This is a genomic window from Aestuariivirga litoralis, assembly GCF_015714715.1.
Lineage (GTDB): Bacteria > Pseudomonadota > Alphaproteobacteria > Rhizobiales > Aestuariivirgaceae > Aestuariivirga > Aestuariivirga litoralis_A.
The window spans coordinates 1,403,264-1,516,303 of record NZ_WAHS01000001.1 but is presented as its reverse complement, the minus strand read 5'-3'; the positions used below and the strand labels follow the sequence as shown (position 1 = coordinate 1,516,303).

The following is a 113,040-nucleotide window of genomic DNA, read 5'->3' as shown; positions in this document are numbered from 1 at the left end:
CACGTCAGTGCTACGCAGTGTGAAGCTTTCAGCGCCTGAATATTTTTACGCCTCTGCTGATGCCATAGCCGATTTCGGCAGCTTGCCAGCCAGCCTCAAACTGCGCGTGGCGCAGATCAGCGCGAGCGTTGGGGCAGGCGCCATCCTGGAAGGAACATTGAATGTCTAATTCACCCAATTTGAACCTGCCGCTGATCGAGGCCAACCAGGCGCAGAAGCATTTGCCGCATAATGATGCGGTGGCGCTGATCGATGGGTTGCTGCAATTGCGGCTGGTCTCGCGCGGGCTCAATGCGCCACCGGGCAGTTTTGCCGAGGGCGACAGGTTTCTGATCGGCACCACGCCGACCGGGGACTGGGCCGGCAAGGCTGGATTGATTGCCTTGCGTGATGCAGGGCTGTGGGTGTTTCTCACGCCGCGCGCCGGGTTCCTCGCCTGGATCGTTGCAGAAAGCACATTCATCGTTTTCGACGGCACGGCGTGGCTGCCGTTGCCGTTTCCGCAGTCTGTAGCGCTGCTTGGCGTCAATGCCACGCCTGACGCGACCAACAAGCTGTCAGTCAATTCATCCGCCGTGCTGCTCAACAATGTGGGCAATGGCATGCAGCTGAAGCTCAACAAGAATGCCGTGGGCGATACGGCGAGCCTGCTTTTCCAAACCAGTTTTTCCGGCCGCGCCGAAATGGGAACCACCGGGGATGATGGCTTCCACATCAAGGTGAGTGCCGATGGCAGCACCTGGCGCGAGGCATTGAACGTCAGCCCCTCAACTGGCTTGGCCACACTTTACGCCAACCCCACTTCACCCACCGGCATTGCCACCAAGCAATATGCCGATGCCCTCAATGCCGGTGCCACAGCTCTGCTCTGCGCGCGCTCGTTTTTCATGAACTAGGAGTTTCACATGGCCGCCAATACACAACCGATCTTTTCCAGTCTGGGTTCAGTCCAATGGGCTGCACCGGCACTTACCTCCGCCAACACCGCCAAGGATGGCACCGGCACGGTGAGCACCATCGCAACAGGCAATAATGCAGGCAATGCGGCGGGCAATTTCATCCAAAAGATCATCGCCCGGGCGCTGGGCACCAATGTGCAGACGGTGCTACGCATCTTCATCAACAATGGCAGCGCCAATACGACCGCAGCCAACAACGCGTTGATTGCGGAAATGACCTTGCCGGCCACCACGCTTTCGGAAACCTCGGCCCAACCGGCCTATGAGTTGCCGCTCAATCTGGCGCTGCCACCGGGCTTCAAACTGATTTGCACCTTGAGCACCGCCGTGGCCGCCGGTTACCAGGTAAGTGCGATCGGAGGGCAGTACTGATGAAGCCCTCCTATGTGAAAGTGCAATTGCATTATCTGTCGCCGCAAATCGAGGCGCTGCAGGAAAGCGTTGCCGGGATCGTGACGCGCTATCTGGATGCGGCGGGCAATCCGGTTGATCCAGGCTTTGCCGAATGCGTTCCCGTGGCGGAAGTGCCCGCACCCCTTTGGGCGCCCGACGTGCCGGAGCCGGTGGAGGAGGTTGAGAATGCTTGATCTCTCTCATCTGCCCAACACGCAGAATGGTGCCGATGTCCAGATGTTTCAGGCCAGTGGTGACTGGCAGGCCTGGACCAAGCCGCGCGGCAAAAGCATGTTCTCGTTTTACCTGTTCGGCCCCGGGTCCGGCGGTGGTGGTGGCTGTTCTGGCGCTTCTGGCACGGCGCGCGGCGGCGGAGCAGGCGGAGGTGCCGGGGGTCTTGGCCGGTTGACTGGCGTGCCTGCGCTTCTTGTTCCAGACCGGCTGCTGGTCAAAGTGCCCATGGGTGGGCTTGGCGGTGCGGCCGATGCAGCGGGTGCTGCACCCACTGATGTTTGCCGCATCGCCTATTTCCCTTCCACCCAGAGCAATGATCAGCTTGCGCTGACGGGCACAGTTCCGGGTGGAGGCAATCCTGGAACCTCGGGCGCGGGCGGTGCGGCAGGATCTGCATCAGGTGCACCCGGAGCGGGCTTTTTGGGGGCCGTTGGGATCGGAACATTTACGGGTGGCGGCACCGGCGGTGCGGGTGGCGCACAGACGGGTGCTGTTGGTACCGGTGTCGGGCTTGGTTCTGGTGGTTCCAATTATAATCTTTCGCCCGGCGCCGGTGGGGCTGGCGTCGGCACCAGCGATACGGGATTTGCAGGTGGCAGCGTCGGTGCAGTCAGTGCTGCCTTGTTGGCCGCGCTGGCCGGTGGTGTTGCCAATGGCGGTGATGGCCAGCATGGCCCCTTCATGTGGGCACCATTGGCTTCGCATGGCGGCTCTGGCGGCGGTTCATTTGGCACGGGCACCGGCGGGCGCGGCGGCAATGGAAATATCGGCTCTGGCGGCGGCGGCGGCGGCGGCGGGGTGACCGGTGGGCGCGGCGGCGATGGCGGGCCGGGCCTCGTCATTGTGGTGGCGTGGTGATGAGCATGACAACTTCGATTGAACGCGAACTCGGCAACCTGCAGGCCCGCATGGAAGCGGTGGAAAGCGAGCTTCACGCCATCCGCGAGGACATGCGTGAAATCCGCGATGTGCTGGTGAGCGCCAAAGGCGGCTGGCGGTTGTTCATGCTGGCCTTTGGCTTTGCCGCCTCAGTAGGCGCGGCGCTGGATCATTTCGTTCCGCTGCTGCGGCGAGGATGAGAGCCATGGATCGTCAGATGCAAACCTGGCCACATCAATCCGGGGCGCAGGGATTCTATGGCAATCCGCGCGGGCGGGGCGGGCAGGCCTCTTCTGCCTGGGAGGCGAAAAATCTGGTCCCGCTCAAACCACCCTTCCGCATGACCTATGCCGGAAAACCCATCGCCACTTTCAAGATCCACCGCCTCTGTGCAGAGAGCCTGATGCGGGTGCTGCAGACCATTTGGGACCAGGCCGGCCGTGAACAAGCGCGCGTGGATGAATGGGGCGTTTCGATTTTTGGTGGTACTTACAATTTCCGCCTGAAGCGCGGCAGCTCAACGCTTTCGATGCATGCTTTTGGCTGTGCCATTGATCTGGCGCCTGAGCGTTTCCCGATGGGGCGAGCCAAGGCCACCTTCTGCGCTGAAGTCACCGCAGCCTTCGCGGCTGAGGGCTGGGTGAACCTGCCGCGCGACCGCATGCATTTTCAGGCAGCGCGCATCTGATCCCGCGCCGGACGGTTCTCCGGCTTTTCAACATCTGAGGTATCATATGAATTCCGACATGCTGGGCGGCATCATCCGCGCGTTTTTTCCTCCCGTTCTCGCCTATACCGTGGGGGCCGGACTGCTTCCCGCCGGTGACTATGGCGCGGTGGTTGCGGGCGTTGTGTCCCTCGCCACCGCCATCTGGTCAGTCCACACCAACAAGACCGGCAAGACCATCAAGTGAGCTTTTGAGGCTTGCCAGGTGGACACCGGCACTTGACCGCGCCGCCTGGCATCCCCATTTGACTGGAACAGGGTCAGAGAATAATATCATTATATTTCAATATATTGTTCTGTTCATGTTGCATTCAGCTTCGGACCGCTATCCCTGATCCCAACAAAGGGGAAGACCGTGTTCAAATCTGTGGTGCTTGCAATCATTCTGACCGTTCAGGGCCTCGTGGCGCTACAGGCTTCGGCGGCACCGCTGGGGCAGTTGCGTTTTGATGCACCTGCCAAGATTGAAGTGCTACGCCTGGTGCAGAGCCAGTTCCCCATCCAGCCCTCGCAGGCTGCGACCATTGCTCAACAGGCCAATCCAGGTGCAACCGTGCTGGGCGTCAAGCTCTTGCCGAGCGGTGAATATGCTGTAACCTTGAAAGTCGGTGGCAGCGTGCAGCGCGTCATGGTCAATGCCACGAGTGGCCAGCTCAGCTAAGCACGCGCTCAAAACTCTGGGGAATGCATGCGAATTCTTGTCGTTGAGGATGATCAGAACCTGAACCGGCAGCTGGTCGAAGCCCTGCAGGAAAACGGTTATGTGGTGGACAAGGCCTTTGACGGCGAAGAAGGCCACTTCCTCGGCGAAACCGAACCCTATGATGCCATCGTTCTCGATCTCGGCCTCCCCGTTCTGGACGGCGTTTCAGTGCTGTCCAAATGGCGCCGCGCCGGCAAGAAAACTCCGGTTCTGATCCTCACCGCGCGCGACCGCTGGAGCGACAAGGTGGCGGGCTTTGATGCCGGTGCCGATGATTATGTGACCAAGCCCTTCCACATGGAAGAGATCCTGGCCCGTCTGCGCGCCCTCGTGCGCCGTGCTGCGGGCCATGCTTCAAGCGAGCTGGTGTGCGGCCCCGTGACGCTGGATAGCGCCAATGCCAAGGTGACGGTGGATGGCAAATCCATCAAGCTCACCTCGCTGGAATTCCGCCTGCTCAATTATCTCATGCTGCATTCCGGCAAGGTGGTCTCGCGTACCGAACTGGTCGAGCATCTTTACGATCAGGATTTTGACCGCGACTCGAACACTATCGAGGTTTTCGTCGGTCGCCTGCGCAAGAAGCTGGGCGTGGACGTGCTGCAGACCATCCGCGGCATGGGCTACACCATGAGCGAAACCGGGCAAGCCGGGTAAGATATGCAGGCCAATTCACTCTGGTTCCGGCTCATCGCCTCATCCAGCCTGATTGCCCTCACTCTGTTGGCCAGTGCGGCCATTCTGCTCAATGCGATTTTTGTCACGGCCCTGCAGCACAATTTTGACCAGCGCCTGCGCGCTGCCCTCGACGGGATCCTCGCCAATGTCGAGGTTGCGTCTGACAAGACGCTGCGACTGCAAAGCCAAGTTGCCGATGCGCGTTTCGTCTTGCCGCTTTCTGGCTGGTACTGGCAGATCACGGAGCCTGGCGGTGGCACCAGGCTGCTGACATCGGCCTCGCTGCTGGAGCAGCAACTCACCCCGCCTGCTGGCTCCGCGCTCAAGCCCGATGTCGAGGGCATTTCCGCCTATTCTCTCACTGATGCGCAAGGCACCAATCTGCGCGCCATCACCCAGGATGTAAAACTGTTCGGCGGCGACAAGACCTATAATTTCACCGTGGCCGGCAATTTCGATGAATTGAAGGACGAAGTGAGCTCCTTCCAGCGCACGCTTCTGGCGGTGCTCGTCGCACTCGGCCTGGCTTTGCTGGCCGGGCTTGCCGTCCAGGTGCGCTTCACCTTGAAGCCGCTGTCCGACATGCGGCACCAGCTGAATGACATCCGCTCCGGCCGCGCCGAGTTCCTCGGCGACAATTTTCCGCGCGAGTTGCAGCCGGTGGCTGATGAGCTGAACCTGCTGGTGGAAGCCAATCTTGAAATCGTCGATCGCGCCCGCATGCAGGTGGGCAACCTCGCCCATGCGTTGAAGACTCCAATTTCGGTCCTGAACAATGAGGCGCGCGACACCAAGGTGCCGCTGGCCGCCAAGGTGAAGGAACAGATCGAAGTGATGCGCGACCAGGTGAATCTTTACCTCGACCGGGCCCGCCGCGCCGCTCGCGCCCAGACCATCGGTGCCGCCACTGATGTGGAACCTGTGCTGCAAGGCCTGGCGCGCACATTGGAGCGAATCAACCGTGACCGGGGCCTGAAAATCGACATCGACATGCCGCTGGCCCTGAAATTCCGGGGGGAGCGTCAGGATCTGGAAGAGATGGTGGGCAACCTGATGGACAATGCCTGCAAATGGGCTTCGCACCAGATCGTGGTACACGCGCAAGGTGTAACGGGTGGTTCCGATGAAAGCCGCAGCTGGTTGACCATCATGGTGGACGATGACGGCCCCGGCATCCCCGCCGAAAACCGCTCCACCGCACTTGAACGTGGCAAAAGACTGGATGAAAGCAAGCCCGGTTCCGGCCTGGGCATGTCGATTATCTCGGAGACGGCAGCGATGTATTCCGGCACGATTGCGCTGGATAAAGCAGATCTGGGCGGATTGCGTGCAATCTTGCGCCTTCCGCGGGTGATCTGAGTTTTAGTCAAAAACCATCAGTTCGGTTTTGGATCACAATTTTCAAATTTTATTTTTTGATTATTTTGGTCGATTGTGCGGCAAGAACGGTCGCTGGTGTGATGAGAGGGCTTGACGGGGCCTTCGTAAGCTGATTTTTTGTGATCGAGAAATCTCGTAGGGGTTGTAAGACCCTCCGCTTATCGGCCGCCTATCCGTTTACTGCCCCCAGTCGCGGAAAAAGCGTGTCGGGGGAGCGAACCACAAGTTCGCTCCCCGCTTTTATTCCGCCATTTCTGCAACAGGGACGCCGCGTTCACGGTAGGGCGTGCGGCCGTAATAGGCCCGGTAACATTTCGAAAAATGCGAAGGCGATGAGAAGCCGCAAGCCAGCGCCACATTGATCACCGACATATCGGTCTGCAGCAACAGCGAGCGCGATTTCTTGAGCCGCAATTCCAGATAATAGCGCTTGGGCGAGCGGTCGAGATAGCGGCGGAACAGCCGTTCCAGCTGGCGCGTGGAAAGCGAGGCCTGCTTGGCGAGGATCGAAGGCGACAACGGATCTTCCAGATTGTCTTCCATCTTCTCGATGATTGAAACGAGTTTCGGGTGCCGCACGCCGATGCGCGCGGGCAGCGACATGCGCTGGTTTTCGCTGTGATGGCGGATGGGCGAGTGGAGAATGGCTTCAGCCACAGCCGCCGCCAGATCAGGCCCATGCTGGCCGGCAATCAGCGTGAGCATCATGTCGATGGCGGTGGTGCCGCCCGCTGACGTGAAGCGGTCGCCATCAATTTCAAACAGACCGCCCGTGGCCTTGAGTTCTGGAAAGGCTTCGGTGAAGCCCGGCAGGTTTTCCCAGTGGATGGTGCAGCGGAAACCATCAAGCAGCCCGGCTTCAGCCAGAACATGCGCACCGGTGCATACGGCACCAACCTGCACGCCGCGCCGCGCCACTTTGCGCAGCCAGCTGACCAGCCGCTTATCCGTATGGCGCTGGATATCGAGGCCGCCACCGATGATCACGGCGGCATCCGAGGGAATGGCCTCGAGATCACCATTCACCATCGTCAGAATTGAATTGGAAGCCGCGACCGGCTGCCCATCCACCGAATGCAGCGACCACTTATAGAGGTTCTGCTCTGACAGGCGATTGGCGATGCGTAAGGGTTCAATCGCCGAGGTCACTGGCATCATGGTGAACTGCGGAACCAGCACCAGGGCGACCGTCTGCGGCAGGGATTTGGGCTTGTCACCGAACATACAAACTTCTCCGTTTGCGACACCCTGCGCTATTTCCGACATTGTGTCTAGGTGCGCCATGACGCAGGCGGAAAACGACAAGAAATGAAGCCATTGGTCGTTTTGACAATGCCTCAGTCGGAAACGGATAACCGGTGCCCGACAGGCATGGCTACATAGCGACATGAGCGCTCCCCATCATTCCGCCGGCGAATTCCTCAAAAAGGCCTCCGTCGAAATCACTCCGAAGCAGATCGAAAAGATTGCCATCCTGCAGGCCAACCTGCCGCCCGGCACGCGCGTGTTCATCGCGCTGCTCGACCCATCGGAAGTGGAAAAGCAGATTGAGGCTTGCGTGGCGTTGCGTGCTGCAGGCTTTGAGCCGATCCCGCACGTGCCTGCACGCTTCGTCATGGATGCTGATGATTTGAAAAACCGCGTGGCGGCCTTCACCTCGAAGGCCAAGGTGAACACCATCCTCGCATTGGGCGGCGGTGCGCCGAACCCGATCGGCAAATTCGATGCGGCCATCCAGCTGATGAATACCGGCGTGTTCGAAGCCCACGGCATCAAGCGCATGGGCATTGCCGGCCACCCGGAAGGCAACAATGACATTACCAAGCCGCATGGCGAAGGCGCTTTGTTGAAGGCGCTGAAGGAAAAGCAGGCCTGGATCAAATCCAAGGGCATCGAAGGCTTCATCGCCACGCAGTTCCTGTTTGAAGCAGGCCCCTTGGCGCTGTGGGTCGAAGGCCTGCGCCGCGAGGGGATCGAGTTCCCGGTTTTCGTCGGCGTGCCTGGTCCGGCTTCGATCAAGACGCTCGTCAAATATGCCGCCCTGTGCGGCGTCGGCAATTCCGCCCGCCTGATCCGCAAGCAGGCGCTGAACATCACCAAGCTGCTCACCGTTTCAGAGCCGACGGAATTTGTAGAACAGCTTTCAACGCTGCATTTCGAGAAGCCGGAGATCGGCATCGCCGGCCCGCATGTCTACCCCTTCGGCGGCTTCGACAAGCTGTTCGAATGGTGGAAGAGCCAGCCGACGCTGACGGCGCATACGGCGTGACGACGAAGCTCGTGGTTGCGGGCTCCTCACCTTACCGGTAGCGCAGACTTGCCTTTGACAAGGGCTCCAAGCCACTCAATGGGGGAAACCCGCCAAAGCCAAGCTTTCCTTCAAATCCGCCAGTTGGACATCATCCCTGTACGGTTCTTTCAACACAAATTTCGAAATGGAAAAACCTGGGCAAACCTTCATACATTTGCTCACGCAACTGGCAGCAAGCGCCGGTCGCTTGGCCCTTGCATAACCCGCAGCCATGAAAGCTAAGACGCGAAAAGTCTGAACCGGACAAAGTTCAAACTTGGCCAGCGCTTCTTCATAGCGATGCGCTGCCATGTAGGTTTGGCCAAGCCGCAGAAAGTACCACGGGGGATCAAAAAAGGGATCGATCTCACGGGCGCGTTTGAAGGCCTCAAGCGCTTGTCCGGTCTGGCCCAGATAGTGCAGAACGATGCCCATATCGGCGACATTCCATTGATTGTTTGGATTGAGGTCGATAGCCCTCTGCATGAACTGTATCGCGGGATCAAACGACCGGTTCGCCAGATGAAGTAGGGCGAGAATGGAAAAGCACGTGCTTTCATTGCTGTCCAACTCAACCGCACGCTTCGCCAAATCCAGCGCCCGCTGTGGCACCGGGCCCATATTGTCCAGGTCCTGATGCCATTCTTCAAATAGCATCATTCCCAGAAGCGCGTGCGCCAGGCCGTAATTGGGATCGATTTCGACGGCCTGTGAAAAGAGAAGCTTGGCTTCACCTGCGGCCTGGCTCCAGGACAGCGCGTTGCCCTTCAAAACACATTCATAAGCGGCAAGGCTCTTGGGCGGCTTCCGATTGGTTTGTTCCAGGGTGGCAACGATCACCCGGCCGACCAGCGTGCTTACAATAGTTCTGACAACTTGGTCCTGAACAGAAAATATTTCGTTAGCCGCGCAATCAAATTTCTCTGACCAAACCTGATTACCGGATTCAACGTCGACAAGCTCTACGTTGATGCGGATACGGTCCGCCGTGCGGCGTACGCTGCCATCAACCACGTAGCGAACCTTGAGTTGGCGCGCGATCAGGCTCAAATCAGTTTGGGTGGCGCGAAATGGAAATGAGGCTGAACGGGAGCGAACAGACAACCGCCGCCATCTTGAAAGCTCAATGATGATGTCGCTGGTGATGCCATCGCTGAAAAAATCCTGCTCCGGATCGCTGCCGAGATTGGTAAATGGCAACACGGCCAATGAAGGCCGGTCCCCAGGGAATTCCATCGTGTCGGTGGCGAGAGGCGCCAGTGGGTCGAGCCTGTCGGGATCAACAAACTGATAGCCATGGCGCTGCACGGTGGTCACCCATTCGCCTCCGAGACGTGTCTGCCCAAGGCACTTGCGCAACGCCGAAATCTGGACAGCCAGATTGCTCTCCTCGATATTGTCGGTTTTCCACGCTGCAAGCATCAGATCAGATTTTGAAACGGCCCGTCCCCGTGCCTCCAACAAGGCCTGAAGCAAAAGCAGGCATTTCTGACCGAGGTGAACCGGTGCCCCGTTTTTGAGCAAGAGCTTATGCTGCGTGTCGAAAACAAATGTACCGAATACATGATTTCCCGATGCCATCGTCCATCTCTACATCGGTTTTTGGAAGATTTCATAATTTTTCAGGGAGAAATTCAAGACCGTGGGGCGCATTCGCGCAAGTCTGCAATTGCATCAATCGTGATGAACTCAAACAAGGAATAGCAAAATGCCCCGTTACATGGTCGAACGCCAATTTCCCGATGGCCTCAACATTCCCGTCAACAAGGATGGTGACAAGGTGTGCAGCGGCGTCGTTTCGCGCAACGCTGAAGATGGTGTCACGTGGATTCAGTCATTCGTCTCGTCAGACCGCAAACAAACATTCTGCATTTACGATGCGCCCACGCCCGAGGCCGTCAAAACGGTGGCGGAAAAAAATGCACTTCCTGTCTCAAGAATTACCGAAGTGCGGGTTCTTGACCCCTATTTCTACCATTAAGCCCGGCGTTTGTTGCAGTGCATTGTTCTAACGACAGCCAAAGGCCCGCTAACGCGGGCCTACCTACTATATCGTTGGCTGCGTCACTTCCGCAGCGCTGCCACTTCGCTTCCCTTGCGGGCGGCCTTGGTGAGGAAATCCATCGTGTAATGCGCGTAGGAACGGAAGACGTAGAGATCGATCACATTGTCTTCGACGATGTTGAACAGCGCAGCGATCTCGGCGAAGCGGATGCGGCGGACATAGCCAGGCTTAAAGTCGTCATCGGTGAAATCCAGCGATGATCCCTTCATCATCACTTCGCGGGCACCTTCACCTTCGACGCGGATGATGGCGCGCATGTCGGACACATCGACAGCCAGCGAATGGATTCCGGCCAGCGCCTCAGTGAGCTGGGCGGTGAGGGCAGGGGCCTTGTCGCGGGCGCAGAGAATCATCCATTGATCGGGCGAGAGCCACAGGGCTTTCACGTCACCGAAGGTTTCCGATGTGCGCGGTGCTTTCGGCAGGTCGATGCCCAGCACCTGCTTGGCGGCAGCCATGAACTTCTTGTCGGTGTTGAGCCCGCGCAGATCAATCATCCCGCGCATGCTGATTTCATGCAGCGACACATAGGTGTTGGTCGGCTCGGCGCGGTGAGCAAGTGCGGATTCAAAAACAGCCTCAAGCACTGATGCGCCCTCCGTCAACGTCATAGAATACTGTGCTGGTGATCTTGGCCTTCACCACCTTGCCGCCTTCCAGCGGGAAGGAGATTGTCTCGCCCATGCGGGCCCGGCCATTCTCGATCAGCGCCATGGCAATCGAGCGGCCCAACGTCGGCGACATATAGGTCGAGGTGACCTGGCCGATCATCTGCATCGGCGGCTTATCCTTCACCTCGGCCACCGCATAGGCACCGTCAGGCAGAACCTCCTGCGGGTCTTCGGTGAGCAGGCCCACCAATTGCTTGCGGTTCGCAGCCTTGAGATAGGACTGTTCCAGCGAGCGCTTGCCCAGGAAGTCCGGCTTCTTTTTCGAGACCATGCCACCAAAGCCAACGTCATCCGGCGTGGTGGTGCCATCGGTTTCATCGCCGATGACGATATAGCCCTTTTCGGCACGCAACACGTGCAGCGCTTCGGTGCCATAGGTTTCAAGGCCGAATTCAACGCCGGCATCCTGGATCGCCTTCCACAGTGACATTCCGTAGCCCGTGGGAGTGGCCAGCTCATAGGATTGCTCGCCCGAGAAGGAGATGCGGAAGACGCGCACCGGGAACGTGCCCAGCTTGCCGATCTTGAAGCTCATATGCGGGAAGGCTTCATTCGAAATATCGAAATCAGGATCAAGCTTGGCCAGCACTTCGCGCGCATGCGGGCCGGTCATGGCAAATTGCGACCATTGCTCGGTGACCGGGGTGACGAACACTTTGTATTGCGTCCATTCGGTCTGCAGCCATTCTTCCAGCCAGGCGGCAATGCGATCCGCACCGCCCGATGTTGTGTGCATGAGGAAATGATCTTCACCCAGACGCACGGTGACACCGTCGTCAGTGAGGAAGCCCAACTCATTCATCATCAGGCCGTAACGGCACTTGCCGACTTTCAGCGTGGAATAGGTGTTGGTGTAAACCCGGTCGAGGAATTCGGCCGCATCAGGCCCCTTGATCTCGATCTTGCCGAGCGTCGAGGCATCGAGCAGGCCGACTTTGTTGCGCACGCCCAAAATTTCGCGTGCGATGGACTGGTGTTTGTCTTCGCCGGGGCGGGTGTAAGTATAGGCGCGGCGCCATTGGCCCACCGGTTCCCAGGTTGCGCCCTTTTCCATGTGCCAGTTGAAAATGGCGGTGCGGCGGACAGGCAGGAACAGTTCATTGGTGAGCGAACCTGCAATCGCGCCGAAGGAATAAGGCGTGTAGGGCGGGCGGAATGTGGTTGTGCCGATCTGCGGAATGGACTTTCCCGTTGCTTCCGACAGCACGCCGAGGCCATTGAGGTTCGACGTCTTGCCCTGGTCGGTGGCCATGCCGAAGGTGGTGTAGCGCTTGGTGTGCTCCACGCTTTCATAGCCTTCGCGCTGCGCCAGTTCGAGGTCAGCGGCGGTTACATCATTCTGGAAATCGATGAAGTGCTTGTTGCCTTCATTATAGTGGCCAGTAGCAGGCGCGAACCAGAGCGACTCCGATGCGCCGCGCTGCGGCTCGGTCACTTCGATCTTGCTCGGCTTCACGGCCTTGGCTTTCTTGAGCGTGGCCTTGGCGGCGGCTTCACCCGCTGCTTGCGCTTCGGTAATCGTGTCAGCGACACTCATCGTGCCATTGGCCGCGCCAATGGCCACCATCGCGGCGTGATGCGTATCCGGGCGGAAGCTTTGCAGACCGTCGTCAAACTTGATTTTGCCGCCATTATGCGCCCAGAGATGCAAAGCCGGGTTCCAGCCGCCGGACATGGCGATGAAATCACAATCCACTTTCTTCTCGGTGATCACGCGGCCCTGGCCCTTGCGGTAGGCAGCGATCTTGACGGATTTCACGCCCATCGTACCTTCGACAGCGGAGATGACGGACGAGACAGAAACTTGAATGCCTTCGGCTTCAGCGCGCTTGACCAATGCACCTTCGGGGCGCGCGCGGCTGTCCACCACCTGCACATTCACGCCGGCTTTCTTCAACACAAAGGCGGTGAGATAGGCATCATCATTGTTGGTGAAGACAACGCCATTGGTGCCCGGCGAAACGCCGTAGCGATCCACCAGGCCGCGCGCGGTGGAGGCCAGCATGATATTCGGGCGGTCATTGTTGGCAAAGGCGATCGGGCGTTCGAGCGCACCCGTGGCGAGGATCACTTGCGAAGCACGGATTTTCCACAGGCGTTGGCGCGGTGCGCCGGCAGCCAGCAAAGATGGATCATGATCGGCCACGCGTTCAGCGGCCATCAGGAAGTTGTGGTGATAGTGGCCCACCACCGTAGTGCGCGTCAGCACATGCACATTGGGCATGGCCTTCAATGCGTCGATGACGGGGACCAACCAATCGGACAGCCGCGTGCCATTGATCGCACCAGCAGTGAGATCGGCAATGCCGCCCAGAACCGGGTTCTCATCGATCAGCACAACCTTGGCACCGGCCTTGGCTGCGGCCTCCGCGGCAAGAATGCCGGCAATGCCGCCGCCTGCGACCAGCACATCAGCATGGATATGCATGTGCTCATACGTATCCGGATCGCGGCCCTTGGCAGCGCGGCCGAGGCCTGCGGCGCGGCGGATGATCGGCTCATAGACATGCTTCCAGAAGGCACGCGGCCACATGAAAGTCTTGTAGTAGAAGCCCCCCGGGAAGAAGCGCGACAGCTTGGAATTCAAGGCACCGATGTCGAAATTCAGCGACGGCCAGCGGTTCTGGCTTTCAGCGACGAGACCGGGGAACACTTCAATCTGCGAGGCGCGCAGGTTCGGCTCATGGCGGTTATCCGCACCCACGCCGATCAGCGCATTCATCTCTTCTGAGCCCAAACCCACAAGGCCGCGCGGACGGTGATATTTGAACGAACGGCCAAACACTTTCTGGCCCGAAGCCAGCACGGCGGAGGCTACGGTGTCTCCAGCAAAGCCCGGCACATCACGGCCATCAAAGCTGATGGTCAAGCGGTTGGTGCGGTCAATGCGGCTGCCGCCTTCAGAGAGGCGATAAGGTTTTCCGGTCATTTCGTTTTCTTTGCGTGAGCGGTGCGTTCCGCGAACAGTTCAGCCCAGCCACCCTTGGCCTGGGCAATGATATCGGGCGGCGGCAATTCCGTGACGCCGTAATAGGCTTTGATTTCCATCGTCATCGTGTCGCGCGCAATGTGGAACCACTTGCCGCAGCCACGGTCACAGCGGGCACGCTCGAAGTGAAGACCCTTCGGATTGATGCGCGTGAACAGATATTCGCGCTGCTGTGCGTCGGTAATGCCTTCGGGATTGGTCGTGGCAGGGCGTGCGATATGCGCCTGGCCACCGAAGTGAAAATCGGTTTCATCGCCTTCGGCGCCGCAGATGGGGCAGGTGACAAGAAGCATCTGTCTCTCTCTCCTTAATGCGCCACGGCGGCAGCGACGGACTCGTCGATGAACCGGCCTTCGGTGAAACGGTCCATGGTGAAAGCCTCGGCAATCTTGTGCGGGCGGTCATTGGCGATCGTATCGGCGAACACCCAGCCCGAACCCGGAATGGCCTTGAAGCCACCTGTGCCCCAGCCGCAATTGACGAACAGGCCGTCCACCGGCGTCTTGCCGATGATCGGCGAACGGTCACCGGTCATATCGACGATGCCGCCCCACTGGCGTAGCATGCGCAGGCGCGAAATGATCGGGAAGGTTTCAATGAGCGCATTGATCGTGTGTTCCAGCGCCGGGAACGAGCCGCGCTGCGAGTAATTGTTGTAGGGATCAGTGCCGCCGCCAATGACCAGCTCGCCCTTGTCGGACTGGCTCATATAGCCATGCACCGTATTGGCCATCACCACGCAGTCGATGACCGGCTTGATCGGCTCCGATACCAGCGCCTGCAGGCACAGGCTTTCAATCGGCATGCGGATGCCGGCCATGTCCATCACTGTGGAAACATTGCCGGCGGTGACCACGCCGACTTTCTTGGTCTTGATCACGCCGCGCGTGGTTTCAAGGCCGACAACCTTGCCGCCTTCGCGCTGGATGCCGGTGACTTCACAATTCTGGATAATATCCACGCCCATGTCGTCGGCACCGCGGGCATAGCCCCAGGCCACGGCATCGTGGCGCCCCGTGCCGCCACGCGGCTGGTAATAGGCGCCGAGGATCGGATAACGGCAGTTCGGATCATCATTGATGATCGGCACGATCTGCTTCACTTCGGCCGGCGTGACCATGCGACAATCCAAACCGGCAAGGCGGTTGGCATGCGCGGTGCGCTGGAAGGCGCGCAGTTCATGCTGCGTCTGGCACAGCATGAGCACGCCGCGCGGGCTGAACATCATGTTGTAGTTCAGCTCCTGGCTCAGCCCCTCATAGAGCGAACGCGCCAGTTCATAGATCGCAATCGACGGATCCTGCAGATAATTGGAGCGGATGATGGTGGTGTTGCGCCCTGTATTGCCGCCGCCCAGCCAGCCTTTTTCGACCACTGCGATATTGCGCATGCCGTGGTTCTTGGCGAGATAGTAAGCGGTGGCCAGGCCATGCCCGCCCGCGCCGACGATCACGGCATCATATTCAGCTTTGGGATTGGGCGAGCGCCAGGCGCGTTCCCAGTCCTTGTGGTAGTTCATCGCATTGCGGGCGAGCGAGAATATGGAATAGCGGGGCTTCAGCATGTCGCTTTCTTAACAGAGGGCGAATTCGGGCTCCAACTTTTTCCGACACGCAGCCCTGTCCCTGCGACAATGGAACAGACACCGCAATTCCTGCATATTTGCTAGGCAGACACCATGACCCGAAAGCAAACCCGCTTGACCTTGATCCTTTCCGGCCTCGCCCTTCTGGGCCTGGCGGTGGGTCTGGTGCTGTTTGCACTCAGGGACTCGATTGTGTTTTTCTACACGCCGAGCGAGATGATCGCCAAGAACATCGCCCCCGGCACCCGCGTACGGCTGGGCGGCTTGGTGGAAAAAGGCAGCCTGGTGAAGGGCGATGATGGCCTCGTCACCTTCCGGGTGACCGACATGACCAAGACGATGAACGTCACTTACAAGGGCTTGCTGCCCGACCTGTTCCGCGAAGGCCAGGGCGTGGTGGCCGAGGGATCGGCTGCAGGTGATGGTTCCTTCAAGGCTGACAGCGTGCTGGCCAAGCACGACGAGAAATACATGCCGAAAGAAATTGTAGACAAGCTCAAGGCCCAAGGCGAGTGGAAGCCTGAGGCCGGCGGCTAGAAACGGCGTCAACCAAGCCCTTACCCGCCTGTCGGCACCCTCTCCCATCTGCGACGGGAGAGGGCAGATGATTTTCTTCTCCCGTCCGAAGGATGGGAGAAGGTGCCCGAAGGGCGGATGAGGGCGTGGTCAGGTCCTGTTCAGAGCAATCAGTATTGAATCGCAAACGCCAGGCAGGTTCTCATACACATCCTGATTCCAGCAGCGGATGATCCGCCAGCCACGCTCTCTCAAGAAGGCTTCGCGCTTAATGTCGTGATGAATCTCATGAACCTCGCCATGCGTTGCTCCATCAATTTCCACCACCAACTTTTCCGCTCTGCAAGCAAAGTCGGTGAAATAAGGCCCAATTGGCAGTTGGCGTACAAACTTGAGATTTGAAAGCCGTCTGTCTCTCAGCGCTTCCCAAAGCCTTTGCTCCGCCATGGTATCGCGCTTACGCATCTCTCGGGCGCGTTCATTGGCAATTTCGCTTTGGTAAGCCATCGCCCAAATCAAGGCGACTCAGGAACTGGTGTCAACCATGCCCTCATCCGCCTGTCGGCACCTTCTCCCATCGCCGTCGCGGCGGGAGAAGGCCGCTTGTTTCAAACTTCCTCAGCAATACCTCGCCAAAGCCGCTTCGTTGCCACAAATTCTGCGGCTTGCCCTTGAAATGCCACATCCATAACCAATCTTTCACCCACACGTAATCTGGCCGTAAGCGCTGCGGCCTAGATTGACTGCATTGTCCATGAAGGAGTTAGTTCATGAAATCCCAACCCAAGTTTTCCCGTAAAACCATCTATGGTCTGGTGACCGCCGGCCTGCTTTCGGCCAGCATGTTCACCACCGCTCTGGTGGCGCTGCCGCCCGTTCCGATGGCGCATGCCGATGTGGCTGGACTTGATGCCACCCGCTCCCTCAACCCGCTGGTCGAGAAGGTGATGCCGGCCGTGGTCAGCGTCGAAGTGAAGCTGAACGACAAAGCCGCCGTAGCCGACAACAGCGATGATGGCGACAACAATGACAATGGCGGCAGCGGTGGCATGCCCCCAGAAATGAAGCACTTCTTCGACCAGTTCCCTGGCTTCAAGTTCCAGAGCCCGCAGCCACAGCAACGTGGCGGCGGACGCGCTTTGGGCTCAGGCTTCGTGATGAGTGCGGATGGTTATGTGGTCACCAACAACCACGTGGTGGAAGATGCCACCACCGTGAAGGTGACCTTTGAAAATGGCGACAGCTATGATGCCAAGGTGATCGGCACTGATGCCAAGACCGATCTGGCCCTGCTGAAGATCAAGGCCGAAGGCAAGACCTTCCCTGCCGTGAGCTTTGCCGGCACCGAAGCCAAGGTGGGTGATACTGTCATGGCCGTGGGTAATCCCTTCGGCCTCGGCGGCACCGTGACCAAGGGCATCGTTTCCGCCCATCACCGCGATATCGGCAATGGCCCCTATGATGACTTCCTGCAGATCGACGCTGCCATCAACAAGGGCAATTCCGGTGGCCCCACCTTCAATCTTGATGGCGAAGTGATCGGCATCAACATCGCGATCTACTCCCCTTCAGGCGGCTCGGTCGGCATTGGCTTTGCCATTCCGGCGGCCACGGCTTCCAACGTGATTGAGCAGCTCAAGTCGGGCGGCAAGATCACCCGCGGCTGGCTTGGTGTGCAGATCCAGCCGGTTTCGGCTGATATTGCGGAAAGCATGGGCTTGTCGGACTCAAAGGGTGCGTTGGTCAATGACCTCACCGCTGATTCACCTGCCAAGAAAGCCGGTGTGAAGCCTGGTGATGCCATCCTCAAGGTGGACGGCCAGGACGTGGCTTCCGACCGCGATCTTGCCAAGCTGATCGGTAACATCCCGCCCGGCAAGGACGTGAAACTGTCGATCATCCGTGACGGCAAGCCGGAAACCGTGACCGTGACTTTGGGCATCCAGCCCGGCAAGGCATCGCTGGCCAGCAATGACCAGAACAACGATAGCAATGCCGAAACCGATACCGGTTCGAACTCGCTTTCAGCCTTTGGCTTGGAAGTGGCTCCGGCACCCGGCGGCAAGGGTGTGAAGATCATCAAGGTCGATCCGAAGTCGGATGCCGCTGACAGCGGCGTGCGCGAGGGCGATGTGATCCTCAAGATCGCTGGCGAAGATGTATCTGATGCATCAAGCGTCAAGGATGCCTTGAAGAAGACCTCCGCCAAGAAGGTGCTGATGCTGGTGAAGTCGGCCCAGGGCCAGAACTTCATCGCACTGGGCCGCGACGCGGGCTAATCCAAACCAGGCCGCTGCCTTCGGGCAGCGGCCTTTTTTCTCTATCAACCGGGGAGACAGGCCATGAGCCAGGCAGAAGCAGCAGATTTGACAAACCATGCATTGGAAGGCACAGCTAAGGCTATGCGCATTCTGGTGGTTGAAGATGATCGCGATGCAGCCTCGTGGCTGGTCAAGGGCCTCAAGGAAAGCGGTCACATCGTTGACCTCGCCACCGATGGTGAGCACGGTTTGAACATGGCGGCCGATGGCAATTACGATGTGCTGGTGGTGGACCGGATGTTGCCCAAGCTTGATGGCCTCGACCTGATCCGCCATCTGCGCGACCAGAACAGCAAAGTGCCGATCCTCATTCTCTCTGCGTTGAGCGATGTGGATGAGCGCGTGAAGGGCCTGCGCTCTGGCGGTGATGACTATCTCGCCAAGCCTTATGCGTTCTCCGAACTTCTCGCCCGTGTCGAAGGTTTGGGCGCGCGCAAGCTGCTCGACCCCAAGGACGCCAAGCTGAAGGCCATGGATCTTGAAATGGATCTGATGACCCGCACAGTCACACGCGGGGGCAAGCCCATCGTGTTGCAGCCGCGCGAATTCAAGCTGCTGGAATATCTGGTGCGCAATGCCGGGCATATCGTGACCCGCACCATGCTGCTGGAAAACGTGTGGGATTATCATTTCGACCCGCAAACCAATGTGATTGACGTGCACGTCTCGCGCCTGCGCGGTAAGCTCGACAAGGGCTTCGCCATGCCACTGCTGCAAACAGTTCGCGGAGCCGGATATATGATCCGTGCGCGTTAACGGAAGTCTCTTCCGGACCATCACATTCAGGCTGGTTGCCCTTTATCTCTTCCTCTTCACGGCGTCGTCTTTGGCGATGCTCAGCTATCTCTATTACAATACCGTGGGTCTGCTCGAACGGCAGACCGAAGAAACCATCCAGGCCGAGGTTTCCGGCCTGGCCGACCAGTTCCGCTCCAACGGTGAGGTGGGACTGATCAGCGCCATCGAACGGCGTATGGCCAACCGCGACAGCGATATAATGTTCATGCTCGCAGACCCGCAGGGCAAGCACATCACCGGCAATTTGCGCTCGCCCACCATCAACAGCATGCCGGACAATTCCTGGATTGATTTCACCGTGACATCGTCCGATGACAATGCCACGGTCGGCCATGTGATCCATGCCTTCAATGTGCAGCTGCCGGATAATTTCCAGCTTCTGGTCGGCGAAGACGTTCAGGACCTCAACCAGTTCCGCAATCTGGTGCGTGACGCGCTGTACTGGAGCATCGGGCTATCACTGGCCATGGGGCTCGTCGGAGGCGTGCTGCTCAGCCGCAATTTCCTGCAGCGCGTGGACGCTATCACGGCCTCCAGCCGGGTGATCATGAATGGTGATCTTTCGGGCCGCATGCCGGTCTCGGGCAGTGGCGATGAGCTTGACCGTCTATCGCAATCGCTGAATGAAATGCTGGGCCAGATTGAAAAGCTGATGTCCGGCATGCGCGAAGTCTCCAGCAATGTGGCGCATGATTTGAGAACGCCGCTGACCCGCCTGCGCGCCCGCATCGAGGCGGCCTTGCGCGCCGATGATGCAGGCAATCACCGCGGCGCTCTGCAACAGACGCTGGCGGATTCCGATGCGCTGCTGCAGACATTCAACGCCGTGCTGTCGATCACCCAGATTGAATCCGGCCAGCAACGTGCAAACCTACAAGTGCTGGATGCGCATGAAATTCTGGAAGACGTGGTGGATCTCTACACACCCGTGGCCGAAGAAAGCGGCGGCACGCTGAAACTCGAATCCGAGCCCGGCCTTTTGGTGCGCGGCAAGCGCGAATTGATGGCGCAGGCGCTGACCAATTTGATCGACAACGCGATGAAATATGGTGAGGGCGAAAACGGCGTGGCCGACATCATCGTTACCGGCCGGCGCAGCGGCAATGATGTGGTGATCGCCGTGGCAGACCATGGCGGCGGCATCGCTGAAGCAGACCGTGCCCGCGCGCTGCAACGCTTTGTGAGGTTGGATGAAAGCCGCTCTAAGCCGGGCAACGGCCTTGGCTTGAGCTTGGTGTCAGGTGTTGCTAATCTATTGAATGGAAATATTATTTTAGGCAGCAATACGCCGGGATTGAAGGCTGAGTTGCATTTGCCCTATGTCAATTCAGCCAAATAACGACGGAAAACACCCCATGCCACGTCAATTTCGGAGATGGGATCGGTTTTGGCCATACGCCCAGTGACACAAGGCGCATCTTCAGGCCCCGGTGACCACTGGCTCTCCGCTTCGGACGGTGACTTGCTGGCAGCTTCAGGCGGCCGCAACGAACAGGCCTTTGCGGTGCTGCTGCAGCGTTATTACAAGGATGTGTACCGCGTGGTCTGGCGGTTGACATCGGGCCATGCGGATACAGAAGACGTGACGCAGGAGGCCTTCTTGCGCCTGTGGTCCAATCCGGGCCAGGTGCGCGAGGCCAAGGCGTTGAAGGGTTGGCTGCTGCGGGTGGCGTCCAATCTGGTGATGGACCGCTTCCGGCGCAAACCCACCGAGGAGCTGGAGGCCGCCGATGAGGTGCCCGACGGCAGGGAAAGTGCCGAGACGACGCATGACGTGAGTTATGTATCGCGCTGCATGGATGCCGCGATCACCGATTTGCCGGACCGGCAGAAAATCGCTCTGACGCTCGTGCATTTTGAGCAGATGAGCAATATCGAGGCGGCAGCCACGATGGAAATTAGTGTCGATGCACTGGAAAGCCTTCTGGCCCGTGCACGGCGAGGACTGAAAGATAAATTGGGCGCCAAGGGCAGGATGCTTCTGGGTGTTTTGGAGAACAGATGATGATGGGGACGGACAAGTTTTTGAACGATGACGAGCTGGACAAGCTGTTGGCCACCGCCAGTACGCCGGTGATCCCGCATGGCTTTGAAGCGCGCTTTGCCAGCCGTTTGCGGCAGACGCCGGGCCCCAGCAATGTGGTGGCTTTCCCGCAGAAAAAGGTGCTGGTGCAGCGCAAGGCCGCACCGTGGCCGCTGGCTGCTGCACTTGCAGCCTCGCTGGTGATCGGCTTCTGGCTGAGCGGCGATACGCGGGTGAACAACCTGCTGGACGACAATGCCGATGTGGCGATGAATGCCAGCACCGCTGTGCATGATTTCGGCCCGGCCGGTTTTGATGACCTGACGAGCATTGAATTGGGCAGCCAGTCATGAGTGATTTGCCGACTTCGCGCGCGCCGCGCAGAAACTGGATGCCTGATACGAGTTCGGGCTTCTGGCGCTTCTGCCTGATCGCATCGCTGGTTCTGAACCTGGTGATCCTCGGCCTGCTGGCCGGGCGCATTTACCGCGGCAACCCGATGGGAAAGCCGCCGGTCAATTACGGGCAGTTCGTGCCGCGCGAATTCTTCTTCGATGTGGGCCGTGAGCGCCGCCGTGAGCTGGACAAGCCATTCCGTGACAGCCGCGAGAAATTCGATGCGCTGCGTGACCAGGCCGATGACAGCGCCAACAAGCTGGCCGATCTATTGACTGCACCGGAATTCAAAATCGATGAAGTGAATGCCTTGATTGATGGCTTTACCACCGGCCGCCAGAGCGTGGCAGCGGAGGGCGCACAGGTGCTGAAGGATTTCTTCACCAAGCTCACCCCCGAAGAGCGCGGCCTGCTGGCCACCGCCATCAAAGAGCGCCCACGCCACCAGCACTAAAGTTTAGGCCGCTTGCGTGGCGCGTTCCTGGATGAAGGGCAGCTCCACCGTCACCGTGGTGCCTTGGCCCTCATACGAGGTGATCACCAGGGTGCCACCATGCATTTCCACCAGCGATTTCGAAATGGCCAGACCCAGCCCGGAACCGCTGCGGGTTTTGGTAAACTGGTTTTCCACCTGCTCGAAGGGCCGGCCCAGCTTTTCAATGTCCTCGGGCGGAATGCCGATGCCGGTATCGATAATCTGGAATTGCACAATGCGCCCGTCATGCGCCGCCCGGATGGTGATGGTGCCGCCTTCCGGCGTGAACTTCACAGCGTTCGACATGAGATTGATGAACACTTGCTTGAGCGCGCGCTTGTCGGCCCGGAAGGACGGGATGCGCTTCAATTCACGGTCGATATTGATCTTGCTTTCCGCCGCGCGTGACGCGACCAGCCGCATCACTTCATCCACCAGCCCGCTCAACTGAACGTCAGCAAACTCCAGATCGACCTTGCCCGCTTCGATCTTCGACATATCGAGAATGTCGTTGATCACATCGAGCAGGAACTGCCCGCTCTTCCTGATGTCATTGGCATATTCATCATATTTGGGCGCACCCAGTGGCCCGAACATGGCCTGCGCCATGATTTCGGAAAACCCGATAATGGCATTGAGCGGCGTGCGAAGTTCATGGCTCATATTGGCGAGGAATTCGGATTTCGAACGGTTCGCCGCTTCAGCACGGGTTTTTTCCGAAGCATATTTGTCGGCCAGATCAGCCAGGCGCTGCGATTGTTCTTCAGCCAGCTGGCGTTCCTTCTGAAGGTCGCGCACCGTCATCATCAGATTGCGCTCACTGTCGAGCAGATGCTCTTCCTGGCGCTTGAGCGCGGTAATATCGGTGCCCACCGAAACGAAGCCGCCATCCTTGGTGCGCCGCTCATTGATCTGCAGCCAGCGCCCATCTGCAAACTGCACTTCCATCGAGCGCGCGCCTGATGTCTCGTTGAGTTCGGCCGATACGAATTGCTGCACCACCGGCTCTTTCGAAGCTGCCGTGACCACCCCATAAGGTGTGCCAGGTTCGCACACATCCGCAGGCAGGGAATGGAACTGCTGGTACTTGGAATTGCACAACACCAGCTTGCTTTCAGTATCCCACAGCACGAAGGCTTCCGAGATATTTTCAACGGCGTCCTTGAGGCGCAACTCGGCTTCCCGGTTCATCGCGTCGAGTTTCTTCTGCCGCGAAATATCAAACACGATACCGACCAGATGCGGATCATTGCTGGCATGGCCCTTGGCCAAGGCGGCACGTGCGCGCAGCCAAACGTAAGAGCCGTTCTCATGGCGCATGCGGAATTCCTGATCGAAAATCTTGCGCTTGCCGCGCAGCAATTCATCAATCAGGTAATCCAGCCGCTCATCATCGGGATGCAATCGGTTGGCAAATTCACGGAACGACAGATATTCACCATTGGGGGCGAGGCCCAGAATATCATACATGGACTTGGACCAGAAAATCTTGTCCGCCATCAGGTTCCAGTCCCATAACCCGCAGGCGCCACCTTCCAGTGCCGTATCAAGACGACCTGTCGCGTGGTTCAGCATCTCATCGGCATCAAGTGCCTTGCCCGCTTGCCAGTGGAAAGCGCCGGCCAGCAGCACCAGAACAAAGAACGTCACCACAAACAGCGATGTGAGCTTGGCCACGCTGTTGCGCCAAATCGCCATCACCACGTCTTTTTTCTGCAGGGCGATGAGGCTGCCCGGCGTGGTGCCTAGGTTTTTAGATACCAGCAAGGCATCCTCGCCTGTGGCCAGCGTGGTGGGGGCCATTTCATCGGCATTGACCACCGTTTCGGTGACGAATTTTGGCCCCATGATCGAGGTGATCGGCTGGCCTACCCAATCCTGATGCAGCGGCATCGAGGCGGTGATATTGCCGGCACCATCCAGTAGCAGGAAAAAGCGCTCATGCTCGGTGGCATCCATCGGCACGGATTTTTCCAGCAGGGCCTGATCCAGTACCAGCGGCTTGCCATCCTTGTTGTCGAAGGCAGTGAGCCGGATATTCTGCGAAGCGCGCTCGGCATGTAGCAGCGTGAGGCGGCTTTCCTCAATCAGGTTCTGGCTGCGGTTCGACCAGAGCTGCGAGAGCAGGGCCGTGGCCAGCACACCCAGAAACAGGGCAGTCAGTACAGTGATCAGCACGCGCATGGCGCGCTCCGTGACATTCAATCCCCTTCCGCCAAACCATTTCAGGTGCAGCGTATTGTCACGGAAAAACAATTCTTTGATTTGGGCTTTGGCCAAGTCCTGCAAACCTTGTTGGGATGACGCAAAGAGCAAACAAGCTGATGCGTTACGGATAACAAGGCCGCGACTGATTTGCCAAGCTCAATCGCTGCTAAACTAAGCCTTCAACGTTCTCGAAATGATCTCAAAGACATCGGGTGAGAGCGGCTTGGCGGCCAGGATGCGTTGCAATTCACCTTGCGCCTTCTGCCGGTTGTTCACATCAAACATCCGCCAGGTGCGGAAACCCGTAGCAAGGCGCGAAGCAACTTGCGGGTTGATGGCATCAATGGCGATGATCACATCTGCCGCCAGCCGGTAGCCTTCACCGCTGGGCGCATGAAAGCCGTTGAAATTCGCACCGATGAAATTGCGCAGCAAAGCATAAACCCTGTTTGGCGTTTTGACGGTGAAATCCTTGTGGCTCATCAAAGCGCGCACCCGCGCGGCTGAATTTTCGCCCGGCGTGGTGGCTTGGGCGGCAAACCATTTGTCGATCAACAGAGGATCAGCGGAATGGCTTTGATAGAACCGTGCCAGCAAGTCTTCGGCAAGGGGGTTTTCAAAACGCGTCGCAATGCGAAGCGCGCCATATTCCGCCGTCATGTTGGTGGCGGAAATGGATTCCTTGATGAGCGATGCGTCAACCCACGGCGCCTTCGCCTGAGACGCCAGCCCTAGCGCCTGATAGCGCAAGGCGCGCTGCCCACTTTGCGCATCATCCGGCAGATAGGCTGCGGTGCTTTCGGTGGATTGGTAAATCTCGCGCAAGCTGCTCTCCAGGCTCTGCGCAAGTGTGCTGATGAAGTCAGTATGCGCTGCATTGAGCCGTGCTGGATCAACATCCTTCACCAGTGCTGGCAGTAATTGTTCGAACCCCGGAAATTCCAGCAGCTTGGCCTTATAGGCGTCATCCAGATGGGGATCAGCCAGCGGCTGGCGCAGGGCTTCGGCCAGAGCCTCCACTTTCTGCGGCCATTTGTTGGCTTCCTTGCCGTGATAGCGTTCCAACATCAGCTTTTGCGCCAGTTCCTGGCCCGCTTCCCAGCGGTTGAAGCTGTCACTGTCATGCGCTAGCTGCAGTAGCAAATCCTTTTCGGAAGCCCTGCGCTTCAGCACAACCGGTGCGGAGAAATTGCGGTTGAGTGAGAGCACGGGCTTCGCCGCGATATTCTTGAAAGTGAAAACTTGGACCGCCTTCGTCAGCTCAACCATGCCGTTGTAAAGCGCCTTGCCATCGGGCCCAATCAGCCCAAGCGCCAGCGGCATGTGAAGCGGTTGCTTGGGCTTCTGGCCCTTCAGCCGTTTCACACTTTGGGTGAGTGTGAGTGTGTAGGTCTTGGCTTTCGCATTATAGACGCCGCTTGCTGCCACTTGTGGCGTGCCGGCCTGCTCATACCAGCGGAAGAACTGCTTCAGCTTGCGGCCTGATGCGGCCTCGAAACAGGCCACAAATTGCTCGACCGTAGCGGCCTCGCCATCATGGCGCTTGAAATAAAGTTGCATCCCTTTGTCGAAGGCCTTGGCGCCGATCAATGTGAGGATCATGCGGCAGACTTCGGCGCCTTTTTCATAGACAGTCGACGTATAGAAATTATTGATCTCGATATAGCTCGAAGGCCGCGGCGGATGCTGCAGCGGGCCAAAATCTTCCGGAAATTGCCGCGCCCGCACGTCCTGCACATCATCAATGCGCTTCACATCGCGCGACCGCATGTCGGCGGTGAATTCCTGGTCCCGGAAAACCGTGAGGCCTTCCTTCAGGCACAGCTGGAACCAGTCACGGCAGGTGATGCGGTTGCCCGTCCAGTTGTGGAAATATTCATGCGCGATGATCGCTTCGATCAGTTGGAAATCTGTGTCGGTGGCGGTCTCGGGTAGGGCCAGGACATATTTGTCATTGAAAATATTCAGGCCCTTGTTCTCCATCGCCCCCATGTTGAAATCCGACACAGCAACGATGTTGAACACGTCAAGGTCATAGGCGCGCTTGAACACTTTCTCGTCCCAGCGCATTGAGGCCTTGAGTGACTGCATGGCCCAAGCGCAGCGGCTCTCCTTGCCTTTCTCAACATAGATGCCGAGCCCGACTTCGCGGCCCTCGCTGGTAGTGAAGCGGTCATGCACCGAGGCGAGATCACCGGCGACCAGTGCGAAGAGATAAGACGGCTTGGGATGCGGATCATCCCATTCGGCGAAATGCCGGTCCGTTCCCGCGATCTCGCCTGATGCTGCCGGATTGCCATTCGACAGCAGAACGGGCAGGCGCTTCGGCGCCTCGATGCGCACATGATATTTCGCCAGCACATCCGGCCGGTCATAGAAGTACGTGATGCGGCGGAAGCCTTCCGCCTCGCACTGTGTGCAGAACATGCCATTGCTCATATAGAGCCCGGAGAGCGCGGTGTTCCCGGCAGGATCACACTGCGTTTCAATCGCCAGCGTGAAAGCCTTTGCCGGTGGTTTTCTGATGACGAGCTTGCGTTCATTGAGATCATAGTCACCGGTAGAAAGCAGCTCGCCATTGATCGCGACGGACAGCAGCTTGATCATCTCGCCGTCAAGCTCCAGCGCGGCACTTTTGGTTTTGGAAGCCTTGTTCGGCTTCATCCGCATCTCAGCACGCACCAGCGTTTCCGTGTCATGCAGCCGGAAAGTGAGCTTCACAGAATCCACCAGATAGGGCGTGGGCTTGTAGTCTTTCAGGAAGATGGTTTTGGGCGTTTCAGTCCGCATAGCTGGCTCCGGCAAATCACATGTCAGTATGGCATTTCTTGCAAATTGACAGAATACCAATTGCCCGCAATAGCTGGCCCATGACTGGCACCACCCCGAATCTTCCCGTGCAATTTGTCGAAGCCATGGCAGCGGCCGCCAGTGGCGTTTCCGTGGTGACCACGGATGGCATAGCCGGGCGTTTCGGCCTCACCGTGTCTGCTGTGACCTCTGTTTCGGCGGAGCCGCCGCTGCTGCTGTGCTGCATCAACCGCAAAAACCCGATTTCAGCAGCGATCACTGAAAATGGTGGCTTTGCCGCCAACTTGCTTGCCGAAACGCAGGTGCCGTTGGCCAAGATTTTTGCCGGGCGGCCCGAACATCCGCACCAGGCTTACGATTTCAACCACGCACAATGGTATGCGGGCGTGGCGCAGAATCCGATGCTGGAATTTGCCGCCGCAACATTCGAATGCCGGCTGGATTCCTGGCATGATGGCGGCACGCACCGGATTTTCATTGGCAATGTCGTAGCGGCGTCCATCTCTGGCCTGCCGGTATTGGCCTATCACCACCGCAAGTTTGGCCGCTTCGTGCCGTTCTGAGGAAGAAATGAAGCTTCGCTACAGCGCAAATCTCGGATGGTTGTTTAAGGAACATCCATTCGAGGCGCGCTGTGCCGCCGCGGCACGCGCTGGATTCAAGGGCGTGGAATTCGGGCAGGTCTATGAGCAGCCGGTTGCCAGCTGGAAATCCTGGCTGCGCGATAATGATCTGGAAATGGCACTCTTCAACATGCCCGCCGGCGATTGGGCCAAGGGCGAGCGCGGTATCGCCTGTGACCCTTCACGCAAGACGGAATTCCGCGATGGCATCGCCCGTGCGATGGAATATGCGATAGCGCTGGGCTGCAAACGGGTGAATTGCCTATCTGGCATAGCCGCCGACACTGAAGTCCATTGGGCCGCGCTGGCCGAAAATTTGAATGAAGCCGCTACAGCTTTCGCGCGCGAAAATGTGCTGCTGCTGATCGAAGCGATCAACCGCAACGAGATGCCGGGTTTTTTCATCAACACATCGGCACGTGCGATGCGGGCTATCGAACTGGCTGCGCATCCCAACATCAAATTCCAGTACGATATTTATCACATGCAGCGCAGCGAGGGCGAACTCGTGGCCACCATCCAGCGCCTGCAGCCTATGATCGGCCACATGCAGCTGGCCGACAATCCCGGCCGCCACCAGCCGGGCACCGGTGAAATCAATTTCGATTTTCTGCTGAAACAGGTCGCAAGCCTCGGCTACGATGGCTGGATGGGCTGCGAATATGCGCCCACGGGAAAAACCGAGGACAGCTTGGGCTGGATGATATGAAGCCGGAAAAGCTTTTGCGCAAAATGTTCGACGCGGCGGTGGAAGCAGCACAGCCCAAGCACACGATTGCCGCGCATCTGCCGAAGCCACCCAAGGGCCGCACCATCGTGATCGGTGCGGGCAAGGGCAGCGCCGCCATGGCCGCCGCTTTTGAGAAGGCGTGGAAAGGCCCGCTCCAGGGCCTGGTCGTCACCCGCTACGGTTACGGCATGGCGACGAAAAAGATCGAGGTCGTCGAGGCCGCGCACCCGGTGCCCGATGCAGCCGGCCGCGATGGGGCTGCGCGCATGCTGGCCATGGTGCAGGGCCTGACCAAGGATGACCTTGTCGTAGCATTAGTCTCCGGCGGCGCGTCGGCCTTGCTCTCGCTCCCTGCTGAAGGTCTGACGCTGGAAGACAAGCGCGCGGTGAACACGGCGCTGCTGAAATCCGGCGCGCCGATTGCCGAAATGAATATCGTGCGCAAGCACCTGTCGTCGATCAAGGGCGGCAGGCTGGCAGCAACCGCCTATCCCGCGCGGGTGGAGACGCTGATCATCTCGGACGTGCCGGGAGATGATGTGAGTGCCGTGGGCTCCGGCCCGACCGCGCCTGATCCTTCGACCTTTGAGCAGGCCCGCGCCATTATCGCAAAGTATGGCATTGAAGTGCCCGTTTCCGTCGCGCGCCATCTGGCTGAGGCGAAGGACGAAACGCCCAAAGCGCTGCCGCATGCCCGCGCCACCTTGATTGCCTCGCCGCAAAAATCCCTGCTGGCCGCCGCCACCATCGCGCGTGAAGCTGGCTACAAGCCGCTGGTCCTTGGCGACTCCATTGAGGGCGAAGCGCGTGACGTGGGCTTCGTGCATGCCGGCATCGCCCTGCAGGCCCGCCGTTTCGGCCAGCCGGTGAAACCGCCCTGCGCCATCATTTCCGGTGGTGAAACCACCGTCACGGTGCGGGGGCAGGGCGTGGGCGGCCGAAATGTGGAATTCCTGCTCGCCCTGGCGCTCAAGCTGAATGGCGCTGAGGGCATTCACGCGCTCGCAGCCGATACCGATGGTGTGGATGGGGGTGCTGAAGTGGCAGGTGCGCTGATCTCGCCCTCCACACTGGAACGCGCCCGCAAGCTTGGGATTGATCCGTGGACGGAGCTTTCCAACAATAATGGCCACGGCTTTTTCGAAAAGTTGGGCGACCAGCTGATCAGCGGGCCAACGCTCACCAATGTGAATGATCTGCGGATTATCTTGATCGATTAAAGAAAAAGGCCCGGCAATGCCGGGCCTTGATGTTTGACTTTCTTTGGAGACTAGCTCCGCATCTTCTCGCCCTTGGGGTCGAACAGTGGTTCGTGATTGATGCGGGCTTTGCGCATTTCGCCGATGATTTCGATTTCGAATTCATCGTCACCCACCAGTTCCTTGGGGATGTAGCCTTGCGCCAGTGACTTTTCGACATAATGCGCATAGCCGCCTGATGTGACCCAGCCGACAACCTTGCCCTTGTGGAACACGGGCTCGTCGCCCAGCACGTCAGCATCACCAGCATCCACCACGAAGGAGACGCGGCGCAGCTTGCCGCCGCTCTTCTTTTCTTCCTGCGCGGCCTTGAGTCCGATGAAGTCATTCTTGGTCAGGTCGATGAAGCGGTCGAGGCCCACTTCAGCCGAGCCATAGATCGGGCGCAGCTCACGGAACCAGGTCGGGAAGTTCTTTTCCAGACGCATGGCGAGGAGCGCGCGCATGCCGAAATTCACGATGCCATGTTCCTTGCCGGCCTTCATGATTGCATCATAGAGGCGGCGCTGGAAATCCGGTTTTACCCAGATTTCGTAGCCGAGATCGCCCGTATAAGTGACGCGGTTGATCAAAGCAGGCGTGTTGGCGATGTCCATCGAGCGATGGTCCATGAACTTGAAGGCGGCGTTCGACACGTCTTCATCGGTCAAAGCCTGCAGCACGGCGCGAGACTTGGGACCAGCGATGGAAAGGCCCACCAGGCCCATGTCAAAGCGGGTGATCACTACGCTGCCATCTGACGGCAGATGCTCTTCAAACCAGCGCATGTGATATTTCTGCGCCTGGGATGAACCCCACATATAGAACAACTCGTCCTTCGCTTTGGCGATGGTGAAGTCACCAATCAGCTTGCCATTGTGGTTCAGCATCGGCGTCAACATCAGTCGGCCCACACGTGGCATCTTGTTGGTCATCATGCGCGACAGGAAGGCTTCCGCGCCGGGGCCTGAGAAGGCGTATTTCGCGAAGTTGGCGATTTCGGTGACACCCACACCATTGCGCGTGCCCATCACTTCGGCCTTCACATGTGGGAAGTCATTGGAGCGGTGGAACGAGATGATGTCCTTGGGCTCGGTGCCTTTCGGCGCGAACCACAGCGGCGTTTCAAGGCCCCAGCTGTCGCCCATCACGGCGCCCTGTGCGATCATCGTGTCGTACAAAGCCGTGGTCTGGTGCGGGCGCGCAGCAGGCAGTTCTTCATTCGGGAACTTGATCGAGAAGCGGCGCGAATAATTCTCGCGCACTTTCTCGTTGGTGTAAGCGCGCGTGGCCCATTCGCCGAAGCGGGCAATGTCCATCGCCCACACGTCGAAGCCCGGATCGCCATTGATCATCCACTCTGAGAGCGCGAGGCCCACGCCGCCGCCTTGAGAGAAGCCGGCCATGACGCCGCAAGCACACCAGAAATTCTTCAGGCCTTGCACCGGGCCCATCAACGGGTTGCCATCAGGTGTAAACGTGAACGGGCCGTTGATGACCCGCTTGATGCCGGCCTTCGCCAGTGCGGGGAAGTGCTGGTAAACCATTTCAAGGTTCGGCGCGATCCGGTCCAGATCAGGTTGCAGCAATTCGCGGCCGAATTCCCACGGCGTGTTCTTCGGCTGCCACGGCACGCAGGCCTGTTCATATGTGCCGAGCACCAGGCCCGAACGTTCCTGGCGCATATAGACTTCCGATTTGAAGTCGATGATATGCGGCAGCTCGTGGCCCTTAGCCGCGTTGAAATCGACCACTTCCTTCATCTCGTCAGTGACGAGATACATGTGTTCCATGGCGAGAACCGGGAGCTCAATACCCACCATGCGGCCGATTTCGCGGGCCCACAGGCCACCGCAATTGATCACATATTCAGTATGGATGTCGCCCTTGTCGGTCTTCACATCCCAGGAGCCATCCTTGCGCGGGGTGATCGCCGTGACCCTGGTGCCCTGATAGATTTCAGCGCCGCCAATGCGGGCTGACTTGGCGTAAGCGTGGGTCGTGCCTTCCGGATCGAGGTTGCCGTCGGCCGCGTCCAGCATGGCGCCGACGAAATACTTTTCTTCCAGAAGCGGGTTCAACTTTTTAGCTTCCGCCATGGAAAGGATTTCGGTTTCGAGGCCCAGATAGCGCGCACGGGCATGGGCCATTTTCAGCCATTCCATGCGGGCCGGGGTATCTGCGAGGATCAAACCGCCGGAACGGTGCAGGCCGCAGGCCTGGCCGGAGATTTTTTCCAGCTCGTCATAGAGTCCGATCGTATAGCCCTGCAACTTGGCCACATTCGGATCGCCATTCAGCGTATGAAAACCGCCAGCCGCGTGCCAGGTGGAACCGGAGGTGAGGATATCGCGCTCGATGAGCACCACATCTTTCCAGCCTGCCTTGGTGAGGTGATAGAGCACTGAACAGCCCACCACGCCACCACCGATAACCACCACACGCGTTGAAGTTTTCATTGAAAAACACCCTCTTTTGTCCAGCCATAGCCGCTGGCGGCACGGGCGGCAATTGCCAGTTCCGGTGAGAAGCTTTCACCACCATTTGTTAACCATGGAAGCGCCGCCAAGCCGCTCGCGCCGCACGGAAAATTAACTGCCGGGCGCTTAGAACGGGCCTGTTTGCATGCGTAAATCAGTTCCCATAGTGCCGCGCCGCCGCGCCACCGATCGACCAGCGCCCTTGTTGTCGCTCATTGTGCCCATGTTCAATGAGGAAGAGGGCGTTGAAGGCTTTTTCGCCCGGCTGATCCCCATTCTGCGCAAAGTCACCGAAGACTATGAAGTTGTCTGCATCGATGATGGTTCGTCAGACCGCACTCTGCCTGCGCTTGAGCAGCAGCACGCCAAAGATGCGCGCATCAAGGTTTTGAGTCTTTCGCGCAATTTCGGCAAGGATATCTCACTGTCCGCCGGTCTCGATTATGCCCGTGGCCGCGCCGTCATTCCCATCGATGCCGATCTGCAGGACCCGCCGGAACTGATCCCCGAAATGGTCGCCAAATGGCGCGAGGGTTTTGACGTGGTCTATGCCCGCCGCATCTCGCGCGATGTGGATGATACGCAAAAGCGCCTGTCGGCAAACTGGTTTTACCGCATCCACAACTGGATCGCCGATGTGCGCATCCCTGACAATGTGGGCGATTACCGCCTGATGGACCGCAGGGTTGTCTCCGCCTTGCAGGCCTTGCCCGAGAAGACCCGCTTCATGAAAGGGCTGTTTGCCTGGGTGGGCTTCAAGCAGACCGGCATTGATTACAGCCGCGAAGCGCGCGCCGCCGGCACCACCAAGTGGCGCTATTGGAAATTGTGGAATTTTGCACTCGATGGCCTCACTGCGTCATCGACAATGCCATTGCGCATCTGGACCTATTTTGGCGTAGCGCTCGGCCTGTTTTCGATTTTTTATGCCCTGTGGCTGGTGCTGCGCACCGCGCTCTATGGCAACCCCGTGCCGGGTTACGCCAGCTTGATGGTGACTGTGCTCATCCTGGGTTCGATCAACATCATCGCCACCGGAATCCTCGGTGAATATGTCGGCCGCATTTACAATGAAGTGCGCAACCGCCCCCTCTATCTCGTGCGCGAGAGCTTAGGGCTAGAGCCCGCCACCCCCAAAATGGAGCAACGATAATGGATCGCAGTGTCTATCAGCGCCTTGATCAGCTTGAAGGCCAGCATTGGTGGTTTGTGGCCAGGCGCAAGATCATCGCTTCAGCCATCAACCGGTTTGCGCCACGCAAGAAAAACCTTCGCGTGCTGGAGGCAGGCTGTGGCACGGGTGGCAACCTCGCCATGCTATCGCGCTTTGGCCAGCTGGAGGCTTTTGAGCTGGATGCCGAGGCCCGCAGCATCGCGCAGGCCAAAATGCCCATCAATGTGAAGTCTGGCATGCTGCCCGATCAGATTCCCTACCGTGCCGGATCGTTTGACGTGGTTACCGCATTCGATGTGATCGAGCATGTCGAGCAGGATGTCGAAAGCCTGCATTCTCTGGGTGAAAGACTGGCGCCGGGCGGTCGCCTGATCATGACGGTGCCGGCGCTTCCATGGCTGTGGAGCAAGCATGATGAAACCCATCATCACTTCCGTCGCTACACCAAGACCTCGCTCAATGAGGCCCTGCGCAAGGCGGGGTTGGAGCCAGTCAACGTATCCTATTTCAATTCCCTGCTGTTCCCTCTGATTGCCGGCCTCAGGCTGGCGCGCAAGCAATTGGGCCTGGCTGAATCAGCTGATGATGCCATGCCGGGCCGCTTCACCAATTTCATGCTGAAGCTTGTCTTCGGCGCAGAAGCAGGCTTTGCCACGCGCATTCCCTTGCCTGTTGGTGTGTCGCTGATGGCGGTGGCGCAGCGCCGCCGCCGCTAGGCGGGCGGTGCCGCGGGCTCAGAACCGCTGAACACCCGCCAGTGCCAAACGCCACCGATCTGCTGAAACAAGGCAAAAAGCCGGTATGGCGTCTCAACCTTGCGGTCCGGATAGGTGACCTCCAGCACCGCCTGCGCATTGGCCCAGGCCATGTCACCATGCTGGTCGGCGCTGATCTTCCCGAAGCGAAAACTCACGATATAGGGCTTGGCGAACATTGCAGCCACGTGCCGGTGCAGTTCTTCCCGGGTCTCATCGGCTTCATCGGCCTCCGAACCATAAAGGCAGAAGCTCCCGCCAGCCCAAAACAAGTCCACCAGCTTCATGTCCCGCGTGACAAAATGCCTGTTCGCCTCTTCGAACTTCTCTCGCAATACATCTTCAATGGTCATGCCGGCGCCCTCACCCTTTTTGAAAGAGCACTACACGCAAAATAAAAGCCCCGCGCAAGGGCGGGGCTTTCGTCAAACCAATCCCGAAAAGATTAGATCGATTCCTTGACTTCCTTGGCGGCGCGGAAGGCCAGCTTCTTGGAAGCCTTGATCTTGATCTGCTCACCCGTGAGCGGGTTGCGGCCGAGGCGGGCCGGACGCTTCTTAACCTGGAAAATGCCGAGGCCAGTGACGCGAACCTTGGCGCCCTTCTTCAGGTTCTTGACAGTCAGGTCGATGAAATCAGCGAGGAATGCCGCGCTGGCCTTCTTCGACATTTCATGCTTCTCGGCAAGATCGGCAGCGATCTTCGACAACGCAACGGTCACAATCTTTTCATCAGCCATGGTTTTCTCCTTCGGTTGGCGAATCAAGTCGAGGGTCAAAATAGCTCGCGAAGTACATGCTGAAAACCCTTATTTTACGCTGTTTTATCGTCTTGCAGTGCAAAAAACCCTTGAAAACTGCGCCGAACTCTGATTCGGAGGCCAAAAAGCCCCTCAAACCGGGCCTTTACACAAAGTCCACATGGCTCTTGAGGGGGATGGGGGCGAGGTGATGTTTGGCTTCCAGCGCCGATAAATTGGCGCGGCGTGGTATCTCGTTCTGCGATGACATGTTGCCTTCATGCACGCGGATGGCCACTGCGGGATCGCGCTGGTGAAAGAAGCGGTAGCCGCCGCGCGCCACCCGGAGATACCAATCCCAATCCCAATAGAAGGGAATGGATTCATCAAAGCGGCCCAACGTGCCGTGCATGCTTTTCACATAGCAGACGGCAGAAATCAGGATCGTATTGTCCTTTTCCAGCGACGCAGCATTGGCGCTGCGGTTGAAGGGCTTTTGCGTTCCATCCGGAAACATCATCGTGCCATCGGCAAAATAAAATTCGCGGTGCGCGGTGAAAGCGTTGAACGCCTTGGCGAGATGCTGCCGGTCAATCCACCAGTCATCATCATCCAGAAACGCAATGTATTTGCCGCGCGCGTTTTCGACGCCAAGATTGCGGGCCGGTACAGCGGTGCGCTTGTGATTATCGAGCACGCCGACGCGCGGATCGCTGAAGCTGGTGGTCAGCGGATCACCGTCATTCACCACCAGCAGCTCAAGGCTTGCCTTCTCCTGCGCCAACACGCTGGCCACGGCTTCCTGCAAAAAATGCTCGCGGTTGCGCGTGGGGATGATAACGCTGAAGTCAGGCGTCACTTGGGCTTCAGCCAGCTCAAATTGGGATGCGCCACTTCTTCCTTGGCCGTGAAAAGATAGGCCCGGAAAATCGCGCCATAGCCCATCTTCAGATAATGGCCATTGCGCTGAAGGATGCGCTGCTTTTCCGCCGCATAGAATTCCGGCAGCTTGTACCATGCGGTGCTGGGCCGCTCGTGATGCGCGATATGCAGATTATTGTTGAGGAACAGCAGCGCCCAGAAGGGCGAAGCTTCCACAATGATTGTGCGGTGGCCCACATCCTCCGCCGCCTGATGCTCGCAATAGGAGCGCACCAGCGCCAGCGAAATCGAAGGATAGGCGATGAGCAGGATATATTGCCAGATGGGCATGCCGCACCAATGGACGAAGGCCAGCACGAGCGCGGTTGAAATCGCAAATTTGAACCAGCAGCCGCTGCCATCGACACGGCCCTTGCCCATCTCCATGAATTCCTGCGACCAGAACTGGATGATGCTGACCAGCGGACCGATCAGCATGCGGCCAAATAAAGTATTGTTGAATCGGTAGAGCGATTTCTTCCATCCCGCCACATGATCCCAATTGTCGGGCAGCACATAATAGGATTCCGGATCGCGCACCGGGCAAGTCAGGTTCATGTCATTGTGATGCGCCAGATGCAGGTCGCGGTAGCGGCCATAGGGCAACCAGAGCTGCGGCGAGATGAAGATGAGGGCTTCATTGATGTAGCGCGAGCGGGTGGGGTGGCCGTGCAGCACTTCATGCTGCAGCGAGGAATGCAAGCAGGCGGCATAGGCCCCCAGCGGCAAGATCACCCACCAGGGTAGCGAGGCGTGAAACCAGACCAGCGACCCTATGACCACATAGGTCAGCGCGATCAGGCCAATCGTGGGCCATTCAAGGCGGGCAAAAAATGTGGAGTCGAATTTTGGCATTTGGTGTCTTGTGCGATATCTATATGGTGCGGGCCTGTTTCCACAAGAGACCCACTGTTAAATGATTGTCGCATCTCCGCTCAACTCCCTCCCGATGTATGACTGGCCGGAAGTTCGTGATGCAACAAACGAATTTTGGACCGGCCTTGCTCGCCATCTGGGCACCTCAAGTGAATTGCAACGTGGCGGTGCATTCAGCGACAGCTGGTGCGATCCACATTTGTTCTTCAGCCAAACTTGCGGCTATCCCTTCACTCACGAATTCAACGGCGTTCTGAACTACGTCGCCACGCCCACTTATGGCGCGCCGGGTTGCGGGCCGGGCTCCTATTCAAGCTTCATCTTCGCGCGCGAAAAGGTGGAATTGATGGCGTTGCGCGGGGCAAGGCCAGCGATCAACAGCATGGATTCGATGTCGGGCATGCTGGCGTTACGGCTCGCCTTTGCGCCGGGCGGTGACTGGAAAACCTTCTTCGCTCCGCCGCTGATGTCAGGCGCGCATGTCGCTTCACTTGCTGCGGTTCAAAAGGGTGAAGCCGATGTCTGCGCCACCGATGCCGTTTGCGTGGCGATGGCAAGGCGCTACCGGCCTGACCTGCTGGAAGGGCTGGTGGAGATTGCCCGCTCGCCGCAAGTACCGGCCTTGCCCTATGTCACCCGTGCGGGAGATGTGGGTAAATTGAGAGCAGGATTACAGGCAGCTTTCGCCGATCCTTCGCTGCAGGCCGTGCGCGAAAAGCTTTTCCTGAAAGATGTGAGCGTGCTGCCGGACGGCGCCTATGACGTGATCCCGGCGCTGGAGGCGACTTTATAGTTTCTTCGGCACTGTCTCGTTGCTGCCGATGCGCGCCGCATCAAACTCCTCGCGCATTTCGCAATGGCGCGAAAGGGCGTGCAGCTTGGGATACTTGTCGGCGGGGAAGAATTCCGGCAGGCGCAATTTCACATGGCTGATCATGCAGCCGATGGTCACATCAGCCTGTGTCATGCTGTTATCAAAAAACCAAGGCGTGCCGCATTGATGTTCAAGCGCATCCAAAGCCGTCTTGATCTGCGATGACAGGCGCTTGTCCAGATTGGCGCTGACTTGGGCTTCCTCATGGAAATGCCGCTCGAAATACAACGCCACCGTCTTGTCGGAAATGCCGGTGGAAATGGCACAAGCCTGCAGCACGCGCCGCCGGTCTGACCCATGTGCCGGCGTCATCGACCGGGCAGGGCCAGCGCGCTCATTCAGATAATCAATAATGCAGCCGGAATCGACCAGCACTTCGCCATCTTCCAGAATGAGGATGGGCACGCGCAGCAGCGGGTTGATCGCCTGCACTTCCTTCTTGTCGCCAAAGACTGACAGCGGCTTGCGCTCAAAGGGCATGTGATAATGATGCAGCGTCACCGCCACGCGGCGCACGAAGGGAGAGTCATATTGGCCAATCAAGATCATGCCCCGATGTTGCGCCTGTCAGGTGAGCCGGGCAAGCGCCTTTTCGCGGCCGATCAACGGCAACAAGGCTGCCAGTTCTGGCCCATGGTCGAGTCCGGTGAGCGCCAGGCGCAGCGGCATGAAAAGTGCTTTTCCCTTGCGGCCCGTGTCGCTTTTTACAATCTCTGTCCAGGCCTTCCAGGTGCCCGCATCCCAAGGTTCGGGCGGCAGTGATCCGCGCGCAGTCGCAATGAAATCCTTCTCCTCATCGGCGACCAAAACCTTGATGTCCTGCGTGATCACGTCATGCCAGGCTTTGGCATCGGAAAGCTTTTCAATATTGCCGCGCACCGCCAGCCAGAAGGGTTCGGAACCGAAGGGCAGGCGGTCTTTCACCGCATCCCAGGGCAACATGTGCAGCAGCTTGGCGTTCAGGACCTTGAGTTCGGCCTCGTCAAAACGCGCCGGGGCACGCGAGAGTTTCGACAGGTCAAAGTTATCCACAAGCTCCTTATAATCTGCGCACGGATGAATATTATCAGACGTGCCCAGCAGCGCGGCATGGCTGACCACGGCCATCGCCTCCAGACCCTCATCACGGAACGACTGGATCGAAAGTGAGCCTAGCCGCTTGGAAAGCCCCTTGCCATCAGCGCCATTCAGCAAGCTGTAATGAGCATATTCCGGTATCGTACCATTGATGGCGCGGGAGATTTCAATTTGCGCGGCGGTATTCACCACATGGTCTTCGCCACGAATGACATGCGTGACGGCAAAATCAATATCGTCGATCACGGACGGCAATGTGTAGAGATAGGTGCCGTCCTCGCGGATCAGCACGGGATCAGACAGCGTGGCCGTGTCGATATGCACCGGCCCCCGGATCAGGTCATTCCATTCGACGGGCTTCTGCGCCAGCTTGAAACGCCAATGCGGCTTGCGGCCCTCTTTTTCGAAAGAGACAATTTCATCAGGCGTGAGCTTCAGGCTTGCGCGGTCATAGACGGGCGGCAGGCCGCGCGCCTGCTGGCGCTTGCGGCGGCGGTCCAGCTCGTCGGCGGTTTCATAGCAGGCATAAAGAAAGCCACGCGCCTTCAGATCAGCAGCCACTTCGTCGTAGCGGCCGAAGCGCTTGCTCTGCCATTCAACCCGTGACGGCTTGATCCCCAGCCAGGCCACATCGGTAGCGATGCCATCAGCGAATTCCTGGGTGGAACGCGCCACATCGGTGTCGTCATAGCGCAGGATGAATTGCCCGCCATGTTTCAGCGCAAAAAGCCAGTTGAGCAAGGCCGCGCGGGCATTGCCGATATGGATGCGGCCGGTGGGGGAGGGCGCGAAGCGGACGATGGGAGCCATGGCCATGCGCTAGCGGCGGAATGTCCATGCGTCAAGAATGCCATCAAAAATTGGCATGGGCGCACCCTGGCTGCTAAGAGGATTTCCAAAGGAAAATCATCACATGAAACAGAGAATGTTGGGCAAGGGCGGGCCGATGGTCGGCGAAGTAGGCTTTGGCGCCATGAGCTTCGGCGGCATTTTCGGTCCCACCAATGTCGAGGAAAGCCACAAGGCATTGGACAAGGCGCTGGAACTGGGCGTCACCCATATCGACACCGCGCTGATCTATGGCCCGCACACATCTGAAGAAGTGCTCGGGGCCTATCTCAAGAAGAATCCGGCGGCGCGCAAGCAATTTTCCATCGCCACCAAGGGCGGCATCCAGACCAATCCGCGCGCCATCATCAACAATGACAAATTCCTGCGCGATTGCATCGAAGGCTCACTGAAACGCCTCGGCGTAGATCATGTCGATCTCTATTACATCCACCGCCGCGAGCAGGCCGTGCCGATTGAAGATGTGGCGGGCACGCTGCAGACCTTCATCAAGGAAGGCAAGATCGGCGGCATGGGCTTTTCCGAAATCTCGCCGGCCTCCCTGGAACGCGCATCAAAACTGCATCATGTGCGCGCCGTGCAGAATGAATATTCGCTCTGGGCCAGGCAGCCGGAACTCGGCATGATCGAGGCTTGCGCGCGTCACGGCACCGCCTTGGTGGCTTTCTCACCCTTGGCGCGCGGCACGCTGGCAGATGCGGTGTTCGATCCCAAGGCACTGCCCGCCAGTGATTGGCGCCTGCAAATGCCGCGCCTGTCGGATGACAACTGGCCGCGCAACGCAACGCGCATTGAAGCCTTCCGCCGCTTCGCCAACAGCCGGGGCTGGACCACCGAGGCGCTGGCCCTGGCTTGGGTTCTGGCCCGTGCGCCACATATCATCCCGATCCCCGGCACCCGCACCTCCGCCCATCTGGCCCGCAATGCTGCGGCCTCGTCAATCAAATTGACCGCTGAAGACATGGGCGAAATCAACCGCCTGCTGCCCGCCGGCTGGTCGCATGGCCATCGCTACAATGAGAGCCAGCAGGCGGGCGTAGAGCAATATTGCTGAGGGGCCAATTCAGTGTAGAGTGACCTCACAGGAAAAGTGAGGGATGAAACATGTCTGAATTGCTCTGTCTGGAAATCGCCGTGGTCCTGTGGCTGGCGCATGTGCTGACCCAGGCCTTCACTGCACGTGCCGAATTTGGTGATGATTTTCTGTTCACCCCGCGCGACAAGGCGCCAACGCCAAAAGGTCTCGCCTTCGGCCGCGCTGATCGTGCTTTGGCCAATTACATCGAAAACCTCGTGCCCTTCGTGGCGCTGGATCTGGCGCTGATCGCCACCCAGCATACCGGTGGCCTGGGCGCCACCATCTGGATCATCGCGCGCATCATCTATCTGCCGATGTACATAATGGGCATCAAATATGTGCGCACCCTCTGCTGGGGTGTGGGCGTGGTCGGCTTGTTGATGATCCTGGCAAGGCTGGCGGGCTACTAAGCACTATCGTCATGGATCCGAAAGTCGATGCCCGTATTGCGGGTGACAAGAAGTGGAGCGCTGAACTCGCGCGTTTGCAGAAGCTGTGCCTCGCCAGCGGACTCAATGAAGTGCTGAAATGGGGCCAGCCCTGTTACACGCTGGAGGGCCGCAACGTGGTCCTCATCCATGGCTTCAAGGAATATTTCGCGTTGCTGTTCTTCAAAGGAGCGCTGATGAAGGACCCAAACGGCATCCTCATCCAGCAGACGGAAAACGTGCAATCCGCCCGCCAAATCCGCTTCACCAATATGGGTGAAGTGGCGCAGCTGGAACGCGCGCTGAACGCCTACATTCAGGACGCCATAGAAATCGAAAAATCCGGCGCCAAGGTCGAGATGAAGCGCACCGTCGAATTCAACATGCCGGCGGAATTCAAGGCGGCGATGAATAAAAAGCCCGCGCTGAGAAAGGCCTTCGAAGCGCTCACGCCTGGAAGGCAGCGCGCTTATCTGATCCATTTCTCAAGCGCAAAGCAATCCAAGACGCGCGAAGACCGCGTCGCCAAGGCAGCAACCATGATCATGAAGGGCAGGGGTTTGTTGGACTAAACGTCCCTGAATCCATTGGTAATCGGGTACCGGCGATCGCGCCCGAAATTCTTGCGGGTGATCTTCACACCTGGCGCTGATTGCCGCCGCTTATATTCGGCCACATAGAGCAGATGCTGGATGCGCTTCACCAGAGCCAGATCATGCCCGCGCGATACGATTTCGGCGATGGGCTGCTCCTTCTCCACAAGGCCCTGTAGAATATCATCCAGCACCTCGTAAGGCGGCAGCGAATCCTGATCTTTCTGGTTCTCTCGCAATTCCGCCGTGGGGGCCTTGGTGATGATGCGTTCCGGAATCACGAAGCCTTGCGTGTTGCGCCACGCGGCCAGGCGATACACCTCGATCTTGTAGATATCCTTGATCGGGTTAAAGCCGCCATTCATGTCACCATAAAGCGTGGCGTAGCCGACACTCATTTCGCTCTTGTTGCCGGTGGTCAGTACCATCGCACCGAACTTGTTGGAAATCGCCATCAGGATCACACCGCGCGCGCGCGACTGGATATTCTCTTCGGCAACATCGGCCTTCTTGCCGGCGAAGACCGGTTGCAGCGTGGAGAGAAAACCTTCCACCGGCTCCTTGATCGGCACCACGTCATAGCGCACGCCCAGCAGCTTGGCGCATTGCTCTGCATCGACCAAGCTGTCCTTGCTCGTGTAAGCATAAGGCAGCATCACGCAATGCACGCGGTCCTTGCCCAGCGCATCGACCGCCATCGCGGCAACCACCGCAGAGTCGATGCCGCCAGAAAGGCCCAGCACCACGCCGGGAAAGCGGTTCTTATTGACGTAATCGCGCAAGCCCAACACGCAGGCTTTCCATGTCTCTTCTTCGAGTTCAGGCAGGCGGGTGATCTCACCCTTCTTCATCGACCAACCGTGGGTCGAGCGGTGCCAATGGGTGATCGCCACCGCTTCTTCAAACATCGGCATCTGCAGTGCGAGCGAGCGATCGCCATTCAGCACGAAAGACGCGCCGTCAAATACCAACTCATCCTGCCCGCCGACTTGGTTGAGATAGACCAGGGGCAGGCCGGTTTCCGTCACGCGCGCCACACTGAGGTTCAGGCGCACATCATCCTTGTTGCGCTCAAACGGCGAGCCATTGGGTGAGAGCAGAATTTCAGCGCCCGTTTCGGCCAGTGTTTCGCAAGTCTCGCTCGTCCATATGTCTTCGCAGATCGGCACGCCGATACGCACGCCCCTGATGTTGATGGGCCCCGGCGCAGGGCCCGGCTGGAACACGCGCTTCTCATCGAACACGCCATAATTCGGCAGATCGAATTTGAAACGCAGCGTCTCGATCTTGCCGCCGTTCAGATAGGCCACGGCATTGTGCAGCTTGTCGCCCTCGCGCCATGGCAAGGTCATCAACATTGCGGGGCCGTTTGGAAATGCCGCGGCCAATTCCTCGACAGCCTCTTTGCAAGCCGCAATGAACGAGGGCCGCAACACCAGGTCTTCCGGCGGATAGCCCGAAATATAGAGCTCCGGAAACAACACCAAATCGACAGTGCCTAGCGCCTCAACCGTGGCTTTCGCTTTGGCAAGATTGGCGGAAACTGAACCCACGGTCGGGTTGAGTTGGGCCAGGGCGATGGTGAGCGTGTCGGTCATGATTTTTCTGTCATAGCTGCTGTACAATTGATTGCACAACTGCCTTGCAATTCGGCTGCTTCAACGCCAAATTCAAGCGCAACAAAGGAATAGGCTCATGCGTCTCGATAACCAGCGCGAAAGTTCAAATGTGGAAGATGCCCGCGGCGAAGGCGGCGGCTTTGGCTTTCCGGGCGGCGGCTCATCGGGCATGGGCGGTGGTGGCGGCGGAATGGGCGGCGGTGTCATCGGCATGTTGCTGCCCTTGCTGTTCCGGACCATCGGTTTCCGCGGCATTATCATTCTGGCCGTGCTCTATTTCGGCATCAAGATTTTCACCGGCGTTGACTTGATCAACTTCGTGAATGGCGGCGGCGGCGGCATCTCGCTGCCGGACCAGACGACCACCCTTCAAACCCAGCCAGATGATGCCGGCATCGCCAAGGGCGGCACGGCTTCGGGCCAGGCTGCGGGCGGCGATCCGGGCAAGGTTTTCGTATCCAAGGTTCTGGCGTCCACCGAAGACGTGTGGTCCAAGATTTTCTCGCAGATGGGCCAGCAATACAAAGCCCCCACGCTAAAGATTTTCAGCAACTTTACCCAGTCGGGCTGCGGCACGGCGCAATCATCCATGGGGCCGTTCTATTGCCCGGCCGATCAAAAAGTTTACATCGATCTCGCCTTTTATCAGGAGATGAAGGACAAGCTGGGCGCACCGGGCGATTTTGCCCAGGCATATGTGGTGGCGCATGAAGTGGGCCACCATGTGCAGAACCTGCTCGGCATTTCCGACAAGGTGGAACAGGCCCAACAGCGCTCCTCACAGACTGACGCGAACCATTTGTCTGTGAAGCTTGAGCTGCAGGCGGATTGCTATGCGGGCATTTGGGCTTCAGAGGCCGATGCTGAGTCGCATATTCTGGAAAGCGGTGACGTCGAGGAAGCCTTGAACGCCGCCAGCCAGATTGGTGATGACCATTTGCAGAAAGCCAATCAGGGCTATGCAGTGCCCGACAGCTTTACTCACGGCACTTCTGCGCAGCGCGTAAAATGGTTCAAGCAAGGCATGGCGGCCAAGTCGCTGGATGATTGCAACACGTTCAATACGAGCAGCTTGTAACTCCTCGCGATCTTCAGCCTTCATTAAGCAAGCCTGCCGGATTCGCCCGCGCCGGCGGGCCGTTCACGCTGCAATTAAGACTCCAGACTCCATCTTCGCCCCATAAATCGGAAAATTTGATTCAAATCCGTGGGGTATGGAATGAGGAAGCGTTACCTGGACCGTGAAGTGGCGATGCGCCTCTTGAAGGGTCTCGACCTCTTGGTGCTCATTCCGTTCAACTTCATTCTCAGCACGCTGCTGGTTCAATCCAATAATCCGCAAGCCCCCGTCATTGTCGGCTTCCAGTCGCTCGCTGCGATTTTCATCGCTACGCTGTGCGTGCGCAGCTTCAAGCTCTATGAGCCCACCAGCCTGACCAAACCGACAATGTCGATCATCAAGACCTTCCTGGTCATTGCGGTCTCAACATTGATCGTCGCCTGCGCCGTGCGCTTTGCCGATGTGGCCTTCATCCGGCCCTGGCTGCCGCTGTGGTGCGCGGGCTGCTTTGCCTATGTGCTGGCTTCGCGTCTGTTCTTCCTGGGCCTGTTCAAGGGTGCCAGCGGTGGCGGCAAGCTGGCACGCCGCATCGCCATTGTGGGCGGCGGCAAGGCGGCTGAAGATGCCATCAACACACTCGAACGTTCAAAGAGCCTGGAATTCGATATTGTCGGCCTGTTCGATGACCGCACGGATAAGCGCAGCCCAGCCTCAGTGCGCAAATACAAGAAGCTCGGCAAGATTGCCGATCTCGCCGCCTTTCACCGCGACAATCCGGTGGATCTCATCATCGTGGCCATCCCGATTTCGGCTGAATTGCGCCTGATGCAGATCCTCAAAAGCATCTGGGAATTGCCGGTGGATATCCGAGTCTCCGGCCAGTCGGCGCAATTGAAGCTCAGCCCGCGCGCCTATGATTATCTGGGTGAATTGCCATTGCTGGCTGTGTTCGACCGCCCGCTCAGCCATTGGAACGAGTTCCTGAAAAACCAGATTGACCGCCTCATTGCACTGTGCGCGATCATCTGTCTTTCACCTGTCATGGGCTGCGTGGCACTGGCGGTGCGGATCGAAAGCAAGGGCCCAGCGATCTTCAAGCAGAAGCGCTATGGCTTCAACAATGAGCTGATCGAAGTTTACAAGTTCCGCTCAATGTATGTCGATCAGGGCGATGCCAATGCGGCCAAGCTGGTCACCAAGGGTGATCCGCGCGTCACCTCAGTGGGTCGCATCATCCGCAAGACATCATTGGATGAGCTGCCACAACTGTTCAACGTGTTGAAGGGCCAACTGGCACTGGTGGGCCCGCGCCCGCATGCTACTCAGGCCAAGGCGGCAGGTGGCCTCTATGACCAGGTGGTGGATGGCTATTTCGCTCGCCACAAAGTGCGCCCCGGCATTACCGGCTGGGCCCAGATCAATGGTTGGCGCGGTGAGACCGATACGGTTGAGAAGATCGCCCAGCGCGTAAAGCACGATCTTGAGTATATTGACCGCTGGTCGCTGGGCCTGGATTTCTACATCCTGTTCAAGACGCCGTTTGCTTTGCTCAGGAGCGAAAACGCCTACTGATCTCCACACCCGGCGTGCACCCACTTGGTGATTGCACGCTGAAGTGCTACAAGCCAACCGCCGGGCGCATGTTGCGCCATTTGAGGGAGGCAACTAAAATGGATTTCACTTCACTGATCACCCAGGTGATCGCAGGTGCTGTTGGTGGTAACGCTGCGGGTGCTGCTGCCAAGAACACGAGCCTTGGTCCGATTGGCAACACCGTTGCCGGCGGCGTGGGTGGCTTGGGTGGCGGTGCGCTGCTCCCCTTGGTTCTGCCAATGATTGAATCGCAGCTCGGCCCGCTGCTCAGCAACGCTCTTGGTAGCGCTGTTGGCGGCATCGTCCTGACGCTCATCGTCGGTTTCATCAAGAGCAAGATGGGCGCCCAGAGCTAAGTTTCTGCTCAATTGATTTCGAGAAGGGCGCGCCGCAAGGGGCGCCCTTTTTGTTTGGGCTCTTCCTAGGCGCTCAACTTCCCGCCCAGCTCCGCATTGATATGCGCCTGGATGATTTCGTCGAAATTCTTCTCAGCCACGAAGCCAAGATCGCGCGAGCGTTTGGCTTCGAACCGCGTCGGCCAGCCGGAAACGATGGTGCCGATGGTTTGATCGGGCACTTCCTTGATCAGCGCCACCACCTTGTCGCCGGCGATGCGCCTCAGAGAATCGATCTGCTCCTGCACGCTCACGCCAACGCCGGGCATGGTCAGGTTGCGCCGCGGGCCAACCAGCTTGCCGTCAATCTCTGCTGCGTGAATGAGGAAGCCGATAGCGGAGCTGGGGCTGGCATGGGTATGCACCACATCGCGCGGCACCGGCAGCACCGCTTCGACGCCCACCAGCGGCTCGCGGATGATGTTGGAGAAAAATCCAGATGCCGCCTTGTTGGGCTTGCCGGGGCGCACGCAGATGGTGGGCAGGCGGATGCCAATCCCGTCGAAGAAACCTTTGCGGGTATAATCCGCCAGCAGCAATTCTTCCATCGCCTTCTGCGCGCCGTAGGAAGTGAGCGGCGTAAGATGGAAATCATCCGGGATCACCGCCGGGAAGGGCGCACCGAACACCGCAATCGACGAGGTGAACACCACCCGCGGGGTTTGCTTGGCTTTGCGCAGGCCTTCAAACAACAGGCGCCCGCCATCCATGTTGACGCGGTAGCCCAGTTCGAAATTGGCCTCTGCCTCGCCCGACACGATGCCAGCCAGATGGAAGATCGCGTCAGGCTTGGTGGCCACCAGCTTTTCGACGAAATCAGGCTCGGCCAGATCGCCCACATGTGCATTGAGCGTGATGGTGGAATGCGGCCATTCCGCCGCCACCACGTCCACGAGTTCAATGGCTTTGATCGCCTGTCCGCGCAGCTTGCCGTCTTTCAGCAGCCGAGTGACCAGCTTGCGGCCGATCATGCCGGCCGCACCGGTAATCAGAATGCGCATGGATTACTTGCCCCAGCGCAACGCCAGCGGATTTGCCTCGCGCGCCAGTTCCAGCAAACCCTTCCTCGTTTCAGGATGCAAGGGGCGAAGCGGATGGCGCACATGATCAGACTTGATCACGCCACCTTCCTTCATCACGGCCTTGGCGGAGCGCAACCCGCATTGCCGGTTCTCGTAATTGATCAGCGGCAGGATGGCCCTGTACAGCTCTCCGGCCTTCTTGCGGTCGCCACCATGATGCGCAGTGATGACCGGCTTGATCAGATCAGGAATCATGGCGCTGCTCATCGAGCCGGTGGCGCCGGCATCCAGATCAGCCATCAACGTAATGCCTTCTTCGCCGTCGAAAGGCCCGATGATCGATTTGCCGCCAGCAGCAATCAGGTCGCGCAGCTTCTGTGCGGCGAAAGCCACCTCGATCTTGAAATACGAAACCAGCGGCACTTCCTGCGCCAGGCGCACCAGGAAAGGTACGGAAAGCTTCACACCCGACAGCGGGGCATCCTGCACCATGATCGGCAGGCCTGATGCCTTGGCGATGGCGGCGAAATGCTCGATCATTGCGCCTTCATCAGCTTGCAAGGCGGCACCATGATAGGGCGGCATCAGCATCAGCATGGAGGCGCCATGATCGGCCGCATGCTTGGCGCGCGCGCTGGCGATGTGGGTGGAGAAATGCGAGCAGGTGACGATGACCGGCACGCGGCCATTCACCTGCTTTAGCGAAAGCTCGGTAGTGACGCGGCGTTCTTCGTCGGTCATCACAAACTGTTCAGAGAAATTGGCCAGGATGCAGATCGCATCTGAACCCTGATCGACCATAAGGTCCATCACGCGGCGGTTGCCGGCCTCATCAAGCGAACCATCTTCGTTGAAAACGGTAGGGGCCACGGGCAGGATGCCAGTCAGGGGTTTCTTCACGTGTTTCCTCGCAGTGTTTTTGGTTGGTCGAGCATTTGTAATACAATTGGCTCGGTTCCTGCAATACGCGCCATCACCATGCGGCCAAGCGCACCCCCCGCCATCCGGAAATCCTCGTCAATGCCGATGACCTTGGGCTGGGTGAGGGCAATGAGGGCGCTCAGCGGCTTGGCCACCAGGTCAAAATCTCGGCCGATCTCCTTATTGCCGTCGCGCATGCCGATGATCAGCGGCATCACCATGCTGGATGACGTGCAGATGATCCCATCTGGCGCATCGCGGCGGTGCGCTAGTTCAAACCCTGCCGCGCGCAATCCTTCCAGGCCAGAATCGCTGCTGACCGACCCGATCGAATAGCCCGTTGCACCTGTCTCTGCGAGGCCGCGCTCAAATCCCTGCACCGTGTGAAGATAGTAAGTGAGCATCGGCGGCGGGCAAAATAGTGCCAGGCGCTTGCGGCCACTCGCGCTGAGAAGTTTCACTGCCTCATAGGCATAGGCCGCGTTATCGAAATCAAAATAGGCGTGTTCGATGCCCATCTGCGTGCGCCCATGCGTGGCAAAGGGCATGTTGTTTTCCACCATGTAGCGCACCCGCGGATCATTGGGCTCGGTGCGCGAGATGATGACGCCGTCAGCTGAGTTGGTCTCAACGATATAGCGGATCGGTGCCATCGGGTCGGAAAGCGAGTAGGGCGTCACCACCAAATGATAGCTCGTCCCCGCCAGAGCTTCGGAAATGCCGTAAACAATGTTGGCGAAGAACCCTGAATTGTTGTCCTGGTTGGTGAACTCGCTGGAACTCCCATCCTGCGGGTTGAGCACCAGCGTGATGACGTTGCTCTTTCCGGTGCGCAGGCGCACCCCGGCGCGATTGGGGCGGTAACCCGCCTGCTGCGCGGCAAGCTGCACGCGCTTCCTTGTCTCTGCCGATATTTCGGGGCTGTTGCGCAGCGCCTGGCTGACCGTTGAAATGCCCAGGCCGGTAATTTCGGCAAGTGACTTGAGTGTTGGGCGTTTATCGGGCTTCTCGGACATGCGGCGACACGTTACTGATTTCCTGAATCGTTTCAAGTCCAGAAAAAGTGCACAAAACCATTGTGCAGCGCAATAATTTGGAGTTCAAAATAATTATTCTTGAAACGTTGCAAAATCAAAAATCCTGCGTTACCGTCCGTTCACCCAATATAAGACAAGGGAGGAAACTGTCATGGGATTGAAGAAATTTGCTGCCGCTTTGGCGCTCTCGGCTTCGCTGTTTGCCATGGGCTCAGCCAAGGCGACTGACATTGAAGTGACCCACTGGTGGACGTCTGGTGGTGAAGCTGCCGCCGTTGCCGAATTCGCCAAGGCCGTTGATGCCTCGGGTGATCATTGGGTGGACGGTGCCATCTCCGGTTCGGGCGACGTGGCCCGCCCCATCATGATGTCGCGTATTCTGGGTGGCAACCCGATGGGTGCCACGCAGTTCAACCCCGGCCATGACGCCGATGAAATGGCCCGTGCTGGCCTGTTCCTTGACCTGACTGATTTGGCCGCCAAGGAAAAGTGGGCTGAGATCCTGCGTCCGAAGAGCCAGCTGGCTTCGTGCACCATCGATGGCAAAGTCTATTGCGTGCCGGTGAACCTGCACTCCGCCCAGTGGATGTGGACCAACCGCAAGGTCTTCACTGACCTGGGACTCGAACCGCCGAAGAACATCAATGACCTTCTGGCCGCAGCACCCAAGCTCAAGGAAAAGGGCATTCAGCCGCTAGCGCTTGCTCAGGGCTGGGCTGTCACGCTGCTGGTCAACGACCTGATTATCGCTTTTGCCGGCACTGACAACTACGTCAAGGTTATGAAGGACCGTGATGTGGCTTTGGCTTCTGGCCCGGTTTACACCGACGTGTTCAAGAAGATCGGTGAAGTCCGCGCCATCGTCGACTCCAAGGCGATCACCAAGCAGTGGAACGAAGCCGCAGCCCTCGTGATCCAGGGCAAGGCTGCCGCCAATATCATGGGCGACTGGGCCGGCGGTGAATTCCAAGTGGCCAAGATGACACCCGGCAAGGATTACGATTGCCTGCCCGGCCTCGGCCTGGCTCCGGCTCTCGATACCGGTGGTGACGTGTTCTACTTCCCGAAGTCGAAGAACGCTGATCTGGAAAAGGCACAGCTCAAGATGGCCTCGACGCTGGTCAACCCAACGACCCAGGTTGCGTTCAACCTGAAGAAGGGCTCGTTGCCGATCCGTCCTGACGTGGATCTCGCGGCTGCCAATGATTGCATGAAGAAGGGTCTCGAAATCCTCGATCACAATCCGAACCCCGTGCCGTCCAACCGCCAGATGCTCGATGGTGAATCGATCACTGCGATCGGCGACTTGCTGACCGACTTCTTCTCGAAGCCGGAAATGAAGCCGGAAGATGTTCAGGCCAAGTTCGCCGAGATCATCAAGAACGCACCGAAGATGTAATATGCGTGAAGCCCCGGCCGTCAAATGCCGGGGCTTTTATCATTCACGCTGCCTTCATGATGAGGCGGCGTGAATTTCCATCTGATGCGAGACCTTGAATGACAAGCCTTGATCTTTCCGCACCCGGCCAGGCGATGCGCCCGCCACACGTGCCGGCCTTCAGCGTTCCTGTACGCGCTGGCATAGCCGCGATCATTGCCCTATTGGGCGCGCTCGCTTTGCTCTTCGACTGGCCGTTCGCCGCAATCGGTACGTTGCAGCCTGTGCTGCTCTCGCTGGGGATGGTGCTTGTCAGTTACGTGACTGATATTCCTTTTGGTGGCCAACGGCAGCGTCTCGGCCTCATCGGGCTTTTCCTCATCGGCGTGATTGCTGGCTTTGTATCTTGGTACACAGGCGGTGCCTGGATGAGTGCCGATGCAGTTGACCTTATCTGGAAGTGGGGTAGCGTTTTTCTGATCTGCTTTATTCTAGCGGCTGGCGTGTGGAACGCTCCGTATCGCAATTTCAGTTCCAAGCTGGCTTCCGTGCCGATGATGTTCATCGCAATGTTCGCCTTCATTGGCTGCTCGCTCTGGACCATCGCTTTCTCATTCTCTGACGCGCAGTCTTTCCCGATTTTCCGCAATTTCGTCGGTCTCTACAATTACCGTGTAAAACTCTTCGCGGACTCCGTCTGGTGGACAGCCTGCATCAACGCCGTGATCTATCTTGTGCTGGTCACCACAATTGAATTCATCCTCGGCTTCCTGATCGCCGTCTTCATGGATCAAAAAGTGCGCGCCGAAGGTGTGTTCCGCACCATCTATTTATATCCTTTCGCACTGTCTTTCATCGTCACCGGCCACGTTTGGGCCTGGATCATGAGCCCGGAATACGGCCTGGAAAAATCCGTGCGAAATATGGGCTGGACCTCATTCACCTTCGATTGGATCACCGATCCGAACCGCTCGATTTACGCTGTGGTCATCGCTGGTATCTGGCAGGGCACGGGTCTTGTCATGGCCCTGATGCTCGCCGGCCTACGTGGCGTGGACGAAGAAGTGTGGAAGGCCGCGCGTGTGGATGGCATCCCGAAATGGCGCACCTATTTGCAGATCGTCCTGCCGATGATGCGCCCGGTAATGATCACAACATTCGTGATCGTCGCGTCGGGCTGCGTGCGCGTTTATGACATTGTTGTGGCCCTGACCGACGGCGGCCCCGGCACCTCTTCCAAGGTGCCTGCCCAATATGTCTATCAATATCTGTTCCAGGGCGGCCTTGCCCGCGGCCTTGCCGCGTCAACCATGATGCTGCTGGCCTCGGCCGTCATTCTCATTCCCTGGATCTATGTGGAATTTGTGAAAGGCAAGCAGACACGATGAGCACGGCACAGCACATTGAGCCACAAGGCCCACGCCCGCATGGCTGGTTCGAGTGGGAGCGTTTCGTCGTCTACGCTTTCCTGATCCTTACATCGCTCTACTTCCTTTTGCCGCTCTACATTGTTCTGATCACCTCGACGAAGAACCTTGAGGAAATTGCCCAGGGCAATCTCTTCGTGCCCTCGCTGCATCCGACGTTCGCGCCGTGGTACCGCGCCTGGTTTGAAATCTGCACCGGCCTTGAATGCAAGGGCATCCATCCGAATTTCATGAACTCGGTGATCATCACAGTGCCGTCGGTCATCGTTTCGATCGCGGTGGCCATCACCACCGGCTATGCGCTGAACAATTGGCCATTCCGTTTCTCGGAAGGCTTCTTCACCATCCTGATCATCGGCTCATTCGTGCCCTATCAGGTAATGCTGTTCCCCATGGTGCTGCTCACCAAAAACATGGGGATCTACTCAACGCTCTACGCTGTCATCTTCGTGCATACGGTCTTCGGCCTGCCGATCTTGACACTGCTGTTCCGCAATTATTTCGCATCACTGCCGGTTGAACTGTTCAAGGCGGCGCGCGTGGATGGGGCAGGGTTCTGGCGCATTCTGTTCCAGGTCTTCCTGCCCATGTCGGTGCCGATGCTCACGGTCGCCGTCATCTTGCAGGTCACTGGCATTTGGAATGACTTTCTGTTTGGCGTGGTCTTCGCTGGCCTGCAGAATTATCCGATGACGGTGAAGCTCAACAACATCTTCACCTCGACCATGGGCGTGAAGGAATACAATGTGGAAATGGCAGCAACCATGCTGACGGGCGCAGTGCCGCTGCTGATCTATTTCCTCTCAGGGCGGTATTTTGTGCGCGGCATCGCCGCTGGCGCAGTGAAGGGATAAATGATGGCGGCCACGCAACAGACCACCAAGACCAACAGCGTCTCGATCCAGAGCCTGGCGCAGAGCTACGGCTCGCTGCAAGTGTTGAAGGAGTTGAGCCTCGATATTCCGGAAGGCGAATTCCTGGTGCTGCTCGGTCCTTCGGGCTGCGGCAAATCCACCTTGCTCAATTGCATTGCCGGGTTGCTGGAGCCGACACAGGGCCGCATCTTCATCAAAGGCAAGAACGTCACCTGGGAAGAGCCGTCGCAACGCGGCATCGGCATGGTGTTCCAGTCTTATGCGCTTTATCCGCAAATGACGGTGGAGCGGAATCTCTCCTTCGGTCTGCGCGTGGCCGGCATGGCCAAGGATGAAATCGAAAAGCGTGTGAAGCGCGCCTCTGAAATTCTGCAGATCGAGCCACTGTTGGCCAGGAAGCCCATGCAGCTCTCCGGCGGCCAGCGCCAGCGCGTCGCCATTGGCCGCGCCTTGGTGCGTGACGTGGACGTGTTCCTGTTCGACGAGCCTCTCTCCAACTTGGACGCCAAGCTGCGTGCCGAACTGCGCGTTGAAATCAAACGCCTGCATCAGCGCCTGGGCAACACCATGATCTATGTGACCCATGACCAGATCGAAGCGATGACGCTGGCCGATCGCATTGCGGTAATGAAATCCGGCAGCATTCAGCAGCTGGATACGCCACTGCGGATCTATAGCCGCCCAGTGAACCGCTATGTGGCAGGCTTCATCGGCTCGCCATCGATGAATTTCCTGAAAGCCAAAGTAGCCGGCACCGCCAAGGCACCGGTGCTGGAGCTCGAAGGCAACAAGCTGGGCTTGGGTGACTACGAATTCGCCGCAGCAGCACCGGCCGGGTCAGATGTGGAATTCGGCGCACGGCCTGAACATATCGACATCATCCGCGGCGCCCCCAAGGGTAAGGACGCTTTCCCCGCCACGGTTGAACTGGTGGAGCCGATGGGTTCCGACAGCTTGGTCTGGCTCGAACTCGGCGCGCAGAAACTTTCCGCCCGCGTTGAATCCAGCCAACATTACAAGCCCGGCGAAAAAGTCGGCCTGAAATTCCGGGTGGAGCAATCTTCGCTGTTTGACGTCAAGAGCGGCGACCGTCTGTAAAGGCATATAATATGACGGCAGAGATCAACCTTCACGGCGCGTGGGCCATTCGCTCGGCCGATGGCAAGCACAAGGCTGCTTATGCTGTGCCCGGCGATGTGCATTCATCTTTGATCGCCGCAGGCGTGATCCCTGATCCCTATCAAGGCCGCAATGAATATGACGTGCGCTGGGTGGCCGAGCAGGACTGGATCGCCAGCCGCGAATTTGAATGGGCGGGCGAGGGCAAGTGGGTGCTGGATGTCGATTATATCGACACGGTGGCTGAGATCAAAATCAACAACAAGTCGGTGCTCAAAGCCGACAATTGCTTCCAACGCTATCAGGTCGATGCCACCAAGGCGCTGAAGCGCGGGCGCAACACCATCGAAATCTGCTTCCAATCCAACATCACCGAAGGCAACAAGCGCCAGGACGCGCAGCCTTACTTCGTGCCCTTCATTCACTGGAACTCACCGATCCCGAACGGCAACATGCTGCGCAAACCGTCCTGCCATTATGGCTGGGATTGGAACCTCGCCATCATGCCCTTTGGTGCCTATGGCCGCATGCGGCTGGTGCCGGGCTTCTCGACAGCAACGCGCGTGACGCAGACCTTCAGCAAGAGCGGCAGTGTGTCGGTTGAAGTGGAAGTCGGCGGCGATGCCGTCATCACCTTCGCCGGGCAAACGCTGGCCACAACAGATGGCCACGCTGTTTTCAAAATCACAAAGCCCAAGCTTTGGTGGCCCGCCGGTTCCGGCGAACAGAATCTTTATGACATGCAGATCGACCATGGCGGCGAAATCGAAACGCTGCGCATCGGCCTGCGCCAGATTGATCTGATCAACCAGAAAGACAAGGTCGGTGCGCGCTTTGGCTTCCGCGTGAACGGCAAGGAAATCTTCTGCAAAGGCGCCAACTGGATTCCTGCCGATGCGCTACCCAGCCGCGCTACGCCGGAACTCACGCGCAAGCTGCTGCAGGCGGCTGTCGATTCCAACATGAACATGATCCGCGTCTGGGGCGGCGGCTATTATGAGCAAGACTGGTTCTACGATCTCTGCGATGAACTGGGCCTGATGGTCTGGCAGGACTTTCAGTTCTCCTGCAATCTCTATCCCGCAACCAATGAGTTCCTCGCCGAAGTCGAACAGGAAGTCATCTATCAGGTAGACCGCCTGCAGCATCACGCCTGCATCGCCGTGTGGTGCGGCGACAATGAATTGCTCGGCGCGTTAGGCTGGTTTCCGGAAGCAAAAGCCAACCGCGACCGCTATCTGGCCGCCTATGACCGCCTCAATCACACGATTGAAAAGGCCGCCAAAGCGGCCGACCCATCGATCAACTGGTGGCCATCGTCGCCATCGCCCGGCCTCTTGTCATTCGGCGATGCCTGGCATGATGACCGTTCTGGCGATATGCATTTCTGGTCAGTCTGGCACGAAAGCAAGGACTTTGAGCACTACCGCGATGTGACCCCGCGCTTCTGTTCCGAATTCGGTTTCCAGTCTTATCCGTCGCTACATATCATCAAGCAATTCGCCACCAGCCAAGAAGACTTCAACATCGCCAGCCAGGTGATGGAAAGCCACCAGAAAAACAAGGGCGGCAATGAGCGCATCGCGGGCACCATGTTCCGCTATTTCCGTTTTCCCAAGGATTTCGGAAATTTCGTTTATGTCAGCCAGATCCAGCAGGGCCTGGCCATCAAGACGGCGATTGAATATTGGCGCTCGCTCAAGCCGCATTGCCTTGGAACGTTGTACTGGCAGCTTAACGACACCTGGCCCGTGGCCTCCTGGTCGTCTCTCGATCATGGCGGCGGCTGGAAGGCCATGCACTACATGGCCCGCCGCTTCTATGCGCCGGTCAGCGTCATGGCTGTGCCAGACAAGAAATCCGGCGGCATCATCGTGCGCGCCGTGAATGACCGTCTCGACAAGCAGTCGCTTACCCTCACGCTCACCACGCTCGATCCGGCGGGTGCTGCGAAGAAGTTGAAGGGCGTGAAAGTCTCGGTTCCCGCCGACAAGGCCGTCGATGCCATCACGCTCAAAAAAAGTGAACTGCCTGCAGGCCACATTCTCATTCTCGATTACGAAGCCGCAGATGGCTCAAAGGGCAGAGTGCATTTCGCCCATGAGCCTTACAAGGCCCTGAACATCATCAACCCGGAACTCGCCCACAGCGCCACCGTCAAGAACGGCAAGCTGGTGATCGCGCTCGCTGCCAAAAAGGCTGCGCTCTTCGTCATGGCCGAAACGGGTGTCGATGGACAGTACACGGACAATGTGATCGATCTTCTGCCCGGCGAAAAGGCCGAGATCATTTTCACCCCCGACAATCCGGCGGAACTTGCTGCCGCCCGCAAAAATCTTGTCATCCGCAATCTCCACGCATCATCGCACTAACAGAGGTTCATCATGCCAAAGCGTATTTCATTCCAGCTCTACTCCGCCCGCAATTTCGCGGCTGATGGCTGGGAGCCGATCGTCGCCCATCTCGCCGCTAGCGGCTACACCGAGGTTGAAGGCTTTGGCGGTCTCTACGCCGAGCCGGAAAAATTCCGCGCCCTTCTCGACAAATACAATCTGGCCATGCCCACCGGCCATTTCTTCCCCATCGACCAGTTCGACAAGGACAAGAAGAAGGTGCTGCATATCGCCAAAACTCTGGGCCTGCGTTACATCTATTGCCCATACATCCTGCCAGAGAACCGTCCCAAGTCTGGTGCGGGTTGGAAGGCCTGGGGCAAGCTCCTCGGCGAAGTGGGCAAAGCGATGAATGATGCGGGCTATGGCTTCGGCTGGCACAATCATGATTTCGAATTCAAGAAACTGCCCGATGGCTCTATGCCGCATGAACGCATATTCGAAGGCGGCCCAATGCTGGATTGGGAATGCGATATCGCCTGGGTGGCGTTCGCTGGCCAGAACCCGGTGAAATGGATCAAGGCTTACGGCAACCGCATCAGCGCCATCCACATCAAGGACAATGCACCCAAGGGCCAGAACCTCGATCAGCATGGCCAGTCTGATGTGGGCAAGGGCACGATCAAATGGAACGATGTGTTTAAAGCGGTGCGCGATAATACCCGCTGCGTGAACTACATCGTCGAACATGATGACCCGAAGGACTACAAGTCCTTCGCCGCCAATTCCTATAAATTCCTGTCGAAGATCTGAGGTATTCCCATGGCAAAATCACCAGCTAAGAAAGTCCTCGGCGTCGGCATCATCGGCGCGGGCAACATTTCCTGGGCCTATCTCACGCTCGCCCAGAAATTCAACAATATCGAAGTGAAGGCCGTGGCCGATATGAACATGGCTGCCGCTGAATCCCGTGCCAAGGAATTCGGCGTGAAGGCCCAGTCGGTGAAGGACCTGCTGAAAAATCCGGATATCGACATCGTCGTGAACCTCACGGTTCCGGCGGTTCACTATCAAGTTTCAAAGCAGATCCTTGATGCCGGCAAGCATGTCTATTCCGAAAAGCCGCTCACGCTTTCCTACAAGGACGCGCTGGCTTTGCAGAAGCTTGCGGCCAAGAAGAAGCTGCGCGTGGGCTCGGCTCCCGACACCTTCCTCGGTTCCTCGCATCAGCTGGCCCGCAAGGCCATTGATGATGGCAAGATCGGCAAAGTCGTTTCCGGCACCTGCCACTTCATGGGCCCCGGCATGGAAATGTGGCACCCCAACCCGGATTTCTTCTTCAATCCTGGCGGTGGCCCGGTGCTCGACATGGGCCCTTATTACGTCTCCAACCTGATCAACCTGGTGGGCCCAGTGAAGCGCGTCATGGCGCTGGCCAATACCGGCCGCAAGGAACGCGTGATCAACAGCCAGCCGGATAATCCGCGCAATGGCGAGAAGCTGAAGGTCAAGGTGCCGACCACTTATCACGCCATCCTCGAATTCGAGAATGGTGCGGCGATCACCGTGTCGCTGTCCTGGGACGTGTGGGGCCACAAGCACCAGAACATGGAGCTCTATGGCCAAACCGGTGCCATGTATGTGCCGGACCCGAACTTCTTTGCCGGCGATGTGATCGTGACAGGCGAAGACCAGAAACCGGAAACACTGAAGCCTTGGGATCATCCCTTCGGCAAGCTGAACTGGGGCCACAAGAACAGCCAGACCGACGTGATCTGGGCCAACTATCGTTGCGCCGGCGTGGCCGACATGGCCGATGCTATCATCAACAAGAAGAAGCTGGCGCGCTGTGATATTTCCATGGTCGCTCACGTGATCGAAGTCCTCACCGCGATGATGGAAGCTGGCGAGAAGAAAAAGATCATCAAGCTCAAGAGCACCTGCAAGCGGCCCGAACCGCTGGGCCCGGCCCAGGCTGCGGCACTGATGAAGTAACCAACATTCTCCCTCCCCGCTTGCGGGGAGGGGCAGGGATGGGTGTCCCCACCGCTGGCTAAAGGTTATTTCTACGCGCCGGAAACCAAATCCCAGCTGCGTGCCGTCTCGTCATAGGCATGCAGCTCGCCCAGCGAAATATCGAACCAAGCGCCATGCAGGCCGATTTCCTGCCGGTTCTCGCGCATGCGCAGCCACGGGAAGGTGCGCAGATTGGCCAGTGAATGCTCCACGGCCGCGTGTTCCACTGCGGTCTGCACATCATGCGTGTGATCGTGCCCCAAATCCCTAGCGAGATCCTGCTTCACCGCTTCTGCCACATCGCGCAGATCGCCCATCCACTTGCCGATAAAATCGGAGGATGACAGCGGATCGCCAGCTTGCACCACCGCGCGGATGCCGCCGCAGCGGCCATGGCCCATGACCACAACGTCTTTGACGCCCAGTGACAACACCGCGAATTCCAGCGCCGCCGAAGTGGCATGGTGCTTGCCGTCCGGTGCGTAGGGCGGCACCAGATTGGCCACATTGCGCATCACGAAAATCTCGCCCGGCCCGGCATCGAAAATGGTCTCAGGTGCTGCGCGGCTGTCGCAGCAGGCAATAATCATCAGCTTCGGCTGTTGTGTGCCGCCGCCCAGCGTGCGGTACGTATCTTCATCCTGGGCATAGCGCCCCGTGCGGAAGCGGCCATAGCCAGCCAGGAGATGATCGGGTAGCGCCATTCGAACCTCGACTTATTGTCACAAACTGCCAGAAGGGATATGGCGGGGGATGAGCAAAATCCATTCTTTTTTTCCAACCCTGATCTATCGCGCCGATGAGGCCGCACCCGCCCGCTTGATCACCGATCTCGAAGAAGCCTCGCTGATGCTGGCTCATGAGGATGAAGCGGGCATCAAATGGTGTGAGAAGCATGGCTATTCGGGCTATACCTCCTATGCATCTTTGAGTGATCTGCCGGGCAGCATCGCAGCCTTCAAGGCGCTGGAAAAGCGGCTGGACCTGCATGTGTCGAAATTCATCAAGGCACTGCATTGGGATATCAGGGGTGGAAAGCCGATCTGTGACTCACTCTGGGTGAATGTGCTGCAGGAGGGCGGCGCGCATTCCTCCCACATCCACACCAATTCAGTGATCAGCGGCACATTCTATGTGGCCGTACCGCCGGGCGCTGGCCCGATTGTCTACGAAGACCCGCGCCACGCGTTGATGATGGCAGCACCGCCGCGCAAGCAGAATGCGCCGCGCGAGCTCAAGTCGCATATCAGCGAAACGCCCAAGCCCGGCGCGCTGCTGCTGTGGGAAAGCTGGCTGCGCCACGAAGTGCCGGTGAACCGCGCCGAGGGCCTGCGCATTTCGATCAGCTTCAACTACGTGATCGGGCCAAAGGACTGACCTTACTTTTTCTTGGCGGCGTCGATCGCGGCTTCGCGGTCTTCGTCTTCGAGATGGAAGCTGCGCAGCACATGATGCAGCGCGGGTGACAGCGCATAGCCGGCGATGGCAAAGAACAGAAAGCCGCAGACCAGAGCATAAATGCCTTCGAAGATTTGGCCTGCTGGAGTCTTCATCTGGTCCAATGGTCCCTGACCGGAAAGGATCATCGCGGCATCGGCGAAGGATCCAGCGACCGTCACGTCGTCGCCATAATAAATATAGCCCACCATGCCGACGATCATGGCGATTACAATCATCACCATGGCCCAGCCGAAATTGCGGCCCAGGCGCTGGACGAGAACTGTCTTCGCCGCGTGTTTGCGGCTCAATGGAACATGCTTTCGCCGAGTTGATCAACGATGAGCTGGCCTTTGTCCAGCGCGAGGTCCACGGCTTCCGTCTGGCTGGTGAATTGGTCGGCACGCACGAATTTGTGCACCTTGCCATCCTTGCTCACACTGCCCGCAAGCTGCCATTGGCCGCCGTTTTTATAGGGTGCGGCCTCGATCACAAAACCCTTATATTCCATGGTTTTGGCTGCAGCTGCTTCAGTTTTGGTTGAAGCCGACGATGATCCGAAAAGTTTTCCAAAAATGCCCATATTGTCCTTCCTTTAAGCAGCCGCGTCACAATGCGAAGCACAGGCTTCCGGCCCGGTTTCAATCTGCAAAGTGGCATGGCCGATATTGTAGTGATGCGCCAGCTCATCGCAGATCATCGCTAGAAATTTGTCGCCAGGATGGCCGGCCGGCATCATCAAATGCGCGGTAAGCGCAACGTCGGTGGTGCTGGTCGCCCAGATGTGCAGGTCATGCACATTGGAAACGCCTTTCTGCTGCGTCAGGAATTTCCGCACCGAAGCCGCATCAACGGAGGAGGGCACCGCACTCATCGAAAGCGCCAACGCCTCGCGCAGCAGGTTCCATGAACTCCAGATGATCACGGCGACGATGAACAGGCTGGTCACCGGATCAAGCCAGCGCCAGCCGAACTGGATCATGAGAAGGCCGGAGATCACCACGCCGGCAGACACGCCAGCATCAGCGGCCATGTGCAGATAGGCACCACGGATATTGATATCATTCTTGCTGCCGCGCATGAACAGCAGCGCGGTGCCGCCATTGATCAGAATGCCGATGCCCGCCGTGATCATCACCCAGGCACCCGGCACCTCCACCGGGTTCATCAGGCGGATGACCGCCTCCCACGCAATCGCACCTACAGCGACCAGCAGGAACACGCCGTTGAAAAGTGCTGCCAGGATGGTCGAGCCCTTCATGCCGAATGTGTAGCGTGCAGTCGGCGCACGCTTGGCCAGGAGCGTGGCGAACCAGGCGGCGAACAGGCCAAGTACGTCAAACATGTTGTGCCCGGCATCGGCCAGCAAGGCGGTGGAATTGACCAGCACGCCGACCAATCCTTCGCCGAGTACAAAGGCAGTGTTCAGCCCGATGCCGATCGCAAACACCCAGCCAAACGTATCCGGCGCATGGCTATGGCCCAGCGCGCCATGGTCATGATCATGCCCGTGATCATGCAGTTGCTCATGATCGTGAAAGCCATGCTCATGCTTTTGTGGCTTGGGATTCACCAATTCAAATTTCGGCTTGTCATTCATATGAGCAACTATCGCATGCCATTGACGGCGGCTGCAACATGTCATCAAATGCTGCCATGATCGCGCTCATCCTCTGCCTCCTCATCGCCGCCCTGCATCTTTACTTCCTGGTGCTGGAAATGTTCCGCTGGGAGCATCCGCGCACCCGCGCGGCTTTTGGCACAACGGCAGACTTTGCCAAGGCGTCGAAAGTTCTGGCCGCCAACCAGGGCCTCTACAATGGTTTCCTGGCTGCAGCTGTGGCCTTGAGTCTCTATTGGGGCGAGGCAGGCCGGCCCGCGCTGATCTTCTCGCTGGCCTGCGTGATCGTGGCCGGCCTCTACGGCGCCGTCACGGCGAGCCGCAAAATCCTGTTCTTTCAGGCGCTTCCGGGGGCTCTTGCGCTGGCTGCAGTGCTGGCCCGCGTCTGAACATTCCGCACTTGCTGCGCCGCCACACAGGTGTTAGGGACAGCCGTCAACCTGAACTCGTCGTTTCAAGAGGCTTCCATGGCTGGCATCATCCTTCCCGAATATTTGACTTTTGATGACGTGCTGATGAAGCCCGGCGCCTCGTCGGTTTTGCCCAACGAAGTCTCCACCGCCACCCGCCTCACCCGCGCACTTAACCTGTCCATCCCCGTCATGTCGGCGGCCATGGACACGGTGACCGAAGCCCCGATGGCCATTGCCATGGCGCAGGCCGGCGGCATCGGCGTCATCCACAAGAACCTCACCCCCGCCGAACAGGCCGAGCATGTGGCCCGCGTGAAGCGCTTTGAAAGCGGCATGGTGGTGAACCCGATCACCATTTCGCCTGAGGCCACGCTGGGCGACCTGATGCAGCTGAAGCAGCGCCACAAAGTGTCGGGCATTCCAGTAGTCGATCAATTCGGCAAACTGTGCGGCATCATCACCAACCGCGATGTGCGCTTTGCCACTGATCCGAACGCCAAAGTCGCTGAGCTGATGACGCGAAACCTCGTCACTGTGCGCGAAGGCGTGGACCGCACCGAGGCGCAAAGCCTGCTGCACAAACACCGCATCGAAAAGCTGATCGTGGTGGATGATGATTTCAAGTGCTTGGGCCTCATCACCGTCAACGACATGGAAAAGGCCGCCGACCATCCGTTGGCTGCCAAGGATGACAAGGGCCGCTTGCTCGTCGCCGCCGCAACCGGCGTGGGCGATGCCGGCTTTGCGCGCGCCGAAGCGCTGCTGGATGCCGGGGTGGACGTGTTGGTGGTCGATACCGCCCATGGCCATTCCATCCATGTGGCCAACCAGGTCACCCGCATCAAGAAACTTTCCAACCGCGTGCAATTGATCGCCGGCAATGTGGCCACTGATGAAGCGGTGAAAGCCTTGATCGATGCAGGCGCTGACGCCGTGAAGATTGGCATCGGCCCGGGCTCGATTTGCACCACACGCGTGGTGGCCGGTGTGGGCGTGCCGCAATTCTCCGCCATTCAAGAATGCGCGGAGGAAGGCAACAAGCAGGGCGTTCCGGTGATTGCCGATGGCGGCATCAAGCTGTCGGGCGACATGGCGAAGGCCTTGGCCGGTGGCGCATCGGTGGTGATGATGGGCTCGATGTTCGCCGGCACCGACGAAGCGCCGGGCGAAGTCTATCTGTACAATGGCCGTTCATATAAGTCCTATCGCGGCATGGGCTCGGTGGGCGCCATGGCGCGCGGCTCGGCCGACCGCTATTTCCAGCAGGATGTCGGCAACAGCTTGAAGCTGGTGCCGGAAGGCATTGAAGGCCAGGTGCCGCATAAGGGCGCTGTTGGTTCTGTGCTGCACCAGATGGTGGGCGGCCTGCGTGCAGCGATGGGTTACGTTGGTGCGGGCAGCATCGCAGAGCTGCAAAGCAAGGCGCAATTCGTGCGCATCACCGGCGCGGGCCTGCGTGAAAGCCACGCCCACGACGTGATGATTACGCGTGAAGCACCGAATTACCAGCGGAGCAGTTCATGACGCAGCTGCAGGCGTTCCTGCTGCCAATCTTTCTGCATGTGCTGCTGGTCGTCTATGTCGGCTTCCGCACCATTACCGCGCGGGTAAATTCCGTGCAGTCGCGCGAAACGCGGCTAAAGAACATCGCGCTGGATCCCAGCGGCTGGCCGCCGCAGATCCGCAAACTCGGTAACAATTTCGATAACCAGTTCGATATGCCGATGATGTGGTACGCGTTGTCCGGCCTCGTCGTTGCCACGGCCAGGCTTGATACGGCACTGGTTGTTCTGGCTTGGGCCTTTCTCGTGGCCCGCGTCATCCATGCGTTGATCCACACCGGTTCCAACAACATCCCGCGCCGCATGTTTGCCTATCTGGGTGGCTTTGCCGCCCTGCTGGCCATGTGGGTGTGGTTTGCCGTGCGCCTGTTCTGGCTGGGCTGATCGCATGAAAATGGCCGGCCGCATTGCTGCGGCAATTGAAATTCTGACCGAGATCACTACCCGCATCCGCCCGGCTTCGGAAAGCCTGCGCGATTGGGGCAAGGCGCATCGCTTTGCGGGCTCGGGCGACCGCCATGTGATCGGCACGCTGGTGTTCGACACCCTGCGCCATCGCAATTCTTCCGCCGCGCGCATGGGTGCAGATACGCCGCGCGCCCTTCTGCTTGGCACGCTGGCCAATGTGCTGAAATTGCCCGCCGATGAAATCGCCGCGCTCTGCAGCGAGCAATTCGGCCCCGGTGCGATGACGCCAACAGAGCTCAGCGCATTGCAAGCGCCTTTGCCTTCCGACCTTCCGCCGCATATCGCAGGCGATTTTCCGGAATGGCTCACGCCCGAACTCTCCAAACTCTTCGGCGAACACCTCGTACCGCAAATGCAGGCGCTCGCCGAACGTGCGCCGATTGACCTGCGCACCAACACACTCAAAGCCACGCCTGATGATGTGCTCGCAGCCCTCGCCAAATTCGGCGCAACAGCCACCGCCCACAGCCCGTTCGGCATCCGCGTACAGCCTCCCGGCATCGACGCGCGCAACATCAATGTCGAGGCAGAGCCCGTCCACGGCATGGGCCAGTTCGAAGTGCAGGACGAAGCCTCGCAACTCGCCGCCATCCTCACCGGTGTACAGCCGGGTGAGACGGTGCTCGATCTCTGCGCCGGGGCAGGGGGCAAGTCACTCGCTCTCGCCGCGCTGATGAAGAATGAAGGCAAGCTCGTCGCCTATGACCGCGACAAGCATCGCCTGCGTCCGATCTTCGAACGCATCATGCGCAGCGGTGCCACTTGCATTGAAGTCGTGGCCTATGACGAACCTGCCAAACTTGAACGCAAGGATGGCTATGATCTGGTTGTGGTGGACGCACCTTGTACCGGCTCCGGCACGTGGCGCAGGAAGCCCGATGCCAAATGGCGCCTGAGTGAAAAGCAGTTAAACATACGCTTGAAAGAGCAGATGGATGTGATTGAAAAGGCTGTTTCTTTTGTGAAGTCTGGCGGACGCCTCGCTTACTTCACCTGCTCACTTCTGCCATCGGAAAATGATGCGCAAGTGCAAGCCTTTCTAAAGCGCCACAAGCAGTTCGAAATTATTCCGTACACTGAGCAATGGCAAAAGGCGCTGGGCACCAAGCCGCCCGTGTCCACCAATGGCAGCAAAGAAACTTTGCAGCTCACGCCCCTTGATCATGGCACCGACGGTTTCTACATGGCAGTCATGCGGCGCAAGGTTTGAACCGCAAACGCAATCGCTGCTAGGCTCCCTTCATGATCCCGCTTTCCATTCTTGATCTCGCCCCCGTGTCCGAGGGCAGCACAATCGCCATCGCACTTCAAAACGCCAAGCACCTCGCGCAGCAAGCCGAGCGTTTCGGTTACAACCGCTATTGGGTCGCGGAACACCACAACATGGCAGGCATTGCAAGTGCCGCCACCTCTGTCGTCATCGGTTTCGTGGCGGAAAACACCAAGACCATCCGTGTCGGCGCCGGCGGTGTGATGCTACCCAACCATTCGCCCATGGTGATCGCCGAACAATTCGGCACACTGGCTTCGCTTTATCCGAACCGGATTGATCTTGGCCTTGGCCGCGCCCCCGGCACCGACCACCGCACCATGCTGGCCCTGCGCGTTGATCCGCGCGCCTCGGAACATTTCCCTCAGGACGTGCAGGAATTGCAAATCCTGCTCGGCCCGTTGCAGGAAGGCCAGACCATTCAGGCCGTGCCGGGCACCGATACCAATGTGCCGCTGTGGATTCTGGGTTCCAGCACCTTCGGCGCGCAGCTCGCAGCAGCCTTGGGGCTGCCCTATGCGTTCGCATCGCATTTCGCGCCGGATCAATTGATGCCGGCCATGGATATCTATCGCGAGACCTTCCAAGCCTCAGCGCAACAGCAGACGCCCTATGCCATGGCCGGGGTGAATGTGATCTGCGCCGAAACCGATGCCGAGGCCAAGCGGCTGTTCACTTCACTGCAAATGCGCTTCTCCGACATGTTGCGTGGCCAGCGTGGCCTGACGAAACCGCCGATCGATGACATTGAAACCTATTGGAGCGGGCCTGAAAAGGCCCAGGCCCAGCGCATGCTGGCCGCCACTTTTGTGGGCTCACCCCGAACGGTGAAGGAGCAACTGGAAGCCTTCGTCACCAAAACCGGGGTGAATGAATTGATGGTCGCGGCCATGATGTATGACCACGACGCACGCGTGAAATCCTACGAGTTGCTTGCGGAAGTGTGGAAATAACTCGCAGGGCTTACGGCGCCGTGAGTTCCCAAACCATGTTCACATCGGCTGAAATCACCAGCTGACCCTGAGCCACCGGCACCGGCGCTGCCTTGGCCATGTCCATCATCGCACCGGCGCGCATCGGCATAGGGCCGGGCGAGCCCATGTCGCTGATCGAAACCACCGGGCCTACCTTGCTGCCAGCCGCACCGGCCAGAAGCTCAGCCTTGCGCAGCGCATCCTTCACCGCCGCCTTGCGTGCTTCGTCCTGCAGATTGGCCGCATCTTCCATGGTGAAGGTCAGATTGTTCACCTGGTTGGAGCCGGAGCTCACCGCCTTGTCGAGCAACGCGCCCAATTCCGGCAGCTTGCGCACGATGACCGAGACGGTGTTGTTTACGTCATAGCCGATCACCTTGGGCTGGGTGCCGTTCTGCGGATTATCGTAACGCGGGCCAACCGAGAAATTGCTGGTTTGCACGTCCTTGTCGTCAATGCCTTCGGCCTTCAGCATGGCCAGAAGGGCGGCCATGTTCTTGGTATTGGCATCCAGCGCCGCGCGGGCCGTATCGCCCTGCGCAAACACGCCAAGGTCAATCACAGCCATATCTGGCGCGGCCCTCACTTCGCCATGGCCATTCAATGTGATCGTGCGGTTCAATGCGGGCGCATCAGCCATGGCGCTCACCACTGGTGTAGCGAGTAGAGCGAAGAGGGAAACGGCAAGAATTTTGAACATGGAATTCCTTTCTCATAAAACCAATAATAGGAATAAATTGTGGCATGAGTTTGACGGCGCTTTATCTAAATGGCGGTTCGTCAAAACTGCGCAATTTACGCGAATGCAAACTGCTCTTGGTGGTGCGCAGGTTTTCCAGCGCAGCCAGGCCGATCATCAGATGCTCGCCCACCGCGCGGTCATAAAACGCATTGGCCGCACCCGGTAGTTTGATTTCGCCATGCAGCGGCTTGTCGGAAACGCAAAGCAGCGTGCCATAGGGTACGCGGAAGCGATAGCCTTGTGCAGCCAATGTGCCGCTTTCCATGTCGATGGCGATGGCGCGCGAAAGATTGATGCGCTTGCGCTCCAGCGTCCAGCGCAATTCCCAGTTCCTGTCATCATGCGTCATCACCGTGCCGGTACGCAGCCGCGCCTTCAAAGCTTCGCCCTTTTCGCCGGTAACTTGCGCCGCCGCCTGCTGCATGGCCACTTGCACTTCGGCCAAAGCAGGGATTGGAATTTCCGGCGGCACCAGCCGGTCGAGAATATGGTCCTGCCGCAGATAGGCATGTGCCAGAACATAATCACCAATGCGTTGAGACAGGCGAAGCCCGCCGCAATGGCCGATCATCAGCCAGCAATTCGGCCGCAGCACCGCAAGGTGATCAGTGAGATTCTTCGCATTGGAAGGTCCCACGCCGATATTGGCCAGCGTAATGCCGCCCGCGCCGTCCGAACGCGAAAGGTGATAGGCCGGCATCTGGAATTTGTGCCACGGGCTGGCGTCAAGTACCTCTTGGGCTTCAGCGTCGCTCATCCCGCGCGTGACCACGCCGCCGCCCGGAATATGCAGCGCATCATAAGGCCCATCGGCTTTCAACTGCGCAATCGCCCAAGATTGGAATTGATCAACATAGCGGTGATAATTGGTGAGCAGGATCCATGGCTGAAACTTGTCAAAGCGCGTGCCGGAATAGTGCTGCAAGCGCTTCAGCGAATAATCCACCCGCACCGCATCAAACAAAGCCAGCGGATGATGCGGGCCGGTCTGGAACTCGAAATGCCCATCAGCGATTTCATCGCCCACCAGCGACAGTTCCGGAATCGGGAAATGCAGCGCCAATTCTGCAGCTGAAACACCGCCCGCACCCAGATCATCGCCAGACTGCAACACATAAGGGTAGGGGATCTCCTGCGTGGACGGCAGCACCTCAACGGTGGCACCATAATCGCGCACCAGATAACCCAGTTGCTCTTCGAGATAGTCGCGGAAAAATTCCGGCTGAGTGATGGTAGTGGAATAAACCCCCGGATGCTGGAACTTGGCATAGGCGCGCGAAATGCGCGGCTGCAGCTCCACCCGGTCATAAGTCACCCGCAATTCGGGATAGCAGAAGGCTTGGCGCTCGGCGGCGGTCGGAACAATTTTGTCGGTGAAATAGCGCTCAAGGGCGGCATGCAGCGCGGTAGTCGCGGCGTCATACTGCTTGATCAGTTCGGCCACGGCGGCCTGCGGGGAGAGATTCTTGGTCTTCATGGCAAGGTGCTAGCATGATTTTCTGAAATCGTGTAGCGGTCGCCAGCACAGGGAAGGGGGCCTATAGCTCAATGGTTAGAGCTGACGGCTCATAACCGTCTGGTTCCAGGTTCGAGTCCTGGTGGGCCCACCATCTCTGTCATTCAAACGTTGCGCAGCTTGCCTTCCAGCAGATCCATCAGGCTGCGCGCGGCATCGAGCACATTGGTGCCGGGGCCGAAAATCTCTGCCACGCCTTTTTCCTTCAGGAACTCATAATCCGGCCGCGGGATCACCCCGCCACAAATCACGATGATGTCACCACGGCCTTTGGCGCGTAGCGCATCAATCAATTCCGGCACCAAAGTCCTGTGCCCTGCAGCGAGCGAGGATACGCCGATCACATGCACATTTTCGGTGATGCCGAATGTGGCAGCCTCCTCCGGCGTTTGAAACAGCGCGCCGGCCAGAACCTCAAAACCAAGATCACCAAAGGCAGCAGCGATCACATGCGCCCCCCGGTCATGCCCATCCTGGCCCAGTTTGGAAATCAGGATTTTCGGCACCTTGCCCTTGCTGTTGGCGAGTGCGGCAAACCGCTCTTTCAAAATTTTATATTCGGGATCGTCCCGATATTTCGCCGCATGAACGCCGCTCACCACTTCGGGCGTGGCTTCATGGCTGCCGAAGGCCCCGCGCAGGCAATCGGAAATTTCACCCACCGTGGCGCGCGCCCGTGCCGCTTCAATGGCTGGGCCCAGAAGATTGGCGCTCGCATCACTTGCGGCCCGCGCCAATGCGGCAAGCGTTTCTTTCACGCGTTCAGGGTCGCGGCTGCGCTTGATCTGCACCAGGCGTTTCACCTGTGCCTCGCGCACCGCGGCATTATCGACCACCCGTGTTTCCAAACGGGCTTCTTCCTCAAGCCGGTATTTGTTCACGCCCACAATGACCGTATCGCCCTTGTCGATATCGGCCTGCTTGATCGTAGCCGCTACCTCGATCATCCGCTTGGGCGTGCCTGCAGCCACCGCCGCCGTCATGCCGCCTTGCGCCTCAATCTCTTCCATCAAAGCCCAGGCCTTGTCGGCCAATTGCTGCGTGAGGCTTTCGACATAGTAGGAACCCGCAAGAGGATCGGCCACATCGGTGATGCCCGTTTCATGCTGCAGGATCAGCTGCGTGTTGCGGGCAATACGCGCGGAGAATTCTGTGGGCAGCGCGATGGCTTCATCGAAGGAATTGGTGTGCAGGCTCTGCGTGCCGCCCAAAGCCGCCGCCAGCGCTTCATAGGCCGTGCGGATGATATTATTGTAGGGGTCCTGCTCCTGCAGCGACACGCCGGATGTCTGGCAATGGGTGCGCAGCATCAGGCTTTCTTTTTTCTTCGGCTTGAACTCCGCCATGATGCGGTGCCACAGCAGGCGCGCGGCGCGTAGCTTGGCGGCCTCGGCAAAGAAATTCATCCCGATGGCAAAGAAGAACGATAGCCGCCCGGCAAACTCATCCACATCCAGCCCGCGCGCCAAAGCCTGCCGCACATATTCGCGGCCATCGGCCAGCGTGAAGGCCAGCTCCTGCACCAGTGTGGCACCCGCCTCCTGCATGTGGTAGCCGGAGATCGAGATCGAATTGAATTTCGGCATTTCGGCTGCAGTGAAAGCAATGATATCCGCCACGATGCGCATCGATTGCGCGGGTGGATAAATATAAGTGTTGCGCACCATGAACTCTTTCAGAATGTCATTCTGAATGGTGCCTGAAAGCTCCTTGCGCGCCGTGCCCTGTTCCTCACCCGCCACAATGAACATCGCGAGGATGGGCAGCACCGCGCCATTCATCGTCATCGAAACCGACATGTCTTTCAGCGGAATGCCGCTGAACAGGATTTTCATGTCCTCCACACTGTCGATAGCGACACCGGCCTTGCCCACATCACCGGCCACGCGCGGGTGATCAGAATCATAGCCGCGATGCGTAGCCAGATCGAAAGCCACCGAAAGGCCCTTCTGCCCCGCCGCTAGGCCCTTGCGATAAAACGCGTTGGAATCTTCTGCCGTCGAAAACCCCGCATATTGCCGGATCGTCCAGGGCCGCCCGGCATACATGCTGGCATAGGGCCCGCGCACAAAGGGCGCTTCGCCAGGCTTTGATCCGAGATGCGAAACCGCCTTCAGATCATCAGCCGTATAAAGCGGCTTGATCTCCAGCCCGTCTTCATCACCACGCGCACCCATCACTCAAATTCCATGATGAGCTGATCGACCGCGAGACTGTCGCCCACTTGTGCGGCGATCTTTTTCACTTTTGCCCCGCGCTCCGCCCGCAGAACATTTTCCATCTTCATGGCTTCCACCACGGCCAGCATTTGCCCGGCTTCCACCTTGTCGCCCACTGCAACAGCGATCTGCCGGATCAATCCGGGCATTGGGCAGAGCAGCAGCTTCGACGTATCCCGTGGTTTTTTCACTGGCATCAGCGAGGCAAGCGCCGCCACGCGCGGGCTGCGCACTTGCGCGGTGACATCAATGCCGCGCATGCGCAGGCGGATGCCCTGCGGCGAGGTTGAAATCTTCACGCTGAATTCGTGCCCGTTCATGCGGAAGTGGCCATGAACTTGGCCGGGCACCCAGGCTGAAGAAACGAGCTTGGGCCGCTCTTCGCCAATGCTGACTTGCTTGCCCACGGTTTCGGGTATGACACGCGCCGCGAAATCCTGCGCGCCGATCCGCACATTCCAATCCACTGAAAGGGCGCGCGTGTGATTGGGCATGGTGCCGCTGATTTCAGAGGCGCGCAGCTCCGTCTTCACATGGATGAAGGCGGCGATGCGGGCAAGATTCAAGAGCTCATCGGGCGATGGCGTCACACCTTTGAAGCCGTCGGGAAACTCCTCCGCGATGAAAGCGGTGGTGAATGTGCCCTTGCGAAAACGATCATGCCCCATCACCGCCGAGAGGAACGGCAAATTATTACCGATGCCTTCCACTTCGAAATCATCCAGCGCCTGCTGCATGGCGTTGATCGCCAAGATGCGGTCCGGCGCCCAGGTGCAAAGCTTGGCAATCATCGGATCATAGAACATCGAAATCTCGCCACCTTCATAAACGCCGGTGTCGTTGCGAATGATGGTCTTGTCGCGCTGCTCACCTTCGCGCGGCGGGCGGTAGCGCGTCAGGCGGCCAATCGACGGAAGGAAGTTGCGGAACGGATCTTCGGCATAAAGGCGGCTTTCCATCGCCCAGCCATTGATGGTGATGTCGCTCTGCTGCATGGCGAGCTTCTCGCCAGCCGCCACGCGTATCATCTGCTCGACCAGATCAAGCCCGGTGATCAGTTCAGTGACAGGATGCTCCACCTGCAAACGTGTGTTCATTTCCAGGAAATAGAAATTGCGCTCGTTGTCGACAATGAATTCCACCGTGCCGGCAGAGAAGTAACCCACCGCCTTGGCCAGCGCCACCGCTTGCTCACCCATCGCCTTGCGCGTGGCCGCATCGAGAAAAGGCGAGGGCGCTTCTTCCACGACTTTCTGGTTACGCCGCTGGATCGAGCATTCGCGCTCATTGAGATAAAGTACGGTGCCATGCTTGTCGCCCAGCACCTGGATTTCGATATGGCGGGGCTCGGTGACAAATTTTTCGATGAACACGCGGTCATCGCCGAAAGATGATTTCGCTTCCGAGCGCGACAGCGCGAAACCTTCGCGCGCTTCCGCTTCGTTGAAAGCGATGCGCATGCCCTTGCCGCCGCCACCCGCCGTGGCCTTGATCATCACGGGGTAGCCGATTTGCTTGGCGATTTTCACCGCCTGGGCTTCATCGTCAATCAGCCCCATGAAACCCGGCACTGTGGAAACACCGGCTTCTGCGGCAAGCTTCTTGGAGGTGATCTTGTCACCCATCGCCGCTATGGCCGCAGGGGGAGGGCCGATAAAGGCGATGCCCGCGGCTTCACAAGCGGCAGAGAATTCCGATTTCTCGGAGAGAAAGCCATAGCCCGGATGAATGGCCTCAGCACCCGTGGCTTTCGCGGCAGCGATGATCTTGTCCATCACCAGATAGGACTGCGCCGACGGAGCAGGGCCTATGTGCACGGCCTCGTCCGCCATCTCCACATGCAGCGCGTCCTTATCGGCGTCAGAATAAACCGCAACGGTCGCAATGCCCATTCGGCGCGCCGTCTTGATCACGCGACAAGCAATCTCGCCACGATTGGCGATGAGAATTTTCTTGAACATGCTCACAGCGGAATCGTGTCGTGTTTTTTCCACGCCACTTCCACTTTCTTTTTGCGCAAGGCTGCAAATGCCCGCGCAATGCGTTTGCGCGAGGCATGCGGCATGATCACTTCATCGATGAAGCCACGCTCCGCCGCCACGAAGGGATTGGCAAATCGCGCCTCATACTCCTGGGTGCGTGCGGCGATCTTGTCCTTGTCGGCCAATTCGCTGCGATAGAGAATTTCGGTAGCTCCCTTGGCTCCCATCACGGCGATCTCGGCAGAAGGCCACGCGTAGTTCACATCGGCACCAATATGTTTCGAGGCCATCACGTCATAGGCGCCACCATAGGCCTTGCGGGTGATCAGCGTCACCATGGGTACCGTGGCCTGACTGTAGGCGAACAGCAACTTCGCGCCATGCTTGATCACGCCGCCCAGTTCCTGCGCCACGCCCGGCAGGAAGCCCGGCACATCCACCAGCGTCAGGATCGGAATGCTGAAGGCATCGCAGAAGCGTACGAAGCGTGCTGACTTGCGCGACGAGTCAATATCAAGCACGCCCGCCAGATGCAGAGGCTGGTTTGCGACAACACCAACCGTCTGGCCTTCGATGCGAATGAAACCAGTGATGATGTTGCGCGCGAAGGCCTGCTGGATTTCGAAGAAGTCGCCTTCGTCAGCCAGCGCCAGAACCAGTTCCTTCATGTCATAAGGCTTAGCAGCGGAATCAGGGATCAGCGTGTCGAGCCGCATCTCCATCCGGTCCGGCTCGTCATGGAACGGCCGTGTCGGCGCAGGCTCGCGGTTGGACAGCGGCAGGAAATCGAAAAGCCGGCGCACTTGCTCAAGCGTTTCGACATCATTCTCAAACGCGCCATCAGCCACGGACGATTTCGTCGTGTGCGTCGTCGCCCCGCCCAGTTCTTCAGCTGTGACGATTTCATTGGTCACCGTCTTCACCACGTCAGGCCCGGTGACGAACATGTAGGACGTATCCTTCACCATGAAGATGAAGTCGGTCATCGCAGGCGAGTAAACAGCACCCCCGGCACAGGGGCCCATGATTACCGAAATCTGCGGTACCACGCCGGAGGCTGAGGCATTGCGCCGGAACACTTCTGCATAACCGGCCAGTGAAGCCACACCTTCCTGAATGCGAGCACCACCGGAATCATTCAGCCCGATCATGGGGGCGCCCATCTTCACGGCCATATCCATGATCTTGCAGATTTTCTGCGCATGGGTTTCCGACAGCGATCCGCCCAGCACGGTGAAATCCTGTGAGAACACGCAAACCATGCGGCCATTGATGGTGCCCCAGCCGGTCACCACGCCATCGCCCGCCACCTTCTGCTTGTCCATGCCGAATTCGGTTGAGCGGTGGGTGACGAACATGTCGTATTCTTCGAACGAGCCTTCATCGAGCAGCACTTCGATGCGCTCGCGCGCCGTCAGCTTACCCTTGGCATGTTGCGCGGCAATGCGTGCTTCACCGCCGCCGTTTCGGGCTTCGGTGCGGCGCTTTTCCAGCTCGGCGATGACGTCTTTCATTCTTCCCCAGACTCTTGTTCCCGAGGGTAGCCCATGCAAACCACAACAGCAAATCCAGCAGGCTTGCCATGGTTAAGCGGGGTTTCTATAGGGGCTTCACCCAACACAGGATTTGCAATGCCCCTTCACCCCCATGCCCCCGCCCGCAGCCTGGCTGCCGACCTTCTGGCGCGGCGCGAGCGTGAAGGCCGCGACATCAGGATCGGCCTCGTTGGTTGTGGCGAAATGGGCACCGATATCTTTACGCAAGTGCACCAGATGGAAGGCCTGCATGTGGCGGCCGTCGCCGAGCGCCGCCCCGGCCAGGCGGCCAGCGCGCTGGAAATTGCTGGATATGATGCCAGCATGGAAATGCGCGTCACCGGTCAGCAGAAACTTGACGCCGCCATCGAAAGCGGCAAGACGGCGGTGACCGATGATCACAACCTGATTGTCAAAAGCCCATTGATCGATGTGATCATCGATGCCACCGGCAAACCCGCCATGGGCGCGGAAGTGGGCCTCACTGCCATCGAGCACGGCAAGCATCTGGTAATGATGAATGTCGAAGCCGATGTCACGGTGGGCGCCTTCCTCAAGCGCGAAGCCAAACGCGCCGGCGTGGTCTATTCTTTGGGCGCGGGCGATGAGCCCAGCTCCTGCATTGAACTGATCAATTTCGTCACCGGCCTCGGCTGCCCCATCATCGCCGCGGGCAAGGGCAAGAACAATCCGCTGAAATACGACGCCACACCGGATGAGTTCCGCGACGAAGCGCAGCGCCGCAACATGAATGTGCGCATGCTGGTGGAATTCGTCGATGGCTCGAAGACCATGGTGGAAATGGCGGCCATCTCCAATGCCACCGGCCTCGTTCCCGATGTGCCCGGCATGCACGGGCCCAACGCAAATCTCGATAACCTTGAAAAGGTCATGTGCCCGGTTGAAGATGGCGGCGTGCTGTCGAAAAAGGGCTGCGTTGATTTCAGCATTGGCGATGTGGCGCCGGGCGTGTTTGTGATCGCTGAAATGAGCCATCCACGCCTGCGTGAACGCATGAATGATTTGAAGCTGGGCGAGGGGCCTTATTTCAAATTCATCCGCCCCTATCATTTGACTTCGCTGGAAGTGCCGCTCACCTGTGCGCGCGTGATGCTGTACGGCGTACCGGATATGGAGCCGCGCGATGTGCCGGTCTCGGAAGTTTGTGCTGTGGCCAAGAAAGACTTGGCAGTAGGTGACAAGCTGGATGCCATCGGCCAATACACTTATCGCGCTTTCATCATGACCGCAGGTGATGCCCGGGCCGCCAGGGCTGTGCCTTGCGGCCTCGTTGAAGGCGGCAAGGTGACGGCTGCGATCAAGAAGGGCGAGCTGTTGACCCATGCCAATATCGCGGTCGATGGTACTTCAAAACTTGTCGCTCTGCGCCAACGCCAGGATGCCATGCTGGGCTATTAAAGCCCCATGACGCCCAAGACCAAAGGAACCGCCCTCGTTGTGTCCTCCGCCTTGCTGTGGAGCATCGGCGGCACCATTGCGCGCTTTTTGAGTGTGACTGACTCCTGGACCATCGTGTTCTGGCGCTCGCTGTTCGCGGCCTTGTTCCTTTTGATCTTTATGTTGGTCAATGATGGGCCGAAGGAAACCGCCGCCATGTTCCGACGCATGGGTTGGGCCGGTTGGGCCGTGGCTGTGTGCTTCGCTATTGCTTCGACCAGTTTTGTGGTGGCGATGGGTTATACGACCATCGCCAACATCCTGCTCATTCAAGCGGGCGTACCATTGATTGCCGCATTGCTGGCGTGGATTTTCTTCCGCGAAAAAGTGACAACGCCCACCATGCTGGCCATCGCCGCGGTGATCGCGGGTGTGGGCGTCATGGTGTCTGAATCTTTCAACGGCAAAGTCTCGCCCATCGGTGACGGATTGGCCGTTGTCATCGCCGTGGTATTCGCCATCGCCACCGTTATCTCGCGCCATCACAGCGAAGTGCGGATGATGCCCGCCGTGTGCCTGGCAACAACCATCGCCGCACTTTTCGCAAGCACCCAATTGGCCAGCTTCGCCGTGTCCAAAACCGATTTCGGGTTGCTAATCCTGTTCGGCGCGGTCAATCTCGGCGCAGGCCTCGCCGTTTTCACCATGGGTGTGCGTCTGATCCCTGCCGCCTTCGCCGCGTTGCTCGGCACGTTGGAACCCGCACTCGGCCCCATCTGGGTCTGGCTGGTGCATGGCGAAGTGCCCAGCTCACGCACCATCATCGGCGGTGCCGTGGTTTTCGTCGCACTCTTCATCCATCTGTTCCTGGAATGGCGCCGCCAGCCCGAGGATCATTCGGAGCAAGTATTTACGGTTTAACGCAAATCATTGCAAAAACTGGCAAACATCCGGACTCGCCCCGGCCTTAATTCCCGTATAGAAAAGGGGCAGGAGTTTCATTTTGCCCTCACCGTTACTAGACCAGATCCATAATCCGGAAGATTTGCGCAAACTGCCCGATGCAGATTTGCCGGAACTGGCCAAGGAACTGCGCGAGGACATGATCGCCTCCGTCTCCAAGACGGGTGGCCATCTGGGCGCGGGGCTCGGTGTCGTCGAACTCACCATCGCACTCCATCATGTGTTCAACACGCCGGATGACCGGCTGATCTGGGATGTGGGCCACCAGGCCTATCCTCACAAGATTCTCACCGGCCGCCGCGAACGTTTCGGCACGCTGCGTCAGGAAGGCGGCATTTCCGGTTTCACTCGCCGCGCTGAAAGCGAATATGATCCCTTCGGTGCCGCGCATTCTTCCACTTCGATTTCCGCCGGCCTCGGCATGGCAGTGGCGCGCGACTTGAAGGGCGAGAAGCGCAATGTGATCGCGGTGATCGGTGATGGCGCCATGTCTGCCGGCATGGCCTTTGAAGCGCTGAACAATGCAGGCGCCATGGATGCGCGCATGATCGTCATCCTCAACGACAATGACATGTCGATTGCGCCTCCGTCCGGCGCGATGAGCGCCTATCTCGCACGCCTCGCCACCGGCAAAACCTATCTGGGCGCGCGCGACATCGGCAAGAAAATTTCCGGTGCGCTGGGCAAGAGCATGGACCGCACGATACATCGCGTGGTCGGCCATGCGCGTGGCTTCGTCACTGGCGGCACCATGTTTGAAGAACTTGGCTTCACCCATATAGGCCCGATTGACGGGCATGACTTCGCGCATCTGGTGCCCGTTCTGCGCAATGTGCGGGACAATATCACAGGCCCGGTACTGATCCATGTGGTCACGCGCAAGGGCAAGGGCTATCCGCCCGCTGAAGCCGCCGCCGATAAATATCACGGCGTGAACAAGTTCAACGTGATCACCGGCGAACAATCCAAGCCCGCATCCAACGCGCCCGCTTACACCAAGGTGTTCGGTCAGGCTTTGGTGCAGGAGGCTGAGCTGGATGACAAGATCGTCGCCATCACCGCCGCCATGCCGTCTGGCACAGGGCTAGATCTGTTCAGCGAAAAATTCCCCGCGCGATTTTTCGATGTGGGCATTGCGGAGCAGCATGGCGTGACCTTCGCAGCAGGCCTTGCGGTAGAGGGCCTAAAACCTTTCGCGGCCATCTATTCCACCTTCCTGCAGCGCGCCTATGATCAGGTGGTGCATGACGTAGCGATCCAGAAACTCCCCGTGCGCTTCCCTATCGATCGCGCGGGTTTCGTCGGCGCCGATGGCCCCACCCATTGCGGCGCGTTCGATATTGGCTATCTTGCGTCGCTGCCCGGCTTTGTGGTGATGGCCGCGGCGGACGAGGCCGAGCTGAAACACATGGTGCGCACCTCGGCAGACTATGATGAAGGCCCGATCTCTTTCCGTTATCCACGCGGCGATGGCGTTGGCGTGGATATGCCTGAACGTGGCATGTTCCTCGAAATTGGCAAGGGCCGCATCGTCAAGGAAGGCACGCGCATTGCCATTCTTTCGTTTGGCACAAGGCTGCAGGATTCTCTCAAGGCGGCGCAGGAACTCGATGGCATGGGCCTGTCCACCACGGTCGCCGATGCCCGCTTTGCCAAGCCGCTCGATGTGGATTTGATCAAGCGCCTCGCCGAAAACCATGAAGCCCTCATCATGGTGGAGGAGGGCGCTGCCGGCGGCTTTGGCGCGCAGGTGATGCATGAAATGGCCAAGCTGGGCCTACTGGACCGTGGCCTCAAAATCCGCAGCCTCACGCTGCCCGATGAATTCACCGAACAGGCCAAACCCGAGGTGATGTATGCCAAAGCCGGCCTCGACCAAAAGGGCATCGTGGCGTCGGCGCTGCAGGCGCTGGGTGTTGCTGCATCAGCAACCGCGATGAAGCGGGCTTGAATAATCCTCCCCGGAGGGGGAGGATGAAGATCAAATATCCTTCACCAACCTCAGCGCATCGTAAATCGCAGCATGCGTGTTACGCGCAGCCACCGCGTCACCAATCCGGAACAGCTGGAACGCACCTTGCGGATTCGATCGCACGTCCTGCGGCTTGCCCTTCACCAAAGCCTGATGGTCCACTTCACCCAGGTTCGAACTCATCGGTTTCAACTCGAAATAGATTTCGTCCAGCGGCCTTGTGCCATTGTTGATGACGATCTGGTCATACAGCGCCTTCTTCGTCCAGCCGCCATAATCGCTGCCCACTTCGGCTTCGATCTGGTTGCCTACGCGGCGCGCGGCGAGCAACCGCCAGGTGACAGTGAAGGTCGCCTTCTTCTGCTGAAGCGAACGCATATAAGGCACCAGATTCATCGCCATGATTTCGGGTGCGAAGCTCCGGTCCGGCGTCATGATTTCAACCTGGCCGCCAGCAGCAGCGATCACATCGGCGGCTTGCAGGGCAGGAGGGTCGCCCGCATCATCAAACACCAGCACATTGCTGCCGGGCTTGGCATCGCCGGAGATGATATCCCAACTCGATACGGCGAGTTCATTGCCTTCGCGCATAATCTCGGTGTGTGGAAGGCCGCCGGTAGCGATCACCACTACATCAGGCTTCTCATCCATCACATCAGCAGCGCCGGCCAAGCGATTGAAATGAATCGTAACTCCAAGCCGCTCACACTGCTTCATGCGCCATTCGATGATGCCGATCATTTCCTTGCGGCGCGGCGTTTGCGCCGTGAGTCTGATCTGTCCGCCCGGCTTGTCGGCAGCTTCGAACACAATCACTTCATGCCCGCGCTCACCCGCCACGCGCGCAGCTTCCAGCCCAGCAGGACCAGCCCCCACGATCACCACGCGGCGCTTATTTGAAGCGCGCGGAATATCATGCGGCATCGTTTCTTCGCGGCCGGTGGCGGCGTTGTGAATGCAGAAGGCGAGGCCTCCTTGATAGATCCGGTCGAGGCAGTAATTCGCACCCACGCAGGGGCGAATGTCTTCTTCTTTCCCGGCCATCAGTTTCTTGACGATATGCGGCTCAGTCATATGCGGGCGCGTAAGCCCCACCATATCCACCTTGCCGGTGGCGATGGCATGGCGCGCCGTGGCCACATCCGCCAGCCTGCCGGCATGGAAGGTCGGGAACTGCGTAGCGGCGCGGATTTCACCGGCGAAATCCAGATGCGGCGCAGAGCGCATGCCCTGAATGGGGATCACATCAGTCAGCGCCGGATCGGTATCAATCCGTCCACGGATGATATTCAGATAATCCACCAGCCCTGAATCCTTCAGGCGCCGGGAAATCTCCAAGCCTTCGGCCTTGTCGATGCCGCCAGTCGTCACTTCATCCGCCGTGTAACGCAGTCCCAAAATGAAATTCGGGCCGACTTTCTCGCGAATGCGCTGCAACACGTCAAACGTGAAGCGCAGCCGGTTATCAAGCGAGCCGCCATAGGGCGCCTCAAGCGTGTTGGTCAGCGGCGACCAGAACTGGTCATTGAGATGCCCGTAGGATTCAATCTCCAGCCCGTCCAGCCCCGCCGCCTTCATACGGTCGGCAGCATCGACGAAATCCTGCTGGATGCGCTTGATGTCCCAATCTTCGATCTTTTTCGGAAATGCGCGATGCGCCGCCTCGCGCTCATGACTTGGCGAAACCACCGGCAGCCAGTCGCCCTTGTCCCAGCGGGTGCGCCGGCCCAGATGCGTCAACTGGATCATCACCGCGGTGCCATAGTCATGGCACTCATCAGTGAGGCGCTTGAGATAAGGCACCACCTCGTCCTTCCACGCCAGGATGTTGTTGAACACCGGCGGGCTGTCGAGCGAGACGGCGGCAGAACCTGCCGTCATGGTCAGCGCCAGGCCGCCCTTGGCGCGCTCGACGTGATAGAGGCGATACCGATCCTTCGGCAGACCGTCCTCGGGATAAGCCGGCTCATGTGACGTCGTCATCAGCCGGTTTTTCAGGGTGAGATGCTTGAGTTTGAACGGCCGCAGCAGGGGATCGGAAGACATGGGAGAATTTGTGGAGCGCCCGTCAGCAATTGGCAAGCCCGGCAAACGGCCTGCTTTCATTTGCCGCAATTTACCCAAGGAATTCTGAGGATCGTTCATCATTTTGTAGTTGCGGCGCAATAAGTGTGCCGTCAAACTGCCTGCAAAAGATCAAGAATTGGGGCCTGCCATGAAGAACACTCCCGAAGCCGTCAAGGCCGATATCCTGGCCAAATTGTCCTATGCCATCGGCAAGGACAGGATCGTGGCGAAGAATCATGACTGGCTGGCGGCCACCATTCTGGCGCTCCGTGACCGCATCATTGATCGCTGGCAGGAAGCCACGCGTGATTCCTACCAGGCCGAGGCGCGCCGGGTTTATTACATCTCACTCGAATTCCTCATTGGCCGCCTGCTGCGTGACGCGCTCAACAATCTCGATCTCAACAACGCCTTCAAGCAGGCACTGAGCGAACTCAATGTCGATATCAATCTGGCCGAAGCGCTGGAGCCTGACGCGGCTCTGGGCAATGGCGGCTTGGGCCGTCTCGCTGCCTGCTTCATGGAAAGCATGGCCAGCCTCGATATCCCGGCTTACGGCTATGGCATCCGCTACAATCACGGCATTTTCCAGCAGATCATCAAGGATGGCTGGCAGATCGAGCTGCCGGAAAACTGGCTGGAAGACGGCAATCCCTGGGAATTCTCACGCCGCGAAGCCGCCTATAAAATCGCCTTTGGCGGCCATGTGGAATCAACGCCGGGCAAAACCGCCCACACCTGGCATCCGAATGAACATCTGCTGGCCACCGCTTTTGACGTGCCCATGGTCGGTTGGCGCGGCAAGCGCGTGAACACTCTGCGCCTCTGGGGTGCCCGCGCGGTAGACCCGATCCATCTGCAGGCCTTCAACAGCGGCGACTTCGATGGCGCTCTCGCGGGCAGCCGCAACGCCGAAATTTTGACGCGCGTTTTGTATCCATCGGACTCAACGCCACAAGGCCAGGAACTGCGTCTGCGTCAGGAATATTTCGCTACTTCAGCAGCCATTCAAGACATCATGCGCCGCCACACCCAGCAATATAAGGGCGTGGCCAATCTGGCTGACAAGGTGGCGATCCAGATCAACGACACGCATCCGGCGATTGCTGTCGCCGAGCTGATGCGCCTGCTGATCGACATTCACGGCATGCCCTGGGATACGGCCTGGTCAACCACCCAGAAGGTCCTGTCCTACACCAATCACACGCTGCTGCCTGAAGCACTGGAAACTTGGCCGGTGGGCCTGTTTGAGCGCCTGCTGCCGCGCCATCTGCAGATCATTTATGCCATCAATGACCTGATGTTGGCCGAGGCGCATAACAAGTTCAACGCCGATGATGAATTCATCCGCTCGGTTTCCCTGATCGACGAGGGCGCTGGCCGCCGCGTCAAGATGGGCAATCTGGCTTTCGTGGGTTCGCACAGCATCAATGGCGTGTCGGCGCTGCATACCGAGCTGATGAAGGAAAGTGTGTTCCGCGATCTGAACACGCTCTATCCGGGCCGCATCAACAACAAGACCAATGGCATCACGCCGCGCCGCTGGCTGCACAATTGCAATCCGGAACTCTCAAAGCTCTTGGCCGAAGTGGGCGGAGCTGAAACGCTGGACAATGCTGAGAAGCTCACGCAAGCCGCGCGCATCGCTGATGATGCCACGCTGAGCAAACGCTTTGCCGACATCAAGGTGGCCAACAAGGCGGTGCTGGCCAAATATGTCAAAACCCATATGGGCATCGACCTTGACCCCACTTTCATGTTCGACGTGCAGGTGAAGCGCATCCACGAATACAAGCGCCAACTGCTCAACATCTTGCAAGTGATCGATCACTATCTGGCAATCAAGGCCAATCCTTCGGCCAGCTTCGTGCCGCGCGTCAAAATTTTCGCCGGCAAAGCCGCACCGAGCTATACGCAGGCCAAGCTGATCATCAAGTTGGCCAATGAAGTGGCCAATGTGGTGAATGCCGATCCTGAGGTGAACAAACAGCTCAAGGTCGTCTTCATGCCGAACTACAATGTGTCGCTTGCCGAAATAATCGTGCCCGCTACAGATTTGTCGGAGCAGATTTCAACCGCCGGCATGGAAGCCTCCGGCACTGGCAACATGAAATTCGGCCTGAATGGCGCGCTCACGATCGGCACGCTGGACGGCGCCAATGTCGAAATGCGCGATCATGTAGGTGCAGAAAACTTCTTCATCTTCGGGCTTGAAGCCCATGAGGTAGAACGCCGCCGTGCCAAGGGCATTGACGGCCATGGCGTGGTGGAAAATTCCCCGCGCCTGCGCGCCGTGCTGCGTGAATTGAGCAAGGGCACATTCTCCGCCGGCAATTTCCAGCAATACAATGCCATCGCTGACAGCATTTACCACGGTGACTGGTTCATGGTCGGTCAGGACTTCGATGGATATGTCGAAGCACAGGAAGCTGTATCCAAGGCCTGGCTGCAACCGAAAGACTGGACACGTATGACAATTCGAAATAGCGTCAACATGGGCTGGTTCTCCTCCGATCGCACGATCAGGGAATATGCCCGCGATATTTGGAAAGTGCCTACGAACTGAGTAACGACATGGCCGAAGCAAAATGGAAGACCAGCGGCCCCGAAATCCAAGCCGTCATTGATGGCAGGCATGCTGACCCTTTTCAAATTCTAGGCCTCCACGAAATTGATGGTACCTTCATCGCCCGTGCCTATGTGCCGGGCGCTGATATCATCACGGTGCAGTCGCTCACCGGCACTGATCTCGGCACGTTGGAGCGCCGCCATCCGGCAGGCTTCTTCGAAGGTCCGGTCAAGCTCAAAGCCCGCGCCGCCATCCGCTTTTCCTGCACCAATGCCACCGGCCATTGGGAAACAACTGACGCCTATTCGCTGGGACCGGTGCTTGGGCCCCAGGACGATTACTTCATGGGGGAGGGCAATCACCTCAACCTGTTCAACAAGCTGGGCGCGCATCTGCTGAAGCATGAAGGTGTGGATGGCGTGGAATTCGCCGTCTGGGCACCCAACGCCAGCCGCGTTTCGGTGGTGGGTGATTTCAACGGCTGGGATGGCCGCCGCCACGTCATGCGCAAACGCATGGGCACCGGTGTGTGGGAAATCTTCGTGCCCGAAGCGCAGGCCGGGCAGGGTTACAAATACGAACTGCTCGATGGCAATGGACAATTGCTGCCGCTGAAGGCTGATCCTTTCGGCTTCGCTTCCGAGCTGCGTCCCAACACCGCTTCCAAGGTCTATGACACCAGCCGCTTCAAATGGACGGATGACGAATATCTCAAGAGCCGCGCCCAGGGCGACAAGCGCCGCCATCCGATGTCGACCTATGAAGTCCATCTGGGCTCATGGCGCCGCAAGAACGGCAATGAATTCCTCACCTATGACGAACTGGCCGACCAACTGATTGGCTACGTCAAGGATTTGGGCTTCACCCATATCGAGCTTCTGCCCGTTTCTGAGCATCCGTTCGATCCGAGCTGGGGCTATCAGCCAACCGGACTGTTCGCACCCACCGCGCGCTTCGGTGATCCATCAGGCTTTGCCCGCTTTGTGGACAAGGCGCATGCCGCCGGCATCGGCATCATCCTCGATTGGGTGCCCGCCCATTTCCCCACCGACAATCATGGCCTCGGAAAATTCGACGGCACCGCGCTTTATGAACATGCCGATCCGAAGCAGGGATTCCATCCGGATTGGAACACGGCGATCTACAATTTCGGCCGCAAGGAAGTGCTGAGCTTCCTGCTCAACAACGCGCTGTTCTGGTTGAAGCAATATCACGTCGATGGTCTGCGCGTCGATGCGGTGGCCTCGATGCTCTATCTCGATTACTCGCGCAAAGAGGGCGAGTGGATCCCCAACAAGGATGGCGGCCGCGAGAACCTGGAAGCCATCTCCTTCCTGCAGCGCATGAATCACGAGACCTATGGCCAGCATCCCGGCATCGTGACGATCGCCGAAGAATCCACCGCCTTCCCCGGTGTGTCCAAGCCCACCTCGATGAATGGCCTGGGCTTCGGCTTCAAGTGGAACATGGGTTTCATGCACGACACGTTGCTCTACATGGGCCGTGATGCCATTTACCGCAAACACCACCACAATGATCTGACCTTCGGGCTTCTCTACGCTTTCACCGAAAATTTCGTGTTGCCGCTGTCGCACGATGAAGTGGTGCATGGCAAAGGATCGTTGCTCGACAAGATGTCGGGCGATGACTGGCAGAAATTTGCAACGCTGCGCGCTTTCTACGCTTTCATGTGGGCCTATCCCGGCAAGAAGCTGCTGTTCATGGGCCAGGAATTTGCCCAGTGGAAAGAATGGAATTTCGCCCAGTCGCTGGATTGGCATCTGCTCGATGGTGAGCCGCATCACGGCATGCAAAGCCTGATCCGCGATCTCAATCATCTCCACGTTCAAATCAAAGCCCTGCATGCGCGCGATTGCGAGCCGGAAGGCTTTGAATGGCTGGTGGCTGATGATGCCGAGAATTCGGTTTTCGCCTGGATGCGACATGACGGCGTTGGCGGGCCGATGGTGGCCTGCGTCACCAATTTCACCGCCATCCCGCGCGAGAATTATGTTCTGCCGCTGCCCAAGGATGGCAAATGGCGTGAAATCCTTAACACCAATGCCAAATCCTACTGGGGTTCTGGCCTCGGCAATGTCGGCGCGGTGATTGCCGACAAGGGGCCAAGCCATGGCAAGCCGGCATCAGCGCATGTGCTGCTGCCGCCACTGGCCACCACCTATTTCATCAAAGACAAATAAAAAAAGTCGCAAAGACAAAGACACTAAAAAACGGGGAAGAAAACGATGGCCACACAACGCAAAAACTCACCGCTCGCCCGCGATACCATGGCTTACGTTCTGGCCGGCGGGCGCGGCAGCCGCCTGATGGAATTGACCGACATTCGCGCCAAGCCGGCGGTGCCCTTCGGCGGCAAGTCGCGCATCATTGATTTTGCACTTTCCAACGCCATGAATTCCGGCATCCGCCGCATCGGCGTGGCCACGCAATACAAGGCCCATTCGCTGATCCGCCATTTGCAGCGCGGCTGGAACTTCTTCCGCACCGAGCGCAATGAAAGCTTCGATATTCTGCCTGCCTCGCAGCGCGTCTCCGAAGATCAGTGGTATGCCGGCACCGCCGATGCCGTGTTCCAGAACCTTGACATCATTGATGACTACAAGCCGAAATACATGGTCATCTTGGCGGGCGATCACATCTACAAGATGGACTATGAAATCATGCTCCAGGATCATGTGGATTCTGGCGCTGATGTAACGATCGGCGTGCTCGAAGTACCGCGCATGGAAGCCGTCGGTTTCGGCGTGATGCATGTGGATGAGAAAGACCGCATCATCAATTTCATTGAAAAGCCCAAGGATCCGCCGGGCATTCCCGGCAACCCCGACATGGCGCTGGCCTCGATGGGCATCTATGTTTTCGAAACGCAATATCTGTTCAAGCTGCTGAAGGAAGATGCAGCAACGCCGGGCTCCAGCCGCGATTTCGGCAAGGACATCATCCCGAAGATCGTCAAGGGCGGCAAGGCGGTGGCGCATCGCTTCACCAAGTCCTGCGTCCGTGCTGAAACCGAGAAGGAAGCCTATTGGCGCGATGTCGGCACCATCGACGCCTATTGGGAAGCCAATCTCGATCTCTGTGAAGCAGTACCCGGCCTTGATCTTTATGATCGCGAATGGCCGGTCTGGACTCACTCGGAAGTCTCGCCTCCGGCAAAATTCGTGCATGACCTTGAAGGCCGTCGCGGCTCAGCCATAGCCTCACTCGTCTCCGGCGGCTGCATCGTCTCGGGCGGTTTGATCCGCCGCACCATGCTGTTCACCGGCTGTCGTGTGAATTCCTATTCCTCGCTGGAAGAAGCCGTGGTCCTGCCGCACGTTCATGTGGGCCGCAATGCCAGGCTTTACAAAGTGGTGATTGACCGCGGCGTGAACATCCCGGAAGGCCTGATCGTGGGCGAGGATCCAATCCTCGACGGCAAGCGTTTCCGACGCACGGAATCCGGCATCTGCCTCATCACCCAGCCGATGATTGACAGGATCGCCAACGAATGAAGGTCCTGTCGGTCGCCTCCGAGATCTTTCCTCTGATCAAGACGGGCGGTCTTGCCGATGTGGCGGGCGCCTTGCCGGCAGCACTGAATGTGCATGGCGTCGAGATGACGAGCTTTGTGCCCGGCTATCCGGCCGTGCTCAATGCGCTCGAAAAGCCGCAGGAACTGCATCACTTCGAAAATCTCTCCGGCGCGCCTGCTGTTCTGCGCCGCGCCAAGGCCAAGGGGCTGGATGTGATTGTGCTGGACGCACCACATCTCTTCAACCGGCCTGGCAATCCCTATCTCGGGCCCGATGGTCGCGACTGGCCGGATAATGCCAGGCGCTTTGCCGTCTTCGCCGAAGTCGCCGCTGAAACCGCGCGCGGCACCTATGGCAACTACAAGGCCGATCTGCTGCACGGCCATGATTGGCAGGCGGCACTGGCCTCTTGTTACCTGCGCTATCGTGGCGGGCCGAAATCGCTCCTCACCATTCACAACATCGCCTTCCAGGGCGTGTTCGCGCCAGAAATTTTCCCCACGCTCAATCTGCCGCATCAGGCTTACGCGCTCGATGGCGTGGAATATTATGGCAATGTCAGCTTCCTCAAAGGTGGTCTGGCATCGGCCACCGCACTCTCCACCGTCAGCCCCACCTACGCGCAGGAAATCTGCACCGCCAATTACGGCATGGGCCTTGAGGGTCTGTTGCAGCAGCGGCGCGGCGTGCTCTCCGGCATCGTCAATGGCATTGATGACGCCGTGTGGAATCCGGAGAAGGATTCGGCGCTGGTTCAATCCTACAGTTCCAAAAGCATCGACAAGCGCCGCGCCAACAAGACCGAACTGGAAAAACGTTTCGCGCTGCATCCGGGTGACGGCATCATCCACGGGGTTGTCTCGCGGCTGACCTGGCAGAAGGGCCTCGATATTTTCGCCTCGCTGCTCGACAGCCTGGTCGAATCCGGTGGCCGCGTTGCCGTGGTGGGCACCGGTGAGCCCGGCATCGAGCAAGCCTTCCGCGCTGCCGCCACCCGCCACAAGGGTCGCGTCGGTCTGGTTACTGCCTATGACGAACAGCTCTCGCATCTGGTGCAGGGTGGGGCCGATACAATGCTGGTGCCATCGCGCTTCGAGCCTTGCGGCCTGACCCAGCTTTACGGCCTGCGCTATGGCTGCGTGCCGCTAGTCGCCCGCGTGGGCGGCCTGGCCGACACGGTGATTGACGCCAATGATGCAGCCCTTGGTGCCAACGTGGCCACCGGTATTCAATTCGTGCCGGTCGATGGCCTTACCCTCTGGGGTGCGCTGCTACGGGCCGACAATCTCTACAAGCAGCCGAAAGTGTGGCGCATGATTCAGGAACGCGGCATGCAAGCTGATGTGTCCTGGCGGCGCAGCGCTGCGGCTTACCACGAACTCTATAAAAACATGATTGCCGGGGACGCGAAATGATCAAGACGGTTGAGACCAAGCCATTCGATGGCCAGCGGCCGGGCACATCGGGCCTGCGCAAGAAGGTCACGGTTTTCCAACAGGCTCATTACACCGAGAATTTCATCCAGTCGATTTTCAACGTGCTCGATGGTTTCAAGGGCAAGACGCTGGTGATCGGCGGCGATGGCCGCTTCTACAATGACCGCGTGGTGCAGATCGCCATTCGCATGGCGGCCGCCAACGGCTTCGGCAAGGTGATCACCGGGCAGGGCGGTTTGCTGTCCACGCCCGCCGCTTCGCATGTGATCCGTCTGAACAAGGCCTTCGGCGGCATCATCCTCTCGGCCAGCCACAATCCCGGCGGCCCGGATGGTGATTTCGGTATCAAGTATAATGGCGGCAATGGCGGCCCCGCACCCGAAAAAGTCACCGAAGCCATCTTCGCGCAAACCAAGACGATCAGCACTTACAAGACGGTCGAAGCGGCCGACATCGATCTCGGCAAGATCGGCTCCAGCACCATCGAAGGCATGAGCGTCGAAGTGATCGACCCGGTGGCGGACTACGCCACGCTGATGCAAAGCCTGTTCGATTTCCCCGCCATCAAGGCGCTGCTTGCCTCCGGCTTCACCATGAAATTCGATGGCATGTCGGCGATCACCGGGCCATATGGCACGCGGATTTTTGAGGGCTTGCTCGGTGCGGCTAAAGGCACGGTGATGAATGGCGTGCCGCTGCCGGATTTCGGCGGCCATCACCCGGATCCAAATCTCGTTCACGCCAAGGAACTCTGTGATTTGGTCATCGGCGGCAAGGGCCCGGATTTCGGTGCGGCATCCGATGGCGATGGTGACCGCAACCTGATCGTGGGCAAGGGTATCTATGTCACGCCGTCGGATTCACTTGCCATCATCGCCGCCAACGCCCAACTGGCACCCGGTTATAAGGGCGGTATCGCCGGCGTGGCGCGCTCCATGCCCACTTCCTGCGCGGCAGACCGCGTGGCGGCCAAGTTGAAGATCAACCATTTCGAAACGCCCACCGGTTGGAAATTCTTCGGCAATCTTCTGGATGCCGGCAAGGCCACCATTTGCGGCGAGGAAAGCTTCGGCACGGGTTCAAACCATGTGCGCGAAAAAGACGGCGTCTGGGCCGTTTTGATGTGGCTGAATATCCTGGCCGCTCGCAAACAATCGGTGGCTGACATTGTGAAGGGCCACTGGGCCGAATATGGCCGCAACTATTACACCCGCCACGACTACGAAGAAGTGGCCAGCGATGCCGCCAATGCCTTGATGAGTGGCCTGCGTGCGCAGCTTTCGAAGTTGGTCGGCCAACACAACATCGTGAAGGCCGATGACTTCGCCTATGACGATCCGGTGGATGGCTCGCACACCGAAGGCCAGGGCATCCGCCTGATTTTCGCCAATGGTGCGCGCATCATCTACCGCCTCTCTGGCACTGGCACGTCGGGCGCCACGTTGCGCGTCTATATCGAGGACTATGAGGCTGACGCGAAGAAGCATGATGCCGATCCGCAAGTGGCGCTGGCAGCGCTCATCAAGCTGGCGCGCGATGTGGCACAGATCGAAAAACTTACGGGCCGTGCTGAACCCACGGTAATCACCTGAGCCCGTTAGGTGTGCATCTGCGCGGCGATGGCGCAGATGTGGCCGTCTATTCGCGCGATGGCACCGCCGCCTGGTTCTGCACCTTCGATGGCTTGGCAGAAACCAAATATCCCCTCATCAAAACAGGCGAAGTTTTCGGCGGTTTCGTTCCCGGTGTGAAAACCGGAACGCAATATGGCTTTCGCCTGCAAGGCCCGTGGGGGCCGGAAGAGGGGCTCCTGTTCGATGACAGCAAGCTTCTTGCTGATCCCTATGGCACCAGGCTTTCCGGCCATTTCACTTACGAGCCGCCGCTGGGCCATCGTGGCATCGACACGGCCGCATTGGTTCCCAAATGCCTGGCGGAGGCGGCGCTGCCCGATCTTCCGCTGCGCCCTATCAGCAAACCGCGCCTGATCTATGAACTGGGCATCAAGAGTTTCACCAGGCTGCATCCTGAGGTACCAGAGAAATTGCGTGGCACCGTAGCGGCTTTGGGCGAGCCCGCCATCATCAAGCACCTGCAGCATATCGGCGTCGATACGATCGAGCTGATGCCGCTGCATGCCTGGATTGATGAGCGGCATCTCGGTCCGCTCGGCCTCACCAACGCTTGGGGCTATAACCCGGTGCAATATTTCGCGCCCGATCCGCGCCTGTGCCCCGGCGGCTGGGTCGAGCTGAAAGCCGCGATCGCAAAGCTGCACACCGCCGGCATTCAGGTAATCCTCGACGTGGTGTTCAACCATTCCGGCGAGAGCGATGTGTTCGGGCCCACGCTGTCGTTCCGCGGACTCGACAACGCCACTTACTATGCGCAAACCCATGGCGTGCTGCACAATGATACCGGCTGCGGCAACACGCTGGCTTGCAACAATCCGCCTGTCACCCAGATGGTGATCGACAGCCTGCGCCATCTGGTTTTGAAATGCGGTCTCGATGGCTATCGCTTCGATCTTGCCACCGTGCTGGGCCGCACCGATCAGGGGTTTGTGTCGAACGCGCCGCTGATCGAGGCCATCACGAATGATGAGGTGCTGGCCTCGCGCATCCTGATCGCCGAGCCATGGGATGTGGGCCCGGGCGGCTATCAGGTCGGCCATTTTCCGCCACCGTGGTCAGAATGGAATGATCAATACCGCGACGGCGTGCGCCGCTTCTGGCGCGGGGATGATTGGGCCGCGAACCAGATGGCTACCAGGCTCTGCGGCTCTTCCGACTTGTTCGCGAACCGTGCACCCTCCGCCAGCATCAACTTCATCGCCGCACACGATGGTTTCACCTTGGCTGATCTCACCCGTTTCTCGGTGAAGCAGAATGAAGCCAATGGTGAAGGCAATCGCGACGGCAATTCCAGTGAAGTCACTTGGCCCGCCGGCAATGTGGAAGCGCTGCTGGCAACCCTCATGCTCTCACGCGGCACTGCGATGATTACCGCCGGCGACGAATTCGGCCGCACACAGAATGGCAACAACAACGCCTATGCCCAGGACAACAAAATTACCTGGCTGGACTGGCAGAATGCCGATGCGAATAAAATTAATTTTACCAGCAATTTGAATGCACTACGGCAACAACTTGCGACTTTCCTTGAAGACAGATTTGTAGTCGCGGGCGAGGCGCACTGGTTTGACAAGGATGGCGATCCCCTCAACTGGAACCAGCCGCACAATGCATTCCTCGGCCTCACGCTGATAAACGGCAGCAAGCGCATCGCGTTGGCGTTCAATGCCGGTGATGCCACGCAAATGAATTTGAAACCGCACGCGCCGAAAACCTGGAAGCGGATTTTTTCGTCTGCTGATGTTTCAGGTTGCCCGGCGAATTCTGTGTCGGTGTTTGAGGAAGTCTAGTTCTCTACTTGCGCAACTTCTGCAGAGAGAGTTCCACATCAAGCCCGCTCAAATCACTCAGCGCCCGCGTGAGGAATCCGTTGAGCGCCAGCCGTTGTTGCTCATGCAAACCTTGCTCGTCACCCAGCACGAAATTGCGGATGGAAAAGCGCCGCTCGGAAATCGCAATGGCCACATCGCGGGGCAGGGCCTGCAGCGTAAGCGCCGCATCGTCGGGCCAGGACGTTCCCACATTCTCATTCACCACCGGTGCGAACAAGTCGATGCCCTTAATCTCGCTTGTTTCATAGGCGGCACGCAATGAACTCTGCGTGCGGTCCACGATGAAAAACACAATGATGCGGAAGCCGCGCGTCTTCAGCTCGTTCAGAAAGTCCAGTTCCTTCAGCGCCTTGAAGAATGGCAGCATGTGCCGCACGGGTAAGTCGATCACATAGTCGCGTCCGGGTGAGGCCAAGATGGTGTCGAACAGTTTCATCTGCCCCTGCATCTGGGCAAAATCAGCCAGTAGCGTGCGCCCCGGAAACATCTGGCGCAAAGGCCCTTCCGGCGCATCGGTGTCGATGGCGAAAGGGTCTTTTCCGTCGAGAAGCAGATAATCAACCACCAGCCGCGACAGCAATGTCTTGCCGTTGCGGTTCTGGTCAGATGCTACGATGTAAACCGTGGGCTTGTCTGCCACGCGGCTTCCCTTCCGGATTTAGGGAGCAGTCATGATTTCTTGCAGAAGCTGCACGCGTGCGAATTCTTCGTCGATTTCCGCACACCACTTCTTGACGTAACCACGCAGAACAAACGAGAACTTGGCCGCATCGCCCGCTGCCGTCTTGTTGGCGATGAAGTTGGAGAAGGTGACACCAGCAAGATCAACCTGCTCGTAGGCCATCTCATTCAGCTTCGGAATTGTGATTTCCTGGGCCTTCGGAATTGCAGAGAAATACTTCTTCTGGGTGGCTTCATCCCATTCGAAGAAATTGGTTTCGTTGATCGTGTTGCGGGCCACCAGATATTGGATGCCCTGCAGATATTTCGAAATCTCGCCGATTTCATCCAGCGATGCGATCGACGGACCAACAACGTGAACGAGGCCCATATTGAATACGCCGTTGCGGGCAGCTTCCAGAACGCCGATGCGTTCAAACAGGTCGAGGGCGTAAGAAAGATTGCCAGCTTTCAAATCCACCACAGTGGCGCGCACCGGGCTGTTTTCCATCGTATCCAGAACCTTCATCTGGTCGGCTACATGGGCGAGGTCAATGATCTCGGCCAGCTGCGGATAGAAGCGGTGCAGGCTGCCCCGCGGATTTTCCGTGTCGAAGGCGCGCGCACTCACCTTGTTGCGCGCAAAATAGTCGAGCAATGCACGGGCCATGGTGGTTTTGCCCACGCCGCCCTTGTCAGCGCCGACGAGAATGAGAGTTGGTTTCATGGTAAGCCTCCAATCAGGATTGAACCGTCCGCTACGGTAATTCGAGCGGGTTTCTAGCATGGGCAGACCTTCCCGTATAGGTGCACTCAGGGCCATCGCTCTGAATTTGCGTGGTTTTCGTTAACGCGCACGCTGGATGCAACCTTTGCGCAGGCCGTGTTAAGCTGTCTCAAATCAATAAGGATGAATCATGTCAGCACTTTATCCGGGCTTGTTGCTTTTTGCTTTGCCCCATTTGTTCACCAGCCTTTTGCCCGCCACGCGGGCAAAGCTCATGGCAAGTTGGGGCACGGGCGCTTATCGGGGCACCTATAGCCTCGTCAGCACTATCGGTGTTGTCTTGATGATCTACGCGTATTGGGTGACGCGTGGTTCCGGCGAGATGCTCTACGCGCCTGATGGTTCCATGCGGCACGCCACCATTGGCCTTGCCACCATCGGGATGATCCTGATTTCGTCCATTCACGGCAAAAGCCACATCAAGCTGTGGCTGCAAAATCCGTTCTCCATCGGCCTTGCAGCTTGGGCGACGGGGCACTTGCTGAGTGTCGGCAAGACAGCTGCGGTGTGGATATGGGGTACGATTTTGGTTGTCGCGCTGATCGACATCGCCGCCTCCATGGCGCGCGGCAAGAAACCCAATTTCGAACCCCGCTGGCGCTCGGACATTATCGCGGTGATTGTGGGTTTAATATTGACTTTACTGCTTGTGACACTGTTTCATCCCTATGTCTTGGGCGTGCATGTAGCGGGGTAGTTGCATGGTCGGCGGGGAATTTATCCGACGGCAGAGGTACAGATTTCCAAAGCTGGTTTTGATGGCACTGGTTCTGCTGGCTGTGCCGCAGACGGTTGCCAGCAATGCCAGCTCATCAAAATTCTCTGCAAACCAGAAAGCATTTTGGAAAGCTGCGATGGCTTCCAGCTACGGACCTTATAGTAAGCAACACAAATGCTGGATCGGAAAGAAAGAAGGAGAACAATATTGCATGCGCCCGACCACATTCTCCGACGTGGAGATGGGATCGCGGCATTTGTTGTTTGCATCAATGGGTGGCAGCAAGCTTGACGAAAATGGTGGCCTTGAAGACTATCACGCCGCAGCGGGCTATTCCGGCTACGTAGTGTTTGAGGCGAAGGCCAGTGGCCTGAAGGAAGTAGCAAGAAGCAATCTCTTTTGGGCCAGCGGCGGGATGGGCAATCCGCCTTCGGAAGATGACGTCGCTGTTCGCAAAATCGGACCCGATGCTTTTGCGTGGTTTGTCATTTCCGGCTACGGGAACCAGGGCTATTTCGCGACGCACACCACTATTTTCGCCCCGGTGGGCGACAAGGTGGCCGAAGTCGGGGACATTCCGAATGCATCCGATGACTCCGGGGCCTGTGAGAAAGATGCCTGTACCAATCTCCAGACCGAAATTCTGATCGACACCGCAAAGGAGGCGACCCGCTTCTATCCCCTCGTGGTCAAGGTCACCGGAACATCTGAAGGGAAACCGGAGTCATCGACATTCCAGGTGCCCTTCGAAGACAGCAAGCTGGAATATGCGGTACCCAAGGGTCTGTCAGACCTCGTTCACGGTTGGTAAGCTCGTACGCTAACCATTGCTTATCCGGCCCCTTCATTTTGTGCAGCGTAAAAGCTAAGATAGAGCAATGTCCCAGCACACACCGCTTAAACGCCTTACCGCGCCTGAAATCCGCGCGCGCAAAGGCGGCGCTCCCATCGTCTCACTCACCTCGTACCACGCCCACACTGCGGCCATCGCTGACAAGTATGTGGATTTCCTTCTGGTGGGTGATTCACTCGGCATGGTGATGCATGGTTACGAAACCACTTTGCCGGTGCCGCTGGATCTGATGATCATGCATGGCCGCGCCGTGGCGCGCGGGGCCAGGCGCGCGTTGGTCGTGGTCGATATGCCGTTTGGGTCTTACGAAGAAAGCCCGGCCCAGGCGTTTCGCAACGCGGCCCGCGTGATCAAGGAAACCGAATGCGGGGCGATCAAGCTTGAAGGCGGCATCCGCATGGCGGAAACCATCAAGTTCCTCACCGAGCGCGGCATTCCGGTCATGGCGCATATCGGCCTCACACCTCAAGCCATCAACGCCTTTGGCGGTTTCAAGACCCAAGGCCGCGAAAAGGCCCAATGGGCCGCCATCGAGGCGGACGCCGTGGCCGTGGCAGAGGCAGGCGCCTTCGCCGTGGTGGTCGAAGCCGTGGCCGAACCTTTGGCCGCCAAGATTACCAAAATGATAGACATTCCAACGATCGGCATCGGCGCGTCCGCCGCTTGCGACGGCCAGATCCTGGTGATGGAAGACATGCTGGGCCTCAGCCCCCGTGTGCCCAAATTCGTCAAGGAATTCGGCAAAGTGGCACAAGCCATTGATGGCGCCATCAAATCCTATGCCGATGATGTGCGTGAGCGGCGCTTCCCGGAGCCCCGTAATACCTATGACATGAAGGATTGAGCCGCCGCAAATTGCCTTGATTTGGCGGCATTGCTGCTCTACCCCCCACCCCAGCTTGAGGGAGCCTGATTTTGAGCGATAATAACGACGCGATTTTTCGCGAGGTGGACGAGGAAGTTCGCCAGGAAGAATACAAGAAGCTGTGGACGCGCCATGGCCGTTTGATCACGGCTGCCGCCTTGCTTTTCATTGCTGCTATCGCGGGCTGGCAGGGCTGGAAATATTACGAAAAGAAGCAAGCTGAAGATGCCAGCGCCATCTATTATGACGCGCTGCGCAAGGCCACGGACGGTAAGCCCGATGATGCTTTGGCTGATCTTTCGGTGATCCGCCATGCCGGCTTTGCCCAGTTGGCCAAGCTGGAACAGGCCGCCATCCTTGGCAAGAAGGGTGATGCCGACAAGGCCGTGGCCGCCTATGACGCCTTTGCGACGGATGCTTCCAATGATCCCGCTCTGGTCGATTTGGCAAGGATTCGCGCTGGTTACCTGCTGGTGGACAGCCAATCGCCTGATCAGTTGCTCACAAGGTTGGGCCGCTACGATAAGGATGACGCGCTTTGGCACAACCAGGCCCGCGAGATTTTCGGTCTGTCTGCTTACCGTGTGAAGGATTACGCAATGGCCGACCGGTATTTTAACGCGATCAGCGTGGATGCCAAGGCATCGCAGGGCCTGAAGCAGAGGGCGGAGCTGATGTTGCAGCTTTTGGCGCCCAATCTGCCGGCCAAGTAGAGGGGATATTTTAGAGATGAAGAAACTCATTATCGCGGCCATGGCAGTCGCTTTGCTGTCGGGCTGCACCACGCTGAAGCGTGCCACCGGCCAGATCGACGATTCAACCTTGCCGGGCCAGCGCCAGGAAATCCTGCCGCCAGACCAGCAGTCGGCCCAGGACCCGACCGTCACCGGCCAGCAGCCCCCGCCCGGACAAGCCAACAACGCCATCCAGCAGACGCCAATGGCTCCTGGCACACAGCAGGCATCGACGATGCCGCGCGCCTCCGCGCCGGCTGCCGGCGGCTGCGACCCCAAGGTTGATCTCTGCCCCGAACCGATCGCTCCAGATCCGGTTGCCCCCATTTCACCGGTGAAGCCAGTTACGCCGATGGCCACCAAGGCTGCGACCGGTGCCAAGGGCGCCGTGACAACGGCAAAGGGTGCCGCGACCACAACGGCCAAGACAGCAACCACCACCGCAAAGTCCACCGCCACCACTGCCAAGGGCGCAGCCCCCGCCGTGGTGAAGACAGCGTCTAAGGCGCCGGCAACAGCTGCTGATGCAGCCAAGGCTAATCTTGATCCGAACTCGGTGATCACTGATCCGGCGGCTCCTGCCAAGGATGGTGCCGCGACTGCCAAGACCGTGGCCAAAAAGAAGATTGTGAAAAAGAAGAAGCCTGCCGTGCCTGCCACAACAGCGACTGCGCCTGATGCGACGGCTCCTGCCGTTCCGGCCGCACCGCAGCCGCAGGGTCAGTGACGGCATAGATGACAGTCACCGTCGCCATCCTCGGGCGGCCAAATGTCGGCAAGTCAACGCTCTTCAACCGGCTGATCGGGCAGAAGCTGGCGCTGGTCGATGATCAGCCCGGCGTCACCCGAGACCGCCGCGAAGGCCTTGCCCGCATCGCCGATATCGAATTCCAGGTGTTTGACACTGCTGGTTTTGACGAGGCCAAGAAGGGCTCGCTGGAAGCCCGCATGAGCGATCAGGCCGCCGAAGCCGCGCGCCTGGCCGATCATATTTTCTTCGTCATTGATGCGCGCGCAGGCGTGACCCCCGTGGACCAGCATTTTGCCGAACGTATCCGTAAGCTGGGCAAGCCCGTCACCGTGCTGGCCAACAAGGCCGAAACCCGCGCGCTGCAGCAGCAGGTGGCGGAAGCCTACAGCCTGGGCCTGGGCGAACCCTTCCCGATTTCTGGCGAACACGGCGAAGGCCTTGAGGCCATCTATGATGTGGTGAAGCCACTGGTTGTTGCTGACCTGAAGCGTCAGGCTCCGGCCGAAGAAGAAGAGATCGAAGAGCCTTTCAATCCGGATATCGAAGCGCCGGAACGCCCGTTGCGCCCCTTGCGCCTGGCCATCATCGGCCAACCTAACGCTGGTAAATCCACGCTGGTGAACGCGCTGTTGGGCGAAGAGCGCATGCTCACTGGCCCGGAAGCTGGCATCACCCGCGATGCGATTGCCAATGACTGGGAATGGGGCGGCCGCGAAATCAAGCTGTGGGACACAGCCGGCATCCGCCGCAAGGGCAAGGTGAAGGAGAAGCTGGAAAAGCTCTCGGTCAGCGATGCATTGCGCGCCGTGAAATATGCCGAAGTGGTGGTGGTGCTGGTCGATGCTTCGGTCTCCATCGAAAAGCAGGACCTGACACTGTGTGATCTCGTCGCGCGCGAGGGCCGTGCCTTGGTGCTGGCCTTGAGCAAGTGGGATCTGGTCGAAGACAAGAACGCTGCGATGCGCAAGGTCAACGAGATCATGGAAGATATCTTGCCGGATGTGCGCGGCCTTCCCATTGTCACGCTCTCGGCCAAGCAGGGCCGGGGCGAAGGCCCGCTGATGAAGGCAGTGCTAGCTGCAGAGAAGAAGTGGAACATCCGCATCTCCACCAGAAAGTTCAACCTCTGGCTTGAAGAAGCTGTGCAGCGCAATCCGCCGCCCGCACCCGGTGGCCGCCGCATCAAGATCCGCTACGGCACGCAAGCCAATGCCAGGCCGCCAACTTTTGCCTTGTTCGGCAACCAGCTCGAAAAACTGCCGACAACTTACCAGCGCTATCTGATGAACGGCCTGCGCGAAACCATGGGCCTCGAAGGCATCCCGATCCGCTTCGCATTGCGTGGCAGCAAGAACCCGTTCGACGACGGGCGGAAGTAGCGCTCGCTTTCAGAGCCGGAATCTTCTTGGCCATTGGCCATTGGCCAAGGCAGCTGGCAGAAGCCGGTATTTGGAGCTTCTCTCTGATACTTCACTGATTTAGCGAATTGCCAGCGAAATCCATCCAGGGATTGTGTCACTGACAAAAGCGGGACAACGCACTTATGGTTCATCGATCAGTGGCCAGATTTACTCGTCGCTACGCCAGCATGCTTTCGTGTATTTTTGCGACCGCATCATCGGTCAGCGCGGCCGACATCTCCTCAACAGATTGTGCGACCGCTCCCCCCACGATTACAATTGAGCGTTCTCTCGCCGTAAATGATGCTTCGATAATTTCTAAGCAGGATTTCTCGTTTGCTCGGACGATTGGAAATATCCTCGCTTCGCTGTCAGTGCCCAACACTCCGGCAAACAGACAAGGGCTTGTTCAAACGCTGTTGTCATCCCTGGTTTCGGCAGAACAGGTAAATTTGAAGACTGCACTCCGGATCAAGGTTGATCCGCGTCCAGCCGAAGTAGCGATCGACCCGGCCAAGGTGCTCGATCCGAGCACTGGTTTTCGGCCTGTTGCGTTGTTCAATCGGCTCGACCTGGCTCCCGCTGACTGGAATAATTGTGGCGAATATCGAATTGTCTATGCGGGAGGTCCTACAGCACTGACGTCCATGATTTTCGAGGCGTCGCTCAAAAATCCGCATCCGGAATTGGGTCCGAAGGGTTGCCGGCCATTAGTTGAATTTTGGCAGGATCTTTCAAACAAATCTTCGGACGACATCGCCAAAGACCTGTCGAATTTATATTACGATGGCGTGGCCGGGTTCCCGCCTGTTGTATCAGTGCAAAACTATGGAATGCCGCTCGGGCAGGTGCGTTCAAATTCGGTTGTGGGTAGCCCTTGGCAGCTTCGTGAATGGAAAATTGCACCTTTTGGTCCCCAAGGTCTGGGTATGTCTTTTGTGCCGGTGACGGTAAAAAGTAACCCGCTTGCGGAGCTCTATGGCGATGATTCTTCCGGCGCACTGGATGTTCCGAAACAGGAGCAAGTAAGGCAATCATTTCATTCGGAGTTCTTGGGTCAATATCTGTCAGATTTTGCCAACCCGGAATTGACCATGTCGGCACCGAATTCAGGCTCTGCGACCGATCTGGAAATCTATCGGCAAGACCTGATAAATTCGATTGGTGCAAAATTTGATGACGGTTTCAACGAATTTCAAAGCAACGAAGATGGTTCCGATAGCCCTTTTGCCAAACTGGGATCGATGAATGGTGACATCAATGCCAAGCTGGCGACATTGGGAATTGATCCCAGACGCCCCCTGACCTCTGCTGAAATTGGCTGGAGAGCCACCGCCGTGACGTGCACTGGCTGTCACAGCGATGCGTCCGACAAACCTGTTGCAAAACTTGACGCAGCTACAATCATGTGGCCTCCAAGCCTTGGCTTTCTTCAGGTCAGTGCATCAGGCGGCCTTTCTCCTGCGCTGACCGGGACTTTCCTTCCGTGGCGCCAACGCCAAATGATTAAGTTCCTCTGCGATCCCTACACTGTGGCTTCTGCTTCCCCCTTGGGCGCAACTCAGCAGCAATTGGAAAAGGATTACGCCGACGTCATTCAGCAGATTCAAGACGCCAAAAAGGCCGGCAACAAATCGACGGATCCTGCCCTTGTCGCTCGCTTTGACGCGTTGACACAGCAACTCAACGAAATCGAATTTGAAAAAGACGGGGCTTTTGTGCGCGCAAGAAAGCCAGACTAGTGAATAATCTAAACTTGATCTAACCCTGCTTGAACAAGCCGCTCGCCGCGTATTTGTATACGGCACCCGTATCCTCAAATTCCGCCTTGCACATCGGCACGATTTGCGCGGCCACTTCTTCAGGTGAGGGCAGCGAATTCGGATCCTCGCCCGGCATCGCGCTGGCGCGCATGCGGGTGCGGGTAGGGCCGGGGCTGAACAAGTTGGCGCGCACCGGGCTGGTTTCCATTTCATGCGCGTAGGTTTTCACCATGGCTTCGAGTGCCGCCTTCGAAACCGAATAGCCGCCCCAGAAAGCTGGCGCCTTGTGGGCCGCCCCTGAAGTGACGAACACTGCGCGGCCTGCCTCGCTCAACCGTAGCAGCGGATCAAGCGAGCGCAGCAGGCGGTAATTGGCGGTGACATTGACGGCCATCACCTCGTCCCACACTTTGGGATCAAGATGCGGCACAGGGGTCAGCTTGCCCAACACGCCGGCATTGCCCACCAGAATATCAAGCTTCTTCCAGCGTTCGAAAATGGCGGCACCCAGCCGGTCGATCCCGGCGTAATCCGTTACATCCATTGGCACCAGCGTGGCGGTGGAACCGGCAGCCTTGATCGCATCATCCAGCTCTTCCAGCCCGCCCTGCGTGCGTGCGGTAGCGATGATATGCGCACCCTCTTGAGCTAGGGCCAAAGCCGTGGCCCGGCCAAGCCCGCGTGATGCGCCGGTGACAACGGCGACTTGACCTGCGAGTGATTTGGACATCAGCCGGCTTCAGCCAGCATGGCGCGCACGCTTTTGGCATGTTCGCCACCCAGATCGGTCAACGGTGTGGGATAGTCACCCGTGAAAGCATGATCGGTGAATTGCGGCGCGTTGTTGTCACGGCCGGGCAGGCCGCACGCCTTGTACAAACCATCGACCGAGACAAAGGCCAGGCTATCTACACCAATGAAGGCGCGCATTTCTTCCATCGAATGCGTGGCCGCCAGCAGCGCTTTGCGCTCCGGCGTGTCGATGCCGTAAAAATCCGGATGTTTGATCGGCGGCGATGAAATGCGCATATGCACTTCCTTCGCACCAGCTTCATACATCATCCGCACGATCTTCACTGAAGTGGTGCCGCGCACGATGGAATCATCTACCAGCACCACGCGCTTGCCGGCAACGACTGACTTGTTGGCATTGTGCTTCAGCTTCACACCCAACGCGCGAATATGCTGTGTGGGCTCAATGAAGGTGCGGCCCACATAATGGTTGCGGATGATGCCCAGCTCGAAGGGAATACCGGTCTGCTGCGAATAGCCGATGGCAGCAGGCACGCCACTGTCGGGGATCGGCACAACCACATCAGCCTCAACCGGCGCTTCCAGCGCCAGCTGCTTGCCGGTCTGCTTGCGCACATCATAGACCGAGCGGCCGCCAAGAATTGAATCCGGCCGCGAGAAATAGACATATTCGAAAATGCAGGGGCGCGCCGGCTGCTTGGGGAAGGGGCGCAGCGACTCAAGGCCTTCGGCCGAAATCACCACCACTTCGCCATTCTCGACTTCGCGCACAAATTTCGCGCCGATAATATCCAGCGCCACCGTTTCCGAGCACAGGATGTAAGCGCCATTCAATTCGCCGATGATCAGCGGGCGGATGCCAAATGGGTCGCGCGCGCCAATCAGCTTTTTGTTGGTGAGCGCGACTAAGGCGTAAGCGCCTTCCAGCTGGCGCATGGCATCCACATAGCGTTCCATCATCCGCTTTTTGCCGGATTGTGCCACGAGATGCAGGATCGCTTCCGAGTCTGATGTGGATTGATAGATGGCGCCCTTCTCGATCAACTGGCGGCGCAGCGAGAGACCATTGGTGAGATTGCCATTGTGAGCGACAGCAATGCCGCCGGTGGCCAGCTCGGCAAACAGCGGCTGCACATTGCGCAGGATGGCACCGCCCGTGGTGGAATAGCGCACATGGCCCACGGCCTGCGTGCCATGCAGGCGGTTGATGACTTTTTCCGACGAGAAGTGATCGCCGACCAGCCCCATGCGCTTTTCAGAATGGAAGCGTTCGCCGTCGAAAGTAACGATGCCAGCTGACTCCTGGCCGCGGTGCTGCAACGCATGCAGGCCAAGTGCCGTCAGGGCCGCCGCATCAGGGTGGCCGTAAATGCCAAACACACCGCACTCTTCGCGCAGTGTGTCGCCATCAAGATCGAAATCAGAGTCGAAATCTGTCATTGTTTTTTGGCCGGGTCCTGTTGCTGCGTGCCCTTCACCAGATTGTCCATGCCCTGCTGCTGGCCATTGGTATAGCCTGCATTCTTGTCTGCAGGTTGGGCATCGGTCTTGTCGGGGCTATCGGTCTTCTCGGTCTGGGTCTGGCCTGCGCCATCCGGCCCGTTGCCGATCAGCGAGGAATTGGAAAGCGTTTCCGCAATGTCAGGCGGCATGTGTTCCAGCATGGTCTGCGAAACCCAGCGGATGGCGGGCAACGACACCGCATTGCGCACCCAGTCTTCCTGCTTTTCTACCGGCAGCAGCCAGCCATAGAACATGTAGCAGATGGCGACGAGCACCAGGCCACGCGCCAGGCCGTAGAAGAAACCGACAGTGCGGTCCACCGCGCCCACAGATGAATCCACCACCCGGTCAGACACACGCACACCGATGATCGAGACGATGATCAACACCACGATGAAGGCGGCGGCACCCACGATCACCATGGCGATTTGTGGCCGGGTTGGATCAACATGTGGGGCCACCATGTCGATGAGTTGCTTTTGCTTGATAGCGTACCAGGCGGCCGCAGCGGCGGCACCCCAAGCCACCAGTGAAAGCACTTCACGGGTGAAGCCGCGCGCGAGGGCCAGAACTCCTGAGATCAACATGATGCCAAGCAGGATGAGATCGAGAAGTTGAAACATGAACCGCCCTTGTATGCCGTTGAAACTTGCGAGTCCCTCTATATTCAAAAGGAATGGGCCATACCAGACCTAATCCCCAGAAGAGGGTGCGGCTTTCAAGCGCTTGATATGGTGAGGCCTGGAGCTGCGCACAAGCTGGATCAGGCGATCCGCCGCAACCCCTTGCGGCGCGATGCAACCCAGGCGACCAGATCGGAAATGGTGGCCAGCACCTTGGTTTCCAGCTGGGTCTTGGGCGCCTTGTCGCCATGGATGGCAATCACCGCATGGTCCAGCCCCAGTTTCAGGGCTTCTTTCAAACGCGCTTCCGTCTGGCCCACAGGGCGCACGGCACCCGATAAAGCCACTTCGCCGAACAGCACCGTGCCATGCGGAATGATGGTGTCGGACAGTGAAGAGAGCAGGGCCGCCGCCACGGCCAGATCAGCCGCCGGCTCTTTCAGCCGCAAGCCGCCCGCCACATTGAGGAACACGTCATGGTTGGACAGTGTGACACCCGCCCGCGCTTCAATGACGGCAAGAATCATCGCCAGACGCGTGCCATCCCAGCCCACCACCGTGCGCCGGGGCGTGCCCAAAGTTGAGGGCGAAACCAGCGCCTGGATTTCCACCAGCAGTGGCCTGGTACCTTCAATGCCAGCAAACACCGCCGTGCCGGGGGCGGCCTGTTCGGCCTCGCCCATGAATAGGCGCGACGGATTGGTCACTTCCTGCAGGCCGCCATCCGACATTTCAAACACGCCGATTTCATCGGTGGGCCCGAAGCGGTTTTTCACCGCCCGCAGGATGCGAAACTGGTGCCCACGGTCACCCTCGAAATACAGCACCGTATCGACCAGATGCTCGATCACTTTGGGCCCGGCGATCTGGCCATCCTTGGTCACATGCCCAACCAGCAGCACGCAGGCCCCCTTGGTCTTGGCAAAGCGCACCAGCGCTTCCGACCCGGCTTTCAATTGCGACACCGTGCCGGGGGCGGATTCAATCACCGGCGACCACAAAGTCTGCACCGAATCGATGACCACCACGGCGGGCGGCTCACCCTCATTCAACGTGGCGATGATGTCGGAGACATTGGTTTCCGCCGCCAGCAGCACCGGCGCGTCAGCCAGCCCCAGCCGCGCGGCCCGAAGGCGCACCTGGGCAATGGCCTCCTCGCCCGTGACATAAACCACCTTTTGGCCGGACGTGCCGAGAGCAGCCAGCGCTTGCAGCAGCAAAGTCGATTTGCCGATGCCCGGATCGCCGCCGATCAACACCGCCGAGCCGGGCACGAAGCCGCCGCCGGTCGCCCGGTCCAGCTCTGCAATGCCGGAGAGAATACGCGGCGGGGCAGGGCTCTCGCCTTTCAGATCCACCAACCGTGTCGTGCGCCCCTTGGGCAACCGCGCACCCTTGGCACCGGAGGCCGGGGCATCGGTTTTTTCCTCAATAATGCTGTTCCATTGGTCGCAGCTGTCACATTGCCCCGACCATTTATGCGAAACGGCACCACAGGATTGGCAGACATAAGTGGAAGAGGATTTGGCCATGCCGAGCCATATCATGGAACATATAGAGAACGCAAGAGCTTTGCCCGCCAAACCTGGATAAACCAGTGGGATGAAATCTGTACCCAATCTGCTGAGCGTCGGTGCGCTCACTTACGACACGCTGTTCCGCTTCGATGAATTGCCTTCTAAGCCGGGAAAATATCTCCCCACGGAAGCGCTCCAATCCGCTGCAGGAATGGCCGCGAGTGCGGCCACGGGAGCCAAGCGCCACGGTGCAAATGTTTCGCTCTGGGCCAGCGTCGGCAATGACAGTGTGGGCCAAGTGTTGATCGACGACATGCGCGCCGAGGGTATTGATTGCTCTCACATCAGGCGCGTGGAAAGTGGCCGCTCCGCCATTGCGACGATCCTGATCGACGGGAAGGGAGAACGGATGATCGTTCCCTATTACGATCCCCAAATTACCTCCGATCCACCGCATTCCAATATTGCGTTCAACGAATTTGATGTCATCCTTGCTGATGCGCGCTGGCCGGGTGCTGCGGCACTCGCATTGGCTGGTGCGCGGCAAGCGGGCATCCCTGGCATATTCGATGCCGATGTGGCACCGCCTGTTGTCCTTCACCGGCTCCTGCCGCTAGCCTCTCACATCGTCGCTTCGCTGCCGGCCTGCCAGATTCTGTTTGGTCCGGAGGTGGATTCCGCCGAAGCCACGCATCGGTTGGCAGAGACCTATAAAGTATTCTGCGCAGTGACCGATGGTTCGAAGGGCACGCTCGCATGCATGCCCGGTTCCCCTGCCAATCACATTCCCGCCTACAAAATCAAAGCCGTGGATACTTTGGCAGCGGGCGATATCTTCCATGGCGTCTTCGCTGCTTGCCTGGGTGAGAAGCTGGATGAGATCAAAGCCATTGAAATCAGCAGTGCTGCCGCAGCCGTGAAATGCATGCGCTTCGGCGGCAGGCTGGGTGCGCCCACCCGCGATGAAACCTTCAGCTTCATACGAGCCATGCAAAAATAGCGTATTAAATCTATTGCGATTAAATCGTGCACGATATATATCGATTGCATGAGCGCAAACCCGCCCATTCCGCCCATTGGCAACATGATGTGCTTCTCCGTCTATGCTGCGGGGCTGGCCTTCAACCGGCTTTACCGTGGGCTGCTGGAGCAGTTCGGTCTCACCTATCCGCAGTTCCTCGTTCTCGTGGCACTGTCGGGCCGGGATAGCCAGAAGGTGAATGAGCTGGGCGAGGCGCTGTTCCTCGAATCAAACACCCTCACCCCGCTGCTGAAACGGCTCGAAGCGATGGGCCATATTACCCGGCGCCGCGACGCCAAGGACGAACGCGTTGTACGCATCCACCTCACCGGCAAGGGACAGGTCCTGATCGGCGAGATTGGTTGCGTGCCCCCGCAAGTGCTGGAGGCGAGCAGCCTGCCGCTGGCCGAAGCCCAGGCGCTCACCGCCAAAATCAACACGCTGGCCCAGGCCCTGCGTGCCCATTCTCAAACCAAAACCACCTAACAGGAGACTACCTATGAAGATTGCATACACCGCCCATGCCAAGGCAACGGGCAATGGCCGCAACGGCATTTCTGCCACCGAGAATGGCCGCGTCACCGTCACCCTCGCCACCCCCACTGAAATGGGCGGCTCGGGCAAGGGCACCAATCCGGAAGAACTCTTCGCCGTGGGCTATGGCGCTTGCTATCTGGGCGCCATGCGCTTCGTGGCGGGCCGTGACAAGTTGGCCATGCCAGCTGATGCCACCGTCTCGCCATCCGTCAGCATTGGCCCGCGTGATGATGGCCAGGGCTTCGGCATTGAAGTGGTGTTGAATGTATCGCTGCCCGGCCTCGACAAGGCTGCCGCCGAAGAACTCACCAAGCGCGGCCATGTGGTTTGCCCCTATTCGCATTCCATCAAGGGCAATGTGAACGTCACAACCAATATCGTCTAACGCAACCGGACAATAAAAAAGGGCGGGAGAAATCCCGCCCTTTTTAGCTGCTTACCAGCAGCGCCAGACCTTACGCCAGCGCCAGTGACCGTTAATCTTCTTCTTCACCTTCACCCAGCCGCAATGATTGTGATGCCAGCCGCCGCCATAGAAGCCATGGTGATGGGGATAATAGCCGCCACCAAAGCCGCCAAGGCCAATATAAATGCCCGCATTGGCAGGTGCTGCAGCAGCCCCCATGCCCAAGGCCAGTGCACCAGCCGTAAGGCCGGCCATAATAACTTTATTGATCATCGTTTCGCTCCTTTGTAGGGCCGCACCACATGGGGTCCAGCCGGGTTAAAACGTCAGTCTCAAAATTAAAGCAGGCCCACCAGGCCTGCCTGCCGTTACGCGCTTACCAATAGATCGTCTTGCAGACTTTCACGCTCACCTTGTGACCATGCTTCCAATCCCTGTGCCACGAGCACTTGGTCGAGGATTTGCTGGTCGCATGATGACGGTGATGATGATACCAGGCCCGCGTGCCGCGATATTCCTGCCATTTCCACCAGGGCTGGTGATGAATATGCCAGCCGCCACCCGCAAAATGGCACGGGCGGTAGAACGGGCCGAAATAAGTCTGATAGTCAGGATAGCAATAATGGTCGTCGTGCCATCCATGCGCCTTTGCGCTACCACTGCTGAAGGTAGCACCGGTCAACATTGCCGCCGCAAGAGCGCCGACCGCAACAAGTTTTTTCAACATCAATTTCCTCGCACGTGTTCTAAGGCGATGTTGCACGTGTACGCGTAAAGGACGCAAGAGGGAAAAAGTTCCGTCGCGGTTTTTTTGATCGCTGCTTGTGAGCCTGAAAACCTCCACCATTTCAAAGGGAGGTTTTAGCGTGAGAGAATCAGGCGCATACTTTCCAAAACACCTTATGGCCGTGATGCCAGCCGCTCACCCAGTGACAGTGCCAGTTGTGACGGTGGCCCCGCCAATGATGCCAGCCCCAATTGTGACCCCGGTGGTGGTGTCCCTTGGCATGGTGTCTACGATGCCCATGGGCCTCGGCGGTTCCGGTCATGGCCGCGCCGGCAACCATCAGGGTTGCGGCGGTAGCGCCGGCGGCAATCAGTTTCTTGAGCATGTTGTTTCCTTCAGCAGAAATAAGCCATCCGTCGGAAATGACGCGGGCCTCAGGAACTTCCGTCGCTGTTCAGGAGCTGGAAAGCGTGGTCAGGACAGGAGGGTCTGTCCTGACCGGTGACGGCTCAACTACTTCATCGAGCCGCCGCTGTTGAAGTTGGTGCACACCTTGGTGCCGTAATGCATGGAGCAACTGCCGTGCTTGGCGGCGAATTGCAGAGCTTGATAGTCATCACCGGTTAGCGCTGAACTGTCGGCGAAGGCATTGCCGCCCATGATGAAAAGGCTGCTGGTGAGAAGCGCCGCCGTTGCAAATGTCCTGAACATGATAACCTCACTGATGTTGTGTCGTTGTTCGACACACAGGAGATGATGTTCAGGCCATGATCCGGTCGCGCCATTGCTGCATGGGTGCCCCATTCAAAAAAGCATGACGGCACTCAGCTGGATTAAATTTTTGAAAACTGGCCTTCTGCACGGTAGGTAATGTTGGCGGGGTTCAGCCCAAAAGATTTTTTACGATGCCGCCGGCCTTACCCATATCCATCTGGCCGGCAAATTTGGCTTTGAGCTCGGCCATCACCTTGCCCATGTCCTTGATTGAGGTTGCACCCACAGCCTTGATCACATCGGCCACGGCAGCCTTGGCTTCGGCATCATCCATCTGCTTTGGCATGTAGGACTTGATGATGTCCATCTCTTCGCGCTCGTTGTGCGCAAGCTCAGGCCGGCCGCCCTGGTCGAAGGCCACGATCGAATCCTGGCGCTGCTTCACCATCTTGGTCAGCACGTCGAGGATGCCGGCATCATTGGTCAATTCGGAATCATGCCCGGCGGTGCGCGAATTGATGTCCTTCTCCTTGATGGCCGAGGTCATCAGGCGGATCGTGTTCACCTTTTTCTTTTCACCCGCCTTCATGGCGTCTTTCAGGTCAGCAGTCAGCTTGTCGCGCAGGCTCATGTCTTCAAAATCCTTTGGATGGCGGCTCCATAATCCCTTTGCGTCGGTTCGGCAACCTTGACGCAAGCGCTCATTCTGCCTATCTCGCTTCAAATTCCGGAGTCGCCCATGCCCGCCAAGAAAGCCCCCAAAAAGGCCAGCCCGAAAACACGCGCCGCCAAAGCGCCGGTCTTCGGCGATTGGGAGCAGAAGAAGCCGACTGCGATTCTCGTCCTGGCCGATGGCACGGTGATCGAAGGGCAGGGTTTTGGCGCCGAAGGCGAAGCGGTGGCGGAAGTCTGCTTCAACACCGCGATGACCGGCTATCAGGAAATCCTGACTGATCCTTCTTACGCCGACCAGATCGTGGCCTTCACTTTCCCGCATATCGGCAATGTCGGCACCAATGATGACGACATGGAGACGATCAACATGGCGGCCTCTGCGGCCGTGAAGGGCCTCATCGTCAAGGCACCGCTGACCGAGCCTGCCAATTACCGCAACGCCAAGCATCTCGACAAATGGCTGAAAGCCCGCGGCATCATCGGCCTCTCTGGCGTGGACACGCGCGCCCTCACCGTGCTGATCCGCGAGAAGGGCATGCCCAACGGCGTGATCGCCCATTCGTCCAAGGGCAAGTTCGACGTGAAGAAGCTCACCGCCAAGGCCAAGGCCTGGAGCGGTCTTGTCGGCCTTGATCTCGCCCGTGATGTCTCGCTCACCCAGCGCATGGATTGGGACGAGCAATTGTGGACATGGGAAAACGGCTACGAGCACGCCAAGGGCAAGTTCAATGTCGTGGCGGTCGATTACGGCCTGAAGCGCAACATCTTGCGCTGCCTGGTTTCAGCCGGCTGCAACGTCACTGTGGTGCCCGCCAATTCAAAGGCCGATGACATTCTGGCGATGAAGCCTGACGGCGTCTTCCTATCGAACGGCCCCGGCGATCCGGAAGCCACTGGCGTGTACGCCGTGCCCGAAATCAAGAAGCTGGTGGATAGTGGCAAGCCCGTCTTCGGCATCTGCCTTGGCCACCAGATGCTGGCGCTCGCACTCGGCGGCAAGACAATGAAGATGCATCAAGGCCATCACGGCGCCAATCATCCGGTGAAGGATTTCACCACCAACAAGGTGGAAATCGTTTCGATGAACCATGGCTTCGCGGTGGACCGTGATAGCCTGCCCAAGGGCGTTGTCGAAACCCATGTGAGCCTGTTCGACGGTTCAAACTGCGGCATTGCGCTCGAAGGCAAGCCGGTCTTCTCCGTGCAGCACCACCCCGAGGCCAGCCCCGGCCCGCAGGACAGCCATTATCTGTTCAAGCGCTTTGTCGGGCTGATGGAAAAGGCCGCCTGACGCGTGGCCTTTGAAGCGCCAAATTCCCGTTGGTGGGTGCCGGTAACCGATCCCGCCAGCGCCAGCGAAGCCATCAAGCTGTCTGGCTTGCCGGTCATTGTCCTGGCCTTCAACAGCGCTTTCCTCGCAATCGAATTGCTGTTCAATGCTGATGCTTCACCTGCATTGATGTTCGCCTTTCTGGCGCTGGCCATCGTGCTGGTCGTCATCGCCTTCCGCCTGCGCAAGGGCCATGCCGGTTATGTGCCCTTCGTGGCCGCACTGTTCCCGGCCTTCCTCGCACTGGTCGTGCTGGATTCCTTCTCCGGCCCGCCCGCTGCTGGCGGCCTGCTGACGCAAATCTTCCTCGTCATCAGCAAATGGATTGTGCCGGCGCTTGCTGCAATCCTCGCTTACCGTGGCCTGAAGGGCTGGCAATGGCTGCGCGCGCAAGGAACGCGGATGACGTTCTAAACTGATTTCGCCTTTAGGCCGAATGTCTGTGCAATCGTTTTCCCCGATGCCAGACTCTTTTGCCACTCGTCCTCAAGCGTCAGCTTGGCTTCACATCCCCCGATCAATTCCTGCGCGCGTGCCGGCGTGAGTGTGGCCAAGCCGTCATCGTTCCCAATCACCAGATCGCCGGGACTGATCAGCACGCCACCAAAGGTGACAGGCACATTCACTTCGCCGGCAGCTGCACCCGTAGGCCCGCGCGGCGTGATCGAACGGCTGTAAACGGAAATATCCTTCCAGCCCGCCAGTTCGGCCACATCGCGGACAGCGCCATCACAGATGACACCCACGGCACCGATGCGCCGCAGATGGCCACCCAGAATTTCACCGATCATCGCGTGTTGCGCGTTGCTCTGCGCCGCAATGACCAGCACGTCGCCGCGCGCCATCTCATCCAGCGCGCGCAGCACAGCGCCAAAATCCGGCGGCGCACACAACGCTGTAACAGCGCGCCCGAAAAGTTTCGGTTGCTGCCCGGCTGGGCAAAGCGGCCGGATCGCCGGATCAATGAGGCATGCGCCGTGGCTGGTATCAGCAATCACTGCGACAGGGATGCGCGCCCAGCGTTCAAGCAGACTTTGAGGAATTGTTTCGCCCATCATTGCTTCGCCATCTGTTGTTTAACCAAGGCACCCAGCACCGAAATGCCTGCGATGATTTTCTCGTCCGTCTGGCTCGAGAAATTAAACCGGGCGTGATTGATCTCACCGTCACGCGCAAAGAAACTGAACCCCGGCACATAGGCAACCTTGGCATTGTTCAGCGCCTGTTCGCGCATGAAAGCAGTTGTGTCGAAGCCCTTGGGGAAGGTGAGCCAGGTGAACAGCCCGCCATCAGGATCTGTGCAGGTCACTTCCTGCGGGAAGTGCTGACGGATCATGCTCAGCATCAGGTTTTTCTTGCGGTGATAGGCGGCGCGCAGAATTTCAACATGGCCATCGAGATCATGGCGTTCCAGAAACAAAGAAGCCGCCGCCATATTCAGCGTGCTGCATTGCGTGTCCGCCGCCAGCTTCAAAAGCCCTAGCCTTTCGATCACGCTGGCCTCGCCAATGGCCCAGCCCAGCCGCATGCCGGGTGCCAGGATTTTGGAAAAGCTGCCGAGCATGATCACGCGACCTTCCTGGTCCATGCTCTTGAGTGTAGGTGGCGCTTCGCCATTGTAGCGCAGCTCACGGTAGGCCGTGTCTTCCAGAATGGTGAAATCAAACGCGCTGGCCAGCGCGATCAGATGTTTGCGCCGCTCAGCACTCATCGTCACGCCGGTGGGGTTTTGGAATTCGGGAATGGTGTAAAGCATTTTGGGCCGCAGGCCCGCCTTGAGCTGTTGCTCCAGCACATCGGTTTTCATCCCGTGCTCATCCATCGGGATGTCAACATAGCGCGGCTGGCAGGGATTGAAGGCCACCAGCGCGCCCAGAAATGTCGGGCTTTCGGTGACGATAATATCGCCGGGATCAACCAGCATTTTCGCAACAAGGTCCAAGCCCTGCTGGCTGCCTTGCAGGATGAGCAGGTTTTCAAGCGAACAGGGCGTACCCAACCGGCTCACCCGCGCAGCGAGCTGCGCACGCAGTTTCGGGTCTCCGTCTGAAACGGTGTACTGCAAAGACTGCGCGCCGCGCTCCAGAATCGCGGTTTGAAAAACGTCGTTCAGCTTGTGTGTCGGAAACAGCGATCCATCGGGATAGCCACCGGCAAATGAAATAAGCGCCGGGTCTGCGCCGAATTTCAGCAATTCGCCAATGGCATTGGGCTGCACGATTTCCATGCGTTTGGCGAAGTGAACAGGCGACATTCGGCTTCCATATCCTGTGTTTGCAACGATGCTGGCATCGCACGATTTAAGCAGCCACGCCACTTCATACGTCCGTACCAATAAAATTATTCAACCTTCCGGTTGACAATACCTCCGCGCTGATCCATATTCAACTTCATGGTTGAATATCACACACAAGATCTCGACATTGTCTTCCACGCTTTGGGAGACGCAACACGTCGGCAGATGCTGGCGCAACTGGCCTCAGGCGAACGCACCGTCAGTGAACTGGCTGAGCCCTATTCCATGTCACTCGCCGCTGCCTCGAAGCACATCAAATCGCTCGAAGGGGCAGGGCTCATCACCCGCGAGGTGCAGGGCCGCACGCATATCTGCCGCCTCAATGCCGTACCGCTCGCCTCCGCTCATTCCTGGCTGGAATTCTATGAACGCTTCTGGACCGGTGCCCTCGACCGCCTCGAAGCTTTGCTCAAAGCCGAAGACGAAGAAGCTAAAAAATCCAAACCAACTGCAAAACCACAGGGAAAGAAAAAATGAGTACCGATACCCACATCTCCAACGACAGCTACGGCAAGGTCATCGCTCCGCGCACGGTTGAAATTCAGCGCCTGCTGCCAGGCCCCATCGAACGCATCTGGGACTACTTGACCAAGAGCGACATGCGCCGCCAATGGCTCGCCTTTGGCGACATGAAAGGCGACGTGGGAGCCCCCTTCACCTTGACCTGGCGCAACGATGAACTGGCTACCACCTCGCCTGGCAAACGCCCGGAAGGCACCAAGGCGGAAAACAGCCAGGAAGGTGTTATCCAGGAATGGGATCCGCCACGCAAACTTGTCTACACCTGGGTGGGCTATGGCCTGGTGACTTTTGAACTGAAACCCGCGGGCGAGCGCGTGTTGCTCACGCTCGTTCACAGCGGCCTTCCCAGCCGCGGCGCGATGCTTGGTGTCAGCACGGGCTGGCATGCGCATCTCGATGTTCTGGTCG

110 protein-coding genes, 1 tRNA gene and 1 pseudogene (2 of these 112 only partly in view) are annotated in these 113,040 nt (G+C 58.5%); 69 read left to right on the top strand and 43 right to left on the bottom strand.

What is annotated here, in order from left to right; translation table 11 throughout:
• The 11 genes from F8B91_RS07815 to F8B91_RS07765 all read left to right on the top strand — a co-directional run.
• Positions 1-169 carry the end of a baseplate multidomain protein megatron gene (locus F8B91_RS07815; RefSeq protein ID WP_281432933.1) on the top strand. The gene continues 2,258 nt to the left of window position 1, outside the view, so 169 of the gene's 2,427 nt are visible here — the last part of the coding sequence; its start codon lies off the left edge, out of view; the stop codon is at positions 167-169.
• Positions 162-896 (top strand): DUF2793 domain-containing protein, encoded by a 735-nt coding sequence (locus F8B91_RS07810; RefSeq protein WP_196503150.1) that lies wholly within the window; start codon positions 162-164, stop codon positions 894-896. The genes F8B91_RS07815 and F8B91_RS07810 overlap by 8 nt, the downstream gene beginning before the upstream one ends.
• 9 nt (positions 897-905) lie before the next feature.
• Positions 906-1,331 (top strand): hypothetical protein, encoded by a 426-nt coding sequence (locus F8B91_RS07805; RefSeq protein WP_196503149.1) that lies wholly within the window; start codon positions 906-908, stop codon positions 1,329-1,331.
• On the top strand, positions 1,331-1,546 hold the full coding sequence (locus F8B91_RS07800) for a hypothetical protein (protein ID WP_196503148.1): 216 nt from the start codon (positions 1,331-1,333) through the stop codon (positions 1,544-1,546). Before F8B91_RS07805 ends, F8B91_RS07800 begins: the two co-directional genes overlap by 1 nt.
• The gene (locus tag F8B91_RS07795; protein WP_196503147.1) at positions 1,539-2,444 is read left to right on the top strand and encodes a hypothetical protein; all 906 of its coding nucleotides are present in this window, start codon (positions 1,539-1,541) and stop codon (positions 2,442-2,444) included. The genes F8B91_RS07800 and F8B91_RS07795 overlap by 8 nt, the downstream gene beginning before the upstream one ends.
• 5 nt (positions 2,445-2,449) lie before the next feature.
• Positions 2,450-2,665, top strand: coding sequence for a hypothetical protein (locus tag F8B91_RS07790; protein WP_210324339.1), 216 nt, complete (start codon positions 2,450-2,452; stop codon positions 2,663-2,665).
• A 5-nt stretch (positions 2,666-2,670) separates the two neighbouring features.
• A complete protein-coding gene (locus tag F8B91_RS07785; protein WP_196503145.1) occupies positions 2,671-3,153 on the top strand; it encodes a M15 family metallopeptidase in 483 nt (160 codons plus the stop codon).
• Positions 3,154-3,199: 46 nt separating this feature from the next.
• Positions 3,200-3,379, top strand: a complete 180-nt coding sequence (locus F8B91_RS07780; RefSeq protein ID WP_196503144.1) for a hypothetical protein — start codon at positions 3,200-3,202, stop codon at positions 3,377-3,379.
• A gap of 168 nt (positions 3,380-3,547) precedes the next feature.
• Positions 3,548-3,853 carry a PepSY domain-containing protein gene (locus tag F8B91_RS07775; RefSeq protein WP_196503143.1) on the top strand — a complete coding sequence of 102 codons (306 nt, stop codon included), beginning with the start codon at positions 3,548-3,550 and terminating at the stop codon, positions 3,851-3,853.
• 27 nt (positions 3,854-3,880) lie between these two features.
• Positions 3,881-4,552: a response regulator transcription factor gene (locus F8B91_RS07770; protein ID WP_196503142.1), complete on the top strand. Its 672-nt coding sequence runs from the start codon at positions 3,881-3,883 to the stop codon at positions 4,550-4,552.
• A gap of 3 nt (positions 4,553-4,555) precedes the next feature.
• Complete coding sequence (locus F8B91_RS07765) at positions 4,556-5,932, top strand: sensor histidine kinase (RefSeq protein ID WP_196503141.1); 1,377 nt, start codon at positions 4,556-4,558, stop codon at positions 5,930-5,932.
• Between the two features lie 261 nt (positions 5,933-6,193).
• Here the strand turns inward: F8B91_RS07765 and F8B91_RS07760 are convergent, their stop codons facing one another.
• A complete protein-coding gene (locus tag F8B91_RS07760; RefSeq protein ID WP_196503140.1) occupies positions 6,194-7,177 on the bottom strand; it encodes a GlxA family transcriptional regulator in 984 nt (327 codons plus the stop codon).
• Between the two features lie 163 nt (positions 7,178-7,340).
• On the opposite strand from F8B91_RS07760, the gene F8B91_RS07755 reads away from it, so the two are divergent.
• On the top strand, positions 7,341-8,222 hold the full coding sequence (locus F8B91_RS07755; protein ID WP_196503139.1) for a methylenetetrahydrofolate reductase: 882 nt from the start codon (positions 7,341-7,343) through the stop codon (positions 8,220-8,222).
• A 75-nt stretch (positions 8,223-8,297) separates the two neighbouring features.
• Here the strand turns inward: F8B91_RS07755 and F8B91_RS07750 are convergent, their stop codons facing one another.
• Complete coding sequence (locus F8B91_RS07750) at positions 8,298-9,824, bottom strand: winged helix-turn-helix domain-containing tetratricopeptide repeat protein (protein ID WP_196503138.1); 1,527 nt, start codon at positions 9,822-9,824, stop codon at positions 8,298-8,300.
• Between the two features lie 127 nt (positions 9,825-9,951).
• Between F8B91_RS07750 and F8B91_RS07745 the strand changes: the two genes are divergently transcribed.
• Complete coding sequence (locus F8B91_RS07745) at positions 9,952-10,224, top strand: DUF4242 domain-containing protein (protein ID WP_196503137.1); 273 nt, start codon at positions 9,952-9,954, stop codon at positions 10,222-10,224.
• An 83-nt stretch (positions 10,225-10,307) separates the two neighbouring features.
• Here F8B91_RS07745 and F8B91_RS07740 read toward each other — a convergent pair whose 3' ends face one another.
• Genes F8B91_RS07740 through F8B91_RS07725 form a run of 4 tightly spaced genes read right to left on the bottom strand, consistent with a single transcriptional unit; the run spans position 10,308 to position 15,532 of the window.
• Positions 10,308-10,919: a sarcosine oxidase subunit gamma gene (locus tag F8B91_RS07740; protein ID WP_196503136.1), complete on the bottom strand. Its 612-nt coding sequence runs from the start codon at positions 10,917-10,919 to the stop codon at positions 10,308-10,310.
• Positions 10,888-13,908: a sarcosine oxidase subunit alpha family protein gene (locus tag F8B91_RS07735; protein ID WP_196503135.1), complete on the bottom strand. Its 3,021-nt coding sequence runs from the start codon at positions 13,906-13,908 to the stop codon at positions 10,888-10,890. Before F8B91_RS07735 ends, F8B91_RS07740 begins: the two co-directional genes overlap by 32 nt.
• Positions 13,905-14,261: a sarcosine oxidase subunit delta gene (locus tag F8B91_RS07730; protein WP_196503134.1), complete on the bottom strand. Its 357-nt coding sequence runs from the start codon at positions 14,259-14,261 to the stop codon at positions 13,905-13,907. The genes F8B91_RS07735 and F8B91_RS07730 overlap by 4 nt, the downstream gene beginning before the upstream one ends.
• 14 nt (positions 14,262-14,275) lie before the next feature.
• Positions 14,276-15,532: a sarcosine oxidase subunit beta family protein gene (locus tag F8B91_RS07725; RefSeq protein ID WP_196503133.1), complete on the bottom strand. Its 1,257-nt coding sequence runs from the start codon at positions 15,530-15,532 to the stop codon at positions 14,276-14,278.
• A 114-nt stretch (positions 15,533-15,646) separates the two neighbouring features.
• Here F8B91_RS07725 and ccmE point away from each other — a divergent pair, with 114 nt between their 5' ends.
• The gene (gene ccmE / locus F8B91_RS07720; RefSeq protein WP_196503132.1) at positions 15,647-16,090 is read left to right on the top strand and encodes a cytochrome c maturation protein CcmE; all 444 of its coding nucleotides are present in this window, start codon (positions 15,647-15,649) and stop codon (positions 16,088-16,090) included.
• A 129-nt stretch (positions 16,091-16,219) separates the two neighbouring features.
• Here the strand turns inward: ccmE and F8B91_RS07715 are convergent, their stop codons facing one another.
• On the bottom strand, positions 16,220-16,576 hold the full coding sequence (locus tag F8B91_RS07715; RefSeq protein ID WP_196503131.1) for an endonuclease domain-containing protein: 357 nt from the start codon (positions 16,574-16,576) through the stop codon (positions 16,220-16,222).
• A gap of 263 nt (positions 16,577-16,839) precedes the next feature.
• Between F8B91_RS07715 and F8B91_RS07710 the strand changes: the two genes are divergently transcribed.
• The 6 genes from F8B91_RS07710 to F8B91_RS07685 all read left to right on the top strand — a co-directional run bounded on the left by F8B91_RS07710 (position 16,840) and on the right by F8B91_RS07685 (position 22,061).
• Complete coding sequence (locus F8B91_RS07710) at positions 16,840-18,348, top strand: Do family serine endopeptidase (RefSeq protein ID WP_196503130.1); 1,509 nt, start codon at positions 16,840-16,842, stop codon at positions 18,346-18,348.
• Between the two features lie 63 nt (positions 18,349-18,411).
• The gene (locus F8B91_RS07705; RefSeq protein WP_432432027.1) at positions 18,412-19,146 is read left to right on the top strand and encodes a winged helix-turn-helix domain-containing protein; all 735 of its coding nucleotides are present in this window, start codon (positions 18,412-18,414) and stop codon (positions 19,144-19,146) included.
• 76 nt (positions 19,147-19,222) lie between these two features.
• Positions 19,223-20,527, top strand: a complete 1,305-nt coding sequence (locus tag F8B91_RS07700; RefSeq protein WP_246715172.1) for a sensor histidine kinase — start codon at positions 19,223-19,225, stop codon at positions 20,525-20,527.
• 48 nt (positions 20,528-20,575) lie between these two features.
• Complete coding sequence (locus tag F8B91_RS07695; RefSeq protein WP_210324338.1) at positions 20,576-21,193, top strand: RNA polymerase sigma factor; 618 nt, start codon at positions 20,576-20,578, stop codon at positions 21,191-21,193.
• Positions 21,190-21,564, top strand: coding sequence for a hypothetical protein (locus F8B91_RS07690; RefSeq protein ID WP_196503127.1), 375 nt, complete (start codon positions 21,190-21,192; stop codon positions 21,562-21,564). The genes F8B91_RS07695 and F8B91_RS07690 overlap by 4 nt, the downstream gene beginning before the upstream one ends.
• Positions 21,561-22,061: a periplasmic heavy metal sensor gene (locus tag F8B91_RS07685; protein ID WP_196503126.1), complete on the top strand. Its 501-nt coding sequence runs from the start codon at positions 21,561-21,563 to the stop codon at positions 22,059-22,061. The genes F8B91_RS07690 and F8B91_RS07685 overlap by 4 nt, the downstream gene beginning before the upstream one ends.
• 3 nt (positions 22,062-22,064) lie before the next feature.
• Here F8B91_RS07685 and F8B91_RS07680 read toward each other — a convergent pair whose 3' ends face one another.
• On the bottom strand, positions 22,065-24,362 hold the full coding sequence (locus tag F8B91_RS07680) for a PAS domain-containing sensor histidine kinase (RefSeq protein ID WP_196503125.1): 2,298 nt from the start codon (positions 24,360-24,362) through the stop codon (positions 22,065-22,067).
• 99 nt (positions 24,363-24,461) lie between these two features.
• Entirely contained in the window at positions 24,462-27,080 is a 2,619-nt protein-coding gene (pepN, locus tag F8B91_RS07675) for an aminopeptidase N (protein WP_196503124.1), read from the bottom strand.
• Positions 27,081-27,160: 80 nt separating this feature from the next.
• Here pepN and F8B91_RS07670 point away from each other — a divergent pair, with 80 nt between their 5' ends.
• The 3 genes from F8B91_RS07670 to F8B91_RS07660 are packed head-to-tail and all read left to right on the top strand — an operon-like array spanning position 27,161 to position 29,674.
• On the top strand, positions 27,161-27,664 hold the full coding sequence (locus F8B91_RS07670) for a flavin reductase family protein (RefSeq protein WP_196503123.1): 504 nt from the start codon (positions 27,161-27,163) through the stop codon (positions 27,662-27,664).
• Positions 27,665-27,671: 7 nt separating this feature from the next.
• A complete protein-coding gene (locus F8B91_RS07665) occupies positions 27,672-28,433 on the top strand; it encodes a TIM barrel protein (RefSeq protein WP_196503122.1) in 762 nt (253 codons plus the stop codon).
• A complete protein-coding gene (locus F8B91_RS07660; RefSeq protein ID WP_196503121.1) occupies positions 28,430-29,674 on the top strand; it encodes a glycerate kinase type-2 family protein in 1,245 nt (414 codons plus the stop codon). The genes F8B91_RS07665 and F8B91_RS07660 overlap by 4 nt, the downstream gene beginning before the upstream one ends.
• Before the next feature lie 50 nt (positions 29,675-29,724).
• On the opposite strand, the gene F8B91_RS07655 is transcribed toward F8B91_RS07660, so the two are convergent.
• Positions 29,725-32,151 carry a GcvT family protein gene (locus F8B91_RS07655; RefSeq protein WP_196503120.1) on the bottom strand — a complete coding sequence of 809 codons (2,427 nt, stop codon included), beginning with the start codon at positions 32,149-32,151 and terminating at the stop codon, positions 29,725-29,727.
• Positions 32,152-32,317: 166 nt separating this feature from the next.
• Here F8B91_RS07655 and F8B91_RS07650 point away from each other — a divergent pair, with 166 nt between their 5' ends.
• Entirely contained in the window at positions 32,318-33,325 is a 1,008-nt protein-coding gene (locus F8B91_RS07650; RefSeq protein WP_196503119.1) for a glycosyltransferase family 2 protein, read from the top strand.
• The gene (locus F8B91_RS07645) at positions 33,325-34,062 is read left to right on the top strand and encodes a class I SAM-dependent methyltransferase (protein WP_196503118.1); all 738 of its coding nucleotides are present in this window, start codon (positions 33,325-33,327) and stop codon (positions 34,060-34,062) included. Before F8B91_RS07650 ends, F8B91_RS07645 begins: the two co-directional genes overlap by 1 nt.
• On the opposite strand, the gene F8B91_RS07640 is transcribed toward F8B91_RS07645, so the two are convergent.
• The 4 genes from F8B91_RS07640 to F8B91_RS07625 form a co-directional block, all read right to left on the bottom strand.
• Complete coding sequence (locus F8B91_RS07640) at positions 34,059-34,454, bottom strand: nuclear transport factor 2 family protein (protein ID WP_196503117.1); 396 nt, start codon at positions 34,452-34,454, stop codon at positions 34,059-34,061. The genes F8B91_RS07645 and F8B91_RS07640 overlap by 4 nt on opposite strands.
• 92 nt (positions 34,455-34,546) lie before the next feature.
• Complete coding sequence (locus F8B91_RS07635; protein ID WP_196503116.1) at positions 34,547-34,840, bottom strand: HU family DNA-binding protein; 294 nt, start codon at positions 34,838-34,840, stop codon at positions 34,547-34,549.
• Between the two features lie 166 nt (positions 34,841-35,006).
• A complete protein-coding gene (locus tag F8B91_RS07630; RefSeq protein WP_196503115.1) occupies positions 35,007-35,699 on the bottom strand; it encodes a glycosyltransferase in 693 nt (230 codons plus the stop codon).
• On the bottom strand, positions 35,696-36,616 hold the full coding sequence (locus F8B91_RS07625; RefSeq protein ID WP_196503114.1) for a fatty acid desaturase: 921 nt from the start codon (positions 36,614-36,616) through the stop codon (positions 35,696-35,698). Before F8B91_RS07625 ends, F8B91_RS07630 begins: the two co-directional genes overlap by 4 nt.
• Before the next feature lie 61 nt (positions 36,617-36,677).
• Here F8B91_RS07625 and F8B91_RS07620 point away from each other — a divergent pair, with 61 nt between their 5' ends.
• Positions 36,678-37,430 (top strand): phosphate/phosphite/phosphonate ABC transporter substrate-binding protein, encoded by a 753-nt coding sequence (locus tag F8B91_RS07620; protein WP_196503113.1) that lies wholly within the window; start codon positions 36,678-36,680, stop codon positions 37,428-37,430.
• On the opposite strand, the gene F8B91_RS07615 is transcribed toward F8B91_RS07620, so the two are convergent.
• Both F8B91_RS07615 and gltX read right to left on the bottom strand, forming a co-directional pair.
• Positions 37,425-38,060 carry a glutathione S-transferase family protein gene (locus F8B91_RS07615; RefSeq protein ID WP_196503112.1) on the bottom strand — a complete coding sequence of 212 codons (636 nt, stop codon included), beginning with the start codon at positions 38,058-38,060 and terminating at the stop codon, positions 37,425-37,427. The two genes, F8B91_RS07620 and F8B91_RS07615, sit on opposite strands and share 6 nt — an antisense overlap.
• A gap of 18 nt (positions 38,061-38,078) precedes the next feature.
• Complete coding sequence (gene gltX / locus F8B91_RS07610; protein WP_196503111.1) at positions 38,079-39,404, bottom strand: glutamate--tRNA ligase; 1,326 nt, start codon at positions 39,402-39,404, stop codon at positions 38,079-38,081.
• A gap of 97 nt (positions 39,405-39,501) precedes the next feature.
• On the opposite strand from gltX, the gene F8B91_RS07605 reads away from it, so the two are divergent.
• Genes F8B91_RS07605 through F8B91_RS07595 form a run of 3 tightly spaced genes read left to right on the top strand, consistent with a single transcriptional unit; the run spans position 39,502 to position 41,515 of the window.
• Positions 39,502-40,491, top strand: coding sequence for an aldo/keto reductase (locus F8B91_RS07605; RefSeq protein ID WP_196503110.1), 990 nt, complete (start codon positions 39,502-39,504; stop codon positions 40,489-40,491).
• Positions 40,492-40,541: 50 nt separating this feature from the next.
• Positions 40,542-40,925, top strand: a complete 384-nt coding sequence (locus F8B91_RS07600; protein ID WP_196503109.1) for an MAPEG family protein — start codon at positions 40,542-40,544, stop codon at positions 40,923-40,925.
• An 11-nt stretch (positions 40,926-40,936) separates the two neighbouring features.
• Positions 40,937-41,515, top strand: a complete 579-nt coding sequence (locus tag F8B91_RS07595; protein WP_196503108.1) for a YdeI/OmpD-associated family protein — start codon at positions 40,937-40,939, stop codon at positions 41,513-41,515.
• Here the strand turns inward: F8B91_RS07595 and F8B91_RS07590 are convergent.
• Positions 41,512-43,134, bottom strand: coding sequence for an NAD+ synthase (locus tag F8B91_RS07590; RefSeq protein WP_196503107.1), 1,623 nt, complete (start codon positions 43,132-43,134; stop codon positions 41,512-41,514). The two genes, F8B91_RS07595 and F8B91_RS07590, sit on opposite strands and share 4 nt — an antisense overlap.
• A gap of 97 nt (positions 43,135-43,231) precedes the next feature.
• Here F8B91_RS07590 and ypfJ point away from each other — a divergent pair, with 97 nt between their 5' ends.
• From ypfJ to F8B91_RS07575, 3 genes are all read left to right on the top strand, one after another.
• Positions 43,232-44,233: a KPN_02809 family neutral zinc metallopeptidase gene (gene ypfJ / locus F8B91_RS07585; protein WP_196503106.1), complete on the top strand. Its 1,002-nt coding sequence runs from the start codon at positions 43,232-43,234 to the stop codon at positions 44,231-44,233.
• A gap of 141 nt (positions 44,234-44,374) precedes the next feature.
• On the top strand, positions 44,375-45,787 hold the full coding sequence (locus F8B91_RS07580) for an undecaprenyl-phosphate glucose phosphotransferase (RefSeq protein ID WP_196503105.1): 1,413 nt from the start codon (positions 44,375-44,377) through the stop codon (positions 45,785-45,787).
• 98 nt (positions 45,788-45,885) lie between these two features.
• A complete protein-coding gene (locus F8B91_RS07575; RefSeq protein ID WP_196503104.1) occupies positions 45,886-46,164 on the top strand; it encodes a hypothetical protein in 279 nt (92 codons plus the stop codon).
• 65 nt (positions 46,165-46,229) lie between these two features.
• Here the strand turns inward: F8B91_RS07575 and denD are convergent, their stop codons facing one another.
• From denD to F8B91_RS07560, 3 genes are read right to left on the bottom strand one after another with little or no spacing between them, the layout of a single operon-like run.
• Complete coding sequence (denD, locus tag F8B91_RS07570; RefSeq protein WP_196503103.1) at positions 46,230-47,204, bottom strand: D-erythronate dehydrogenase; 975 nt, start codon at positions 47,202-47,204, stop codon at positions 46,230-46,232.
• Between the two features lie 3 nt (positions 47,205-47,207).
• Positions 47,208-48,125, bottom strand: coding sequence for a dihydrodipicolinate synthase family protein (locus F8B91_RS07565; RefSeq protein ID WP_196503102.1), 918 nt, complete (start codon positions 48,123-48,125; stop codon positions 47,208-47,210).
• On the bottom strand, positions 48,122-49,162 hold the full coding sequence (locus tag F8B91_RS07560) for a LacI family transcriptional regulator (RefSeq protein ID WP_196503101.1): 1,041 nt from the start codon (positions 49,160-49,162) through the stop codon (positions 48,122-48,124). Before F8B91_RS07560 ends, F8B91_RS07565 begins: the two co-directional genes overlap by 4 nt.
• Positions 49,163-49,334: 172 nt before the next feature.
• On the opposite strand from F8B91_RS07560, the gene F8B91_RS07555 reads away from it, so the two are divergent.
• The 7 genes from F8B91_RS07555 (at position 49,335) to F8B91_RS07525 (ending at position 58,310) form a co-directional block, all read left to right on the top strand.
• Complete coding sequence (locus tag F8B91_RS07555; RefSeq protein ID WP_196503100.1) at positions 49,335-50,582, top strand: ABC transporter substrate-binding protein; 1,248 nt, start codon at positions 49,335-49,337, stop codon at positions 50,580-50,582.
• A 458-nt stretch (positions 50,583-51,040) separates the two neighbouring features.
• Entirely contained in the window at positions 51,041-51,949 is a 909-nt protein-coding gene (locus F8B91_RS07550; RefSeq protein ID WP_348641788.1) for a carbohydrate ABC transporter permease, read from the top strand.
• Positions 51,946-52,842 (top strand): carbohydrate ABC transporter permease, encoded by an 897-nt coding sequence (locus F8B91_RS07545; protein WP_196503099.1) that lies wholly within the window; start codon positions 51,946-51,948, stop codon positions 52,840-52,842. The genes F8B91_RS07550 and F8B91_RS07545 overlap by 4 nt, the downstream gene beginning before the upstream one ends.
• Positions 52,843-53,961, top strand: coding sequence for an ABC transporter ATP-binding protein (locus tag F8B91_RS07540; RefSeq protein WP_246714989.1), 1,119 nt, complete (start codon positions 52,843-52,845; stop codon positions 53,959-53,961).
• Between the two features lie 11 nt (positions 53,962-53,972).
• Positions 53,973-56,354 carry a beta-mannosidase gene (locus F8B91_RS07535; protein WP_196503098.1) on the top strand — a complete coding sequence of 794 codons (2,382 nt, stop codon included), beginning with the start codon at positions 53,973-53,975 and terminating at the stop codon, positions 56,352-56,354.
• A 12-nt stretch (positions 56,355-56,366) separates the two neighbouring features.
• Complete coding sequence (locus F8B91_RS07530; RefSeq protein ID WP_196503097.1) at positions 56,367-57,128, top strand: sugar phosphate isomerase/epimerase family protein; 762 nt, start codon at positions 56,367-56,369, stop codon at positions 57,126-57,128.
• A 9-nt stretch (positions 57,129-57,137) separates the two neighbouring features.
• On the top strand, positions 57,138-58,310 hold the full coding sequence (locus F8B91_RS07525) for a Gfo/Idh/MocA family protein (RefSeq protein WP_196503096.1): 1,173 nt from the start codon (positions 57,138-57,140) through the stop codon (positions 58,308-58,310).
• A 71-nt stretch (positions 58,311-58,381) separates the two neighbouring features.
• Here the strand turns inward: F8B91_RS07525 and F8B91_RS07520 are convergent, their stop codons facing one another.
• Positions 58,382-59,035, bottom strand: coding sequence for a carbonic anhydrase (locus tag F8B91_RS07520; RefSeq protein ID WP_196503095.1), 654 nt, complete (start codon positions 59,033-59,035; stop codon positions 58,382-58,384).
• A 49-nt stretch (positions 59,036-59,084) separates the two neighbouring features.
• On the opposite strand from F8B91_RS07520, the gene F8B91_RS07515 reads away from it, so the two are divergent.
• Positions 59,085-59,708, top strand: a complete 624-nt coding sequence (locus F8B91_RS07515) for a TIGR02466 family protein (RefSeq protein ID WP_196503094.1) — start codon at positions 59,085-59,087, stop codon at positions 59,706-59,708.
• Between the two features lie 2 nt (positions 59,709-59,710).
• Here the strand turns inward: F8B91_RS07515 and F8B91_RS07510 are convergent, their stop codons facing one another.
• The 3 genes from F8B91_RS07510 to F8B91_RS07500 are packed head-to-tail and all read right to left on the bottom strand — an operon-like array spanning position 59,711 to position 61,368.
• The gene (locus F8B91_RS07510) at positions 59,711-60,079 is read right to left on the bottom strand and encodes a hypothetical protein (RefSeq protein ID WP_196503093.1); all 369 of its coding nucleotides are present in this window, start codon (positions 60,077-60,079) and stop codon (positions 59,711-59,713) included.
• Complete coding sequence (locus F8B91_RS07505) at positions 60,076-60,351, bottom strand: HlyU family transcriptional regulator (RefSeq protein ID WP_196503092.1); 276 nt, start codon at positions 60,349-60,351, stop codon at positions 60,076-60,078. Before F8B91_RS07505 ends, F8B91_RS07510 begins: the two co-directional genes overlap by 4 nt.
• Before the next feature lie 12 nt (positions 60,352-60,363).
• Entirely contained in the window at positions 60,364-61,368 is a 1,005-nt protein-coding gene (locus F8B91_RS07500; RefSeq protein ID WP_196503091.1) for a cation diffusion facilitator family transporter, read from the bottom strand.
• 56 nt (positions 61,369-61,424) lie between these two features.
• Between F8B91_RS07500 and F8B91_RS07495 the strand changes: the two genes are divergently transcribed.
• The 5 genes from F8B91_RS07495 to F8B91_RS07475 all read left to right on the top strand — a co-directional run bounded on the left by F8B91_RS07495 (position 61,425) and on the right by F8B91_RS07475 (position 66,055).
• Positions 61,425-61,778 (top strand): DUF1304 domain-containing protein, encoded by a 354-nt coding sequence (locus F8B91_RS07495; RefSeq protein ID WP_196503926.1) that lies wholly within the window; start codon positions 61,425-61,427, stop codon positions 61,776-61,778.
• Between the two features lie 78 nt (positions 61,779-61,856).
• Positions 61,857-63,326, top strand: a complete 1,470-nt coding sequence (gene guaB, locus F8B91_RS07490) for an IMP dehydrogenase (protein WP_196503090.1) — start codon at positions 61,857-61,859, stop codon at positions 63,324-63,326.
• Positions 63,323-63,748: an MAPEG family protein gene (locus tag F8B91_RS07485; RefSeq protein WP_196503089.1), complete on the top strand. Its 426-nt coding sequence runs from the start codon at positions 63,323-63,325 to the stop codon at positions 63,746-63,748. The genes guaB and F8B91_RS07485 overlap by 4 nt, the downstream gene beginning before the upstream one ends.
• Before the next feature lie 4 nt (positions 63,749-63,752).
• Positions 63,753-65,042 (top strand): RsmB/NOP family class I SAM-dependent RNA methyltransferase, encoded by a 1,290-nt coding sequence (locus F8B91_RS07480; RefSeq protein WP_196503088.1) that lies wholly within the window; start codon positions 63,753-63,755, stop codon positions 65,040-65,042.
• Positions 65,043-65,074: 32 nt separating this feature from the next.
• Complete coding sequence (locus tag F8B91_RS07475) at positions 65,075-66,055, top strand: LLM class flavin-dependent oxidoreductase (protein WP_196503087.1); 981 nt, start codon at positions 65,075-65,077, stop codon at positions 66,053-66,055.
• Positions 66,056-66,065: 10 nt separating this feature from the next.
• Here F8B91_RS07475 and F8B91_RS07470 read toward each other — a convergent pair whose 3' ends face one another.
• Both F8B91_RS07470 and F8B91_RS07465 read right to left on the bottom strand, forming a co-directional pair.
• Positions 66,066-66,776 carry an SIMPL domain-containing protein gene (locus tag F8B91_RS07470; protein WP_196503086.1) on the bottom strand — a complete coding sequence of 237 codons (711 nt, stop codon included), beginning with the start codon at positions 66,774-66,776 and terminating at the stop codon, positions 66,066-66,068.
• A 61-nt stretch (positions 66,777-66,837) separates the two neighbouring features.
• The gene (locus F8B91_RS07465) at positions 66,838-68,295 is read right to left on the bottom strand and encodes an AMP nucleosidase (RefSeq protein WP_196503085.1); all 1,458 of its coding nucleotides are present in this window, start codon (positions 68,293-68,295) and stop codon (positions 66,838-66,840) included.
• A gap of 57 nt (positions 68,296-68,352) precedes the next feature.
• Here F8B91_RS07465 and F8B91_RS07460 point away from each other — a divergent pair.
• Positions 68,353-68,428, top strand: a tRNA-Ile gene (locus F8B91_RS07460).
• 10 nt (positions 68,429-68,438) lie between these two features.
• On the opposite strand, the pseudogene scpA reads toward F8B91_RS07460, so the two are convergent.
• From scpA to F8B91_RS07445, 3 genes and pseudogenes are all read right to left on the bottom strand, one after another.
• A pseudogene (gene scpA, locus F8B91_RS07455) lies at positions 68,439-70,490 on the bottom strand (methylmalonyl-CoA mutase); the annotation flags it as partial.
• Between the two features lie 20 nt (positions 70,491-70,510).
• On the bottom strand, positions 70,511-72,514 hold the full coding sequence (locus F8B91_RS07450) for an acetyl-CoA carboxylase biotin carboxylase subunit (protein WP_196503081.1): 2,004 nt from the start codon (positions 72,512-72,514) through the stop codon (positions 70,511-70,513).
• Positions 72,515-72,516: 2 nt separating this feature from the next.
• On the bottom strand, positions 72,517-74,049 hold the full coding sequence (locus F8B91_RS07445) for an acyl-CoA carboxylase subunit beta (RefSeq protein ID WP_196503080.1): 1,533 nt from the start codon (positions 74,047-74,049) through the stop codon (positions 72,517-72,519).
• 117 nt (positions 74,050-74,166) lie between these two features.
• Between F8B91_RS07445 and F8B91_RS07440 the strand changes: the two genes are divergently transcribed.
• The 3 genes from F8B91_RS07440 to dxs all read left to right on the top strand — a co-directional run bounded on the left by F8B91_RS07440 (position 74,167) and on the right by dxs (position 78,382).
• Positions 74,167-75,489, top strand: a complete 1,323-nt coding sequence (locus F8B91_RS07440) for an NAD(P)H-dependent oxidoreductase (RefSeq protein ID WP_196503078.1) — start codon at positions 74,167-74,169, stop codon at positions 75,487-75,489.
• Between the two features lie 6 nt (positions 75,490-75,495).
• Entirely contained in the window at positions 75,496-76,389 is an 894-nt protein-coding gene (locus F8B91_RS07435) for a DMT family transporter (RefSeq protein WP_196503076.1), read from the top strand.
• 82 nt (positions 76,390-76,471) lie between these two features.
• Complete coding sequence (dxs, locus tag F8B91_RS07430) at positions 76,472-78,382, top strand: 1-deoxy-D-xylulose-5-phosphate synthase (protein WP_210324337.1); 1,911 nt, start codon at positions 76,472-76,474, stop codon at positions 78,380-78,382.
• A 30-nt stretch (positions 78,383-78,412) separates the two neighbouring features.
• Here the strand turns inward: dxs and F8B91_RS07425 are convergent, their stop codons facing one another.
• Complete coding sequence (locus F8B91_RS07425; RefSeq protein ID WP_196503074.1) at positions 78,413-80,449, bottom strand: NADH:flavin oxidoreductase; 2,037 nt, start codon at positions 80,447-80,449, stop codon at positions 78,413-78,415.
• Between the two features lie 169 nt (positions 80,450-80,618).
• On the opposite strand from F8B91_RS07425, the gene F8B91_RS07420 reads away from it, so the two are divergent.
• From F8B91_RS07420 to glgX, 6 genes are read left to right on the top strand one after another with little or no spacing between them, the layout of a single operon-like run.
• Positions 80,619-83,036: a glycogen/starch/alpha-glucan phosphorylase gene (locus F8B91_RS07420; RefSeq protein WP_196503072.1), complete on the top strand. Its 2,418-nt coding sequence runs from the start codon at positions 80,619-80,621 to the stop codon at positions 83,034-83,036.
• An 8-nt stretch (positions 83,037-83,044) separates the two neighbouring features.
• Positions 83,045-85,240 carry a 1,4-alpha-glucan branching protein GlgB gene (gene glgB / locus F8B91_RS07415; protein ID WP_196503070.1) on the top strand — a complete coding sequence of 732 codons (2,196 nt, stop codon included), beginning with the start codon at positions 83,045-83,047 and terminating at the stop codon, positions 85,238-85,240.
• Between the two features lie 45 nt (positions 85,241-85,285).
• Positions 85,286-86,554 (top strand): glucose-1-phosphate adenylyltransferase, encoded by a 1,269-nt coding sequence (gene glgC / locus F8B91_RS07410; protein ID WP_196503068.1) that lies wholly within the window; start codon positions 85,286-85,288, stop codon positions 86,552-86,554.
• Entirely contained in the window at positions 86,551-87,990 is a 1,440-nt protein-coding gene (gene glgA, locus F8B91_RS07405) for a glycogen synthase GlgA (RefSeq protein ID WP_196503066.1), read from the top strand. The genes glgC and glgA overlap by 4 nt, the downstream gene beginning before the upstream one ends.
• Entirely contained in the window at positions 87,987-89,603 is a 1,617-nt protein-coding gene (locus tag F8B91_RS07400; protein ID WP_196503064.1) for an alpha-D-glucose phosphate-specific phosphoglucomutase, read from the top strand. The genes glgA and F8B91_RS07400 overlap by 4 nt, the downstream gene beginning before the upstream one ends.
• An 11-nt stretch (positions 89,604-89,614) precedes the next feature.
• A complete protein-coding gene (glgX, locus tag F8B91_RS07395) occupies positions 89,615-91,435 on the top strand; it encodes a glycogen debranching protein GlgX (protein ID WP_196503062.1) in 1,821 nt (606 codons plus the stop codon).
• A 4-nt stretch (positions 91,436-91,439) separates the two neighbouring features.
• On the opposite strand, the gene F8B91_RS07390 is transcribed toward glgX, so the two are convergent.
• Positions 91,440-92,117 (bottom strand): hypothetical protein, encoded by a 678-nt coding sequence (locus tag F8B91_RS07390; protein ID WP_196503060.1) that lies wholly within the window; start codon positions 92,115-92,117, stop codon positions 91,440-91,442.
• Positions 92,118-92,135: 18 nt separating this feature from the next.
• Positions 92,136-92,864: a hypothetical protein gene (locus tag F8B91_RS07385; protein ID WP_196503058.1), complete on the bottom strand. Its 729-nt coding sequence runs from the start codon at positions 92,862-92,864 to the stop codon at positions 92,136-92,138.
• A 190-nt stretch (positions 92,865-93,054) separates the two neighbouring features.
• Here F8B91_RS07385 and F8B91_RS07380 point away from each other — a divergent pair, with 190 nt between their 5' ends.
• From F8B91_RS07380 to F8B91_RS07350, 7 genes are all read left to right on the top strand, one after another.
• The gene (locus F8B91_RS07380; protein WP_196503057.1) at positions 93,055-93,621 is read left to right on the top strand and encodes an NnrU family protein; all 567 of its coding nucleotides are present in this window, start codon (positions 93,055-93,057) and stop codon (positions 93,619-93,621) included.
• 61 nt (positions 93,622-93,682) lie between these two features.
• Positions 93,683-94,453, top strand: coding sequence for a hypothetical protein (locus F8B91_RS07375; RefSeq protein ID WP_196503056.1), 771 nt, complete (start codon positions 93,683-93,685; stop codon positions 94,451-94,453).
• A 67-nt stretch (positions 94,454-94,520) separates the two neighbouring features.
• Complete coding sequence (gene panB, locus F8B91_RS07370) at positions 94,521-95,339, top strand: 3-methyl-2-oxobutanoate hydroxymethyltransferase (RefSeq protein ID WP_196503054.1); 819 nt, start codon at positions 94,521-94,523, stop codon at positions 95,337-95,339.
• Positions 95,340-95,410: 71 nt separating this feature from the next.
• The gene (locus F8B91_RS07365; protein WP_196503053.1) at positions 95,411-96,073 is read left to right on the top strand and encodes a tetratricopeptide repeat protein; all 663 of its coding nucleotides are present in this window, start codon (positions 95,411-95,413) and stop codon (positions 96,071-96,073) included.
• A gap of 16 nt (positions 96,074-96,089) precedes the next feature.
• Positions 96,090-96,821, top strand: a complete 732-nt coding sequence (locus tag F8B91_RS07360) for a lipoprotein (RefSeq protein WP_196503051.1) — start codon at positions 96,090-96,092, stop codon at positions 96,819-96,821.
• Between the two features lie 8 nt (positions 96,822-96,829).
• Positions 96,830-98,224, top strand: a complete 1,395-nt coding sequence (gene der / locus F8B91_RS07355) for a ribosome biogenesis GTPase Der (RefSeq protein WP_196503049.1) — start codon at positions 96,830-96,832, stop codon at positions 98,222-98,224.
• A 179-nt stretch (positions 98,225-98,403) separates the two neighbouring features.
• Positions 98,404-99,987, top strand: coding sequence for a hypothetical protein (locus tag F8B91_RS07350; RefSeq protein WP_196503047.1), 1,584 nt, complete (start codon positions 98,404-98,406; stop codon positions 99,985-99,987).
• A 19-nt stretch (positions 99,988-100,006) separates the two neighbouring features.
• On the opposite strand, the gene F8B91_RS07345 is transcribed toward F8B91_RS07350, so the two are convergent.
• The 4 genes from F8B91_RS07345 to radA all read right to left on the bottom strand — a co-directional run bounded on the left by F8B91_RS07345 (position 100,007) and on the right by radA (position 104,419).
• Positions 100,007-100,738, bottom strand: a complete 732-nt coding sequence (locus F8B91_RS07345; protein WP_196503045.1) for an SDR family NAD(P)-dependent oxidoreductase — start codon at positions 100,736-100,738, stop codon at positions 100,007-100,009.
• Positions 100,738-102,201, bottom strand: a complete 1,464-nt coding sequence (gene purF, locus F8B91_RS07340; protein ID WP_196503043.1) for an amidophosphoribosyltransferase — start codon at positions 102,199-102,201, stop codon at positions 100,738-100,740. The genes F8B91_RS07345 and purF overlap by 1 nt, the downstream gene beginning before the upstream one ends.
• Positions 102,198-102,887 carry a CvpA family protein gene (locus F8B91_RS07335; RefSeq protein WP_196503042.1) on the bottom strand — a complete coding sequence of 230 codons (690 nt, stop codon included), beginning with the start codon at positions 102,885-102,887 and terminating at the stop codon, positions 102,198-102,200. The genes purF and F8B91_RS07335 overlap by 4 nt, the downstream gene beginning before the upstream one ends.
• A 140-nt stretch (positions 102,888-103,027) precedes the next feature.
• Positions 103,028-104,419: a DNA repair protein RadA gene (gene radA, locus F8B91_RS07330; protein WP_196503041.1), complete on the bottom strand. Its 1,392-nt coding sequence runs from the start codon at positions 104,417-104,419 to the stop codon at positions 103,028-103,030.
• Positions 104,420-104,489: 70 nt separating this feature from the next.
• Here radA and F8B91_RS07325 point away from each other — a divergent pair, with 70 nt between their 5' ends.
• Genes F8B91_RS07325 through F8B91_RS07315 form a run of 3 tightly spaced genes read left to right on the top strand, consistent with a single transcriptional unit; the run spans position 104,490 to position 106,347 of the window.
• Positions 104,490-105,404 carry a PfkB family carbohydrate kinase gene (locus F8B91_RS07325; protein WP_196503039.1) on the top strand — a complete coding sequence of 305 codons (915 nt, stop codon included), beginning with the start codon at positions 104,490-104,492 and terminating at the stop codon, positions 105,402-105,404.
• 48 nt (positions 105,405-105,452) lie between these two features.
• Positions 105,453-105,911: a MarR family winged helix-turn-helix transcriptional regulator gene (locus tag F8B91_RS07320; protein WP_196503037.1), complete on the top strand. Its 459-nt coding sequence runs from the start codon at positions 105,453-105,455 to the stop codon at positions 105,909-105,911.
• Between the two features lie 13 nt (positions 105,912-105,924).
• Positions 105,925-106,347, top strand: a complete 423-nt coding sequence (locus F8B91_RS07315) for an organic hydroperoxide resistance protein (protein ID WP_196503035.1) — start codon at positions 105,925-105,927, stop codon at positions 106,345-106,347.
• A gap of 51 nt (positions 106,348-106,398) precedes the next feature.
• On the opposite strand, the gene F8B91_RS07310 is transcribed toward F8B91_RS07315, so the two are convergent.
• From F8B91_RS07310 to F8B91_RS07295, 5 genes are all read right to left on the bottom strand, one after another.
• Complete coding sequence (locus tag F8B91_RS07310; RefSeq protein ID WP_196503034.1) at positions 106,399-106,641, bottom strand: hypothetical protein; 243 nt, start codon at positions 106,639-106,641, stop codon at positions 106,399-106,401.
• 103 nt (positions 106,642-106,744) lie between these two features.
• Positions 106,745-107,095: a hypothetical protein gene (locus F8B91_RS07305; RefSeq protein WP_196503033.1), complete on the bottom strand. Its 351-nt coding sequence runs from the start codon at positions 107,093-107,095 to the stop codon at positions 106,745-106,747.
• Between the two features lie 148 nt (positions 107,096-107,243).
• Complete coding sequence (locus F8B91_RS16875; protein ID WP_210324336.1) at positions 107,244-107,480, bottom strand: hypothetical protein; 237 nt, start codon at positions 107,478-107,480, stop codon at positions 107,244-107,246.
• Between the two features lie 128 nt (positions 107,481-107,608).
• Positions 107,609-107,806 (bottom strand): hypothetical protein, encoded by a 198-nt coding sequence (locus tag F8B91_RS07300; RefSeq protein ID WP_196503031.1) that lies wholly within the window; start codon positions 107,804-107,806, stop codon positions 107,609-107,611.
• Between the two features lie 172 nt (positions 107,807-107,978).
• Positions 107,979-108,440, bottom strand: coding sequence for a GatB/YqeY domain-containing protein (locus F8B91_RS07295; protein ID WP_196503029.1), 462 nt, complete (start codon positions 108,438-108,440; stop codon positions 107,979-107,981).
• 108 nt (positions 108,441-108,548) lie between these two features.
• Between F8B91_RS07295 and carA the strand changes: the two genes are divergently transcribed.
• Both carA and F8B91_RS07285 read left to right on the top strand, forming a co-directional pair.
• Complete coding sequence (gene carA, locus F8B91_RS07290; RefSeq protein ID WP_196503027.1) at positions 108,549-109,775, top strand: glutamine-hydrolyzing carbamoyl-phosphate synthase small subunit; 1,227 nt, start codon at positions 108,549-108,551, stop codon at positions 109,773-109,775.
• Between the two features lie 3 nt (positions 109,776-109,778).
• The gene (locus F8B91_RS07285) at positions 109,779-110,228 is read left to right on the top strand and encodes a hypothetical protein (RefSeq protein ID WP_196503021.1); all 450 of its coding nucleotides are present in this window, start codon (positions 109,779-109,781) and stop codon (positions 110,226-110,228) included.
• Here F8B91_RS07285 and F8B91_RS07280 read toward each other — a convergent pair.
• Together F8B91_RS07280 and F8B91_RS07275 are read right to left on the bottom strand one after the other, a co-directional pair.
• The gene (locus F8B91_RS07280) at positions 110,225-110,872 is read right to left on the bottom strand and encodes an RraA family protein (protein WP_196503019.1); all 648 of its coding nucleotides are present in this window, start codon (positions 110,870-110,872) and stop codon (positions 110,225-110,227) included. The two genes, F8B91_RS07285 and F8B91_RS07280, sit on opposite strands and share 4 nt — an antisense overlap.
• Positions 110,869-112,068 (bottom strand): PLP-dependent aminotransferase family protein, encoded by a 1,200-nt coding sequence (locus F8B91_RS07275; protein WP_196503017.1) that lies wholly within the window; start codon positions 112,066-112,068, stop codon positions 110,869-110,871. Before F8B91_RS07275 ends, F8B91_RS07280 begins: the two co-directional genes overlap by 4 nt.
• A gap of 138 nt (positions 112,069-112,206) precedes the next feature.
• Between F8B91_RS07275 and F8B91_RS07270 the strand changes: the two genes are divergently transcribed.
• Positions 112,207-112,587 (top strand): ArsR/SmtB family transcription factor, encoded by a 381-nt coding sequence (locus F8B91_RS07270; RefSeq protein WP_196503015.1) that lies wholly within the window; start codon positions 112,207-112,209, stop codon positions 112,585-112,587.
• Positions 112,584-113,040 carry the 5' portion of an SRPBCC family protein gene (locus F8B91_RS07265; protein WP_196503013.1) on the top strand. The gene runs 92 nt beyond the window's last position, so the window shows 457 of its 549 coding nt (coding positions 1-457); its start codon is at positions 112,584-112,586; its stop codon lies beyond the right edge, outside the window. The genes F8B91_RS07270 and F8B91_RS07265 overlap by 4 nt, the downstream gene beginning before the upstream one ends.

Bases quoted from the DNA above. Each gene is read 5' to 3' on its own strand.
- F8B91_RS07810 (WP_196503150.1), top strand. From the start codon at position 162: ATGTCTAATTCACCCAATTTGAACCTGCCGCTGATCGAGGCCAACCAG.
- F8B91_RS07805 (WP_196503149.1), top strand. From the start codon at position 906: ATGGCCGCCAATACACAACCGATCTTTTCCAGTCTGGGTTCAGTCCAA.
- F8B91_RS07800 (WP_196503148.1), top strand. From the start codon at position 1,331: ATGAAGCCCTCCTATGTGAAAGTGCAATTGCATTATCTGTCGCCGCAA.
- F8B91_RS07795 (WP_196503147.1), top strand. From the start codon at position 1,539: ATGCTTGATCTCTCTCATCTGCCCAACACGCAGAATGGTGCCGATGTC.
- F8B91_RS07790 (WP_210324339.1), top strand. From the start codon at position 2,450: ATGACAACTTCGATTGAACGCGAACTCGGCAACCTGCAGGCCCGCATG.
- F8B91_RS07785 (WP_196503145.1), top strand. From the start codon at position 2,671: ATGGATCGTCAGATGCAAACCTGGCCACATCAATCCGGGGCGCAGGGA.
- F8B91_RS07780 (WP_196503144.1), top strand. From the start codon at position 3,200: ATGAATTCCGACATGCTGGGCGGCATCATCCGCGCGTTTTTTCCTCCC.
- F8B91_RS07770 (WP_196503142.1), top strand. From the start codon at position 3,881: ATGCGAATTCTTGTCGTTGAGGATGATCAGAACCTGAACCGGCAGCTG.
- F8B91_RS07765 (WP_196503141.1), top strand. From the start codon at position 4,556: ATGCAGGCCAATTCACTCTGGTTCCGGCTCATCGCCTCATCCAGCCTG.
- F8B91_RS07760 (WP_196503140.1), bottom strand. From the start codon at position 7,177: ATGTTCGGTGACAAGCCCAAATCCCTGCCGCAGACGGTCGCCCTGGTG.
- F8B91_RS07755 (WP_196503139.1), top strand. From the start codon at position 7,341: ATGAGCGCTCCCCATCATTCCGCCGGCGAATTCCTCAAAAAGGCCTCC.
- F8B91_RS07750 (WP_196503138.1), bottom strand. From the start codon at position 9,824: ATGGCATCGGGAAATCATGTATTCGGTACATTTGTTTTCGACACGCAG.
- F8B91_RS07745 (WP_196503137.1), top strand. From the start codon at position 9,952: ATGCCCCGTTACATGGTCGAACGCCAATTTCCCGATGGCCTCAACATT.
- F8B91_RS07740 (WP_196503136.1), bottom strand. From the start codon at position 10,919: ATGACGTTGACGGAGGGCGCATCAGTGCTTGAGGCTGTTTTTGAATCC.
- F8B91_RS07735 (WP_196503135.1), bottom strand. From the start codon at position 13,908: ATGACCGGAAAACCTTATCGCCTCTCTGAAGGCGGCAGCCGCATTGAC.
- F8B91_RS07730 (WP_196503134.1), bottom strand. From the start codon at position 14,261: ATGCTTCTTGTCACCTGCCCCATCTGCGGCGCCGAAGGCGATGAAACC.
- F8B91_RS07725 (WP_196503133.1), bottom strand. From the start codon at position 15,532: ATGCTGAAGCCCCGCTATTCCATATTCTCGCTCGCCCGCAATGCGATG.
- ccmE (WP_196503132.1), top strand. From the start codon at position 15,647: ATGACCCGAAAGCAAACCCGCTTGACCTTGATCCTTTCCGGCCTCGCC.
- F8B91_RS07715 (WP_196503131.1), bottom strand. From the start codon at position 16,576: ATGGCTTACCAAAGCGAAATTGCCAATGAACGCGCCCGAGAGATGCGT.
- F8B91_RS07710 (WP_196503130.1), top strand. From the start codon at position 16,840: ATGAAATCCCAACCCAAGTTTTCCCGTAAAACCATCTATGGTCTGGTG.
- F8B91_RS07705 (WP_432432027.1), top strand. From the start codon at position 18,412: ATGAGCCAGGCAGAAGCAGCAGATTTGACAAACCATGCATTGGAAGGC.
- F8B91_RS07700 (WP_246715172.1), top strand. From the start codon at position 19,223: ATGCTCAGCTATCTCTATTACAATACCGTGGGTCTGCTCGAACGGCAG.
- F8B91_RS07690 (WP_196503127.1), top strand. From the start codon at position 21,190: ATGATGATGGGGACGGACAAGTTTTTGAACGATGACGAGCTGGACAAG.
- F8B91_RS07685 (WP_196503126.1), top strand. From the start codon at position 21,561: ATGAGTGATTTGCCGACTTCGCGCGCGCCGCGCAGAAACTGGATGCCT.
- pepN (WP_196503124.1), bottom strand. From the start codon at position 27,080: ATGCGGACTGAAACGCCCAAAACCATCTTCCTGAAAGACTACAAGCCC.
- F8B91_RS07670 (WP_196503123.1), top strand. From the start codon at position 27,161: ATGACTGGCACCACCCCGAATCTTCCCGTGCAATTTGTCGAAGCCATG.
- F8B91_RS07665 (WP_196503122.1), top strand. From the start codon at position 27,672: ATGAAGCTTCGCTACAGCGCAAATCTCGGATGGTTGTTTAAGGAACAT.
- F8B91_RS07660 (WP_196503121.1), top strand. From the start codon at position 28,430: ATGAAGCCGGAAAAGCTTTTGCGCAAAATGTTCGACGCGGCGGTGGAA.
- F8B91_RS07655 (WP_196503120.1), bottom strand. From the start codon at position 32,151: ATGAAAACTTCAACGCGTGTGGTGGTTATCGGTGGTGGCGTGGTGGGC.
- F8B91_RS07650 (WP_196503119.1), top strand. From the start codon at position 32,318: ATGCGTAAATCAGTTCCCATAGTGCCGCGCCGCCGCGCCACCGATCGA.
- F8B91_RS07645 (WP_196503118.1), top strand. From the start codon at position 33,325: ATGGATCGCAGTGTCTATCAGCGCCTTGATCAGCTTGAAGGCCAGCAT.
- F8B91_RS07640 (WP_196503117.1), bottom strand. From the start codon at position 34,454: ATGACCATTGAAGATGTATTGCGAGAGAAGTTCGAAGAGGCGAACAGG.
- F8B91_RS07635 (WP_196503116.1), bottom strand. From the start codon at position 34,840: ATGGCTGATGAAAAGATTGTGACCGTTGCGTTGTCGAAGATCGCTGCC.
- F8B91_RS07625 (WP_196503114.1), bottom strand. From the start codon at position 36,616: ATGCCAAAATTCGACTCCACATTTTTTGCCCGCCTTGAATGGCCCACG.
- F8B91_RS07620 (WP_196503113.1), top strand. From the start codon at position 36,678: ATGATTGTCGCATCTCCGCTCAACTCCCTCCCGATGTATGACTGGCCG.
- F8B91_RS07615 (WP_196503112.1), bottom strand. From the start codon at position 38,060: ATGATCTTGATTGGCCAATATGACTCTCCCTTCGTGCGCCGCGTGGCG.
- gltX (WP_196503111.1), bottom strand. From the start codon at position 39,404: ATGGCCATGGCTCCCATCGTCCGCTTCGCGCCCTCCCCCACCGGCCGC.
- F8B91_RS07605 (WP_196503110.1), top strand. From the start codon at position 39,502: ATGAAACAGAGAATGTTGGGCAAGGGCGGGCCGATGGTCGGCGAAGTA.
- F8B91_RS07600 (WP_196503109.1), top strand. From the start codon at position 40,542: ATGTCTGAATTGCTCTGTCTGGAAATCGCCGTGGTCCTGTGGCTGGCG.
- F8B91_RS07595 (WP_196503108.1), top strand. From the start codon at position 40,937: ATGGATCCGAAAGTCGATGCCCGTATTGCGGGTGACAAGAAGTGGAGC.
- F8B91_RS07590 (WP_196503107.1), bottom strand. From the start codon at position 43,134: ATGACCGACACGCTCACCATCGCCCTGGCCCAACTCAACCCGACCGTG.
- ypfJ (WP_196503106.1), top strand. From the start codon at position 43,232: ATGCGTCTCGATAACCAGCGCGAAAGTTCAAATGTGGAAGATGCCCGC.
- F8B91_RS07580 (WP_196503105.1), top strand. From the start codon at position 44,375: ATGAGGAAGCGTTACCTGGACCGTGAAGTGGCGATGCGCCTCTTGAAG.
- F8B91_RS07575 (WP_196503104.1), top strand. From the start codon at position 45,886: ATGGATTTCACTTCACTGATCACCCAGGTGATCGCAGGTGCTGTTGGT.
- denD (WP_196503103.1), bottom strand. From the start codon at position 47,204: ATGCGCATTCTGATTACCGGTGCGGCCGGCATGATCGGCCGCAAGCTG.
- F8B91_RS07560 (WP_196503101.1), bottom strand. From the start codon at position 49,162: ATGTCCGAGAAGCCCGATAAACGCCCAACACTCAAGTCACTTGCCGAA.
- F8B91_RS07555 (WP_196503100.1), top strand. From the start codon at position 49,335: ATGGGATTGAAGAAATTTGCTGCCGCTTTGGCGCTCTCGGCTTCGCTG.
- F8B91_RS07545 (WP_196503099.1), top strand. From the start codon at position 51,946: ATGAGCACGGCACAGCACATTGAGCCACAAGGCCCACGCCCGCATGGC.
- F8B91_RS07540 (WP_246714989.1), top strand. From the start codon at position 52,843: ATGATGGCGGCCACGCAACAGACCACCAAGACCAACAGCGTCTCGATC.
- F8B91_RS07535 (WP_196503098.1), top strand. From the start codon at position 53,973: ATGACGGCAGAGATCAACCTTCACGGCGCGTGGGCCATTCGCTCGGCC.
- F8B91_RS07530 (WP_196503097.1), top strand. From the start codon at position 56,367: ATGCCAAAGCGTATTTCATTCCAGCTCTACTCCGCCCGCAATTTCGCG.
- F8B91_RS07525 (WP_196503096.1), top strand. From the start codon at position 57,138: ATGGCAAAATCACCAGCTAAGAAAGTCCTCGGCGTCGGCATCATCGGC.
- F8B91_RS07520 (WP_196503095.1), bottom strand. From the start codon at position 59,035: ATGGCGCTACCCGATCATCTCCTGGCTGGCTATGGCCGCTTCCGCACG.
- F8B91_RS07515 (WP_196503094.1), top strand. From the start codon at position 59,085: ATGAGCAAAATCCATTCTTTTTTTCCAACCCTGATCTATCGCGCCGAT.
- F8B91_RS07505 (WP_196503092.1), bottom strand. From the start codon at position 60,351: ATGGGCATTTTTGGAAAACTTTTCGGATCATCGTCGGCTTCAACCAAA.
- F8B91_RS07500 (WP_196503091.1), bottom strand. From the start codon at position 61,368: ATGAATGACAAGCCGAAATTTGAATTGGTGAATCCCAAGCCACAAAAG.
- F8B91_RS07495 (WP_196503926.1), top strand. From the start codon at position 61,425: ATGATCGCGCTCATCCTCTGCCTCCTCATCGCCGCCCTGCATCTTTAC.
- guaB (WP_196503090.1), top strand. From the start codon at position 61,857: ATGGCTGGCATCATCCTTCCCGAATATTTGACTTTTGATGACGTGCTG.
- F8B91_RS07485 (WP_196503089.1), top strand. From the start codon at position 63,323: ATGACGCAGCTGCAGGCGTTCCTGCTGCCAATCTTTCTGCATGTGCTG.
- F8B91_RS07480 (WP_196503088.1), top strand. From the start codon at position 63,753: ATGAAAATGGCCGGCCGCATTGCTGCGGCAATTGAAATTCTGACCGAG.
- F8B91_RS07475 (WP_196503087.1), top strand. From the start codon at position 65,075: ATGATCCCGCTTTCCATTCTTGATCTCGCCCCCGTGTCCGAGGGCAGC.
- F8B91_RS07470 (WP_196503086.1), bottom strand. From the start codon at position 66,776: ATGTTCAAAATTCTTGCCGTTTCCCTCTTCGCTCTACTCGCTACACCA.
- F8B91_RS07465 (WP_196503085.1), bottom strand. From the start codon at position 68,295: ATGAAGACCAAGAATCTCTCCCCGCAGGCCGCCGTGGCCGAACTGATC.
- F8B91_RS07450 (WP_196503081.1), bottom strand. From the start codon at position 72,514: ATGTTCAAGAAAATTCTCATCGCCAATCGTGGCGAGATTGCTTGTCGC.
- F8B91_RS07445 (WP_196503080.1), bottom strand. From the start codon at position 74,049: ATGAAAGACGTCATCGCCGAGCTGGAAAAGCGCCGCACCGAAGCCCGA.
- F8B91_RS07440 (WP_196503078.1), top strand. From the start codon at position 74,167: ATGCCCCTTCACCCCCATGCCCCCGCCCGCAGCCTGGCTGCCGACCTT.
- F8B91_RS07435 (WP_196503076.1), top strand. From the start codon at position 75,496: ATGACGCCCAAGACCAAAGGAACCGCCCTCGTTGTGTCCTCCGCCTTG.
- F8B91_RS07425 (WP_196503074.1), bottom strand. From the start codon at position 80,449: ATGTCTTCCGATCCCCTGCTGCGGCCGTTCAAACTCAAGCATCTCACC.
- F8B91_RS07420 (WP_196503072.1), top strand. From the start codon at position 80,619: ATGAAGAACACTCCCGAAGCCGTCAAGGCCGATATCCTGGCCAAATTG.
- glgB (WP_196503070.1), top strand. From the start codon at position 83,045: ATGGCCGAAGCAAAATGGAAGACCAGCGGCCCCGAAATCCAAGCCGTC.
- glgC (WP_196503068.1), top strand. From the start codon at position 85,286: ATGGCCACACAACGCAAAAACTCACCGCTCGCCCGCGATACCATGGCT.
- glgA (WP_196503066.1), top strand. From the start codon at position 86,551: ATGAAGGTCCTGTCGGTCGCCTCCGAGATCTTTCCTCTGATCAAGACG.
- F8B91_RS07400 (WP_196503064.1), top strand. From the start codon at position 87,987: ATGATCAAGACGGTTGAGACCAAGCCATTCGATGGCCAGCGGCCGGGC.
- F8B91_RS07385 (WP_196503058.1), bottom strand. From the start codon at position 92,864: ATGAAACCAACTCTCATTCTCGTCGGCGCTGACAAGGGCGGCGTGGGC.
- F8B91_RS07380 (WP_196503057.1), top strand. From the start codon at position 93,055: ATGTCAGCACTTTATCCGGGCTTGTTGCTTTTTGCTTTGCCCCATTTG.
- F8B91_RS07375 (WP_196503056.1), top strand. From the start codon at position 93,683: ATGGCACTGGTTCTGCTGGCTGTGCCGCAGACGGTTGCCAGCAATGCC.
- panB (WP_196503054.1), top strand. From the start codon at position 94,521: ATGTCCCAGCACACACCGCTTAAACGCCTTACCGCGCCTGAAATCCGC.
- F8B91_RS07360 (WP_196503051.1), top strand. From the start codon at position 96,090: ATGAAGAAACTCATTATCGCGGCCATGGCAGTCGCTTTGCTGTCGGGC.
- der (WP_196503049.1), top strand. From the start codon at position 96,830: ATGACAGTCACCGTCGCCATCCTCGGGCGGCCAAATGTCGGCAAGTCA.
- F8B91_RS07345 (WP_196503045.1), bottom strand. From the start codon at position 100,738: ATGTCCAAATCACTCGCAGGTCAAGTCGCCGTTGTCACCGGCGCATCA.
- purF (WP_196503043.1), bottom strand. From the start codon at position 102,201: ATGACAGATTTCGACTCTGATTTCGATCTTGATGGCGACACACTGCGC.
- F8B91_RS07335 (WP_196503042.1), bottom strand. From the start codon at position 102,887: ATGTTTCAACTTCTCGATCTCATCCTGCTTGGCATCATGTTGATCTCA.
- radA (WP_196503041.1), bottom strand. From the start codon at position 104,419: ATGGCCAAATCCTCTTCCACTTATGTCTGCCAATCCTGTGGTGCCGTT.
- F8B91_RS07325 (WP_196503039.1), top strand. From the start codon at position 104,490: ATGAAATCTGTACCCAATCTGCTGAGCGTCGGTGCGCTCACTTACGAC.
- F8B91_RS07320 (WP_196503037.1), top strand. From the start codon at position 105,453: ATGAGCGCAAACCCGCCCATTCCGCCCATTGGCAACATGATGTGCTTC.
- F8B91_RS07315 (WP_196503035.1), top strand. From the start codon at position 105,925: ATGAAGATTGCATACACCGCCCATGCCAAGGCAACGGGCAATGGCCGC.
- F8B91_RS07310 (WP_196503034.1), bottom strand. From the start codon at position 106,641: ATGATCAATAAAGTTATTATGGCCGGCCTTACGGCTGGTGCACTGGCC.
- F8B91_RS07305 (WP_196503033.1), bottom strand. From the start codon at position 107,095: ATGTTGAAAAAACTTGTTGCGGTCGGCGCTCTTGCGGCGGCAATGTTG.
- F8B91_RS16875 (WP_210324336.1), bottom strand. From the start codon at position 107,480: ATGCTCAAGAAACTGATTGCCGCCGGCGCTACCGCCGCAACCCTGATG.
- F8B91_RS07300 (WP_196503031.1), bottom strand. From the start codon at position 107,806: ATGTTCAGGACATTTGCAACGGCGGCGCTTCTCACCAGCAGCCTTTTC.
- F8B91_RS07295 (WP_196503029.1), bottom strand. From the start codon at position 108,440: ATGAGCCTGCGCGACAAGCTGACTGCTGACCTGAAAGACGCCATGAAG.
- carA (WP_196503027.1), top strand. From the start codon at position 108,549: ATGCCCGCCAAGAAAGCCCCCAAAAAGGCCAGCCCGAAAACACGCGCC.
- F8B91_RS07280 (WP_196503019.1), bottom strand. From the start codon at position 110,872: ATGATGGGCGAAACAATTCCTCAAAGTCTGCTTGAACGCTGGGCGCGC.
- F8B91_RS07275 (WP_196503017.1), bottom strand. From the start codon at position 112,068: ATGTCGCCTGTTCACTTCGCCAAACGCATGGAAATCGTGCAGCCCAAT.
- F8B91_RS07270 (WP_196503015.1), top strand. From the start codon at position 112,207: ATGGTTGAATATCACACACAAGATCTCGACATTGTCTTCCACGCTTTG.